This window comes from Kribbella jejuensis (assembly GCF_006715085.1).
Taxonomy (GTDB): Bacteria; Actinomycetota; Actinomycetes; order Propionibacteriales; family Kribbellaceae; genus Kribbella; species Kribbella jejuensis.
In genome coordinates, this window is the sequence record NZ_VFMM01000001.1 from 1696004 (window position 1) to 1806763 (window position 110760).

Here is a 110760-nt window from a genome sequence, read left to right on the forward strand (position 1 = left end):
TGCCGTCCAGGTAGGTGTACAGGTACGTGACGGTCTTCGAACCGTCCGTGCCCTTGGTCGTGGTCTTGGTCGTGCCCTCGAGCAGCGTCGCCGACTCGGTCTTGTCGGTGCCGTGCGCAACGGCCTCGGTCTTGGTGACGGTCTTCTGCAGGACCTGCACGAAACCGATCTTGTTCACGCCGAGCTTCAGCGGGGTGGCCGCGGCCGGGGTGATCCGGTCGTCGGCGTCCCAGGCGATCTTCGCCTGCGTCAGGGCCTGCCCGACGGTGTTCGCCAGCGACTTGATCGTCACGATCTTGCCGAGGTGCACGATCTGCACGGTCTTCGGCGTGGTGACGGTCAGCTCCAGACCCTGGCGGCCGAGCGGGGCGCTCCGGCTGGTGGACAGCTGAGCCCCGTCGTAGCGCAGGCCGAGGTCGGCGAGCGCCTCGTTGACGCTGTCGGCGGTGGTCCAGTACGCCTTCTTGGTGCCGTCGGCGTTCACGGTCAGCTGGCGACCGTACTGCACGGCGATCTCCTGGCCGTCCTGCAGCTTCGAGTCCAGCGACGGCGCGACGTTGTCGTGGGCACCGACCTGAACTTTCTCGGCCTTCAGGGCGTCTGCCACGGTGGAGCCGAAGGTGTGCACCTTCCGCACCTGGCCGTCGACGGAGATGCTCACGGTCTTGCTCTTCGAGGCATAGGCCACGGAGCCACCCGCGACGGCTAACGCAGCCGTCGCACCGACGGCCACGATGATGGACTTACGCACTAACGCTCCCAGGTAGGGCTACCCGGGCACGGGGTGGGACAGCACAGGCACCGGCCGCCTTCGCCGGACTGGCTGCCCGGTTTCGGTGACCCCGCCGAGGGGTTGTGCTCGTCCGGGAACTTCCCCGATCCCGGCCAACATCACGGGACCATAACGAAGAAGTAGCGGAAGCGCCAATCCCCTGGTCGGCGAGTCGTAAAAAGGTGTAATGGCGCCGTCACGCCGTGTGATTGCCCCAATGGCCCCGATGCACCACTTCGGCGGTCGTCCGGCGGCCCCTTTTGAGGGACGGCGAACGCTTGTCCGGAGCCCGGTACCCGACCGACAGAACCCCGACCAGATCAAACCCCTCGGGGACCCCGAACTCCTTCAGCAGCCGGCCCACTTTGTCCGCAGGAGGCCCGAAAAAGCAGGCTCCTAGGCCTTCGTCGACCACTGTCTGCAGCATCAGCAGGACGGCCATCCCGGTGTCGACGTACCAGTACGGCGCGGTCCAGCGACCCTCGTCCCGATCGGTCCAGCCCTTGTCCGGTTCGGTGTACCGATCGAGGTACGCGTCCTTGTGCGCGAATGCCAGGATCAGCAGCGGCGCGCGGCGCAGCCCTGTGATCCATTCAACATACTTCTCGTCCGGATCCTCGGCCGAGATCCGCCAGTACCGCTCTCGCTCGTCGCCCTCCAAGGTCAGGAACGCCCACCCCTGACTGAACCCGCCCGACGGCGCCCGGAGACCGTTCTCCAGGATCCGCTCGCGCACCTCGTCCGGCACCGGCCGGTCGGGGTCGTAGTTCCTGACCATCCGCCGCCGTCGCACTACGTCCCTGAACTCCATGCGCCTTGTTTACCAGGCTCCGCCGAAGGCGCGGTTCGCGTTGTTGTTCAGGGACTCGCAGAGTTCGGGTACGGAGATGTTGAGGACGTCGGCCATCCTGCGGACGGTGTGCGGGATCAGGTACGACGCGTTCGGCTTGCCGCGGTACGGGGACGGGGTCAGGTAAGGCGCGTCGGTCTCGACCAGGATCCGGTCGAGCGGGGTGGTCGCGAGCGCGTCCCGCAGGGATTGGGCATTCTTGAACGTGACGACGCCGGCGAAGCTCAGGAACGCGCCGCGGTTCACGCATTCGCGCGCGAACTCGGTGTCGCCCGAGAAGCAGTGCATCACGAGCCGATCGGGTACACCCTCGCGATCGAGAATCCGCAGTACGTCGTCATGCGCGTCCCGGTCGTGGATCATCAACGTCTTGTCGAGCCGCTTCGCCAGCTCGATGTGCGCCGCGAACGACTCGTGCTGAGCCGCCTGCCCGTCCGCTCCGGTCCGGAAGTAGTCGAGGCCGGTCTCGCCGATCACCCGTACCTTCGCCGAACTCGACGCCAGCCGCTCGATCTCCGCGAGCGCACTGTCGAGCTCACCGGCCGCCTTCAACTTGGGCGCCTCGTTCGGGTGCAGGGCGACTCCGGCGATCAGGTTCTGGTACTGCGCGGCCGCCTCGACGGCCCACTTGGCACCAGGCAGATCACACCCGACCTGCACGATCCGGGTCACGCTCACCGACGCCGCCAACTTGATCGCCTCGGCCGGACTCAACCAGGCCCCGTCCTCCCCGTCCGCGATGTCCAGGTGGCAATGCGCATCCACCACACTCATCGGCAACGGATCGGGCGCCGCCGGCCGACTCCGATCCCGCGACCGCCCGTCCTCCCCGACGGCCGCCCGCTCCCGCGTAGGCCGCCCCACCTCAACACCATCAACACCCATGGACGCCAGGTTACTTAGGTGCGCTACCGGCTTTTGGCGTGAGTGGCGGCGCGTCGGCGTGCGTCGGCGTGCGTCGGCGTGCGTCGGCGTGGTCGGGGGGTAGTTGTTTCACCGCTGGCGGGTTGCAGCAGGCCAGCGGTGAAACAACCCAGCATCGGCCAGGTCATCCACAGGCCCGAAGTCCGCGGCGGACGACGGCCCGGAACCGGGCATCTTCTGGGGCATGAATCTCGAACTGCAGACGCTCGCCATGCAGCGCGGCGGTTGGTTCACCCGGGCGGACGCGCTCGTTGCCGGGTACTCCGATGCCGACCTGCGCACATACGTCGCGTCCGGCCGGTGGATCCGCATCGTCCGCGGTGCGTACGCCGAACCCGGACCGGCCGTCGAAGCAATGCCGCCGTGGGAACGGGCGTCCTGGCGTCATGCGCTCGCCGCGCGGGCGGTATACGTGCGACTCGGCGGACGAGCTGTTGTGAGCCACCAGTCGGCGCTGCTGCTGCACGGCGTACGGGTCTCGGACCTCGACCTGCGCCGCGTCCACATGACCAGACGACACGGCCCCGGTCGTTCAGATGCGGCAGTGTGCCAGCACGCAGCCCGGCCGCGCGTCGACGTGGTGGTGAAGTTGGACGGCGTACGGACGACGCTCCCCGCACGGGCCGTGATCGAGACCGTCCGGGCAACTGCGTATCCGGTTGCCGTGTCTGTCGTGGACCAAGCACTGAGATTGCGGCTCGCCACGCGACAGGACCTGGCCGATGCGCTCGAGCCGTTCGCTCGCCGGAGCGGTATCCGCACCGCGGCGCGAGCGGTCCTCTTCGGCGACGGCCGCGCGGAATCGGTCGGCGAGTCGCGGCTGCGAGTACTGTTCGCGGACGTCGGCCTGCCCAAACCGCTGCCACAGGCCGAGATCCGCGACGAGCGGGGGATGCTTCTGGCCCGGGTCGACTTCCTGCTCGAGCAGTACGGCGTCATCGTCGAATTCGACGGAGCCCTCAAGTACGGCGGCGGCGCTACCGCTCTCGTCGCGGAGAAGGCACGCGAGGACCGGCTGCGGGACCTGGGGTACCAAGTGGTCCGCATCTGCTGGGCAGATCTGGCCCAGCCGGCCACCGTCCACCTCCGAGTCCGCCGAGCCATCGCACGCTCCGGTCCGGTGGCGGGTTATGTCACCGCTACCAGCCTGTAGTCCGCCATCGGCGCAACAACCCCTCAGCCACCTAGGCCTCGGCGGCTTCCTTCACCTTGGTGACGAGCGATTCCCACATGCCTTGGGCATGCTTGGCCTCTTCTTCGCTGCCGTTGTTGTCCTGCTCGAGCTTCAGGTGCGTATTGCCGGTCAGCGTGTAGGTGAGGGTGTGGTAGTTCTCCGGTACGTCGGGTTGCCCGGTGAGCGGACTGAAATGCGTCAGCCGCAACAACCGCCCCGGCTCGATCGCGAGAATCTCGCCCTTGTCCTGGAAGGGCTTACCTTCCCACTCCCCACTCCACGTAATCGGACTCCCCACCTGCCAGTCCGTCTCCACCTCAGCCCCGAACCACAACTCCTTCAACTGCTCGGGATCCGTCAACACGCCCCACACCCGCTCAGCCGAAGCCTCAATATCAACCTCAGCCACCGCAACAAACCCAGTCATCACAAACTCCTCTCTCCCCCGACCGTACGGTCCCCACCCCCCCATGCGCTTGTACAAAAGCGTCAACAACCGCATCCGCACCCCAAACCACCCCGGACGCCCGCGAACGATGCCCTTTCCACGCCGGCCCGGAGGTACATCGCCCGCGGCGGGGCGGGCACGCCGTCAGTACGAGCGCCGCGCGGGCCGGAGGCAGCCGCCGCGGAGCGGTGTGCTTTCGGGGATTAGTACAGCTCCAGTTCTGGGGTTCGGGATTTTTGGCGGTGGGTGGTGGGTGGGGTGCCGTAGCGGCGGGTGAATTGGCGGGTGAGGTAGTGGGGGGACTCGAAGCCGACGGCGGCGGCGATCTGGGCGACGGTCAGGTCGGTGGCGCCGAGGAGTTCGGCGGCGCGTTGGAGGCGTAGGGCGAGTACGACGTTCATGATCGAGTCGCCGACCTGTTCCTTGAACAGGTGGGCGAGGCGGGAGACGGAGACCTGCGCCAGCCCCGCCAGCGACGTCAGCGTGTGTGGGCGCGCCGGGTCGGCAGTGATTGCTTCGAGCACGAGGTGGACGCGTGGGTCCAGGTGCTGGATCTCCCGGCGCAGGCTCGCGACGGCGGTGAGCAGCACCTCCTCGATGCCGTTCATGGTGAGTTCGGTCGCGACGCTCCGATCGAGCAGGTTGAGCGAGGTATCGCCGGTCGGCGACAACCCGGCGCGCTGCGCGTCGCGGTGCAGCCGGTCGAACGCGGACACCACCCGGTCGGTCTCCGACGACCGGGTGAGTCGTACGTACGACAACCCGGGCATTGCCTGCGGCAACGACAGCCACGAGTGCCACTCCCGCCGCGGCTGGAAGTGCGCCCACCACGACTCCCAGTACGTCCCCACGGTCCCGTAGTCGTGCGGCGTCCCCGGCCGCACGAGTACGACGTCCCCGTGCCGCAGCATCAGCTTGTTGTCTCCGAGCAGGTACCGGCCGGTCCCCGACGCGGTGTACAGCAGGTACCAGCTGCCCACACCGTCCGGCCGTACGACGCGGTAGTCGCCGCCGCTGTGGAAATGCCCGGTCACGAGTTTGCTCGGCGGCGGGATCTCGCTGTACAGCTCGATCAGCACCTGGGTAGCAAGATCGTGCTCGAAGTCAGCAGGCTCCGTCATGGTGGATCCCCTCGTCGGCGCTCCAAGATTAGCGGCACAACAGCAAGATCCTGCACCTAGAAGAATCGAGGGATCCGTGCCCTTCCGCCCCGTCGCCGAGCTCGACCACGACCCGGACACGCTGGTGTTCGAGCACGGCTGGCAGTCCTGGAGCCCGAGCGGCTGGTACCGGCTCGACGCGCGCCCGCCCCGGCCGACAGCGCCTAACCACCACGTGATGGCCTACCGCCCAGGAGTCGAGGCCGGCCGTTTCCAGGGGGAAGGTCTCCTGGCGGTCGCGGCACAAGGCCGAACCACAGTTGTCGCCGCGCGAACCCCCGACACGGTCCCGTCCATCCGCGCCGAGGCCCACGGCAACAAACTGGTCGTCTCCGCCGACGACGAGGTCGCGATCACGACCAGCACCTCCGCGAACCCGAACCAGGCGCTCGCCGACTGGGCCGACGCCTTCGCCACCGGCGCGCCGCCGGTCCGCGTGTTCGGCCCGTCCTGGTGCAGCTGGTACGCGTACTGGGGCAAGGTCACCGAACGCGACGTGATGAACGACGTACGGCAGTTCGACCAGCACGACCTGAGCGTGGATCTGGTACTGCTCGACGAGGGCTACCAGACCGCGATCGGCGACTGGCTCACGCCGCGCGACGACTTCGGCTCGACCGTTACGCTGGCCGCCGACATCCGCTCGAGCGGGCGCCGCGCCGGCATCTGGGTCGCCCCGTTCCTCGTCAGCAGCGACAGCGAGACCGCCCGCAAACACCCCGAGTGGCTCGTCCCCGGCATCACAGCCGGGACCAACTGGGGCCACGAGCAACTGGTCCTCGACGTCACGCACCCCGGCGCCGCGCGCCACCTCCAGGACGTGTTCACCGAGCTGTGCCGCCAGGGCTACGACCACTTCAAGCTCGATTTCCTGTACGCCGGCGCGATCGACGGACCGCGGTACGAACAGGTCGACGGCATCGCGGCATACCGGCACGGCCTGCGGCTGCTCCGCGAAGCCGTCGGCCCGAATCGGATCCTGCACGGCTGCGGTGCCCCGATCCTGCCGAGCCTCGGCCTGGTCGACTGTATGCGGATCTCCCCCGACACCGACCCGTTGGTCGAACCACCGTCCGGCGACATCAGCCAGCCCGGCCAGCACGGCGCGAGGACGACGTCGGTCGCGCGCGAGTTCCTGCATGGCCGCTGGTGGGCGAACGACTCCGACTGCCTGATCGTGCGCCCCGACGTGCAGGAACGCGAGCGCTGGGCGAACCACATCGAACAAGCACCCGGCCTCCGGATGTCGAGCGACCCGATCAGCGCCCTGGACCGCTGGGGCCTGGACCGTACCCGCGAGCTGCTCGTCCCGAGTTCACCGCGGCCGCACCCACTGAAGGACCCTGATGCTTAGGCCCGCGCCCCGCGCCAAGCGCCGCAACAGAAGAGGCCGCGAGACGGCGGCGGCGTACGCACTCCTCGCCCCGAGCCTGGTCGGCGTCCTCGGCTTCCTGCTCGCACCGGTGCTGATCGTCCTGGCGCTCAGCCTGTTCGACTGGAAGTTGCTCTCGACACCTGAATTCATCGGGTTGGCCAACTACCGGAAGCTGTTCGCGGACTCCGGCGTCTGGCACTCACTCCTGGTCACGCTGTACTACGTCCTGATCTGTGTCCCCGGTACGACGATCCTCTCGCTGCTGCTCGCCCTCCTGGTAGATCGCAAGCTGCGCGGGATGAAGTACTTCCGCGCTCTACTCGTGATCCCGTGGATGGCGACGCCGGTCACGCTCGGTCTGGTCTGGAGCTGGATCTTCGACCCCGGACGCGGCGCGCTGAACCAGTTCCTCGGCCTGTTCGGGATCCATGGTCCGGCGTGGCTGTCGTCGCCGGTGCTGGCGATGCCGAGCGTGGCGGCGGTGCACATCTGGCAGTTCGCCGGCTACAACATGCTGTTCTTCCTGGCCGGCCTGCAGAACATCCCACGATCGTTGCGCGAGGCATCGTCGCTGGACGGCGCCTCCCCGGTCGCACACTTCTTCACGATCACGCTTCCGTTGCTGCGGCCAACGATGTTGTTCGTACTGATCACCAATGTGATCGGCTCCTTCCAGGCGTTCGACACGATCTTCGTGATGACCGAGGGCGGCCCCGGCGACAGTACTGAGGTGACGACGTACCTGATCTACGACGAGGCCTTCAAGAAGTTCGACTTCGGCTACGCGTCGACGATCTCGGTCCTGCTGTTCGCGGTCGTGCTGATCGCGACGATCTCCCAGTTCGTGTACTTCGAACGCCGTACCACTTACGAGGTGTCCGCATGAGACTCCGCATCGTCCCGTACGCCGTACTCGTGCTCGGCTGCGTGTTCTCGGTGTTCCCGTACCTGCTCACCCTGCTGACCGCGTTCAAGGGCCCGGGGCAACTGTCCGAGACGATGCCGTGGGAGCCCGGCCTGCCACCGAGTACGGCGGCGTTCCACCGGCTGTTCGCGTCCGGGTTCGGCGGATACCTGGCCAACACCGCACTCGTCACGGCCGGAATCACCCTCGGCCAGATCGTGTTCGCGATCCTCGCGGCATACGCCTTCGCCCGGCTCTCGTTCCCGGGGCGGGACGCGCTGTTCTGGGTGTATTTGTCGACACTGATGGTGCCACCGGTGGTCACGATGATCCCGCTGTACCTGATGATGCAGAAGCTCGGCCTGGTCGACACGTGGGCCGGGTTGATGCTGCCGACGATGCTCGGTACGCCGTACGCGATCTTCCTGCTCCGCCAGTTCTTCCGCGGCATTCCCGCGGATCTCGAGGACGCGGCCCGGATCGACGGCGCCGGGCGGGTCCGGACGCTGGTGTCGATCGTGCTGCCGCTGTCGAAACCGATCCTGGTCACCGTCACCACGCTCGCCGTGGTGGCGAACTGGAACAGCTTCCTCTGGCCGCTGATCATCACCAGCAGCGAGAACAAGCGGCTGCTCTCGGTCGGGATCGCCTTGTTCAAGGGGGAAATCGGCGTCGACTACAACGCCGTCATGGCGGGCAGCCTGATCGCGCTGGCGCCGCTGCTCGTGCTGTTCATCGTCTTCCAGCGCTTCATCGTCCGCTCGGTCGCCGTTACCGGGCTCAAGTAGTCGGAGGCTCTCATGTCTTTGTCCAGGAGGACTTTTCTGATCGGCGCGGGGAGTGTGCTCGCGCTGGCCGGCTGCGGCTCGTCGGACAACAAGGCAAGCAGTGGCGGCAAGGTCGAGCTCGTGTACCGGCTCTGGGACGAGCAGCAGGAGGTCGGGTACAAGACCGTCTTCGCTGAGTTCACCAAGGAGAACCCGGACATCACCGTGCGGATGGAGGTGCTGCCCTGGGACCAGTACTGGACGAAGCTCACCACCGAACTGGCCAGCGGCAAGGCGCCGGACGTGTTCTGGCTGACCGTCGACTACTTCCCTGACTTTGCCGGCAAGGGTGTACTGGCGCCGCTCGACGACCTGATCTCGAAGGCCGGGCTGAAGCTCGACTCGTACCACCCGAACGTCGTCCAGTCGTACAAGTTCGAGGACAAACAGCTGGGCATGCCGAAGGACATGGGCATCGTCGGGCTGCTCTACAACAAGACCCTGGTCCAGAAGGCCGGCATCGCGATGCCGAAGGAGTTGACCTGGGCGCCGGACGGTTCGGGCAGCTTCCTCGAGATTGCCCGCAAGCTCACGGTCGGCGACAAGCAGTGGGGTTTCTGCTCCTGGAACCACAGCCAGACCCAGTGGCTGAACTGGATCGCGTCGAACGGCGGCCACGCGATGGACAAGCCGTACGGCACCTTCGACTTCGCCGGAGAGAAGTCCGTCGAGGCGCTGCAGTTCGCCCGCGACCTGGTGTTCAAGTGGAAGGTGTCGCCGGACGGTACCCGTACCAACCCGCCGACCGGCCAGGCAACCGAGATGTTCTACCGCGGCGAGGTCGCGATGTTCCCGGCGAACAACGCGCTGCTGCCGTTCGCGCTGCCCGAGGTGAAGTTCCCGATCGGCGTCACGTCGATGCCGGCCGGACCGGCCGGTCGGACCGTGGTGATCAACGGGCTGGCCGAGGCGATGTTCGCCAAGACCAAGCATCCGGACGAAGCGGGAAAACTGGTCGCGTTCCTCGGCTCGGAGAAGGCGCAACGGCTGATGGGCGACGCCGGTTACATCATCCCGGCGCTGAACGACGCGGGCGCCGGCTACAAGGCGTTCTGGAAGAAGAAGAACATCGACGTCCAGCCGTTCCTCGACTCCGCCGCCGGCAGCACCGTCAACCTCCCGATCGCCGAGGGCTGGACCGCCAAGTCCCCGGAAATCAACAAGGCCGTCAACGACCTCTACCTGAACAAGATCCCGGTCGCCGACATCGCCGCTTCCATGGACAAGATCGGAAACGACAAATGAAGGAACTGACCGATTCGTACGACGATGTGCAGGACGTCGGCGTGCTGCGGGAAAGGTTGTCGAATGACGGCTACTTGTTCTTCAGGGGGCTCTTGCCTACCGATGTGGTGGGAGCTGTGCATGAGCAACTGGCGCGGATTCTGTATGACAGTGACTGGCTGGCGCGGGAGGCCGATCCTCGGGAGTTGATCGCTTCGGGGCGGGCTGTGGAGGAGGGGTCGGCGGGGTTCTTCGGGGCGTATACGGCGATCCAGAGCACCGAGGCGTTCCACCGGCTCGCCGTACGGCCCGAGCTGCTCGACCTGGCGGGACGGTTGCTCGGGGAAGAGGCGTTCGCGCATCCGGCGCACATCTGCCGGATCGCGCCCCCGTCGCCCGGGGCGAACCCGACGCCGATCCATCAGGACTACCGGTTCATCCAGGGGTCCGTGGACACGCTGACCACCTGGTTGCCGTTGAGCCCGGCACCGCCCGAGATCGGCGGATTGCGGGTGTACGCCGGTTCACCACGGCTCGGCGTACTTCCGGTGAAGGCGTCCGACGGGCCGGGGATGATGCGCGCCGAGGCTGACGAGAACCACCCGGAGTGGCGGACGACGTCGTACCGACCGGGCGATGTACTCCTGTTCGGAAGCCTCACCGTGCACGGCGCGATGCCGAACCGGACGAACCAGCTGCGGTTGTCGGCCGACTTCCGCTACCAGGCGCTGAGCGCACCAATGGCTCGCGACCTGCTCGGCACGGGGAAGCCGCACTACCACCCAGACGTCCCGGACTTCCCGACTCTCACTCGCGGCTGGACCTCGACGGACTGCGTCGAAGTCCCACCCGGAGTGAACTTCGTGGGCCGCTGGGACCCGCGAGTGGACGATGTCCCCACGCCGGCGTCGCGCTTCGCGTACGTCTGAACACCGGAGGTGCACCAGCCGGCCGAACGCCTCGCGACAGTTGCCGGACTACACCTGAGGAGCGGACCTGTGCCACTCACCAACCGGCGTACAGCTGCCGGGTGCACGCTTGGCCGGGCGTGCCCGGCCCGCGTCGGTGCGGGTTGGTGAGTGGTGGGGGTCCGCCTACGGGCGGATCACGATCTTGCCGCGGGCGTGGCCGGACTCACTGAGCGCCTGGGCCTGGGCGGCTTCTTCGAGTGGGAACGTCGCGGCGATCCGGATCGTGAGCTTGCCGTCGGCGGCCGCTTGGAGCTGGGCGTCGAGGGTGGCGCGGACCGCCTCCGGGGTGCCGGTGCCGCCGGAGGAGGTCTGGATGCCGAGCGCGGCGGCCGCGAAGTCGGCGATGGTGACGATCCGGTCGGTGCCACCCCGGAGCTCGATCGACTCCTCCAGACCGCCCTGTCCGGCGGTGTCGAACACCGCATCGACCCCCTGCGGAGCAGCTTCGCGGACCCGCTCGAGCAGCCCGTCGCCGTACGCCACCGGGATCGCGCCGATGGCGCGGAGGTAGTCATGGTTGGCGGCCGACGCCGTACCGATCACCGTCAGCCCTGCGGCCACGGCAAGCTGAACGGCCACCGAGCCGACCGCACCCGCGGCGCCGTGGATCAGGATCGTCTCGCCCGCTTTCACGTCGAGCAGATCCAGCACCCGCTGCGCTGTTTCACCAGCGACCGGTATGCCGACCGCCTGCTCCCAGCTGAGACCCGCGGGCTTGTGCGTCACGTTGCCGCCGAGCGCGTACTCGGCGTACGCACCGCCGGCGGACCAGCCGACGACCTCGTCGCCGACCGCGAACCCCGCGCCCTCACCGGCCTCGTCGACCACCCCGGCGACCTCGAACCCCGGGACGGCCGGGAACTTCGCCGGCGCGAAGTCCTTCGTGAAACCGCGCCGGATCTTGGTGTCGTACGGGTTCACACCGGCCGCCTGCACCTTGATCCGCACCTGCCCGGGGCCCGCATGCGGCTCCGGCACGTCCTGCACCTGGAGTACACCGGGATCGCCGTACTCCTCGAACACCACCGCGCGCATCGGACCGCCTCCAAAGAATGGTTGTTGCTACAAGAAAGGCTGCGCCGCCGCCGGGCATTCCCGGACGGCGGCGCGAATTTCTGCGATCAGTTCTCTTCCAGGCGGGGGAACAGCGGATCGCCCTTGGTCAGCGTCGCGCCGGCCGGGAGCTGGCCCCAGGTGCCGGCGTCCTGCACCCGCTGGTCGGCCAGCGCGCCGAGCTTCTCCTCGGCGCCGAGCAGGGCCCACAGTTTCGCGGAGGACTTCGGCATCGTCGGGTTGTGCAGTACGGCGACCGCCCGCAGTACCTCGGCCGCCGAGTACAGGATCGTGGCGAGGCGGGCCCGCTGGGACTCGTCCTTCGCGACCTTCCACGGCTCCTGCTCGGTCACGTACCCGTTGACCGCGCCAACCAGTTCGTTGATCGCGGCGAGAGCTTCATGGAACGCGAGCGTGTCCAGCGCCTCGTCCGCGGTCGCGACGGTCTGCGCGAGCCTGTCCGCCAGCGCCTGCTCGGCCGGTCCGTGGTCGGTCGGCTCGGGCAGCGCGCCGTCGAAGTACTTGCCGACCATCGCGGCGATCCGGCTGGCCAGGTTGCCCAGGCCGTTCGCGAGCTCGGAGGTGTAGACCGCGCTCAGGTGCTCCCACGAGAACGAGCCGTCCGACCCGAACTGGATGGTCCGGAGGAAGTAGTACCGGAAGGCGTCGGAGCCGAAGTGGTCGGTGATCTCGTGCGGCGCGATCGCGGTCAGCTTCGACTTGCTCATCTTCTCGCCGCCGACCAGCAGCCAGCCGTGCGCGAAGACCTGCTTCGGCGTCGCAACCTCGGCCGCCATCAGCATCGCCGGCCAGATCACCGCGTGGAACCGGAGGATGTCCTTACCCACCAGATGGACGTCGACCGGCCACAGCTCCTCGAACCGCTCCGGGTCGGTGCCGTAGCCGGCGGCCGTCACGTAGTTGAGCAGCGCGTCGATCCACACGTACAGCACGTGGTCCTCGTCCCACGGGACCGGGATGCCCCAGTCGAACGTGGACCGGGTGATCGACAGGTCCTGCAGGCCCTGCTTCACGAACGCGATCACCTCGTTGCGTGCGCTCGACGGCGCGACGAAGTCCGGCTGCGATTCGTACAGCTCGAGCAGCTTGTCGGCGTACGCCGAGAGCCGGAAGAAGTAGTTCGTCTCCGAGACCGTCTCCAGCTCGGTGCCGTGGATCATGCACCGCTGCGTGCCGTCGGCGTCGGTCCGGATGTCCGCGGGAAGCTTGAACTCCTCGCAGCCCACGCAGTAGAGGCCCTCGTACTCGCCCTTGTAGACGTCGCCCTTGTCGTAGAGCTTCTGCCAGAACTCGCGGACCCGCTCGGTGTGCCGCTGCTCGGTCGTCCGGATGAAGTCGTCGTACGCGATGTCGACGTCCACCCAGGCCGGCTTCCAGGCCTCCTCGACGAGCTTGTCGGTCCACTCCTTCGGGGTCATGCCCTGGGCCTGCGCGCTGCGCATCACCTTCTCACCGTGCTCGTCGGTACCGGTCAGGTACCACTTGCGCTCGCCACGCTGGGCGTGCCAGCGGGTCAGGACGTCCCCGGCCACCGTCGTGTACGCGCTGCCGATGTGCGGCGCGGCCGTGACGTAGTAGATCGGGGTGGTGACGTAATAGGCCTTCTCGGAAACCTTCTCGGGCATGCCTTAAAGAGTAGTGCCCCGGTTAACTGGGTTTTCGCGCGGCCAGTACGGCGTCGTACACGGTCCGTTTCGGCACGTTGAACCGCTTCGCGACGTCGGCGATCGCCTGCTTACGCGGCGTACCCGCCTCCTCGTCCACCGCCACCTCGCGGGCCAGGTCCTCCGGGGTCATCACGCGGTCCGGGTCCGCGCCCGCAACCACGACCGTGATCTCGCCACGGACCCCGTCCTTCGACCAGGTCACCAGGTCGTCGAGACGACCCCGTTTGACCTCTTCGTACGTCTTGGTGAGCTCCCGGCACACCGCCGTACGACGATCCGCCCCGAAGGCTTCGGCCATCGCCTCCAGCGACGCGGTGAGCCGGTGCGGCGCCTCGAAAAACACCATCGTCCGCGGCTCGTCCCGCAACTCCGCCAGCCGCCGCCCGCGCTCCCCCGGCTTCCGCGGCAGAAACCCCTCGAACGTGAACCGATCCACCGGGAGGCCACTCAGCGCCAGGGCCGTGAGCACGGCGGACGGCCCCGGTACGGCGGTCACCACCACGTCAGCCTCGATCGCGGCGGCCACCAACCGATACCCGGGATCCGACACGCTGGGCATCCCCGCGTCCGTCACCACCACCACGGTCGCCCCGTCGAGAAGCGCCTGCATCAACTCGGGAGTCCGCTCCCGCTCATTCCCTTCGAAGTAGCTGACGACCCGCCCACTGAGCTGAATCCCCAACTCCCCCGTCAACCGCCGCAACCGCCGCGTATCCTCCGCCGCCACCACATCAGCCCCCGCCAACACCCTCCCCAACCGCGGCGACCCATCCGAAACATCCCCAATAGGCGTCCCCGCCAACACCAATCGCCCGGTCATGGGAGGAGGGTAAAGGCGTCGGTGTGCTGCGGCCGGACGACATTGAAATGCCGCCGGTCCAGCGTCGCGATCTCGTCCACCCCCAACTGCTCCGCGAGGGCAACGACCGATGCGTCCACCAGCCCCAACGGCAGGTCCGCGTACTGCCCGATCAGGTCGGCGATCCGCTCGAGGGCCGCGGGAGTCATCGGAGCGATGGTGAAATCCTCGGTCGCTAGCGACCTGACGAACGCCATTTCGGGCTTGTGCCCGCCTGCCCTGGCGAGCAAGTAGCACACCTCGGTGACGACGAACGGAGGAATGACCAACCGCTCGTTGTTCAGGCGGAGCGAGGCGAACAGGTCGACGCAGGGCTGGTGGTTGGCATCGGAGGTCAGGGCGGCCGCAACCAGCGGGCCGGTGTCGACGACTATCACTTCGAGCTGCGTCCGAGCTCCGAGCCGAGAATCTCGTCGATGTGCTCGGAGAAGTCCGGCGGCGTCCCGTCGACCGAACCGAACCACGCCGGCGGCCAGGAACCGCCGGCCCCGGGCCGCTCGGTGCGTGCCTCGGCCTGCAGCTTCAGCAGCCGGAGCTCCGGCAGGAGGTCTGCTGCCGCCTTGTCCGACATCGAGTCGATCAGCGCGTGGAGCTCTTCGCGGGGCGTGCTCATGTGACTGATTGTAGGAGGTGGGGGGCGGGTGGTTGGGGTTTTCCACAGGCGGGGGGAGGCGGGCGGACCGGGGGGTCCGTAGCATGGCGGCGTGGCTGCTGTGATCGAGGACGGGACTGTCCGGCGGGGCGAGGCGGATGGCGAGCGGGAACTGCTCGGGCGGGACGTGCTCGGTAGACGGCTGCCGCCGCTCAAGGAGCGGTTGTACCCGGCGATGCCGCGGGACTTCGACGGCGGCTGGATCGCGACGCTGGCGATCACGCTGGTAGCCGGCATCCTGCGGTTCTGGCACCTGAGTACGCCGGTGAAGTTCGTCTTCGACGAGACGTACTACGCCAAGGACGCGTTCAGCCTGCTCAAGTTCGGGTACGCGCGGCAGTTCATCGACCAGCCGGAGGGCGCCGCCGACAAGGCGATCCTGGCCGGCAACCTGAACGTCTTCAAGGACACCCCGAGCCTGACCGTGCACCCCGAGGTCGGCAAGTGGATGATCGCGGCCGGTGAGCAGCTGTTCGGGATGAACACGTTCGGCTGGCGGTTCATGCCGGCGCTGTTCGGCACGCTGACGGTGCTGCTGGTGATCCGTACCGTCCGCCGGATGACCCGCTCGACCCTGATCGGTGCGATCGCGGGCCTGCTGCTCGCGGTCGACGGCCTGCACTTCGTGATGTCGCGGGTCGCGCTGCTCGACATCTTCCTCGCGTTCTGGCTGGTCGCGGCGGTCTCCTGCCTGGTCTGCGACCGCGACTGGACCCGCCGCCGGCACGCCGAGACCCTGGACAGGCCGGTCGAGGACGGCGGCCGCCGTACGGTCGGCCGCTGGCTGCTGATCCGCCCGTGGCGGATCGCCGCGGGCGTCTGCTTCGGCCTCGCGCTCGGTACCAAGTGGTCGGCGGTCTGGACGATGGCCGCGTTCGGCGTGCTGGTGTTCGCCTGGGACTTCGGCGCCCGCCGCGCGCTCGGCGTCCGGTTCGCGTTCGTGAAGTCGGCGCTGGTCGACGGCATCCCGGCGTTCGTCAGCCTGGTGCTGGTCGCCGGGGTCACCTACCTCGCGACCTGGACCGGCTGGCTGCTGCACGACAACTCGTACGACCACAACTGGGCGGCGAGCAACCCGGCGCACGGCGTGATGAAGCTGGTCCCGGACGACTTCCGGTCACTGCTCGAGTACCACAAAGAGGTCTACGCGTTCCACACCGGCGACTACATCAAGCACGCCACCCACCCGTACCAGTCGAACCCGGCGGGCTGGCCGATCATTGCCCGGCCGATCGGTTTCGACGCGGTCAACGACATCAAGCCGGGTACGCCGGGCTGCACCGCGCCGGCCGGCGACACCTGTCTGCAGGTGATCTCCGCCCTCGGTACGCCGCTGTTGTGGTGGGGCGGTGCGCTCGCGCTGATCGCCGCGCTGGTGTTCTGGATCAGTACGCGCGACTGGCGGTTCGGCATCCCGGTCGTCGGCTTCGTGACGTGTTGGGTGCCGTGGTTCGCCTATGACCAGAGACCGATCTTCTTCTTCTATGCCGTCACGATGATCCCGTTCACCGTGATGGCGCTGGCCCTCATCCTCGGCAAGATCCTCGGCCCGGCGCGAGCAGCGCTGAGCACGGGGCTCGGTACGGCGACCCCGCGCCGGCTGATCGGCAGCGCGGTGGTCGGCGCGTTCGTCGTACTCGTCGTCCTGAACTTCGCCTACATCTGGCCGATCCTGACCGACAAGGTCCTCCCCCACGAGGCCTGGCTCAGCCGCATGTGGTTCAAGTCCTGGATCTGACCGCGTAGTCCACCTTCTCGAACGGCCACCGCGTAGCGAGCCAGTCGGACACGGCGTCGTACAGCTCGACGTCCAGCGACGCCCGGTCCGCGCTCACCCACGAACGTACGTCGGCCACGGCCGGATCCTTCCGCGATGGATACATATACACGCACCCGATCACATCGCCGCCGGTTTCGATCACGGTGTACGTGAAGCCGCGGCGCGCGGCGAAGTCGTCGGCGTGCCGCTGGAGGTCACCGAGGTTGGCCTCCAGCGACATCCCGTCGGCCGGCGGCCAACTGCCGCCGAACCCCGGCGTCGAGCGGATGTGCTCGATGCTGCTCGTCCAGGCGGCGTAGTCGGGCTCGTTGTGCTGCGGGCCGAGCGGTTCCAACCGGAATCGCTCGGTGACCAGCTCACGGGGTACGTCGAACTCGGCGGGAACGAAGTCGGCCATGACCGCAGGCTACGAGTCGTGCGCACGGACCGCACCGCATTTGCGGTCAGTGCAGGCCGTGGCGGTTTTTGTTCTTCTTGCCGTGGCGCTTCGCCGACGACTGGCCGCCGACGCCGCCGAACAGCGCGAGGCCCTTGATCACGACTGTCGGCGCGTTCGGGTCCGGATCGGCGGAGCCTTGCGCGGCGAATCCGCCGAAGATGCCGACGCCCTCGTTGCGCACGGTGACGCCCTCGGGGACGGTGATGTCGATCCCGCCGAACACTGCGACCGCGTTGATCGTCACCTCACGGCCCTCGAACACCGCGTCGGTCATGTCCAGGTCGTGGCCGCCGAACACCGCGAGCGCGTTGGTGCGGCGCTTCACCCGCCAGCGGCCCTTCCGTTCGCCGCCGCCGAAGATCGCGACCAGGTTGTCGACGCTGGCGTTCGGGTCGGCCGGCTCCTCGATCGGTACCAGGCTGGTGGACGGAGCCGTGGACAGGGACGGGACCGCCGACGCGACCGGCGCCGGCTGGCCCGGGACGACCAGGTCCCGGGTGATCGGCTCGAGTTCGCCGAGGGTCTTGGCCTGCAGCGTCTGCTCGAGCCGATCGGCGTGCTCGTCCTGGGTCAACCGGCCCGACATCAGGGCCTCCCGCAGTACGTCGACGACCTGGTCACGATCGATGTCGGACGCCCGCAGATGCGCGTGCGGATGCGGGCGGTCGGGCAGGTTCTCCATAACCCTGAACGATATATCGAGACAGGTCCGGTACGGAGTCCGGTAAAGCCCGGATCCTGACCCTTAGTCGCACTGAATTCGCAAGGCACAGGCGGTGGCGACGAGGGTCAGCCCGGCGAAGGTGATCGCCGTACCGGGGTAGCCGCCGAGGGCCAGGCCGACGCCGCCGATCGCCGCGCCGAGGAAGGTACCGAGGCTCATGCCGGCGGTGTTGACGCTGAGGGCGGAGCCGCGCAGGTCGCCGCTGCGGCGGACCAGGAGCGTCGTGACGCAGGCGGCGACGCTCGCATGGCTGGCGCCCATGACCGCGGTCAGGACCAAGGTGAGCGGGAGCGTCGGCGAGAAGTAGAAGGCTGCGACAGCGATCAGCGCGACGGTGATCCCGATCAGGAGGAAGCGCTCGGTCCGGGCGCGGGTGGTGGCGAGGTACCGGCCGGAGAGGAGGTTGCCGAGGAAGAACGAGGCTCCGCTGAGCGACCAGACGAGCGCGAACCAGCCGGGCGCGAGGTCGAACTTGTCGTCGTAGAACGCCGCCAGGTACGCGAGGTACCCCATGAAGGCCGCCGTCCTGAGCATCGCGATCGCGAGCAGCGGTACGGCGCCCGGGATGCGCGCGAGTTCCCGGTACGTCGCCAGGTAGCTGACGTGCTGCCGGCCGGTGATCGGTGCTGTGCGTCCGCGGCCGCGGATGCAGAACGCGGCCGAGAGACCGAGGGCGATCACCGAGGCGGCGAGGAGGTTGCCGCGCCAACCCCAGATCAGGCCGGGGCCGGCGAGTACGGGCGCCGCGAGCATCGCCATCGCGCTCGTCGTCGCGGACACCAGCGTCGCAGCACGGCCGGCCGCGGCCGGGGAGCGGAAGCGGTCCGCCGCCGCGGCGCCGATCGACGGGGCGAGGATCGACGTCGAGGCACCGATCAGCAGGCAGAACGCGGCCAAGGCGAACACGTTGCCCACGGCACCTAACGCTGCCGAGACACCGAGCAACGCGAGACCGGCAGCGGCGACCAGTTCGCGCGGCGCACGGTCCATCAGCGGCGCCAGCAGTACGCCGACCGCGAGCGCCGCAAGTCCACCGAGTCCGCGCAGGCCACCGATTTCCGCGACGCTTCCGCCGGCCGCGTCGGAGATCGGCACCAGGTACATCCCGAACACCGTGAACGGAATCAGGCTCACGGTCGAGGCGAGCAGGAACGGCCACAACCGCTTGACCATGCGGAGATCGCCGGGCACTTCGGCCGTCAGTTGCTGCGTGCTCATGTACCCGTCCGGTAGCGGTAGAGGCTGCTCGGGCGGGAGCTGAACTGGGAAAACGGAAACGGTTCGGCGGAAAGTGCTGTCACGCCGTTTCCGAGGAAGGCGCGGGCCACAGCGCTGCCGGTCTGGGCGTAGATCGCCAGCGGTTTCTCTTGCTCGCGGCAACGTTGCAGGAGTACGTCGAAGCTGCCGTTGGACAACGTCATCCCGGTCGCCACAACCGCGTCGGCGGCGTCGATCACCTCGGTCATGTCTTTCGAGACGGGCAGTCCGGAGGCAGTTCGGTCGAGGTTGAAGTCGCACGGGAGGCAGCTGCCGCCGCGGGCGGTGATCGCGTCGACGAGCGGGTTGACGACGCCGATCAGCGCGACTTTGGTGCCGTCGGCAACGTCGAGGAGGCCGGCCACGGCGGCGTCGCGGGCCTTGGCGCGGACGTCCGGGGTCCCGGCGGGGAGGACCACTTCCTCGGCGTGGGGTGAGGTGTGGTGTGGTTCGACTGCTGCCAGGTACGCGTCGAGGGCGGCGACGCGTACTGGGAGTGGGTCGTCCGACGTCAGCACGTCGGCGAGGGTGCGGCCGGAGGTGTCGGCGCAGTACGTCGGGTCCAGTTCGCCGTGCTCGAAGGAGCAGGCGCCGAACACTTCCCCCACTCTGAGCAGGACGTAGTAGTTCCGGTAGGTGACGTCGGCGCCGGGCAGGCGGGTCGTGTGATGCAACCAGAACGCACTGGTGATGCCGAAGGTTGCCGGGGCGGGCCCGAATGCCCCCGCGACAACGGAATCGGTGAGCTGACCTACGGAAGTGATGGACAAGCGAGCAGTCATTGGGGGGCGGCCTTTCGGGGTGTGCTGGGATCAGATTAATGCGACTGCGTCGCAGCTGGAAGTTCGGCGCGCCGGAACTGCGCCGACTCCCGGCGGGCCCAGGTCATTGCCGACCACGGGACCGCGAGGTCGTCCAGGGAGTCGATCTCGCGCGGGCGCATCGATGCCATCGGCCGTGCTTCGGCATGCCGGGCGAAAGCGGACTCGACGTACCGGGTGCCGGTGTCGGCGGCGAGGAACACGTGTTTCCGCCCGCGGTCGCAACCGTGTTCCCACAGCGCCGACAGGTACGCCGCCCCGGCCGACAACCCCGCGAAGACGCCGGACGTCCGGAGCAGATCCACCGCCGCCGACATCGCGTACTCGAAGGAAACCCAGTGCAGCCGGTCGTAGAGCCCATGCCGCACGTTCCGGAACTCAATGGAACTACCGATCCCGGCGATGATCATCTCCGGATCCTGCGTGTGCCCCGCGCCGAACGTCACGCTCCCGAACGGCTGCACGCCGACCAAGTTCACGTCCCGCCCGCTCTCCCGCAGGTACGCCGCGATCGCGCCGGTGGATGCGCCGGTACCGACACCACCGACCAGGCACAGCGGCCCGGACGGCACCAGCGAGGCGACGAGGTCCGCGACCGCCCGGTAGCCGAGATAGTGGATGTCGTCGTGGTACTGCCGCATCCAGTGGTACGACGGGTTGTCGCGGAGGATCTCACCGATCCGGCGGACCCGGAGGTTCTGGTCGAGCTGCAGGTTGTTCGACGACGGCACCTGCTCGACCGTCGCGCCGAGGATCTCGAGCTGGATCTTCAGCGTCCGGTCGACCGTGGTGGACCCGACGATGTGGCACTTCATCCCGTACCGGTGGCAGGCGAGCGCGAGCGCGTGCGCGTAGATCCCGCTCGAGCTGTCGATCAGCGTGTCGCCGGGACGGACCCTCCCGGTCTCCAGCAGCTGCCGGACGGCGCCGAGCGCGGAGTACACCTTCATCGTCTCGAACCGCAGGCAGATCAGGTCGTCCACCCGGATCGGGTCCGGGTCCTTGATCGCCTCCGCCAGGTGGTCGTGCAGTCGCGTCATCGGCGCGGTTCGCTCCTCATGTCGATGGATGCGGGCGGAGAATCAGGGGTACCGATCCGCGCGGCCGCAACCAGCCGGCGGGTCAGTCCGTGCTGCGGTTCGGTGGTGATCCTCGAGGGCGGACCCTGTTCGACCACGTGGCCGGCGTCCAGCACCATCACCTCGTCCGCGACAGCGGCGACCAGTCCGAGATCATGGCCGATCCAGATCAGCGCGGTACCGCGTGCCTTCAGCTCACCGAGCAGGTCGAGCACGAGCGCCGTACCGCGGTCATCCAGGGCGGTGGTGATCTCGTCGCAGATCAGTACGTCGGGTTTCGCGAGGACGGCCCGCGCGAGCGCAGCACGCTGGAGTTCGCCACCGGACAACCGGCTCGGCGGGCGGCCGGCCGTGATCGCGGCGACGCCGAGTCGGGCGAGGACTGCGATGGCCTCGGCGTGGGCCTGTTCCGGCGCGAGTCCGCGCAGGCGTTCCGCCGTACGGGCAACTTGCTGGTCGACGGGGCGCCGTTCGTCGAAGGAGCCGCGGACCTCTTGCCAGACGTACTGCACTCGGCGGTGTTGCTCGCGCGTGCGTTTGCGCAGTATCGGCAACGGGTGGCCGTCGAGGTGGATGCTGCCGGTGTGGCGCTCGTGCAGGCCGGCCAGGCAGCGGGCGAGGGTGGTCTTGCCGCTGCCCGAGCGGCCGACGACGCCGAGGCAACTACCTGCGCGGACAGCGAGGCCGATGTCGTGCAGGACGAGGTCGCGACCACGCGGCCGCAGCGAGGCTGACAGGTTCATTGCCTTCAGCAACGGTTGGCCGGTGGCGGAGGTTCCCAGCGGCTTTCCGGGATGGGCGCTCGACGGCAGGACGTCGGAGATCACCCGGCCGGCGTCGAGGACGACGACCCGGGTGGCGAGTGCGCGGACCAGGTCGAGATCGTGACTGAGCAGCAAGATGCCGAGGCCGGTCGCGGCGAGTTCGCGGAGTTCGTGGACCAGTTGGAGCCGGGTGATCGAGTCGAGCCCGGTGCTCGGCTCGTCCAGGACGAGCACCCGCGGTCGGCAGGTGAGGGTCTGGGCCAGCGCGATCCGTTGCCGTTGGCCACCGGAGAACTGATGCGGAAAACGCTTGAGGGTTGCGTTCTGCGTCTGCAGTTGCGCCGCTCGGAGCGCCCGCTCGACGTCGCCGTCGTGGAGCTTCGCGAGTTCACGCAGCGTCGTACCGATTCGACGCGCCGGGTTGAGCGCACTCCCGGGGTGCTGCGGCATGTAGGCGACGAGCCGGCCGAGGACGTCGGCACCGGTCACACCCTGGTCGTCGACGACGCTTTCCCCGGCGACCTCGACGTGCCCTTCCAGCCGGACGCCGTCTCCGTGCTCCCCGAGCAACGCCAACGCCGCCGTGGTCTTCCCCGCTCCGGAGGCGCCGACGAGTGCGGTCACCTCGCCGGCGGCCACCTCGAACGACACACCGTCCACCAGCACCGCATCACCCGCGGTCGCGGACAACTTGTCGACGCGAACGAGGATCATGCCGGCGTCCCGACCATGCGACGGGAGCTGTGCACGAGGCGATCCGCCAGCAGGTTGAAGCCGAGTGTGAAGGACACGAGCAGCAGGGCAGGCGCGAGAACGGACCACGGTTGGAGCAGTAGACCCTCGCGGTTGCGGGAGACGCTGACTGCCCAGTCGGGCGCGGTCGGACTCAGGCCGAGACCGAGAAAGTTGACCGAGGCAACGAGGAACACCGCGAGCGTGATCCGGGTGCCCAGGTCGGCGGCGACCAGCCCGAGCACCGAGCGCCCGACGTACCCGAGCTGGATCCGTATCCACGACTCCCGTTGCATCCGCAGCGCCTCGACCACGGGTCCGCTCGCCGCATCCAGCGCGGCCGCGCGGACCAGGCGGGCCACGGTCGGCACGTTCACCATCGCGACGGCCACCGTGATCGCGACTGCGGATGCGCGCCAGCCAACGGCCACCACGCTGATCACGAGCAGGGACGGCAACGGAAGCAGTACGTCGAGAGGCCGCATCAGCCCCTCGTCCAGCCACCGGTACCGGGTCGAGGCGGCGGTCAACCCGACCATCCCGCCGACGACGTACGCGAGCACGACCGCCCCGAGCGCCATCCCCAACGCCGACCGCCCACCGACGAGCAACAGCCCGAACACATCCCGCCCGAGCCCATCCGTCCCGAGCAAGCCCGCGGACGAGTAGGGCAAACCTTCGCGAGCGTCGTACGGGACGAAAGGCCCAAGGACCGCGACAACCAACGGCACCAGCACCGGGCCCGCCGCAACCACGACCGCACCTCCACGGGCGGGGCTCATCGGAGGAGCTCCGAGCGGGGGACGAGACGGTTGCAGACGAGATCGGCGGCCAGGTTGATCAGCAGCGCGGCAACCGCGAGTACCAGCGTGAGCCCCTGGACCACAGGCACATCGCGCGTCTCCACACCGTCGACCAGCGCCGTCGCAAAGCCGGGAATCGCGAAGATCGCCTCGACCACCAACACCCCACCCAGCAAGGTGTCACCAGTCCGAGCCAGCTCCTGCACCCCGGGAACCGCAGCGTTCGGCAGTACGTGCCGCAGCAACAACTGACGCCGCGGTACCCCCAGCCGACGAGCCTGCGTGATGTACTCCGCGTGCAACGCTCTTACCGTTCCCGCCCGCACCTGACGCGACAGCAGACAGACTGTCCGCCCGAACAGCACAGCCACCGGCAGGACCAGCAACGCCGGCGACGCGAGCAGATTGCTGCCGATCCACGTGGCCGGCAACCACCCCAACGTCAACGAGAACACCGCGACCAACACGACCGCGATGACGAAGTCCGGAATCGCCGACAGCGCCAGCGTGACCGAGGTGATCGCCCGATCGATCCGCCCGTTCTCGCGTGTCCCCATCACGATGCCCAGGGCAACGGCGAGTGGTACGACGACCGCGAGCGTTGCCAACGTCAGTACCAGCGTCGCGCCGATCGAGTTCCGTACGATCCCGGCGACCGGCCCGCCGCTGATCAACGACGTACCGAGATCGCCGGACAGCACGTTCCCCGCCCAGTGCACGAACCGCTCGACCGGCGGCTGATCCAGCCCCAGCTCAGCCCGCAGCGCGGCGACCTGCGAAGGCGTCAGTGTCTCGCTGAACCGCAGTTCCGCCGCGTCCCCCGGCAGCAACGACGTCAGCACGAACACCAGGACCGACAGTACGGCGAGCTGGCCCAGAGCGAGCAGCGCCCGCTGGACGGCGTACACCCGCATTCAGGCGAGCCATACCTTGTCGAACCGGCCCTGGTCCAGCGTGTTCGGCGGCGCCGCCTCCACGCCCTGCACCTTGGCGGACACAGCCACCAGGTAGTCGGGCAACCCCCACGCGAGGATCCCGCCCTCGTCACGCAACGTCTGCTGCAGTACGCCGTACCGCCGCGAACGTTCCGCCTCGTCCGTCACCGCCCGCGCCGCCGCGAACCCGGTGTCGAACGCGGGCCGCCGCCAATGCGTCACGTTGAACGGCGAATGCGACAGCAGCCGGTCGGTGATGTACTGCGGGATCGGCATCGCGCCCGACCGGTGGTTGCCGATGGCCCCCTTCGTGAGCAGGTCCTTCGCGTACGTCTGCGGACTGCCGGTCGTCACCTTCAACCGGACCCCGGCCTCCGCGACCTGCTCCGCGAACAACGTCGCCGCCTCGACGAACCCGGCCGACGCGTCCGCGGTGAAGATCTCCACCTCGCGCCCGATCAGACCGGCCTTCGCCAGCAGGGATTTCGCCCGATCCACGTCCCGCTCCCGCGGAGCCAGATCGGCCGGATAGTACTGATACCCCTTGCCGAACAGGTCGTTCCCGACCTCACCGCGGCCAGCGAGGACGACGTCCACCAGCCGCTGCCGATCCGCGAGCAGCTTGAACGCGAGCCGTACGTCGGGGTTGTCGAACGGCGGCTGGTCGACCTTCATCACGAACGCCTGCATCGTGCTCGCCTTCGCGGCCACGATCCGTACCGTCTTCCCGGCCTCGGCGGTCCGGGCGAACGTCGCGGTCATGTCGTTCGCGTACTCCGCCTGGCCGCCCTGTACGGCGTTCGCGCGCGCCTCGGAGTCCGCGGACAGGATCTGCAACTCCTCGATCCGCGCGGGCCCGTCCCAGTAGTCGGCGTACCGGGTCGCGACCATCGAGCGGCCGGCTTCGAAGGAGACGTACCGGAACGCGCCGGTCCCGACGGGTTTCGACGGGTCCTTGAAGCCGTTGCGGACGATCTGCGTGCCGATGCCGGCCAGCAGGGCGGGGAACTCGGCGTTCGGCTGAGTCAGCACCAGCTCGACCGTCGACGGCCCGATCGCCTTGCTGCGCTTGAGATCGAGCGTCGCGAGCGAGGACTGCGCGACCCGCTCCGGTGCGGCGGGATCGGCGATCCGGCTGAGGGTGTAGAGCACGTCGTCAGCGACGAGTTTGGCGCCGTCGTGGAACGTCGCGTCCCGCAAGGTGAAGCGCCACGTGGACGCCGTACCGTCGTGGTCCCACTTGGCCGCGAGCCGCGGGACCGGCTTCAGATCCGGACCGAGCTCGACGAGCTTCTCGTAGATCGCCTTGTGCCGCGCGATGTCCACGAACAGGCTCTGCACGTGCGGGTCGAGCACCTCCTTGGCCCCGCCGCCGGCGTACACCGCCCGCAACCGCCCGCCGTGTTTCGGCTCCGCCGCCACGCCACCATCAGCCCCGCAACCGGTCGTCGCGGCCAGCCCGGCAGCACCGGCCAGCCCCAGGAACCCACGCCTACCCAACGCCTCGGACACGCGCCACATCCTCACCTTAGTGAAAACGGTTGTCAAATCCAGCGCGCATCTGAACGAGACGCCATCATTCTGTCGGCGCCAGCGTTCGGTCGCTCTCCGTAGCGGCGTGTCCGGGCGTATCGAGGAACGGGTAGTGGTCAGCCCGCCGTCGGGCGCGCGCGCTCGACTCTCCCGCCTGCGGAGCGGGAGAGGGCACCACCACCCGCTGTTCGGTACGAGTCAGTCGACGCAGTCGGTCGGGGCGCAGAGGTTGGGAAGGTCGGCGGCGATCCGCTCGAGCAGCGTGGTGAGCTGGGTCTGCTCGTCAGGGGTGAGGCGGTCGAAGAAGTAGCTGCGCACGGCGTCGACGTGGTCGGGCGCGGCGGCGTCGATGGCTTTGCGGCCGAGTTCGGTCAGCCGGACCATCGAGCCACGGGCGTCCGACGTACATTCCTCGCGGCAGACCAGGCCGCGTTTCTCCATCCGGCTGACCTGATGCGACAGGCGGCTGCGTTCCCACCCGACGGAGCGGCCGAGATCACGAGTCCGCAGTACACCGTCCTCGGCCTCGGACAACGGGTGCAGCAGGGCGTAGTCGGCGCCGGACAGGCCCGAGTTCGTGATCATCCGCGCCTCGAGCGCGCGCATCAGTTCGCGATGCGTGTGGCGGTACGACTGCCAGAGTCGCGCCTCACGCTCGTCGAGCCACCGCGGTTCGGTCATCTTGTCAGTGTACGAAGAAGTTGACATATCACCGAGTCATGGCGTGCGGGAAAGTGCGACGGCCAGGCCGATCGTGCCCGCCATGATCATCAGCTCGACCGCGGCGAGCCGGCGGAACGCGGCCGGGTTGCCGGTGGCGAGCTCGGGCAGCGTCGTCCGGCGGTGCCACCAACCGACCGTGACGAGGGTCGCGAACGCCACGGTCTTCGCGAACACGAGAGCGCCGTACCCGCTCGTCACCCATTGGGTGATCAGCCCCCACCCGCCCTGCCGCCCGTCGAGGTGGATCTCGGCGGTGACGAGTCCGGTGAGGCCCATCGTCACGGCACATCCGAGCGCGAGCGTGCTGAAGAGTTCGACGGCCTCGCGCGATCGCGTGTAGCGCAGTACGGCCAACAGGCCGCCGACCCAGACGGTCGCCGCGAGGACGTGGACGACGAGTGACAGCGTGGCGAGAACCGTCAACAGGTTGGTGCGCTCAGCCGCACTATGGCCGGTGAGGAGCGGCCCGACCACCGCGGCGATCGTCAGTAAGGCGGCCACCAGTGCGGCGCCCAGCGTCTTGGCGCCACTGAGGACGACGGCGAGTACGGCGGTCAGTACGACGGCGACCGCGAGCGCGCGGACCTGGCTGATCTGGCCGGCCGGTCCGGCGTGCTCTGCCAGGTGCGACAGCGGGATGCCGAGAATGACGGTCGCCGTCGCGATCAGCCCGCCGATGCTCGCGACCGCCCAGACGCCGGCTGCGATCGCGGCGTCCTGGCAGGCCTGGATCGCCTTGCCACCAAGCTTTCCGTCGTTCGCCGGAAGGAACAGGACGACGGCGAGCACGGCACCACCGGTCGCGACGGCGGCGCCGTCGGCGAGGATCCGCAGTACCGGAACCGCCCACGAGACGCCGAGCCCGGCACCGAGCAGGCCACCGGCAGGTTTCTGTGGAGCACCACCGGCGGCGAGCAACGCGACCACCATCACAACGATGCCAGCGGCAACCATTCCCGGCACGGTCAGCCGGCCGGCGGGTCGTCCGTTCATCATGCGGCTGGGCGGCGGCGCACGATCACCACGGCGAGGGCGACGACCACGAGCATCACCAGGCACATCGCGACGATCGTCACGGTGTTGGAGTTGCCCTCCGACGGTGCTGCGCCCGGGGTGGCGTTCGGGTCGGTGGCGGGGTGCCCGGCATGCGTCACGGTGAAGGAGCCGGAGATGGTGACGGGGTGGCCGTCGTCCGAGATCACCCGCGCCTCGACCGTGTACTTGCCGGCCTCGACCATCGCGCCGACCGGCTGCGTCACGGTGTTGTCGACCACCTGGACGTCACCAGTCGCGACGTTCTTGCCGCTCGGCGAGTTCACCTGGACCTGCGTGCCGTTGGAACCGACCGGCTCGTTGAAGGTCAGCACGATCTTGGTCGGCGGCGCGGCCATCGACGTACCGTCACCGGGCGTCATCGACTCGAGCTTGGCGTGCGCCGCTGCCAGGCCGGCGGAACCCACCAGCATGAGCAGCGACACCGCAAGTACGGCGAACAACCGGCGCATGGCTACTTCCCGCCGGCCGGAGCTGCGGGAGCCTCAGAAGCCGGCGCCGCCTGACGCGACCGAAGTCCGAACGCCAGACCGAGCAGCCCGACCAGCAACCCGCCACCACCGAGCCACCGCGCCAACGTATCGGACGTGCCTTCGGAGGTGCCTTCGGGGGTGGTCGCGGCGACCGGCGTGACCGCGGCCGTCAGCTTCAGCGTCGGCGCCGGGTGTTCCGGCTCAGCCGCACCGTCCTTCGCGGAGTCGGCCCACTTCACCACCTCACCGTCGCTGTACGTCTGCTCGGTCGGGAAGCTCAACGAATCCACGCCGTCCGGCAACTTCCCGACCGACAAGGCGAACTCGTCGAAGTCGTTCGGCGGGATACCGCCCGCGGTCGCGGTCCAGGTCACCGTCAGGATCGCCTTGGTCAGCGTGACATCGCCGACCTTCACCGGCGCCGGCAGCTTCTCCTCTTTCTTCTCCACCTTCCACCCGTCCTTCACCTGCGCGCCGACATGCGCGAACGGGTGGTCCTTGGGCAGCGAGACGACGAGCTTCGACGTACTGGTGTTGTCCGACTCGGTCGGTACGCGGAACACGAGCTTGCCGTACCCACCGGGCTTCGCGTCCGGCGACGACACCGTGACATGCGCCGACGCCGAGCTCGCGGCGCCGATCACCACGAGCACGGACGCCGCCGCGATCGCGGCGGCACGCAGCGCGTATCGCTTCTGGACATATCTCTTGGGCATCAGAGAACCTTTCAAGGCATACGAGAGTGTCCGGCGCAGGGGCGCCGGGTTCAGACAGCTGTAGCTACTCGTACGCCGGGAGGCCCACGCTCGGTGACGCTCGTACTGCGGTCTTCACCGGTCGGCGCCCATGACGTGTGGACCCCGGGCGCCGTCGGGAGCCGTACGGGACGCAGTACCGGCAGCTCGGGGAGCAGTCGCGCGCAGGCCCGCCGTACCCGATGAATCCAGCGGTGTGCCCGGCTGATCGCCAGGACGCCCGCGAGCAGTCCGCCGAGGTGCGTGGCGGTCATCATCAGGCTGCCCGTGATGGACATGCCGTGGTGCATGGTTGCCGAGTCCAACGTGACATGGACGAACAACTGAACCGCGGCCAACACCAGTCCGGTCAGCAGCCGCTCACCTGCCAGGTACTCCCCGAGCAGCCAGCAGACCCCGGCCAGCGCGGCCAGCGGAGGCAGTACGCCCAGCGGTACGCCGCCGCCGCCGACCAGCGCATGACCGAGTACCGCCACCGCGACGCTCAGCGCCGCGACCACGGACGTAGTCCTGCTCTCGGTCGGCATTCGATCCCCTCGCTCGTGTCACTCTACGGACAGGATCGCGCGCAGGTTCCCGCGGACTACTGCTGCTCACTATCCGTACCGAATCGCTCGCGGATTGTTTGCTGCGATGATGTGCGGATGGACGTAGCCGTGCTGGAGATCGGGGGCAGTCACGTGACGGCGGCCGTGGTGACGCCGGAGACGTGGGACGTGACCGAGGTGGACCGGGCCGAGCTCGAATCCCAGGCGGCGGCGCAACAGGTGGTCACCCAACTCGCTGACGCGGCCCGGAAGTTGCCGCTGGCAAACGGTCTGGCGATCGCGCTGCCCGGTCCGTTCGACTTCGCGACCGGGGTCGCGTGGTACCGGAACCAGGGCAAGTTCGACCAGCTGTACGGGGTCGACCTCGGCGCTGCCCTGGGCAACGAACTGGGCAACGAACTGGGCACCGACCGGCTGATGTTCATGAACGACGCCGAGGCGTTCGCGGTCGGCGAGTGGACCGCCGGCGAGGTCCGCGGCGTCGAACGCTGCGTCGGCGTGACGATCGGCACCGGCATCGGTACGGCGTTCCTCGCCGACGGCCGGGTGGTCCGCGACGGCGGCACCGTTCCGCCGGGCGGCGAGCTGTACAAGACGACGTACGCCGGAAAACCCCTCGAGGACGCCATCTCCGCCCGCGCCATCCTCCGCCGCTACGCCGAGTCCACCGGCCGAACAGCCCCCGGTGTCAAAGAAATCGCCGACCAGGCCCGAGTCGGCGACGCCACAGCTCACCAGGTCCTCATCGCCTGCTTCACCGACCTGGCCACCGCCCTGGCCCCCTGGCTCGAACGCTTCGGTGTCACCCATACAGTCCTGGGCGGCTCAATAGCAGGAGCCTTCGACCTCATCCATTCGTCGCTCCCCTTCCCCGTCTCCGCGACGAAGGACACCGAACACTCAGCCCTGATCGGCGCCGCCGCCCACTACCTCAGAACCTGTCCGTAACCCCCGCTACGGTCGGACCCGTGAAGATCGCCACGCCTCGCCTGCGCGCCCAGCTCGACTCCGCAACTCCTGAGACGGTGGAGGACGAGGAGCGGTTGCTCGACCTCCAACTGGAAGATGTCGACCTGAGTGACGTGGAGGCCGAGCACGTCGAGCTCGGGGGCTGCCGGCTCACCAGGTGCAAGCTGGCCGGCTCGGAGCTGGACAAGCTCATCCTGGTCGACACCGAGCTGACCCAGTGTGACCTCGCCAATTCCCGCTGGGCCGACGCCGCCCTGACCCGGGTCGCCGTCACCGGCTCGCGGATGATCGGCTTCGCCGGCCCGGGCGCGGTCTTCCAGCACGTCACCGTCCGCGACACCGTGCTCGACTTCGCCTCGTTCCGGTTCGCGAAGTTCGTGAAGGCCGAGTTCGTGGACTGCCGTCTGCAGAACGCCGACTTCGTCTCCGCGGACCTGACCGGCGCGGTGTTCCGCGGCTGCGACCTGTCCGGCGTGGAGTTCTCCCAGGTCAAGGCGGCCAAGGCGGTCTTCGTCGACTGCGGCTGGGACGGCGCGAAGGGCCTCGCCTCGCTGGCCGGCGCGACCGTCGCGGCCGCCTCCCCGATCGACACGCTCGCGTTCACCAGCGCGGTCACGGTCGCCGCCGGTATCAGGCTCGCGCATCCCGACGACCTGGAGGGAGCGTGACCCGGGCCACGATCGAGGACGTCGTACGCCGGATAAGGTGGGCCCGTGACTGACTCGACGATCATCTACACCCACACCGACGAGGCTCCGGCGCTCGCCACGTACTCGTTCCTCCCTGTCGTCCAGGCGTACGCCGGCCAGGCCGGTGTCGGCGTGGAGACCCGGGACATCTCACTCGCGGGCCGCATCCTCGCCGTCTTCGGTGACTACCTGAAGGAAGAGCAGCGGATCCCGGACGCGCTGTCCGAGCTCGGCGAGCTGGCGAAGACGCCCGCGGCGAACATCATCAAGCTGCCGAACATCTCGGCGTCCGTCCCGCAGTTGAAGGCCGCGATCGCCGAGCTGCAGTCCCAGGGCTACGCGCTCCCGGAGTACCCGGACGAGCCGAAGACCGACGAGGAACGCGACATCCAGGCCCGGTACGACAAGATCAAGGGCTCCGCGGTGAACCCGGTCCTGCGCGAGGGCAACTCGGACCGCCGGGCACCGGCCTCGGTGAAGAACTACGCCAAGACCCACCCGCACCGGATGGGTGCCTGGTCCCCCGAGTCGAAGACGAACGTCGCGACGATGGACAACGACGACTTCCGCGCCACCGAGAAGTCCGCGGTGATCGAGGCCGCCGGCTCGCTGCGGATCGAGCTCGTCGGTGACGACGGCACCACCACCGTGCTGCGCGAGTCGATCCCGGTGCAGCCGGGCGAGGTCGTCGACGCGTCCGTCCTGCACGTGGCCGCGCTGCGCGAGTTCCTGACCGCGCAGGTCGCGCGGGCGAAGGCCGAGGACGTGCTGTTCTCGGTGCACCTGAAGGCCACCATGATGAAGGTCTCCGACCCGATCATCTTCGGTCACGTGGTCCGCGCCTTCTTCCCGAAGACCTTCGCGGAGTACGGCGACGTCCTGGCGAAGGCCGGCCTGACCCCGAACGACGGCCTCGGCGGTATCCTCAGCGGGATCGCCTCGCTGCCCGAGGGGCCGGCGATCAAGGCCTCCTTCGACGCCGAGCTGGCCGACGGCCCGAAGCTGGCGATGGTCGACTCGGACAAGGGCATCACCAACCTGCACGTACCGTCCGACGTCATCGTCGACGCCTCGATGCCGGCCATGATCCGTACGTCGGGACACATGTGGGGCCCGGACGGCGCCGAGCACGACACCCTCGCCGTACTCCCGGACCACAGCTACTCCGGGATCTACCAGGCGGTCCTCGACGACTGCCGCGCGAACGGCGCATTCGACCCGTCCACCATGGGCTCGGTGCCGAACGTCGGCCTGATGGCACAGAAGGCCGAGGAGTACGGCTCGCACGACAAGACGTTCGAGATCCAGACCACCGGTACCGTCCGGCTGGTGAACGAGGCCGGCGACGTCGTCCTCGAGCAGGCCGTCTCGGCCGGTGACATCTTCCGCGCCTGCCAGACCAAGGACGCTCCGATCCAGGACTGGGTCAAGCTGGCGGTCAACCGGGCCCGGGCGACCGGCGACCCGGCGGTGTTCTGGCTGGACGAGACCCGCGCGCACGACGCGACCCTGATCACCAAGGTCCAGAAGTACCTGTTCGACCACGACACCGAGGGTCTGGACATCCGGATCCTGGCGCCGGTGGATGCGATCAAGTTCTCGCTGGAGCGGATCCGCCGCGGCGAGAACACCATCTCGGTGACCGGCAACGTGCTACGTGACTACCTGACCGACCTGTTCCCGATCCTCGAGCTCGGGACCAGCGCGAAGATGCTGTCGATCGTGCCGTTGATGGCCGGCGGCGGTCTGTTCGAGACCGGTGCGGGCGGTTCGGCGCCGAAGCACGTCCAGCAGCTGATCAAGGAGAACTACCTGCGCTGGGACAGCCTGGGCGAGTTCTTCGCGCTGGCGGCGAGCTTCGAGCACCTGGCGCAGGCGACCGGCAACGCGCGGGCGCAGGTCCTCGCCGACACCCTGGACCGGGCGACCGCCACGTTCCTGAACGAGGACAAGTCCCCGACCCGGCGCGTCGGCGGCATCGACAACCGCGGCAGCCACTTCTACCTGTCCCTGTACTGGGCGCAGGAGCTGGCAGCGCAGACCGACGACGCCGACCTCGCCAAGGCCTTCGCCCCACTGGCGGAGACGCTGGCCGCGAACGAGCAGACCATCGTCGACGAGCTGATCGCCGTCCAGGGCAGCCCCGCCGACCTCGGCGGCTACTACCAACCCGACCCCGCCAAGGCGGCCGCAATCATGCGCCCGTCCAAAACCTGGAACGAGGCCCTCGCTTCGCTCTGATCTCGTGACAAAGGGCGCCCGGGTCTCCCCGGGCGCCCTTTGTTTCGTGCTGCATCCATACCATACGGTTTGGTATGGGTCAGGACGTGAACGGCACCCGGACCCAGCTCAGTACGGCGGGGTTGCGCGGGTCGATCGTGACTCGCAGGTAGTCGTTGTCGCCGGTCGATCCGTCGACGGTGATCCGCGAGAGGTTGCTCGCCGGCGTCGTCACACCGTAGAAGCTGAGCCACTTCGAGCCGGCCGCCAGCGGCTTGTCGCTGTTGTAGACGTGGCTGTCGCCGTTGAACAGGTACACCGGGCCGCGGAAATTCGCCGACTCCCGGGCGATCTCCTGCACGATCGGCTGGAACGCGTAGTAGTCCGCGAACGACGGGTTCGCCACGGTCGGGTCGAACATATCGGCCTGCGTCAGCAGTACGACGGCCCTGTCGCGGTCGGCGCGCGCCTGCGCGAACGTGTCCCGGATGCTCTGCATGACGGCCCCCGTACGGTTCAGTACCTCGGCGGTCTGCTCCGGCGTCGGCGCGGTCTTACCGGTCCACGGCGCCATACTGTTGTTGCTGCCAACGATGTGCAAGGCGGCGAACGCGACGTCGCCGCGGCTGAACCGGACGTCCTCCGGGATGCCCTGTGCGACCTGGCTGTCGACCTTCACCGAGTGCTGCCCGAGCGTCCGGCCGGGCTGCGGGAAGAACACCTGCCGGATCTTCGCCAGCCGCTCCAACGGGTTGTAACCGCCGTTGTTCAGACGATGGCAGTCGGTCCACTCATTGTCCCCGACGGTGTAGACGAGCGGATCCGCGAACCGGTCGAACTGCGTCTTCACCTGCGCGAAGTACTCGTCACTGCAGACCGACGAGCCGTCCTTGATGTCGCCGAGATGAGTGACCAGCTTGACCGGCTTGTCCGCGTTGATCTGGTCGACCACCTTCGGGAACCGGGCGATCTGCGCCGGGCCGTAGGGGATGTCACCGATCACGGCGAACGTGTAGGGGTCCGGGCCACGGTCCGCGGCGGCGTTCGGAACCCCGACCGCGAGCCCGAGCAGGGCCAGACACGCGGTGATCACAGGCGCACGACGTACTCTCACAAATCCTCCAAGTCCGAGCGGGTACGGACCAACTTTTCGGCTCGGTGGTGAACGCCGGGGCACTGCCGCATGAACATTGACGACTCGGAAATGCGTGGCCGCAGGCCGTGGGAGGTTCCTACACTGGCCGTCATGACAGGTTCCCGTTCCGTGCTTGCGTCGCAGGTGACGGACTACCCCCGATGGTTCCAGGACGTGATCGCCAAGGCTGAGCTCGCCGAGAACGGGCCGGTGCGGGGGACCATGGTCGTGCGACCGTACGGGTACGGGATCTGGGAACTGTTGCAAGAGGCAATGAACCGCCGGATCAAGGCCACCGGCGCGTCGAACGCCTACTTCCCGCTGCTTATCCCCGAGAGCTACCTGCAACGCGAAGCCGAACACGTCGAGGGGTTCAGCCCCGAACTGGCCGTCGTCACGCATGCCGGAGGCAAACAGCTCGAAGAACCCGCGGTCATCCGGCCCACCTCGGAAACGGTCATCGGCGAATACCTCGCGAAGTGGATCCAGAGCTACCGCGACCTCCCGCTGCTGCTCAACCAGTGGGCGAACGTCGTCCGCTGGGAACTCCGCCCCCGGCTGTTCCTGCGGACGACGGAATTCCTCTGGCAGGAAGGCCATACGGCACATGTCTCCGCCGAGGACGCCCGTGCGTACGCGACCAGGATCCTGTACGACGTCTACCGCGAGGTGATGGTCGACGTACTCGCGATCCCGGTCGTCGTCGGCCGCAAGACCCGCCGCGAGCGGTTCGCCGGCGCGATCAACACGATGACGCTGGAGGCGATGACCGGCGACGGGAAAGCCCTGCAAATGGGGACGTCTCACGAGCTCGGGCAGAACTTCGCGCGCGCGTTCGACATCAGCTACCTGTCCCGTGAGGGCCGGCGTGAGCTCGCGTGGACCACCTCGTGGGGCAGCAGTACCCGAATGGTCGGCGGTCTGATCATGGTCCACGGCGACGACAACGGTCTCCGCGTACCGCCTGCGGTCGCGCCGGTGCAGGTCGTCGTACTCGTGGTCAAGGACGAGGCGATCACCGCGGCGCACGCGATCGCCGACGACCTGACCGCGGCCGGAGTACGCGTCACCGTCGATGCCCGCGCCGACCAGCCGTTCGGCCGTCGCGCGGTCAACTGGGAACTGAAGGGCGTCCCGATCCGCGTCGAGGTAGGCCCTCGCGATCTCGCCGCCGGTACGGCGACCGTCGTACGCCGCCTCCGCGACTCGGCAAAGTCCGCCGTCAACCTGACCGACCTGACGTCGACGGTCGGCGCGGCCCTGGACGCCGATCAGGCTCACCTGTTGTCCGAGGCAACAGCCAAGCAGTCCGCCCGAATCACCGCGGTCAGCACGATCGACGAGGCGATCGAGGCGGCAGCATCCGGCTGGGCCACCATTCCGTACGACGCGGTCGGCGAAGAGGGCGAGGACAGCCTGGCCGAATCGGGCATCACGGTCCGATGCCTGCAGCGCCCCGACGGCACGCTCCCGACAGAGGACAACGAACAAGGCCTCACCGCGTACGTCGCCCGCTCCTACTAGCGGGCCAGGTACTTCCGGACGTCGTCGGCCACCTGGGTGCGGTAGCGGAAGCCGTACTTGCGCAGGATCGCACTCAGGTGGGTCTTGACGGTGTTGAGGCTGACGCCGAGTTCCGCGGCGAGCTGGTCGTTGTCGAGGCCGTCGGTCAGCAGTACGGCGACCGCCTGCTGCGCCTTGGTGAGACTGTTGAAGCGGCGCTCCGGCCCTTCGTCGGTCTCCATCAGCATCTCGATCAGCTCGGACTGGATGTGCTCGGCGGCGTCGACGATCCGCTCCAGATGCGTGTGCACGGCGTTGCTCATCTCGGACTCGCCCAGCGCCTCGGCCGCGATCTCGCGGATCGACGCGACCCGGTGCGTCAGGTACTCCATCACGTGGTCCGACGTCAGCAGGTTCGGCCCCACATCGCCGGCGGGCAGCAGTCGCAACGCCTCCCGGTCCTCACCCTCCCGGGTCAGCACCCGCTGCACCACGGCACACAACCACTCGAACGCGCGCACCGCGTTGTCGTCGTACGACCTCGGGGTGTAACTCTGCATCGACAGCAGCCCGAACAGCTGGTCCGGCCCGTCCTTCGACGGCCGGAAGATCGGCACGGTCACGGCATCGGCGGACCGGCGCCCGGGATCCCCGACCGGTACGCCGGAATGCAACGCGGACCCGTTGTCGTACGCGTACCGGTACGTCTGCCGGTGCCTGATCAGCCAGGCGGTCTGCCCGTCCGGACCGAAGATGTGCGTGTCCGGGTTCACGTACTCGCCGTCGTCGTACCCGTACGGGTACCGCACCCGGTTGCTGCCCTGCAGCAACCCGACGAAGAACGCGTCGACGTGCGACACCTTCCCGGCGACGACTCGCACGTAGTCGTACAGACCGTAGTGGTCGGAACGGTACAGCGCCTCGATCTTGTGGTACGCCTCGCGCAGGATGATCGCGGTCTCGGCATCAACCCGCAGCGGGGCAGCCTTGTCTGCATCCACAGCGGCTCCCCAGCATCGATCACTCGACTATGCCGCTGGACGGTGCCCGGATCAAGGGGGCCAAACAGTAGTTACGGGCGGTGGTGAGTCGCCGAGTCGCCCTCCCAAGCCTCGTCGTACTCCGCACCGCCCGTAACCACGAGCAGGACACCTGGCAACTGTGCGCCCCCCGCGCCGATCGGTCCCGTGTTCCCCCGTACGGTTCGCCGACCCCCCGACGGATGTTCGGTGCCCTTCCTCCCCCTGTTGAGTACACCGTTCCACTGATCGCCCTGTGTGACCATCGCCCGGCGCATGATCTTGTGGGCCGCTCGATCTCACCCTCGGGGTGAAGTCGATTACAGCCAACTGGTGTCGAGGGGCTTGCCCTCGGCGTAGCCCGCCGCCGTTTGCAGCCCGACCACCGCCCGCTCGTGGAACTCGTCCAGGGTGCGGGCGCCGACGTACGTGCAGGAACTCCGGATCCCGGAGACGATCGAGTCCAGCAGGTCCTCGACACTCGGGCGCTCGGCGTCCAGGTACATCCGGGCGGTCGAGATCCCTTCCTCGAAGATGCTCTTGCGGGCCCGCTGGAACGGCGAGTCCTCGGCGGTCCGGGACTTCACCGCGCGGGCCGACGCCATTCCGAAGCTCTCCTTGTAGATCCGGCCCTGGCTGTCGCGGTGCGGGTCGCCGGGCGACTCGTACGTACCGGCGAACCAGGACCCGATCATCACGCTCGACGCGCCGGCCGCGAGCGCCAGCGCGACGTCGCGCGGATGCCGTACGCCGCCGTCGGCCCAGACGTGTTTGCCGAGCTCCCGGGCGCGGGTCGCACATTCGAGGACGGCGGAGAACTGCGGGCGGCCGACCGCGGTCTGCATCCGCGTCGTACACATCGCGCCCGGGCCGACGCCGACCTTCACGATGTCGGCGCCCGCGCTGACCAGGTCGGTGACACCCTCGGCGGTGACCACGTTGCCGGCGACGATCGGTACTTGCGGTCCGAGGGCACGTACGCGTTCGACGACCTCGAGCATCCGCTCCTGGTGACCGTGCGCGGTGTCCAGGACCAGTACGTCGATGCCTACGTCCAGCAGGGCTTTCGCCTTCTGCTCGGCGTCGCCGTTCATCCCGATCGCGGCCGCGACCCGGAGCTTGCCGTTGGCGTCGAGCGCGGGCTCGTACAACGTCGCGCGGAGGGCACGCTGACGGGTCAGGATGCCGACGATCTGTCCTTGACCGTCGACGACGGGCGCGAGCCGGTGTCGTCCGTCGTGCAGCTGGTTGAACGCCGTCTCCGGGTCGATGCCGGCCGGCAACGTCAGGAGTTCGCGGGACATGATCGCGTCCAACTGGGTGAACCGATCGACGCCGGAGCAGTCGGCCTCGGTCACCACGCCGACCGGACGACCCTGGTCGACGACCACCACCGCGCCGTGGTTGCGCTTCGGCAGCAGGTTCAGCACCTCGCCCACCGTGCCGGTCGGCGGCAGCACCAGGGCGGTGTCGTGGACCGGGTCGCGTTGCTTGATCCAGGCAACGACCTCGGCGACCACGTCCACCGGGATGTCCTGCGGAATCACCGCCAGCCCGCCGCAGCGCGCGATCGTCTCGGCCATTCGCCGCCCCGACACCGCGGTCATGTTCGCCGCCACCACAGGGATCGACGCCCCGGTCCCGTCCGACGTCGAAAGATCCACATCCAACCGCGACGCGACACCCGACCGGTTGGGCACCAGGAACACGTCACTGAAGGTGAGATCCCCCGCCGGCTCCCGATCATGATGAAACCGCATGACGACCCCTTCCACCGGTATCCAAACCCAGCCAGCCTGCCACGTCGACAGCCCACAGCCAAGCGACCGATGAACCCCCGTTACGGAAAGATCCGAACTGGACACCCAACGCACGCCCAAGGAGGCCCGCATGGCCGACGAGATCAGCGACGAAGAACGCGACGCCCAGCTCAACGACCACCGCACCCCTCAGGATGCCGCCGACCTCGTCGCACGGTTCACCGGCTCCGACTTCCAGCCCCCTGCCAGCAGTCTCCACGGGAACTACAAACAGCTGGCCGACGCCGGCGTGCCTCCGGCCGCAATCGCGGCCAAGATCCGGGCCCAAGAAGCCAAGGCCGCCGAAGACAGGAAGGGCAACTCCAGGTAACGGCCGGACGAGCGGGCCAGCCGCAGCTGACGTCCCCAGAGCGCGGCGTGCTTCGGCCCGCTGCTGTCAGCGACCGAGGTCGGGGGCGGCGGGCGGTACTACGCGTGCCGCGTGCTGACCGAAGCCGGCCGCCGTCAACGGCCGCGACGTTGCCAGCGGCACCTGGCCGGGGAAGGCATGCGCGATCGCGCGTTTGGTGTCGAGCTCCGCCCGCCGCTGCTCCTCGTTCTGCCGGAGTCCGGGAAAGCGGTCACCGAAAGCGTTCAACCGGGGCTGACGATCGTACGGATGCCGATTGAGCCGGCTACACGTGTGCTCGTAGATGTTGCCGGCCCCCTGCCGCGGCTTCACGGCCAGCAACTCCCGCCGCGGCAACCGCCCAGGCCCGGCAGGCGGCATCTCCCGAAACACCAGCCGATAGTCGGCCTTCCGTTGCGGATCGGACTGCAGATACGCAGTCACACAGTCCCGCAAATCCCCCTTCCCCGATTCGTACCCCAACGCATGCCGCCCATCCGACACCCCGGCCGCCAGTTCGCCGATCTGCTTCAGCACCTGCCGGTGCAGGTAGCCGGCCGGCCCTCGCGGGTCCTTCTCCGCGGCTGCGGCAAGCCGCATGAGGTCGACCGCGAACGCCTTGCCCAGAACGACCTCGTACCGCGGCAAGGCCTCGGTCATGGCGAGTCTTCTTCTCGCCGCTCACGCTCCGCCTTCTCGCGCTCCTCCTCGCGGATCTCCGCGAGGACCTGCTGCGTGTAGGGGCCCATCATCTCGGCGATTTCGTCCACCGTCATCGGGCGGCTGTCCGGTAGGGGTTCGGTGGCGTAGACGCGGTGCGTCGGGTCGTCGATCGTCCCCGGCGGCGGCTCGTCGTCGCCCCGCAGTTCGCGGTACTGCGAGGTCGACAAGATCACGGCCTCCGGCTCACCGCCGTCCCCCCACACCACCGGTACGAACGCGCCGTCGCGAATCGCCGCAACCATCGCCCCGAGCTCCGTCCCCACGACCTCGGCCGCAACCACCCCGGGCCGCCGCTCGAACTTCTCCTCACCCCCGAGATCCTCGAACTCGTCGTACGTCAGCAGCACCGCCTCAGGCACCCCACCGTCGCCGAAGCTGAACGCCCAGGTCCGCCCCCGCCGAAACCGCGCCAGCACCCCGGCAACATCCCGCCGCACGTCATCGACCGACCGGACCCGAGAACCTTCAGTAGCCACGCACTGACTCTACGACCCGCACGGCCCCACCCGTCGGCTTATCCACAGGCACAAACGAACCGGCTCCCCCTGCGGACAGGGGGAGCCGGTTGTTGGGGTGGGTCAGCGGTGCAGGTCGAAGCGGTCGAGTTCCATGACCTTGTGCCAGGCGGCGACGAACTCGTTGACGAACTTGTCCTTGGCGTCGTCGCTGGCGTAGACCTCGGCGACGGCGCGCAGTTCGGAGTTCGAGCCGAAGACCAGGTCGGCGCGGGTGCCGGTCCACTTGACCTTGCCGTCGACGGTGGCCTCGAAGGTCTCCTGGCTGTCGTCGGTGGCGTGCCACTCGGTGCCGAGGTCGAGCAGGTTGACGAAGAAGTCGTTCGTCAGCGTGCCCGGGTTCTCGGTGAGTACGCCGTACTTCGAACCGTCCCAGTTCGTCCCGAGCACGCGCAGACCGCCGACGAGCACGGTCAGCTCCGGAGCGCTCAGCGTGAGCAGGTTCGCCTTGTCGAGCAGCAGGTACTCGGCGGGGAGCCGGTTGCCCTTGCCGTAGTAGTTGCGGAACCCGTCCGCGACCGGCTCGAGCGCGGCGAACGACTCCACATCCGTCTGCTCGAGCGAGGCGTCGGTACGACCCGGCGTGAACGGTACGACGATGTCGTACCCGGCGTTCTTCGCCGCGATCTCCACACCGACACCGCCGGCCAGGACGATCAGGTCCGCCAGCGAGACCGGCTTGGCGAAGGACTGCTGGATGCCCTCGAGGGTTCGCAGTACCTGCGCGAGCTGGTCGGGGTTGTTGACCTCCCACCCGCTCTGCGGCTGCAGGCGGATCCGCGCACCGTTGGCGCCACCACGCTTGTCACTGCCGCGGAACGTCGACGCCGACGCCCACGCGGTCGAGACCAGCTGCGACACCGACAGGCCGGACGCCGCGATGGCTGCCTTCAGCGCGGTGATGTCCGCGTCGTTGACCAGCTCGTGGTCGACGGCCGGCAGCGGGTCCTGCCAGATCAGCACCTCGCTCGGAACCTCCGGGCCGAGGTACCGCACGACCGGGCCCATGTCGCGGTGGGTCAGCTTGAACCACGCCCGCGCGAACGCGTCCGCGAACTCGTCCGGGTTGTCCTTGAACCGCCGCGAGATCGGCTCGTAGATCGGGTCGAAGCGCAGCGCCAGGTCGGTCGTCAGCATCGTCGGCTTCTGCTTCTTCGACGGGTCGTACGCGTTCGGGATGATGTCGTCGGCGTCCTTGGCCACCCACTGGTTCGCACCGGCCGGGCTCTTCGTCAGCTCCCACTCGTAGCCGAACAGGATCTCGAAGAAGTCGTTGCCCCACTTGGCCGGCGTCGTGGTCCAGGTGACCTCGAGCCCGCTGGTGATGGTGTCCGGCCCGTGGCCGCTCTTGTACGAGTTGCGCCAGCCCAGGCCCTGGTGATCGATCGGCGCGCCCTCGGGCTCGGCGCCGACGTACTTCTCCGGGTCGGCCGCACCGTGCGTCTTGCCGAAGGTGTGGCCGCCGGCGATCAGCGCGACCGTCTCCTCGTCGTTCATCGCCATCCGGCCGAAGGTCTCGCGGATGTCGCGGGCCGAGGCGATCGGGTCCGGGTTGCCGTTCGGGCCTTCCGGGTTCACGTAGATCAGGCCCATCTGGACGGCACCGAGCGGCTTCTCCAGCTCACGGTCGCCGGTGTAGCGCTCGTCGCCCAGCCACGTCGTCTCGGGGCCCCAGTAGACGTCGTCCTCGGGCTCCCACACGTCCGCGCGGCCACCGGCGTACCCGAACGTCTTGAAGCCCATCGTCTCCAGCGCGACGTTGCCGGTCAGGATCAGCAGGTCGGCCCAGGAGATCTTCTGGCCGTACTTCTTCTTCACCGGCCAGAGCAGCCGGCGCGCCTTGTCCAGGTTCGCGTTGTCGGGCCAGCTGTTCAGCGGGGCGAACCGCTGCTGCCCCGCACCGGCGCCGCCGCGGCCGTCGCTGATCCGGTACGTGCCGGCGCTGTGCCAGGCCATCCGGATCATCAGCGGGCCGTAGTTCCCGAAGTCGGCCGGCCACCAGTCCTGCGACGTGGTCAGCACCTCGGCGATGTCGGCCTTCACGGCCGCCAGGTCGAGGCTCTGGAACGCCTCGGCGTAGTCGAAGTCCGCGCCGAGCGGATTCGCCACCGCGGGGTTCTTGGCGAGGATCTTCAGGTTCAGCTGGTTCGGCCACCAGGCACGGTTGGCGTTGCCGCTGGTCGGGTGCACACCGTGCGCGACCGGGCAGCCCTGCCCCTTACCTTCCTCTTCGCCGCGGCTCTCCTCGCTGCCTTCACCGGGCAGCGGCTCATGGATCTCGGACATCGGATTCCTTCCAGGACTGGATATTTCGGACGGAAGATTCAGGTACGGCGTGAGCAGTCGGCGCACAGGCCCCAATAGATGACCTCGGCCTCGTCGATGACGAAACCGTGGTCCTCGGACGCGGTCAGGCACGGCGCGTGCCCGACCGCACAGTCGACGTCGGCGATCGCACCGCAGGACCGGCAGACCGCATGGTGGTGGTTGTCGCCCACCCGCGATTCGTACCGCGCGACCGACCCCAGCGGCTGGATCCGCCGCACCAGGCCGGCCGCCGTCAGGGTCTGCAGCGAGTCGTACACCGCCTGGTGCGAGGTCTGCGGCAGTTCGTTGCGTACGGCACCGATAATCGAGTCGGTGTCCGCATGCGGATGCCCGTACACCGCGGCCAGCACCGCCAGCCGCGGCCGGGTCACCCGCAACGAGACCCCACGCAACAACCCCTGGAGCTCATCGACAGTCGGCACGCCCCGTAGTCTTCCGCGTTTTCTGGAATGAGTCAAGATTAGCTGCCGCGTTTCCTATCCCGGAGTCATCGGCTACGGCTGGATGTTCTCCAGGTCTTCGAGGAGGCTCGGGTGCCGCGGCTCCCAGCCGAGGGTCTCGCGCGTGTACGCGCTCGAGGACGGCTGATCGGTCGCGAAGATCGGGCCGAGCGGGCCGTACGTCTCCTCCGGAACCGGCTTCACCGGCAGGTCGAGCCGGCGACCGATGACGGCGGCGATGTCCCGTACCGCGTCACCCTCGTCGGCGACCGCATGCCAGGCGGTGCCGGCCGGCGCGTTCTCGAGTACGAGGCGGAAAAGCGCGGCCGCATCCAAGGCATGCACGGCAGGCCACCGCTGCGTCCCGTCACCCGGATAGCCCGACACCCCCGACTGCCGAGCGATCTGCGTCAGCAATCCGGCGAACCCGCCATCCCCCTGGTTGTGCACGGTCCGAGGCATCCGTACGGCGGCACTCCGCACGCCCCGCTCCGCCAACCCCAACGCCGCCATCACGGACCGACCGCGTCCACCCACCGGCCCATCCAGCGGCAACGGGTCAGCCTCCGTAGACGCCCGCCCGGGCACCCATGGCGTACCCGACACCGTCACCAGCGGCCGCCCGCTCCCGACCAGCGTCTCCCCCAGCACCCCGAGCGCAGCAGCCTCCTCGGCGACGCCCGCAGCCAACGCCTCCGGACTACTGAAGTCGTTGCTAAAGGCAAGATGAATCACGCCGTCGGCGCTCTCCGCCGCAGCCCGCAGTACGTCGAGCTGCGCAAGCCCGCCACGCACCGCCTCGGCGCCGGCCTCCCGCAAGGCAGCCACCGACCCCTCGGATCGCGCCAACCCAACCACGTCATGCCCATTCTCGAGCAACTCCCGAACCACAGCCGACCCGATCAAACCCGTACCGCCAGTAACGAAGACGCGCACAAGACACCCCTCATGTGATGAGACCTTTGTCCCATCACCGTACCACCGACGGGACAAAGGTCCCATCACCTACAATCACTGCATGGCACGATGGCAACCCGGAGCCCGCGAGCGACTGGTCCTCGCCGCCGTGGACCTCTTCGCCGAACACGGCTACGACGCCACCACCGTCACCCAGATCGCCGAACGCGCCGGCGTCACCAAGAGCACCTTCTTCCGCCACTTCCCCGACAAACGAGAACTCCTGGTAGCCGGCCAGGACACCCTGAGCCGCCTACTGACGGAAGGCATCACCGAAGCTCCCGAAGGGGCTACACCGTTGGCAGCCGTTGCCGCGGGCCTGGAGCGCGCATCCAACGCCATGGGTCCGATGAACCGCGAGTTAGGGCCTCGACTGAAGGCGGCCATCGCCGCCAGCACGGAACTCCAGGAACGCGACGCCCTCAAATCAGTAGGCCTCTCCAAGGCAATGACAGAAGCCCTCCAAGCCAGAGGCGTCCCACCCCCCGTAGCCCACCTAGCAGCCGAACTAGGCCTACTAGCCTTCAAACAGGGCTACACAGCGTGGACGTCCGTAGAAGACAACTCAGACCTAGCAACACACACCCAAGCAGCCCTAGAAGACTTAAAAGCAGCCACCGAGTCCCTCACCTAGCGACCCACACAACCACAGCGGCCGAGCCAACCGCCAACCCAACCACAGCCCCCGCGCCTGCCGGCCCAACCCAACCACAGCCCCCGCGCCAACCGCCCAACCCAACCACAGCGGCCGAGCGAAGCGAAGGCCCAGGGGGTGCGGGTGGCGGAGCCCCCGCTCGCGGCGAGCGAAGCGAAGCCGCACAACACGACGAAGGCGACGCGGTCAGCGCACGTCAGTGCGCGACACACGTCGCCCATCGCCTTCGTGGAGCTGAGGGGATTCGAACCCCTGGCCTCTTCGTTGCGAACGAAGCGCGCTACCAACTGCGCCACAGCCCCGAGCTTGGTCGCCGGGTTTCCCTGGCGACCGCGAAACTCTAACACGTAGAGGCTCGGTATCTAAAACCGGATATCAGTCCCCGACGGCGCGCTTCACCTCTGGCTCTTCGACCTGCTTCGGGGCGGGCGTTTCGACGGCTGCCGGCTTCTCGGACGGGTCCGTCGTACGGGCGCTGGAGAAAACCTCGTCGTCGGTGAGGGAGATGGTCCGGACCGTACGGTCAGGCGCCTTCTCCTTCATCACGTAGGTCGGCAGGGTGACCGGGACCGGGTCCCAGAGTGCTCCCGCCGCGGGCTTGTCTTCCTTGACCGGGACCGGTACGGGCGCAGGCTCGGCGGGGAGCTTGACCTCGATGGTCATCTCCTCGTCGGGCGTCGGCGCGGGCTTGCCGGCCGGGCCGCGGTCGTGCTTGGCCTGGGCACGGGCACGCCGTTGCGCCGCGGCGATCATCCGTGCGCGGGCCTGGCGCCGGAGCTGGATCCGGGTGAGTACGACGAAGCCGACGATCAGGGCCCCCGGTACTGCCACCGACCACCACGGCACGATCGCGAGACCGGCGAGGGCGACGACGGACAGCAGTGACAGGGTCAGGATCGACAGCACCCGCCGACGCCGCATCGCGGCCACCCGGCGGGCTCGGTTGGGGATGTACCGCTTCGGCGGTGACGGGTCCTCGGCGGCGGTGGGTCCGGCCGGGCGTACGACGTACCGCGGTCGCGACGGGTCGCGGGACAGCACGCGCGCTTCGTCCGACGACGGCACGACGGGCTTGCGTCGCTGTTCCTCGCCGCGCTTCAGCCACATCGGGACGAGATAGGCAGCCCACGCGGCGACGATCGCCACATAGATCAACCCTGTCGTCCCCATGCGATGACGCTAAGGCGCGGCGGCTGCCAGATGGGGTACGTGGCGCGGTGTGTCGCAAGAAGACTCGTGTGACTGATGTGAATAGCACGCACCGTAGTCAGGGCAGTCGCGCTACGAGACCGGGTCCGACCTCTTCGATGTTGAGGGCAAAGATCCGGTGGTCGCGCCAGTCGCCGTCGATGTGCAGGAACCGCGGCCGCTCGCCCTCGAACCGGAAGCCGAGTTTCTCGACGACGCGCAGACTTGCCTTGTTCTCCGGGCGAATCGCGACTTCGATGCGGTGCAGGCCGAGGGTGAACCAGCAGTGGTCGGCGGCCATCGCGACCGCGGTCGGCACGATGCCGCGACCGGCGTACTGCTCGTCGACCCAGTAGCCGAGGTTGGCCCAGCGGGCCGATCCGTAGGTGATCCCGGAGACGGTGAGCTGTCCGACCAGCGGCCATTTCGACCGGGCGCCGGCGCCCGCGGCCCCGCCGTAGGTGATCACGAACGGGAGCATCCGGCCGTACCGCGCCTGCCGGTTCCAGTCGCGGGCCATCGCGCGGAACGTTCGCGCGCCGTCTTCGGCGCCGGGTGGCTGGGTCGCGTCCCAGGGCCGCAACCAGCTCACGTTGCGCTGCCGCGCGGCGGCCCACTCGGCGCCATCGCCGGCGCGCAACGGTCTCAGCCCGACCTGTCCGTGCTTCAGCTCGACGGGCCAGTGAACGATCGCCATCAGTCGGTGTCCGTCCGTACGTGGTCGCCGCCGCGCACCTGCTCGACCGCATGCCGCAGCAACGGCTCCAGCACCGCAAGGCCGTCCTTCACCCCGCCCCGCGAACCGGGCAGATTGACGATGACCGTGGAGCCGGCGACACCGGCCAGCCCGCGCGACAGTGCCGCGGTCGGTACGCCGTTCGCGATCCCGTAGGCCCTGATCGCCTCGGCAATGCCCGGAACGACCTTCGTCAGTACGGCAACTGTTTGCTCAGGCGTCTCGTCGGTCGGCGAGATCCCCGTACCACCTGTTGTCAGCACAACGTCGTACGACGCCTCGACCGCAGCGCGCAGCGCCTCGCCCACCGGCGCGCCGTCGGGCACAACGTCCGGACCGGACACGTCGAAACCCCAGTCGGACAAGCGTGACGCGATCAGCGGACCCGTGGTGTCGCTGTAGACACCGGCGGCCGCGCGGTTGGAGATGCTGACGACAAGGGCCCTCACGGCCGCTCCCAGTGCCCGGTCTTACCGCCTTCTTTCAGCTCGACGCGCACGTCGGACAGCACGGCCGCCGGGTCCAGCGCCTTGACCATGTCGATGACCGCGAGCCCGGCGACCGCCACAGCGGTCAGCGCCTCCATCTCGACGCCGGTCCGGTCGGTGGTCTTCACCTGGGCCCGGATCAGTACGGCGTCGTCCGCGACCTCGAGGTCGACCTTCGCGCCGGTGATCGCAATCGGATGGCACAGCGGCACCAGGTCCGGGGTCCGTTTCGCGCCCATGATCCCGGCGATCCGGGCGACCCCGAGCGCATCGCCCTTCGGTACGCCGTCACCGCGCAGCGCCGTCACCACCTCGGCCGAGACAAGAACCTTGCCGCTGGCAACGGCCCGGCGAGCACCCACGTCCTTCGCCGACACGTCCACCATCCGCGCGGCGCCGGTCTCGTCGACGTGCGTCAGGCCGCCGGCCCCAACACCGCCAGGGTCTTGCGTCATCCGCTCTCCTCATCCAGCAACATCAGCTCGACCTGGTCGCCGGCCCGGACCGATGTCACGTCCTCGGGCACCACGATCAGGGCGTTCGCCCGGCTCAGTCCGCCGAGCAGGTGCGATCCGTGCCCGCCGACTGTACTGGCCATCCAGCCCTGGTCGCCGGAGGTGGCCGCGGCGCGGACGAACTGCCGCCGCCCCGCGGGTGAGCTGAACCCGTCGAGCGTCACGCCCGGCACCAGCGCCCGCCGGTACGGCATCTGCCCCATCATCTTGCGCAACGCCGGCCGGACGAACACCTCGAACGAGATGTACGCCGACACCGGGTTGCCGGGCAGCGTGAAGATCGGCACCTCGTCGTCACCGATCACCCCGAACCCCTGCGGCTTCCCCGGCTGCATCGCGACCTGCGGGAAGTCCACGGTGCCGAGCTTGGACAGTTCCTCCTTGACGATGTCGTACGCGCCCATGCTGACGCCGCCGGTGGTGATCACCAGGTCCGCCCGCACCAGCTGGTCGGACAGGGTGTCCATGATCCGCTTCGGGTCGTCGTCGACGATGCCGACGCGGTACACCACGGCTCCGGCGTCCCGCGCGCACGCGGCCAGGGTGTAACTGTTCGAGTCGTAGATCTGCCCGTCGCCGAGCCGGCTCCCCGGCTCGCGCAGCTCCGCCCCGGTCGAGATCACCACCACCCGTGGTCGCGGCCTGGCCTTGACCCGCGCCCGGCCGACCGCCGCCAGCACGGCGATCTGCCGCGGCCCGAGGACCGTGTCCCGGTCGAGCACCTGGGTCCCGGCGGTCACGTCCTCGCCCGCATGCCGCACCGAACCGCCGACCGGGGGTTGCTGGGTGATCCGCACGGTGACCGTCCCGCCGTCGGTCCACTCGACCGGCACCACACTGTCCGCACCCCGCGGCATCGGCGCACCCGTCATGATCCGCACACATGTCCCCGGGGTGACCACGATCGGCTCGCTCCGCCCGGCCCGGAACTCCCCGACCACCGGCAGGCCGATCGGGTTCTCGTCCGAGGCGCCGGCCAGGTCCGCGGCCTGCACCGCATACCCGTCCATGGCCGAGTTGTCGAACCCCGGAAGGCTCACCCCCGAGACGATGTCCTCGCAAAGCACCAGCCCGACCGCGTCCATCAACGGCTGATCGAACGCCGGCAGGGCCGCCACCCGTCCGAGTACGACCTCCAGATGCTCATCCACACTCCGTCTCACGCACTCGACCTTAATCGACGGATCGGGGGTTTCTGCCGATAGTTCCGGACGGGTGCGTCAAGAAGTCTGGTCGGGTTCCGATTCGGGGTGTTTGCCCCAGGTCATCCGTACGTCGGGCAGGCGTTCCTCGTTGGCCGAGCCGTCGGTACGGCGTACCTCCTGGAAGCCGTGGCGCTGGTAGAAGGCCTGCGCGCGCAGGTTGGTCTGGAAGGTCCAAAGCGCCAGCCCGCCGGGGCGGAGGTCCTTGGCGAGGTCGACGAGGAGCGATCCGACGCCCTGGCCGGATGCTTCCGGAGCGACGTACAGCTGGTCGAGGTCGTCGCCGTCAAGGGTCAGGACCGCGACGATCCGGTCTTCGTCGAGCGCCACCCAGGTCTCGCCGTCCGGCAGCAGTACGTCGGCGAACCAGTCCGCGACCTGCTCCGGGGTGTGGATCGACGGCGGTACCTGGGACCCGTCGGCGTGCCGGGACCGCCACCAGACCGCGGCGGCCTCCGCGGTGTCGGACGGCTCGAGCGGACGGACCAGCAGGTCGTCGGTCAACGCAGCTCGGTTCCGTCCGCGATCACCAGGCGCTCGCCGGGGGACGCGGTCACCTCGACGTCCCCGACCACCACCACATCCTTGCCGAAGGCAACATCACCGTGGACCGCGAGCCGGTCGGCGGCGACCAGCGACGGCGGGCCGGCCGCGAACCGGGCCTCGAAGTCGGCGAGGATCTTGAAGTAGTCCGGGTCGAGGTCGACGTACGGCTCGTCGCCCTCGTGCGTCGTGGTCAGGTCGCCGGCCTCGTCCAGCTCGTACACGTCCGAGCGCAGGACGAGCAGGTCGTTCGTGGTCTTCACCGGCTTGAACCGGCTGCGGTCCACGATCACGGCCTGCGATCCCTCGAAGGTCTCGATCGCGGTCCCCATCCCAGTCTCCAACTGGATCACCTTGGGTGAGGACGGGTCGGCCGGGTCGACGGTCTTGCGGTTCACGATGATCGGCAGGCCGAGGACACCGTCATGGCCGTCCATCAGCTCGGCCAGCCGGTCCAGGTCGATCCACAGGTTGTTCGTGTTGAACATCTTGTGCCGGGTGATGTCCTGGAAGTACTGCGTGTCCTCGTCCGCGACCTGTGCGCTGTCGCGCAGGATCAGCCGCCCGTCGGACTTCCGGACCGCGACGTGGCCGCCCTTGCGGTCGGAGCGGGTGCGTCGGCAGACCTCCATACCAAACGGTACGGTATGTTCTGCCATCCAGGCGGCGATCCGTGGGTCCGGGGTGGCGCCGAGGTTGTCGGCGTTCGAGATGAACGCGTGCCGGAAGCCGTGCTCGCGGAGTGCGTCGAGGGTGCCCGAGGCAACCAAGGCCGTGAACAGGTCGCCGTGCCCGGGCGGACACCAGGCCAGCTCGGGATCCGCGTCCCACTCGGCCGGCGTCAGGTCGTCGGCGAGCAGCTTCGGCTCCATGTTCTGCTGGAAGTCGAGCGGCAGGCCGTCGATCGCGAGGCCCTCGTACTCGCCGAGGATCTGCAGCGACTCTTCCTTGGTGCGGAACGAGTTCATCAGTACGAGCGGCAGCCGTACGCCGTACTTGCGCCGCGTGCTCAGGATCTGCCGGGCGATGATGTCGAGGAAACTCAGCCCGTCCTTCACCGGCAGCGCGGACTTCGGGCCGGTGACGCCCATCGACGTACCGAGGCCGCCGTTGAGCTTGATCACCACCGTCTCGGCCAGCGCGGCGCGCATCGCGTCCGGATCGGTATCGAGGTGGTCCAGGTGCGGCAGTTCGCCGACCGGCTCGATGTCCTCCTCGCGAATCTTCCCCTGCTGCCCGGACTCCAGCAACCGGTAGTAGTGCGTGAAGACGCGTATTGCAACGTCGGCCGCACCGGCCGCACGCATCTTCTCCTGCGCTTGTCTGAGACCCACCTCACCCATGCACCAACCCTAGGCGACGCCAGGCAATCCCAGTGTTGTCCGGGTCACGCTCCTAGGATCAGAAGGTGTTCGTGACGAAGGCCGTGGCGCGGCGGGAGTTCCTGGAGGCGCGGGGTGCGCGGCCCCGGGCGGAGGGACTGCTGGCGAGCGCCCAACAGGTGCTGCCGGACGTGTACCGGGTCGCTCTCTACGTGTCGATGGGACCTGAGCCGCAGACCGGCGCCCTGATCGACTGGCTGCTGGCGACGCACCACGAGGTCCTCCTGCCGATCCTGTACGCCGACAACGACCTCGGCTGGGGCGTCGCGCCCGGTGCAGCCGACCTCGTACCCGGGCGGCTGGGCCTGTCCGAGCCCCCCATTGACCTGGGCTCCGACGCGATCGCCACGGCCGACCTGGTGATCTGCCCGGCCGTAGCAGTCGCCCGTGACGGCGTACGCCTCGGCCGCGGCGGTGGCTCGTACGACCGCGCCATCGCCCGCGTCCGCCCCGGCACCCCGGTGTGGGCCGCCGTCTACGACACAGAGATCGTCGACACCTTGCCGCACGACCCCCACGACAGACCGGTGGACGCAGCGCTCACACCAAATCACTTGATCGCGCTGCGACCATCGGTAGATGACTGAGACCGCTGTCCAAGCAGCAGCCACAGCCGCGCGCTCCCTCGGCCTGACGGTGACCGAACCCTCCGTTCTCTACGAGGCGTTCTCGACGGTCGTGCACCTCAAACCGTCACCAGTTGTCGCCCGGGTGCCGATGAAGCTCCCGGACAACCTGCAGGAGCCAGAGCCCGCCGTACGACGTCGACAGCGCGAGATCGACGTCATGACGTGGCTGGATGCACAGGGCGTGCCCGTGGTGCAGCCGAGCCACCCGGTCCCTGTCGAGCAGGACGGCCTCTGCATGACGTTCTGGATGTACGTCGAAGTCGACCAGGCGGCTGAGCCGGACTACATGGGCGCGACAGCTCGCGTAGCGGAATTGCACGCCCAGCTCGCTTCGTACCCGGGTGAATTGCCCTGGATGACACCGCTCCGGCTGATCGGGGCCGGTCTGGCAACAACAGAGGCCGTACCGGGTCTGCTCGAACAGGAAGACCTGGAGCGCGCACGGGCCGAGTGGAAGGCGCTGGAGCCCGTCCTGACCAGCCGGGCCGGCTTTGAGGCCGCCTTCCCGGCCGCGGTCGTGCAGCCGATCCACGGCGACGCCCCCTCGTGGAACCTGATCAACACCGTCGACGGCCCGCTCTGGGCCGACTTCGAGGACGTGACCATCGGTCCACGCGAGTGGGACCTCGCGGGCTTCGGCCCAGACCTGTGCCGCGCGTACGGCGCTGCTCTCGATCCAGAGATCCGCAGCTCATGGACCACGCTCGGGTCCTACAGGTCCTCGTGTGTACGCCGCTGGTGCCCCAGTTCCCCGCACTCGCCGACGCGATCCGCATGTTCGCGGACCGATGGCGCAGCATGCCGTTCGCTGCTGGACTGACCTGATGCTGCAGACCTACGTCGACAACGGAGTGGTCCCCGGCCTGATCAGCCTGGTGAGCCGCGGTGACGAGACGCACCTCGAGATCCACGGCCGAATGGCGTACGACGGGCCGGAGCTGGAGCGGGACGGCCTGTTCCGGGTCTCGTCTTTCACCAAGCCGATCACAGCAGCCGCGACCATGCTCCTGGTCGATGAGCTGCGGCTCTCGCTGGACGCGCCGGTGGCCGACGTGCTGCCGGAGCTGGCGAATCCCGTCGTACTGCGGGATCCGGCCGGGCCGATCGACGACACGGTTCCAGCGGAACGGGCGATCACTGCGCGGGACCTGCTGACGTTCCGGCTCGGACTGGGCGAGTCGGACAACCCGGGGTTGCGGGAGCGCGAGGCCGAGCTGGAGCTGCACACGTTCGGTCCGCCTCTGCCCCGAACTCCGTTGAAGCCCGATGAGTGGATGCGGCGATTCGGGACGATGCCGCTGCAGTACCAGCCCGGTGAGCGCTGGCTGTATGCAACGGGCTCGCACCTGCTCGGCGTACTGATCTCGCGGGTGGCGGGGCAGCCGTTGGAAGAGTTCCTGCACGAGAGGGTCTTCGAGCCGCTGGGGATGCGTGACACCGGGTTCACGGCGGCTGACCCGGCCCGGCTGACCACGGCGTACGTCGGGGGAGGACGTACTCGATCCGGCCGGGGAGAGTCAGTGGCTGACTGCGCCTGCTTTTCCGGACGCCGCCGGCGGCCTGATCTCGACCGTGGACGACTTCCACGCGTTTACCAGGATGCTGCGCGACGGCGGCCTCCTGTCGCCTGCAGCCGTCGCGGAGCTGACGACCGACCACCTCACCCCGCGACAGCGAGCGGCGGCCGTCGACTTCCTCGGGCCGGACACCGGCTGGGGCTACGGCCTGTCCGTCAGCCCGGGCCGGTACGGCTGGGCCGGCGGGCTCGGCACGCTGTGGTCCACGACCTCTGACGGGACCATTTCGATTCTGATGACCCAGCGGGCGCTGTGGACCTGGCCGGAGGAACTGTTCGCCGAGGCTAGCTCTCCGGCTTGGTGAACGTCAGGGAATGCTTGCGGCTCGCCTCGACTGCGCCCTTGGTGTACGCCCACGGGAGGGTCTGGCCCTTGACCCAGAGATCTGTCTGGTCGGTGTAGTTCGAGGAAAAGGCGTGACCGGACACACCGGTCAGGTTGATCCAGCGAGAGTTGTCGAAGTCGGACAGGTCCACGACCATGCGCATCGACGGCGTCGCCGTGACGGCGTAGCCCTCGGAGGCGTCCCAGGCGGTGGCGTCGACGACCGACGTACCGCCGCCGAGCTCGTACGGGCCGCGGTTGAAGATCTTTTCGACCAGGCCGATCCCGGACTTGCCCAGAGTCTGGTTGGTGAGCTCCAGCTTGTGCAGCCGGCCCCACTGCCAGTTCGACGGCTCGCGGGCCATCTTCTGGGTGATCTCGGTGCGAGCGTTCACCAGGGCCTCGCGGAGGATGTCGTCACGGCTCTCGCGCTGTGGCGTCCGGATGTCGTCCCACCAGCCGCTGTTCGGCTGGCCGAGCAGCGTGTGGATCACCTCGAACCACCGCGAGCCACCGTCCGGCCAGGTGCCTTCAGGGAGCTGGTCGTGGAATGTCAGCGCGAGCAGATTGCGCCAGACCACGTTGAAGTAGGCCGCGGCGGCGGAGTCCGGCGGAGACGTGAAGTCCCAGTTCCGCAGGGTGTCCTGGCCCTGTTTGTCGAACGCGTCGTCGATGCTGATCCGCAGCAGGTACGGCACCAGCATCTCGGCGGCCTTGTTCTTGGTGTCCAGCTGGATCGACGCCATCGCGTTCACGTCCAGCTTGCCGGCGGCCTTGATCCGCTCCAGGATCTGCTGCGAGCGGTATCCGTAGTCCCAGGAGTTGGTCAGGTAGTACGGGTACGTGTTCGGGACCACGGCCTGGTTCGCCGTGACGATGATCCCGCTCGGTGGGTCGAACTCGGTCGGCAGCGCGTCGAAGGGGATGTAGCCCTTCCAGTAGTACCTGGGGTCCCAGCCAGGCACCGGCCAGTCGCCACGACCGGTCGCACGGATCGGGATCAGCCCGGGCGACTGGTAGCCGATGTGGCCGTCGGTGTCGGCGTACACCAGGTTCTGCGAGGGGACCTGGAACTGCTGTGCGGCGGCACGGAACTCGGTCCAGTTCTGCGCGGTGTTGATCGCGAACAGCGCGTCCGCGGTCTTGCCCGGGTTCAGCGCGGTCCACTGCAGGGCGACGCCGTACGCCTTCGGGTACTTCGCCTGCGAGGCGGAGATCTCCCCTACCTTCTGCTCGTCCTCACCGACGTCGGAGATCAGCGGACCGTGCCGGGTCTCGCGGACGGTGATCTTGACCGGCTTGTCCTCGCCGGCGACCTTGAACGTCTCCTCACGGGTGGCCATCGCACGCCACTTGTTGTTGTAGAGGACGTTGTTGCCGTCGATGCGTTCCAGGTACAGGTCCTGGACGTCCGGGTCGAGGTTGGTGAAGCCCCAGGAGATCGCGTTGTTGTGGCCGATCACCACACCGGGCAGACCGGAGAAGCTGAACCCGGAGACGTCGAACGGGCAGCTCTTGCCGACGTTGTTGCAGTGCAGGCCGACCTGGGTCCAGATACCTGGCATGGTCGCGCCGAGATGCGGGTCGTTCGCCAGCAGCGGCTTGCCGGTCGTGGTGTGGTCGCCGGAGACCACCCACGAGTTGGAACCGACGCCGTCCCCCTGACCGAGCAGCTGCGGCAGGCCCTTGGCCACGCTCTGCACCGAGTCCAGCGACTTGAGCAGGTCCTTGGTGAGCATGCTCCGCCGGACCTCGGGGCTGGGCCCCGGCGTCGAGCTGAACTTGCCGTCCTTACCGACGGAGGCGGCCGCCATGATCGGCTGGTTCCGGTCGTACGGGTACTGCGGGTAGAGGCTCTCGACGTTGCGCGCCGGGAACGCCGCCAGCATCTTGGTGCGGGTGATCTCCTCGTCCAGGTTGCCGCCGAGGTCCCAGGCCATCGCCTTCAGCCACGAGAGCGAGTCCGCCGCGGTCCACGGCTCCGGCCGGTAGTTCTTCGGACCACCGGGCTGCAGGGAGAGTACGCCGTACTCCAGGCTGAGGCCGGAGCCGCTGTGTGTGGACAGGTACGCGTTGACGCCGCGTGCGTAGTCATCGAGGTACTGCCGGGTGGTCGGGCTGAGCAGCGGCAGCTCTGCCTCGGCGGTGCGCCGCCAGCCGAGCGTCCGGACGAACTTGTCCGTCTCCAGCGCGTCCTTGCCGAACAGCTCGCTCAGCCGTCCGGAGGTGACGTGCCGGCGGAAGTCCATCTCGAAGAACCGGTCCTGCGCGTGCACGTAGCCCTGCGCGGCGAACAGGTCGGCCGGGGTGTCGGCGTAGATCTGCGGGATGCCGTTCGCGTCCCGGACCACGCTGACGTCGCCGTCCAGGCCCTCCAGGTCGATCGTTCCTTCGTACGTCGGGAACGAGTGGCGGACGACGTACACGAGGGTACCGGCGATCACCAGCAGGATCGTGACAAGGGCGATTCCGCTGGCGATGACGACTCGAAACAGGCGACGCACGGACCAACCGTAGAGAATCCGCCCGTCCACCCCAAATGGGGTCCCTCACAACTTTGCGTTGCTCTGCGTTCGCTGGACATGGACGCAGAGTTGAGGTAGGCACGCCCGGGTTTGGAATACTTCGGCCCGCTGGCGCATTATTAGCAGTCGGGTAGTAGGAGTGCCAGCGGCTTGAAGGGAACCGACCGTGCCGACGTACCAGTACCAGTGCACCGACTGTGGCGAAGCGCTCGAGGTGCGCCAGAGCTTCACGGACGACGCTCTGACCGTGTGCCCGAATTGCCAGGGAAGCCTGCGCAAGGTGTTCAACGCCGTGGGCGTGGTGTTCAAGGGCTCCGGCTTCTACCGCACCGACAGCCGGTCCTCCGGCAAGGGCTCGGTGCCGGCGGCGTCCTCCGACTCGTCGTCTTCTTCTTCGACGTCCAAGTCGTCCGATTCTTCGTCGAGCAGCTCGACCTCGTCGTCCAGCAGCTCCACTTCGTCGTCGAGCAGCTCGTCGACCTCCTCCGGGTCCAGCGCGGCCTGACGGCCGCCTGTGGATAACTGAGAGGCGGTCGCCGGAGAAACTCGTACTTTCTCCGGCATGACAATCCCCTCTCTGCTTCGTGACCTGCTCCGCGCGGCCCGGTGGCACCGTCGGCTCCTCGCCGGCGCCGCCGCGGCCGCCGCGGTGTATTTCGGACTTCAAGCCCTCTCCCCTCCACCGCCGCCGACGGTCAAAGTGCTGGCCGCTGCGCGCGACCTGACCGGCGGCGCCGCGCTCGATCGCGGCGACCTGCGCACGATCGAGCTACCGCCCGGCGTCGTGCCATCCGGCGCCCTCACACCTGGTAGCAAGCTGACTGCACGCGTGCTCAGCGGGCCCGTCAGAGCCGGGGAGCCACTCACCGACGCCAGATTCCTGGCGCCATCGGGTGTGCCCTCAGGTTCGGTCGCCTATCCGTTCCGCGTCGACGACGCCGACATCAGCACCCTCCTGCGAGTCGGCGACCACGTGAACCTGTACGCCGCCGCCGCCACGAGCGCCGACGCGGCACGGCTGCTCGCCCGGGGGGTGCCCGTCGTCGCGCTGCCCGAGCCCCGATCGAGTACGTCGGGTGCGCTGATCGTCGTCGCCACCGCACCCGAGGTCGCGTCCCGGCTGGCTCAGGCGAGTACGAATTCACGGATCACTGTGGCGATGACACCAGACACCGGGTGATCACTTTCCGAAGTTGTCGCGGCACGATGTGTCGTGAAACGGCGCGGTCCCTCGCTTGGAAGACTCTCTGGCCCTAACTTGTCCGGGGACAACCACCCGCTTCGTGGAGGCAGCCACAATGCTCAAGGGCTTCAAGGAATTCATCATGCGGGGCAACGTCGTCGACCTCGCGGTCGCCGTCGTCATCGGCGCAGCGTTCGGGGCGATCGTGACCGCGCTCGTGGACAATCTGATCAACCCACTGATCGCAGCGATCTTCGGCAAGGCCGACATCAGTAAGGTCTGGACCTTCAAGCTGAACGGAGCCGAGTTCTCGATCGGCAAGGTCCTGCAGGCCGGCCTGAACTTCCTGTTCGTCGCCGCGGCGGTCTACTTCTTCATCGTGCTGCCGCTGAACAAGCTGGCCGAGCGCCGCAAGCGCGGTGTGGAGCCGGAGCCCGACCCGCTGACCACCGACCAGGAGTTGCTGACCGAGATCCGGGACCTCCTGCGCGCTGGGCGTTCGGACCTCCGGTAGGGCCGACCACCGGCAGGTGGCGCACATTCCTCAGCCCCTGAGCTCGCCGGCGCCCACCTGCTCACCGGCATAACGCATCCAGCGGTACGGCACCGGTTGACCGTCGTTCCACTCCTCCATCAACGCGGCGGGGACGTCGACGAAGCCACTGCCGTGATAGGCGCGGATTGCCGGATCGTTCTCCGGACGGACCCGCAGGAACACCTCCGAATAGCCGGCCTCCAACGCCGGACCCAGCAGCGCCCGGACCAGTTCACCTCCGAACCCGCGACCACGGACCTCCGGGTCCACGATGATCCGGGCGAGTTCGACCTCGTCCTCCTCGTCGTCCAGCCAGACCTCGCCGTACCCGACCGGCCGATCGCCGTCGAACAACAGATAGGAGTGGATGTCCGCGTCGACCGTCCGCCAACTCCCCCGCAGTTCTTCCGGGAACGGGTAGGCCACCCGTCCGGAGAGCAGTGCGACTTCCTTCTCGTCCAGGGCCCAGCCCGCGACCCGCGTGCCGTACCCGTCGTCGAACCCCCGAAGCTCCACGCTCATCCCCTCAGTTGACGAACTCCACGATCGTTCGCACCAACTGATCCAGGTAGGGCGGAAAGGCCGGCGTCGGCGGTTCGGGACATCCGGCCAGCTCACGACTCCCCCGGATCGACCCCAGCAACGAGTCGACCGTCTTCCGCTGATGCGACGGATTCTCCGGTACGGACGGGAGGACCGCCACTGGAATACGTGCCAGCGTCGCCAGGTCCGCATCCTTCACGCCACGCAGAATTCCACCCGCCAACAGGCCGTCCGCGACCTCGGGCGGACAACCTCGGTTCACCATCCCGGCTCGGGCGCGCTCGTTCGCGGCGGCGTCGTCGCCGGTGGCGGGCCAGGCGAGCAGGAGGCGATCGACCAGTTCCGGATACCTCAACGCCAGCAGGACCACGACCGTACATCCATTGGAGGCGCCAACGATCCTTACCGGACCGGAACGTTTCGCCAGGAGATCACCGAGCGCGCTGAGTTCGACGTCCCAACTGCTCGCGTACCGCGGGCGATCGGGCGCGAAAACGTCGGCATGCTCGGACAGCCCGCCGATGACTCCCGTCGTACCCCAGAACGCCTCAGCATCCATCCGGTCCCAGAGACCACCGTGCACGAGGAAGACCCGAGCGGTCATCCGTGGTGTGGCGGAACTTCGTTCAGGATCCGATCGTCATCATCACTACCGAAGTCGCTGTCCCCCCACGTCCGCGGATCCTCATCCCGCGTCTGCTCAGGCAACAGCGGCTCATCGTCTTCGTACGGACTCGTCATCCCCCCAGATTACCGACTCACCCGACCCAGCCCGCCGAGCAAAGCTCCCCCGGACTACCGGGTGGCTAACCACCGAACGGCCAGTCACCGGACAAGCACGCCGAAAGCCAGTCCCAAAGGCAGAGACCCCACGCCTCACCCGGAGCACACCCACCAGGCCAGTAGTCACCAGACCCAGCCCGCCGGAAATCACTCCCAAGGTCAGAGGCTCCACAGACCACCCGAAGCACACTCACCGGGCCGGCAATCACCGCACGAAGCCCGGCGGAAATCACTCCCAAGGGTCGCGGCCCCACGGATCACCCGGTGGATACTCACCGGGCGGGTAATCGCTGGACGGCTCGTTCCGGGACGGGTAGTCGTCGGTGGCGTAGGTTCCGGACGACTCGTCGGAGAGTTGGTGGGGGTAGCTGTCGTGGACCTCGTTACCCGGGTCGGCACGGCGTGCGCCAAGGGCCGCCTGGAGCAGCGGCGCGATTCCCGGCTCGCCCTGCCAGCGGCCGTTGCCGTGTACACACCAGGCGGTCAGCACGGCCAGCGTCGGCGTGGTCAGACCGGCGATCCGCAGCGGTACGGCGTTCTGGAAGCCGAAAGTGATCATCCAGTTCGCCGTATCGGGATAGAACTCCTGGACAGCGCTGTAGTAGAAGCTCATCCAGCCCTTCTGCGGCAGGTTGCACATCAACCGCAGGTTCGTCGCCAGTACCGGAACCTCTTGGAGGTCACGCCACGACGGCTGCAGGTCCCGCTTCGCGGCTGCCTTACGCCCGGCGTTCAACGCGGCGTTGGCCGCCATCATCCCGACCACCAGAGTCGGATTGCCGATGAAGAACCCACCACTCTGCCGGTACCGCCCGTCCCCGCCGTACAGCCGCGAGTACTGAGCGGTGGTCTGCAGGTAGGCAACCTCACCCGGTTCGAGCACAACGCCGTACACCTGCAGCGGTCGCGGGGTGTTGCCGTCAATCAGCCACCGAGCCCAGTCGATGCCAAGCTCCCACTCCCGCTGCGCGGCGGCGTCCGCGTTCGCCCTCTTCCGACCCACAACCCAACATCCTAGGCAGGCCTGACGTCACCGGCAGCCACACGCGTGGTGTGGGCCAGTGCGTGGAGGTTACAGGTGTGGTTCGGTTGGGGTTCGATCGGGGGGCGTGACGGGATAGACGTGGCGCCGTGATGTTTCGGCACGTTGGGTGAGACTCCGGTCGACCATCATGTTGATCTTGCCAACCCGGAAGGACCGAGTCGTGAGTGCACAACGGACACGGGGCCTGATCGGTGCGACGCTCGTCGTGGCTGTGCTCGGAATCGCCGCCGCCTGCGGCACCGAGAACGCCTCGTCCCCGCCCGCCGCCCAGCCCACTGGTTCGCCTTCAGCCACCCCGTCCGCAACGCCGTCATCCACCCCCAGCAGCAATCCCAGCGGCACCCCGAGCATGGACTGCCCGAATACGATCGCCACCGTCCGCGCCGCCACCGAGAAGGTGGTCTGGGGTCAGGGCGCCGCCACCTCGGCGTTCAACCCGGTGAGCGTGACGATCTGCCAGTACGACGCGCAGGCAACCGGCCAGGAGTACGCGAACGTCACCACCAAGCGCACCGGCAAGGACGCAACAGACCTCCTCGCGCTGGTGAACGCGGCGAAACCCGTCGCGAAGAAGCCGAGCATCTGCACCAAGGAGCTCGGTCCGACGTACGTGCTGCGGTTCACCGACAACGACCGCGGCGTCCTGTCGTTCACTGCCGAGGCGTTCGGCTGCCGCCGCCTGGTGGCGACCTCGCTCGAGGGCAAGGGCAAGCCCGGCGCACTGCCGGCACCGCGTCAGGTGACTGCCGAGCTGACGAAGTCGCTCGGTCTCCGCTGACCCCAGGGCGGACGCGCCCCCCGAAGCCGTCCGCAGTGGGGTCAACCCGCGCCTGCCTCGCGGGTCCCTCCCGAGGTCGACCCGCGAGGCAGGTTGCGGTGTTCTCCGCCGTACCGCATCCCCGACCTGACGGAGGGGCCGATGCGAACGATCGCCTGTTGTGCGTGCCGCTCCTGACCTGCGCACTCAGCGCTGCCTGCTCGAGCAATCGGCCCACTGCGACGCCCTCGCCAGCCTTCGCCGACGCCCGCAGTACGTCCATCGGGCTGCCACATGCGCCGAAGGATTCAGCTGTACGACCACCGAAGGATTCTCCTGTACGACGCTTCACGTACTGCTCGACCAGCAGCACGGCACCGGCCTCGACCTGCGGGTCATCACAGGAAGTGGTCCGCAAGTGCTGATTCAGTAGAGAGATCTAACTGTGGGGGAACGGGTGCAGCAGGTGGGCGGTTCGGTGCGTCTAATAGGTGTGAGGAGTTGTACGCCCAGCCAGGGAGTGGCGAGTGGAGTTCGAGGAGTACGTGTCCGCCCGTGGACAGGAACTGGTGCGGCTCGGGTTCACCGTCTCCGGCGACTACCAGCGGGCGGAGGACCTGGCCCAGATCGCGTTGATGCAGGCGTTCCGCAAGTGGCGGAAGGTGCGCAATGCCGACGACCCGCACCACTACGTCCGGCGGATCCTGGTGAACGAGTACCTGTCGATGACCCGGCGGCGCTCGTTCACCGAGGCACCGACGGCCGACCTGGACCCGGAGCAGGCCGTGCCCGACCACGCCGTCGGTATCGCGAACTCCGACGGCCTGTGGCGCGCGCTGACGAAGCTGTCCGCCCGTGAGCGGGTCGTGCTGGTCCTGCGCTACTACCAGGACCTCGACGACCAGACGATCGCCGACGTACTCGGCATCAAACCGTCCTCCGTGCGTGCGACCGCGAGCCGTGCGCTGGCGGCACTACGGAAAGCCCAAGAATCCCATCGCGTCGATGAGAGGCTCAAGTGAGCAACACCGATCTCGAGGATGACCTGCGGGGTACCTTCGAACGCGCCGCGGCAACCGTGCCGCAGAGCGCGGACCTGACCGAGCGCGCCACCACGGGCGCCCGTCGCGCACAGCGCCGTACCTGGATCGTCTCGGGCGCGGCCGCCGTCGCGGTGGCAGCGGTCGCCCTCACGGGCTTCGGGCTGGCCGGCTCCCACCACAACGCCGTCCAGCCACCGGTCGCAGGCGGCTCCCAGCCCGGGACGCCGACGCCCACACCGCCGGTCGTCTCGGCGCAGACCGTGTCCGGCACGTGGCGCCCGCTGCAGATCGCCGGCTTCAAGGCGCAGAAGCAGGCGTGGCCCGACGACCCGGTGCTCGTGTTCAAAGCGAACGGCACCTGGACCGGCTCCGACGGGTGCAACGGACTGCAGGGGACGTTCAGCATCGGCGAGCACGGCGCGTTCACGGCGGTCGCCGGCGGGCAGCACATGATCGGCTGCGACAACGTCCCGAACACCGGCGTACTGACCGCCGCGAAGCGGGTCGCGATCACGGACGACACGCTGCAGTTCTTCGGTGCCGACGGGACTCGACTTGCGAGTTACGCTCGCGCACGGTAGTCAATTTTGCTCGCAGACCGTGATCATGTCTTGACGTAACGGAGTTCCTGACCGGATTATCTAGTGGTTGGTCCACCGATCTTGGGAGCTTTGTGCGACTCTCCGTTACCGTCCCGCTGGTCACGCTTGGCTCAGTCTCACTCTTCGCAGTCGCACTCGCCGCCCCCTCCTCGGGTGCGGTGACGGGCGCCGCGGCGTGCTCGCACGCACAGCCGAGCGTGAGTTCGACCGAGGCGACACGGCTCGCGCAGCCGACCTCCAAGTCCGACGCACGCCCGCTCGGGGAGTCGCTCGGTGACGGCATCTCAACCGCGATCCGCTCGCTCGAACCGCTCGACGCCACCGGACGACCGACCTCCGGCCTGCCGTACGGGCTGAGCCAGGGCGTGATCGGCGTGGTCGGCTCGGCCACGACCGGGTACGCCGTGGTTGTCGATGCGGCGAAGGTGGACACGAAGAAGTACCAGGCCGCGATGGACCGCAACCTCCCGGCAGCCGGCAAGCCGATGGTGAAGCTCGTCCACAGCTGCCGCTCCGCGCAGGCGATCGCCGACACCTGGAATGCGGTCGCCGAGCGTGCGTGGTCCTCGGACGCCGCGCGTACGACGTTCGCGGCCGACCTGGACCCGTCCAGTGAGGATGTCGTCGTCTCGTACGACCAGGCGACCACGTCCCCCGCCTCGCTCGCGGGCCTTCGCCGGCTGACCGGCGTACAACTCGTCGCCGATTCGCTCGCCCGTACGTCGCGGCTGAGCGACACCCCGAAGGGCGGCCACTGGGGCGGTGCGCGGATCACGTCAGCGTTGAAGAACTGCACCGCGGGCTTCTCCGTCGTACGGCGCTCGAACGGCCAGCGTGGATCGGTGACCGCCGGCCACTGCGGTGCGCCCGGCACGGAGTGGAAGTCCGGGACGAACTACTACGGCACCACCGCGGTACGCACGGACTACCCGGACTACGACCAGTCGCTGATCACCGGTAGCGCGTACGGCCCGAAGATCTGGACCGACGGCCCGGGTGACCCCGCGAACACCCGAACGGTCACCGGTGGCGGCGACCCCGGCGTCGGCACGAGTGTGTGCCAGTCGGGCAGCTTCAGTACGTCGACGTGCGGCCTCACGGTGCGCTCGACGTCCGCGAGCTACTGCGACTCCGACGGCTGCACGACGTACGTCATCCGCGCCACCCGCGGCGGCCTGGTCGCGATCATCGGCGGGGACTCCGGCGGCCCGGTCTACAGCCGCCGCGGCAGCAGTTCCGCCACTATTCGCGGCATCGCCTTCGCGGGCGCCGGTTGCGCTGCGTCCCGCTGCACCACTCTCTACGCCGAACGCTACAAGTCGATCACCGGGCACCTCGGCGTCACCGCCCTGACTGGCTGACTCTCTTCAGGACGCGGCGAGCACCGTGTGCATGGTCCGGGTCGGAAGGCACTCCGGGGGCGCAGCCACCGCGGTGAGATCGTCGGTGTTGAGCAGCACCCCGAGCGCGGCCTGTCGCGCGAACGCAGGAGCGACAGGCACGGCGAGGTAGCGCATCACCCGCAGGACCCCGAGCGGTACCCGTTTGATCTTCGTCGTACCCTGCGCGCGTGCCAGGTCGACCATCGTGACGTTGTCTGGGCCTGCCACGTCGATCACACGCCCAACCGTGGAAGGTTCGGTCAGGCAGTAGTCGACAACGGCCGCGACGTCGTCCACTGACACGACATTGAACGGGTTCTCGCCGGGGCCGAGAACGACGGCGGGCCCGCCCTTGTCGAGCTTGCCGCGAACGACCTCGAGCCACAACTCGAGAAAGGAAGTCGGCCGCAAGATCGTCCAGTCGAGGTTGGTGGCCCGCAGATGTTCTTCGGCCGCGAACTTCGCCCGGAACAACGACGACGGATGGTCGGCTGCCGCATTCTTGATCGAGATCAGCACGAACCGCCGGACGCCTGCTGCGCGCGCAGCATCGATCGTTGCGATACATGCATCACGATCGACTGCGCCTGGTCCGGCGCCGTGTCCACCCAGCAGACCATGGACGCACCAGACCACGGTGTCGCAGCCTTCAAGTGCCGCGGCCGTCGCCGTACGCGAACGTACGTCGCCGGCCGCCTGCTCGTGATCGACAGGCGTGTCGGTCGGGTGGCGCGTGAGGACCCTGATCGGCTCGCCCCGACGAACGAGCCGTCGTACGACGACCGTACCGAGCCGACCGGTGCCGCCGGCAACCAAAATCATGTTGGGCGCACCGACGACCGCAATGCCGCGGTGATCGCGGCATCGACCCCGGAACTGCTGGTGTCGAGCGGCTCGAGGTAGAACCTGGCTGCCGTCGCACGGCCATCCTCGACTGTGAACACCACGACACCCCGCATGTGATGCTCAGCCCCGTCGCGCCGGGTGCCGTCCATCGTCCACTCGGTCCACACGGTGTCGCCGGCCACGGCCATCGCGGTGACCTCGGTGGTGATGTCCGGGACTCCGGCGAAGATCGCCGACCAGTTCCGGCGTACCTGGTCGTGACCGGTGAAGCCACGGGCGGGATGCACCGGAGTCTCGTTGACGTAGTCCGGAGCGAAAAGCTCTGTGAGTGCCTCCAGGTCGTGGCGGTTGACCGCCTCGACGAGCTCGGAGACGAACCGCTCTGCGATGGGTTCCATCGCACACCACCCTTGGTTACACTGTTGCGTATTCAATACATGACTATGGAATCGAATGCCACGACACGTCAAGACCTCGCGTACCTACGACTCGTCTGCCCGCCGCAGGCAGGCGGAAGCCAACCGGCAGGCGATCCTCGACACGGCCTACACGCAGTTCCTCGAGAACGGGTACGCCGAGACCACGGTGCCCGCGATCGCGCGAGCGGCCGGCGTGTCGAACGAGACGGTCTACAAGGCGTTCGGGCCGAAGCACGCGCTGGTCCGGGCGCTGTGGGAACGTGGCCTCGCCGGCCGGGAGCCGGTGCCCGCACCCGAACGCAGCGACCGGATGAGCGCCACCGAACAGGACCCGCGGGCAGTGCTCCACGGCTGGACACGCTTCCTGATGGAGCTCACCCCGGAGATGGCGCCGATCATGCTGCTGATCCGCGACGCGGCCGCCCACGACCCGGAGATGACAGCACTGCTGACCGAGGTAGAACAGCAGCGCCGCAACCGCATGCACCACAACGCCGAACGCCTCGCGGCCCGCGGTTGGTTGCGACCGGGCCTCACCGTTGACCGCGCCGGCGACATCCTCTGGACCTACTCGTCGGCGGAGCTCTACGAACTCCTCGTCCTGAAGTCCGGCTGGCCGATCCCGGCGTACGGCGACTTCGTCGCCTCGTCCCTCGCCGCCGCATTACTCACCCACGACCTCCGCTAAGCTGTCCCCGCGTGCGCCCCCGTAGCTCAGGGGATAGAGCGTCGGTTTCCTAAACCGTGCGTCGCAGGTTCGAATCCTGCCGGGGGCACCAGTGTGATGTCTCAAGACATCGGCGACAGGTGAACCCACGATTTGTGGGTTCACCTGTTTCGTTTGGGGACGGGTCCGGGTGGTCTGCCGGTGGGCTGGTAGTCCTTGGTGGGGTCGAGGACGAGCTCGCGGAGGAGTTCGCCGGTGGCGGCGTCGACGACCCTGATCTGGAGGTCGTGGACGAGGAGCAGGACGTGGGTTCGGGCGTGGGTTCGCCCGATCCCGATGTGGTGCAGGCGGCCGTTGACGCGCAGCGTGACGACGCCGGTGTCGTCGATGCGGTCGGTGCGGACGCGGTGGTGGACCTCGCCGGTCCGGTCGGTGGTCGGGCCGGCTTTGGGGCGGGCGTGGTAGGCGGCCGCGGGGGTGGCTCGGTGGGGCAGTGAGCGGTGCGGGCGGCGGTGGTTGTACTCGTCGACGAAGACCTCGAGCAGCGCCTGGAGCTCGGCGATCGTGGCGGGCTGGACGGGCTGGGCGCGGAGCCATTTCTTCAGGGTCTGCTGGAACCGCTCCACTTTCCCGCAGGTGGTCGGGTGGTTGGGCCGGGAGTTCTTCTGCACGATGTTGAGCTTGCGGAGTTCGGTCTCGAGGCCGTTGCGGCCGCCTTTCCCGCCCGACAGCCGGGTCGTGTAGACCATGCCGTTGTCAGTCAAGGTGGAGGCCGGGATGCCGTGTTGTGCAACGGTTTCGCGGAACGACGTGACCACGATCGGGCCGGTGATCCGGGCGTGGGCCGAGACGTGCAGGGCGTAGCGGGAGTGGTCGTCCAGCCAGGTGATGATCTCGACATCCATGCCGGGTGAGCCGTCGGGGCGGGTGAGTCGGTAGTGGGTGAAGTCGGACTGCCAGCACTCGTTCGGCAGCTCCGCACAGAATCGCAGGTACGACGACCGCGGCCGCTTCCCCGGATCCGGGACGACGGCGCCGTGCCGGGTGAGGATCCGGTGGATCGTCGCCCGCGACAACGTGGTCTGGTGGTGGTGTTGCAGGTGCCAGCCGATCGTGTCCGCGCCGGCGTCCAGGCCGGTCTCGGCCAGCTGCTTGCGCAACGCGAGCACCAGCTCGACCGTCGCGGCCGGCGTCGCCCGTGGCGAGGTCTTCGGCCGCCGCGACCGTGACTCGAACGCCGCCTCGCCCTCGGCCAGATATCTGGCCTTCAGCTTGTAGACCCATGCCCGGTGCACGCCATACCGGGCGGCGACCTCAGACGCCGTCTGTCCTTCCACGAACAACGCCGTGATGACCAACCGAGCCTTCGACATGCCCGAGCATCCAGCCCACCAGCCCTGTCGCCGATCACCCGAGACACATGTCGCCTATGACTTGAGACATCTGTCGCCTATGTCCTGAACCACAACACTGCCGGGGGCACCAGTGTGATGTCTCAAGACATCGGCAACACCCGAACCCACGATTTGTGGGTTCGGGTGTTGCTCATTGGGGGTGTTTCGGGGGCGGTCCTGGGGGTCTTCCGGTTCCCTGGTAGTCCTTGGTGGGGTCGAGGACGAGTTCGCGGAGGAGCTCGCCGGTGGCGGCGTCGACGACACGGATGTGCAGGTCGTCGATGAGGAGCAGGACGTGGGTTCGGGCGTGGGTTCGTCCGATGCCGATGTGGTGCAGGCGGCCGTTGACGCGCAGCGTGACGACGCCGGTGTCGTCGATGCGGTCGGTGCGGACCCGGTGGTGGATCTCGCCGGCCCGGTCGTGGCTGGGGGTGGCTTTGGGGCGGGCGTGGTAGGCGGCCGCGGGGGTGGCTCGGTGGGGCAGGGAGCGGTGCGGGCGGCGGTGGTTGTACTCGTCGGCGAAGACGTCGAGCAGGACCTGCAGTTCGGCGAGTGTGGTCGGCTGGACGGGTTGGGCGCGTAGCCACTTCTTCAGGGTCTGCTGGAACCGTTCCACCTTCCCGCAGGTGGTGGGGTGGTTCGGGCGGGAGTTCTTCTGGGTGATGTTCAGGCGGCGGAGTTCGGTCTCGAGGCCGTTGCGGCCGCCTCTCCCGCCGGACAATCGGGTGGTGTAGACCATTCCGTTGTCGGTCAACGTGGAGGCCGGGATCCCGTACTCGGCAACGGTTTCGCGGAACGACGCGGTCACGATCGGGCCGGTGATCCGGGCGTGGGCGGAGACGTGGAGCGCGTAGCGGGAGTGGTCGTCCAGCCAGGTGATGACCTCCACGTCTCTGCCACCGGCAAGGCGATAGTGGGTGAAGTCGGACTGCCAGCACTCGTTCGGCAGCTCCGCACAGAATCGCAGGTACGACGCCCTGGGCCGCTTCCCCGGATCGGGTACGACCGCGCCGGCGCGGGTGAGGATCCGGTGGATCGTCGCCCGCGACAACCGCACGCCGTGGTGATGGTCCAGGTGCCAGCCGATCGTGTCCGCCCCGGCGTCCAGCCCGGCCTCGGCAAGCTGCTTGCGCAGCGCCAGTACCAGCTCCACCGTCGCGGCCGGTGTGGCCCGCGGTGAGGTCTTCGGCCGCCGGCTGCGCGGCTCGAACGCCGCCTCCCCCTCGGCGCGGTACCGGGCGAGCAGTTTGCTCACCCAACCCGGCGACACGCCGTACCGGCGCGCAACCTCCGCCTGAGAACACCCCTCCACCAACACCGCCGTGATGACCAACCCGGCCTTCGACACACCCGAATCTCAGACCACCCGAGTGTTTCCTATGTCTTGAGACACCCCTTTCCTATGTCTTGAACCACAACACTGCCGGGGGCACCAGCGTCGTTAGCGCGGTACGCGGGCCTGCGGACACCTACCATTGAGGGCATGTCCGCGTCGCCGTACTCCGATCTGCCGTCCGTTGCTGATGTTGCCGGTGACATCGCCGGAGTGGTCGAGCGGTTCGGGCGGGGGGAGACGCACTCGTTCGCCTTCGGTGACGGAGGCGTTCCTGAGGCGGTCATCGCGAGCTACGACCAGTACGAGGATCTCGGCGGCGAGGAGTCGCTCGGTCGGTATCAGACCGTACTCAGTCCCGAGATGCTCGCTCGGCAGCTGCCGGAGATGGTCGAAGCAATTCGCCGCGGCTCGTTCGGACCTCCGGTTGTCGTGGGCGGGACGGCCGAGCCCTTGCTGGTGGTCATGTCGACCCAGCAGTACCGCACGATGCGCGGGGACGACGAACCGCCGCCAGGCGTGATCGACGACCCGACCGTCCGTACCTACGACTCCAGCCCAACCCCAGGCAGCACACCGTTCAGCGTGGACGAGTGGGCGAAGGACGACCCGTTCACCCAGCAGATGCTCGACGAGATCCGGCACGATGGCTGAAGACCAGCCCGAACGGCCGTACCAGGTCCTGCTCGGCAAAGGGGCCGTACGGGACCGGTCTGCGTCGCCGGCGGCGAAGCAGGCGGGGCAACAGGCGAATCCGCAGCGGGGCCAGTAGTCCCGGCATGGAGAGGCCGACGTTGTTTCTTACGGTGGGGTTGCCGGGGGCCGGGAAGACGACGGTGGCTCGGCGGGTGGAGGTTGAGCGGCGGGCGCTTCGGTTGACGAAGGACGAGTGGATGAAGGCGCTGTACGGGGATCTGAATCCGGCGGCGGCTTCGGATGTGGTCGAGGGGCGGCTGATTCAGATCGGGCTGCGGGTGCTCGAGCTCGGGAACGACGTCGTCATCGACTTCGGGTTGTGGAGTCGGGAGGAGCGGTCGGCGTTGCGGTGGGCGGGGGCGGCGGCCGGGGCTGAGGTCGTGCTGCTGTACTTCGATCTGCCTCGGGATGAGCAGCGGAAGCGGATCGAGGCTCGGTTGGCGGAGCGGCCGGGCGACACCTGGCCGATCTCCGAGGAGGAGCTCGACGGGTGGGCGGCGCGGTTCGACGTACCGACTCCGGGTGAGCTCGACGGGAGTGAGCCGATCGGGGATCCGCCCGGAGGGTTCGCCGACTGGCGGGAGTGGATCGCGGACCGCTGGCCTCCGGCAGTCACCTGAGCACGCCGTGAGCGAGCGGTTGGCTGAGAGGGTTGTCAGGTGGAGCGGGTGGGTTATGGGCGGGGAGCTGAGAGGGTCTTCAGGTTGGGGTTGGGGCTGGCCGTTTGGTCTGTACTGTGTGGGCTGGTCAGCTGGAAGGGAAGCGCGTGCACGTTGTTGTGGGGGCCGGTGCGGTCGGCGGCGTTGTGGCGCGGCTTCTGTTGGCGCGGGGTGAGCGGGTTCGGGTGATCACCCGGTCCGGCACTGGGCCGGTCGGCGCCGAGCGGGTTGCGGCTGACGCCAAGACAGGGCTGGTCCACCACACTGTGGGCGCCACGGCGATCTACTCGTGTGCGGGACCGGCGTACAACAAGTGGACGACCGAGTGGCCGCCGCTCAACGCCGCGCTGATCGCGGCAGCTGAGGCCTCCGGAGCGGTGCTGGTCAGCACCGGGAACCTCTACGGATACGGTCCGGTCGACGGGCCGATGACAGAAGACCTCCCCCTGCGGCCGAACACCGTGAAAGGCCAGGTCCGCGCACGGTTGTGGAGCGAGGCGCTCGCGGCACACGGACAAGGGCGGATCCGGACGGCGGAGGTACGTGGGTCCGACTACCTGGGCGCCGGGGCGGTGTCGCCGTTCAGCGTGACCGTGTTACCGAAGGTGATCGCCGGGAAGCGCGGGATGATGCCGGGCGATCTCGACGCGCCGCACAGCTGGACGTACGTCGGCGACGTCGCCCGCACGCTGATCGCGGTCGCGGACGACCAGAACGCGTGGGGCCGGGCGTGGCATGTACCGACACCGGAGCCGCTGTCGGTACGCGAACTCGCGACGCGGGCCGCCGTACTCGCCAGCGCCCCGCCCGCGCGCGTCGCCGCGATGCCGGGAGCAGTACTCCGGCTAGCCGGGTTGGTGGATCCGTCGGCGCGGGAGATGGTGGAAATGCAGTACCAGTGGCAACGGCCGTTCGTGGTCGACTCGGCCGCGGCTACGGTTGCCTTCGGCATCGAAGCGGCGCCGACCGACGAGGCACTCGAGGAAATGATCGGGAAGGGCAGTAATGAGTCCTAGCAGGCAGGGCCGGGGTTTGCGCCGGCTGATCGTGACGCTGGTGGTGCTGGCGTTCGTGGTCGTCGCCGCCGACCGGATCGCGGCCGCGGTCGCGCAGAACCAGCTCGCGTCGATGGCGCAGAAGGAGGCGGCGAAGTACCAGGTGCGCTCCGCCGACACCTCGGCGAAGATCGGTGGGTTCGGGTTCTTCCCGCAGCTGATCAAGCAGCGGTTCTCCAAGGTCACGCTGACGATGGGCAAGCCGTCGTTCGCCCGGATCCCGGGCGAGCGGCTGACGGTGAACATGACCGATGTGCACGTACCGCGGTCGCTGCTGTTCTCGCAGTCCGGCACCGTCACGGTCGGCAAGACCGACATGGAGGTACGGCTGTCGCCGCGGGAGATCGGCCGGCTGGCCGTGAAGGCGACCGGGCTCCAAGGACTGTCGGTCGAAGCGGTCGGCGGCAAGCTGCACGCGAAGCTGGCGTCGAACGGGGTCAACGCCGACGTGCCGATCGAGCCGCAGCTGCAGAACGGCAAGATCGCGCTGACGGTCGGGGACCTGTCGTCGGTGCCGGCGCCCGCCGCGAATGCGCTCAAGAACGCGCTTGCCCAGGGGATCGACGTACCGCAACTGCCGTACAACGCCCAGCTCACGCAGATCAGCGTCCAGGACAACACGGTGGTCCTGTCGGCCACGGTCCCGGACCTCAAGTTCACCCGTTAGTCCACTCCGTTCGTTCCTTGGGTTGCGATGGTTCGCGATATATCGTCGAACTATCGCAATCACTTTCGTGAGGGACGGGTGGTCGAGATGACCGGATCGGCGTACGCCGCGGGCTTTCCGTGGCAGGACTTCGTGCGGCAGTTCGAGCGGCAGCTCGGGCGGAACTGTGCCGCGTTCGACGACATCAAGGAAGAGTTGCGCGCGGCGATGACCGGCCGCCGCGGGCATCAGGGTCGGTCCCAGCAGCACTTCGGGCCGCAGTGGGGGATGTTCGGCGGCGGCGGGATGTTCGCGCCGCCGTGGGGTCCGCCGCCGCCGAAGTGGCGCGGGCCGAAGGCGCGGCGTGGTGACGTCCGCGCGGCGATCCTCGCCGTACTGGCCGAGCAGCCGATGAACGGGTACGGCATCATCCAGGAGATCGCCGAGCGCAGCGGCGGCGGGTGGAAGCCGAGCCCCGGTTCGATCTACCCGACGCTGCAGCAGCTCGAGGACGAGGGCCTGGTGACGGCGGACGCGGAGGTCGGGCGGCGGACGTTCCGGCTGACCGACGAGGGCCGGACGTACGTCGCTGAGCACCAGGACGAGGTGTCCGCGCCGTGGGAGGCGATGAGCGCGCCGCCGTCCGGCGAGGACGAGAACGGGTTCAAGCCGCTGTTCGGGCAGGTCGCGACAGCGATGTGGCAGATCCTTTCCAGCGGTACGCCGGAGCAGCAGGCCAAGGCACGGGACGCGGTCGCGGACCTGCGCCGCAAGCTCTACGGGATCCTCGCCGAGGAGGACGACGGCACCGAACAGGACCGGTCATGACGTCGGACCGGGACCGCCGGCGGCGCGGCGGTCCCGCCGGCCGCCGCGACTGGCAACGTTGGAACGGCCCTAACTGGAACGGGTCGGACTGGAACAGCCCTGGCTGGAACGACGGCTGGTACGACGAATCCAACGGCCGCTCGCGCCGGCGCGACTGGGGCGGGGACTGGCACGCCCGCGGCTGGAGTGGCGACTGGCGGGCCACCGCCTGGAACGAAGCCGACGACAACCGGTGGGACGACCAACGAACCGGCTCCTCGTCCGACCGCTTGCAGGACGGTCGTGCGTCGACGGGCGAGGGCTCGGCGCGGGGCGACGTACCCCGGAAGCGGGTGCGGATCGGGGACGCCGAGCGGGATCGGGCTGTGTCGTTGCTCAGCGATCATTTTGTCGCCGGGCGGTTGACGCAGGCGGAGTTCGAGGAGCGCAGTGAGCAGGCGACGAAGGCGCGGTACTCGGACGAGTTCGAGGTGCTGTTCGACGACCTCCCGACCGCTCGCGAACTGCAACCGGTGCCGAGCGCTCAGCTGAGGCGGCGTCCGGCTCCTCCCCCGGCGTTCATGATGATCGCGCCGTTCCTGATGCTCGGCCTGGTGATCAGCTCGGTCGCGCTGACCGCGCCGTGGCTGCTGTGGGGCGTGTTCTGGGTGGTGATGATCAGCGGCATCTCCCGCCGCCGCTGGAACTACCGCCGCTGACGAGCCCGCGGGATCTCCTCCGCGAACTCCACGACGAACCCGTCCGGGTCGGCGACGTGGACCGTCCGGTGTCCCCACGGACGGTCCGCCGGCCCACTCAGCACGTCCACGCCCGCACCCCGCAACCGCACGAACACCTCGTCCACGTCCGGCACCATCACCACCACCTCACCACCCGCACCCGGCGTCACCCCTGCCCCCACCAACCACTCCGCCCGCCGCCGCTCGTACAACCCGAACCGCACCCCACCCGCCTCGAACTCCGCATACCCCGCATCCGTGAACTTGTACGCCAACCCGACCACGTCCCGATAAAACCCCACCGACGCCTCGAGGTCAGCGACGTACAAGATGACGTACCCGATCTCCATCGACGGGATGCTACGCCCATTGCTCCATGGGCCTTGTTGCATATATGCTACAGAACGTGGATGCCGGCGAACTTCTGAGCCGAGCGCGGCAGCAAGCAGGCTTGTCGCGCAGCGCCCTCGCGGCCCGGGCTGGTGTTCCTACGTCAACCGTCTCGCGCATCGAGGCGGGGACGACCGATCCGACGCTGACCATGCTGACCCGTCTGATCGCGGCCGCAGACCAACATCTGTCCCTCACGATCACGGCAGCAGGCGGCTCACATCGGCCGGCGATCGCCGATCTCGCCGATGCCTATTCGCCCGGCGGCACGGTGCGGAAGGTCAACTGGACCCAGCTGCGCGGATTCCTCGACGAGCTACTCGCACATCCCGAGCTCACGGCCGAGGCGATCGAGTCACCACCGCGCCGGACCGGTGATGCCGCCTTCGACGCACTGCTGGCGGGCGTCGCCGAGAAGCTTGCGGACGACGCCGGGATCGCCCGGCCCCGGTGGACCAGATCGGTGCCGCCCTCGCCCACCCCGTGGGAAACGCCCGGTACCCCGACACGTGTCCGGCGCGCCCGCGCCCAAGCTCCTGCTCAGTTGGCGGCCCGGAACATCTGGCTGGCCGCACACGACCTCTGGCGGGACGCCGCGTGAACCAGTTCCTCCGCGTGTTCTCGGCAAGCGCGAGATCCTCGGGTATCTGCGCGAGGTCGCGGACGAGCTCGCAATCCGGAATCTGACGTGCCGCCTGGTTGTGGCCGGCGGCTCATACCTCGCCCTGCACGATCTCCGGGAATCCACTGCCGACATCGACTCGTTGACCAAGCTGACTGCTGAGGTCCGGGCCGTAGTACGGCGCATCGCCGACCGCCACGGGCTCCGGACTGACTGGCTCAACGACGCGGCCTCGGCGTTCGCACCCATCGGCTTGGATCCTGAGGAGTGCGAGGTGCTCTACCAGCACAGCAATCTGACGATTCTCGGCCCATCGCCAGGACAAGTCTTTCTGATGAAGCTGTTCGCCGGCCGAGCACCCGATCACGACGACATGACGGTGCTGTGGCCGAGTACCGGGTTTGCCGATGTTCGATCCGCGGTGGACGCCTATTACCTGGCCTACCCGTTCGAGGAGCACGATCCATACCTCGTGGACTACGTGCAGGAGATCGCCGATCAATCCGTCCAGCAGTAGCTGTCGGTGGCGAGGCTTAGGGTCGCTCGTATGTATGAGGGTGTCTTGATTTTGGAGAGTCTCAAGGTGGGGAGTGGGCTGGCGGGGGTGTCGTTGGGGGTGCGGGGAATTAGGCGGGTTGAGGTGGAGGGGACTTCGGCGGAGCAGCCGGGGGTGTGGTCGTTGGTGGAGTTCTCGGTGGAGGACGGGGAGCGGCTGGCGGGGATGTTGGCGGAGGTGTTGGACGCGCCGGGGTGGTATGCGGACTTTCGGGATGAGCGGGAGACGTTCGTGGTGTTTCCGGGGCGGGTGTTCCGGTATGCGCGAGGTGACGATGCGGCGCGGGAGGCGGCGAAGGAGTTCGGGCGGGGGTTGCGGATTCCGGAGGCGCAGCTGGATTGGGGACGGTGATTGGATGGGGGCATGACGAACGTGCTTCGGTATGCGGCTTTTACGTCGGACCCGGCTGGAGGGAATCCGGCTGGGGTGGTGCTGGACGCGGATGGGCTTGATGACGAGGCCATGCAGGCTGTCGCGGCTGAGGTCGGGTATTCCGAGACGGCGTTTCTGACCAAGGCGACCGACGTACAGCCCGTGCGGTACTTCTCGCCCAAGGCGGAGGTGCCGTTCTGTGGGCATGCGACGGTAGCAACTGCGGTGGCGCTTGCTGAGCGCAACGGTCCGGGTGAGATCGTGTTCTCCACCCAGGCCGGGCTGGTTCCGGTCACCGTGGATGCGGACCTGCGGGCGACGCTCACCAGTGTCGAGCCGGCCGTCGAGGACGCCGGCGACATCGGGCACGTGCTCGAGATGCTGCATTGGTCGCCCGAGGACCTGAACCCGGACCTTCCGCCACGGATCGCGTACGCCGGTGCGCGGCATCTCGTGCTGAGTACCAAGACCCGGCAGCGCCTGGCCGAGCTGGACTACGACTTCGACGGACTGCTCACGTACATGCTCGAGCTGGACCTGACCACGCTGCAGCTCGTTTGGCAGGAGTCGCCGACGGTGTTCCACGTCCGCGACCCGTTCCCGGTCGGTGGTGTGGTCGAGGACCCGGCGACCGGTGCGGCAGCGGCCGCGTTCGGGGCGTACCTGCGTGAGCTCAACCGAGCGCAGCCGTCAATCACCCTGCACCAGGGCGACGACCTCGGCCGGCCGAGCCTGATCACGGTCGAACTGTCCCCCGACGACAACCGCGTCCGCGTCAGCGGCAACGCCGTACCGATCACGGCACCCGCGTGAGCCACTCCTCGGTCCCGAACTTCGCCGCCACCCGTTCCTCGGCCTGTGCGACGGTGTCCGCGGAGATCGTGCCGTCGGCGAGCCCGTAGCGGTTCCGGAACGTGCCGACCATCCGCTCGATCACGTCCGCCCGGTCGAGGCCGGTCTGGCTGCGCAGCGGGTCGACGCGCTTGTTCGCGCTCGTGGTGCCCTTGTCGGACAGCTTCTCGCGACCGATCCGCAGTACCTCGAGCATCTTCGAGGCGTCCATGTCGTAGGCCATCGTGACGTGATGCAGGACCGCGCCGCCGGCGAACCGCTTCTGCGCGGCGCCGGCGATCTTGCCCGCCGGCGAGGTGATGTCGTTGATCGGCTGGTACGTCGCCGCGATCCCGAGCTCGTTGAGCGCACCTATGACCCAGTCGTCGAGGAACGCGTACGACTCGACGAACGACAGCCCGGAGACCAGCGACTCAGGAGCGTACAGCGAGTACGTGATCGTGTTGCCGGGCTCGACGAACATCGCGCCGCCGCCGCTGATCCGCCGTACGACGGTGACGTCGTGACGGGCCGCGCCGTCCAGGTCGACCTCGTTGCGCAGCGACTGGAAGCTGCCGATGATGACCGCGTTCGACGCCCACTCCCAGACCCGCAGCGTCGGCGGGCGGACGCCCGAACCCACCTCTTCGGTCAGTACTTCGTCGAGCGCCATCTGCAGCGCCGGCTCGCGCGGTACGTCGTGGACGAACTGCCACTCGTGGTCGTGCCAACCGGTCGCCCCGGTCAGCGCACGCCGTACCGCGACCGCGACCGCCTCGGGTGAGAACCCGAGCATCTCGACGCCGTCGCCGAGCGCCCCGCGCACCCGGGCCGCGATCTGCGCCGCCGCGGTGTCCACCTGGATCCCCGCCAAGGCGCCGTTGATCCGCTCCAAGGCGTCGTCCGGCTCGAGGAAGAAGTCCCCGGAGAGCTGCGCCGACCGCACCCGGTCGTCCACGACGTCCAGATCAGCAACGACGAGCTTGCCGCCGGGAACCTTGTACTCACCATGCATATCCATCAACAACTTGCCATAGCCAACGGTTGTTCCCCGTCGCATACTCCGTGCCATGGCGGACATGAGCATGAACCGGGCGATCCACGCCGCCGTCCGGCGGGATCTGGGTCGCTTCCTGAACGCACTCGACCGGTTCCCGGACGGGGACCGGCAACGCGCCGCGCAGCTCGCGACGGCCTGGCAGAACTTCGACGACCAGCTCACCCGGCACCACCAGGACGAGCACCGGATCGCCTGGCCCGCGCTGCGGAAGGTCGGCGTCGGCCAGGACGTACTCGCGCAGCTCGATGCCGAGCACGACACGATGGCGACGGTGTTGAGCACCACCCGTACGGCGATGGGCACCCTGAGGAACTCAGCTAGTGCGGCGGATGCGACAGCCGCGCGTACCGCGATGGCGGAGCTGCAGCGGGTCACCATCGAGCACTTCGAGCATGAGGAGGAGGAGATCGAGCCGGTCTACCTCATGAACGAGGGGACGCCGGAAATGAAGGCGATGGGCCGCGAGTTCGCCAAGGTCAGCCCGAGCCAGGGCGGCACCTTCTTCGCCTGGGCCCTCGACGGCGCGACCCCGGCCGAATCGAGCGCGATCACCCGTACGATCCCGAAGCCGGTCCTGACCGTCATCCTCGGACTGTTCGGCCGGAACTACCGCAAGTCGGTCGCCCCGGTGTGGCGGAGCTGATCAGGCGGCGAGCTTCAGCTGTACGGCGACTCGCTGGACGTGGGTGCGCACCGTCTCGATGCCCGGTGACGCGTCGACCTCGTGGTGGATGCCGCGGTCGAGATAGAAGTCGATCAGCGGCGCGGTCTGCTCGTGGTAGACCTCGAAGCGGCGGCGGATGACCTCTTCGGTGTCGTCGCTGCGGTGCTCGATCTCGGCCCGCTTGAGGAGCCGGACGACCAGGGCGTCGACCGGCACCTGCAGCACGACGGCCGCGTCCAGCGAGCGGCCCTGTCCGTCGAGGATCTCGTCCAGGACGCCGGCCTGGTCGAGGGTCCGCGGGTACCCGTCCAGGACGAACCCCGGACGGGCGTCGGGGGCCGCGAGCCGGTCGCGGACCATGTCGTTGGTGACCTCGTCGGGGACGTACTCCCCGGCGTCGAGGTACCGCTGCGCGGTCCGGCCGAGCTCGGTCCCTTCCGCAATGTTCCGGCGAAAAAGATCGCCGGTGGAGATCACCGGTACGCCGAGATGTCCGGCCAGCAGGCCCGCGTGCGTTCCCTTACCCGCTCCGGGCGGCCCCATCAGCAAGACAGTCGTCACGGCGTACTCCTGACACTCGGTAAGTCCCCAAGATTATGGGACCTGCCACCCGTTGCGATACGGCGTAGATCACTTCGGGACCCAGGCCTCAGTCACATCCGCGCGGAACTGTCCGCGATCGCGGTCAGAATTCCATCTCCGGACGGAGCTCGACGACGTCGCCCGGGCCGGCGAACTTGGCCGCCAGCTCCTCCGCGCGAGCCTGGGTCGCGCAGTTCAGCACGAAGAACCCGGCGAGCTGCTCCTTCGACTCGGCGTACGGACCGTCCGTGCTGACCGGCTTCTTGCCCTCCCAGCGGTAGACCCGCGACGTCGACGGAGCGTCCAGCGCCAGGCCGCTGACCAGCTCGCCGGAGGCGGACAGCTCGGCGAGCAGCTCGTCGAACTCCTTGCCCATCGCGGCCCGCTCGTCCGCCGGGATGGCCCGTCCGACCTCGGTGAAGTCGATCGTCGGGTGCCCCCACGGCTGCGGGTTGGAGTGGATCAGGACCACGTACTTCATCTCAGAACCTCCTGTGTTGTGCCGATTCACCCCGGACGTCGGAGGCGGTCACGGACGCTCGACATTTTTCCTGGATGTATTCCAGCTCACATTCGGTCACACTCGCCCCGGCACGCTCCGTCAGCGCTACAGAACCCAAGAACGGAGCGATTCTCATGATTCTGGTGACAGGCGGTACAGGAACGATCGGCCGTGAGGTACTCCCGCTGCTGCAGGCGGCCGGCGCGAAGGTCCGAGTACTGAGCCGGCACGCGGGCGACCGCGGCGACGGGGTCGAGTACCTGGCGGTAGACCTGCTGACCGGCGACGGGCTGGACGCGGCAGTCGACGGCGTCGACGTGATCCTGCACCTGGCCGGCGGACCGAAGGGCGACGACGTCGGCACCCGCAACCTGGTCGCCGCGGCCGAGCGGGCGAACGTCGGGCACCTCGTCCACATCTCGGTGACCGCGGTCGACGAGCTGCCGCTGACCTACTTCAAGTCGAAGCTCGGCGCCGAGCAGGCGGTCGTCGGCTCGAAGATTCCGTCGACCGTACTGCGGGTCGCCCAGCTGAACGAGTTCGCCTGGAACACCGTACGGGTGATGGCGAAGCTGCCGGTGCTGCCGGTGCCGGGCGGGATCCGGTTCCAGCCGGTCGACCGCCGGGACGTGGCCGCACGGCTCGCGGAACTCGCGCTCGGTGAGCCGCAGGGCCTGGTCCCCGACCTGGTCGGGCCGCAGGTGTACACGCTGGGCGAGCTTGCCCGCGACTACTTGCAGGCGACCGGGAAGCACCGGCTGTCGCTGCCGATCCGGGTGCCCGGCAAGGCGGGCAAGGTGTACCGGGCGGGCGGGAACCTGACCCTGTCCGGCGCGACGGTTGGCACTCACACCTGGGACGAGTTCGTCGCCGCGCAGGTGTAGGGCTCGAGCAGTACGTCGAGGTCCGGCGTACGGCGGCGTGCGATCCCGGCCAGGAAGTCGGCGACCTGGACCCGCGGATCGTCCCGCGAGTCGACCTGCACGAACGACCGCAGCGGCGGCGGATGCACTCGCGCCGCGAGGAAGGCACCGAGGCGGGCGACCCGGCCAGGTGTCAGCGCACTCTGCTCGTCGTGCACCACGGCGAGCGAACGACCGCCGGCGCTCCAGTGCAGCACCGTGGCGGCGAGCGCCGGTACCAGCGGTTCCAGCGGCGGCGGGAGCTCCGGATCCTCGTCGATCAGTCGCTGCATCACCAGTTCGACCCGGGCGCGGGTCAGCGCTCGCAGCGCCGGTACGTCGGTCGGCATCGTCGCGAAGAACCGGTCCACGGCCGCGTGATCCATCAGCCGCACCCGCTTCGTCCGGGTGAGGTCCACGAACGCCGCGAGGAAGGCGGTCCGGTGCCGCAGCAGGTCGACGACCCCGGAGTGATCGGTCCCGAAACTGGTACCCCAGCCGTACGACGGCTCCTCGGTGAACAGCTCGAGCACGCGCGCGGCGACGTACGCGGTCTTGTCGATGAGGTGCACGTGAGCGTGCCCGCGGAGCTCTTCGAGCAACCATTCCAGCGCGGGCCGCTGCTCGGGACGGAGCAGCTGGTTGGACTTGTACTCCGAACGCCGCCGGTGCCCGAGTACGCCGATCAGCTCGGCGGCGGCCGGTACGTCGAGGTCGACACTGGCATGGGTGATGACCGGCGAGGCGGGATCGAGCAGGTTGGTTCCGGAAAACCCCGACTCGTCGCACGCGATCTCGACCGCAGCGGACATGCACCCATCATCGCGGCGCGGTCGGCGGATCGCGATGAGTTTTTCCGCGCTCACTCGTCTCAACGGGAAAGGAGGAACCACCATGGCGAAAGTCCTGTACTCAGTCACACTGTCCATCGACGGCTTCATCTCCGGACCGAACGGCGACATGCAGTGGATGCGCCCGTACCTCGGCCCGAACCCGGAGGTCGACGAACTGGTCCCGCGGATCGGCGCGCTCCTGGTCGGCCGCCGCACCCACGACGGCGACGACCCACACAAGGGCGACCCGAACGAGGGCCAGGCGTTCGGCGGCGGCTACGACGGCCCGGAGTACGTCGTCACCCACCACCCACCGGCCGATCCCCGCCCCGGCGTCACGTACGTCGACGACTTCACCAAGGCCCTGGCCGCGGCGAAACAGGCAGCCGGCGACAAGTACGTCAACGTGATGGGCGCGAGCATCGCCAAACAGTGCATCGAGGCCGGCGAACTGGACGAGGTCCTGGTCCTGTACGCCCCGGTCATGCTCGGCGACGGCACCCGCCTCTTCGCCCACCCCGGCGGCCGCACCGTCCGCCTCCAACGCCGAAGCGTCACCCCGACTTCGCTGGCAACCAGCCTCTGGTTCGACGTCATCAAGAACTAACAGGTGCTGATCCGGGGTTGGACGTTCGAAAGCCGACTGCGCCGAGCCCGCGCGGCCCTGCCCGCGGCTCGGACGTCGCCGTGCCACACTCCGCTCCCACCCACCCCACTGTCCCCCGTGCCGAGGCCGACCACTACACCCGAACTGGATCTCCCGCGAGGCCACCGGAATGCAGGCCACGCAGGTGACCTGTCGCTTGCCTCGCCTGTCACCGCCCGGTCTAACTGCCGATCACCAGGAGGCCAGATGTTCTGTAAGGGGTAACGAGATCGTCTGGACGCTGGCTGGGCATCGTTGGTGAGTTCGGACACCGTTCATGACGAGTTCCGAAACCGCCGGGACTGCTTCAGAGGACGTTTTGATGATGAGTTCTCACGCTTACCTGAGCGGCGGCAAGAACCCTACCGGTGCTTCAGTTGGTCTCGGGACCACGAACTGAGTTACAAACACCGAGACGACAGTTTCCCATCGATGGGAGGTAGCCTGTAACCCACGGAACCTTAACGGCGCGGTATTGCAACTTGACCGATATTTGCCGCATTAGTTATGGGGACATTTGGGTGGTAATTTAGCCCTACCTGCGTTCTGCAGTGGAACCGGAGTCACGCTCTGAGCAAATCCTCTATACGTTGCACTGTCGCTCTCAACATCGGTGATGAGCATCGAACGGAACGGCTCACAACGTGCTCTGCTCCGTATCGACCAAGGATCTCCGCCAACCTCTCGTCAACACCAACGGCGCAACCGTCCACATCAGTCGTCATGTCTGAATATGTCAGGGCATCGAGCGACAATTGAGTCGGGACCGGGAACTCGACGCGGACTGGTGGCAGGCCTCTCAACTCTGCCTCAACTTCTGCGCCCGTATGATTCGCGACAAGGTTGCAAATCGCCGTATCGCAGGCAAGGGTGTCCCGCAGGTACCGCGCACCGTCGATCGGATGGAACCCGGTCAACGCCAACTCCGGCGAGTAACCGATGTCGTGCAGCCAGGCCGCCACCTCGACAAGTTCGGCGTCCGCGCCCAGAATCGGGGCCAGTCGCCTAGCCGTCTTGGCGACCCCGATCGTATGCGACCAACGCTTAGGCAGCGGTATCGCAAGCAGTCCTTCTGCAATCGAACTAGCGTGGTCGGCGGACAGCACAGAACTTGCCTCTCAATCGACGTGGGATCTAACTCCAGAAAGATACGCATCGATCTGACGGGTCATCGAGGGATGTATGTCGAGCGTGCCCAGCTCACTGAAGTCGAACCAAGCAACTTCACTTGCCTCATCATTGATTGTCGGCTCACCGCTCACAGGCCGTCCGATGAGCGTGATCTCGAACTCTTGCCGGGTTTCGCCGTCCGAGTACTGCACGATGTGAGCGGGGTCAGAGTAGATTCCCAGCAGCTCGGTGATCTCCGCCGTAATCCCGGTCTCCTCCTTGCACTCGCGCACTGCACATTCGCTCGGCGTCTCACCGAAATCCTGTGCACCACCTGGGAGCGCCCACTGACCGGTATCGCGCCGCCTTTGAAGCAACAGCTGTCCTGCATCATTCACCACCAGCATGTTGCACGCCGGAACGAGTGAGTTCGGCGCAGGCGCGTCCGGGTCACCATAGTATTCGGTGCGACTCATTCATTGCCTCCAGCGGAGTCCTGCCAAGCTGTGGCTGACTTCCAAACGGCTTCGAAGCTTTCACGGTAGTGATCAAAGAATCCAGTAACAATATCGATACGGCGAAAATGTAGCAGCGGATTCGCGCTGGCGGGTTGGCCCCACGCATGCGGGTTTGCCAGCAGGTTGTCATCAAATCTGAAGATAGAGTTGTACAGCGTGGTCGCATGGAGCCGTATCTCGCAGTTGTCTTCGGCGAGCAGCGGTTTGAAGTACGTACGTGCGGCACGGATCTTCGCAGACAGGGTACCTTCTAAACCCTCTTCCCGATCTCGGAGCGCAACTGCGTCACAGTCGGGATCACCAAAACAAATTCTGACCTCCACGCCCGCACTCGCGCGCGCCGCGAGCGTTCTGCTGATGCTCGGAATTTGCGACAAGAACGTTCCCGAGTAGATCAGGACATCAATTGCTTGCTCGGACTCATCGATCAACTGTTGCCACGTTTCCCGAGACACTGAGGACCGATTGGGGTAGAGGCGAACAAGCTCCGAACTGGACTCCGACTTGCGCCGATGCAATTTCTGTTGTGCAACCGCCGGCCAGAGATACACCTCATCCGCCTCAAGGAACTCGGCGGCCGCCCATCGGTACCTGCGGTGAGGCATCCGGTTCTTCGACAGCCAGCGCTCCACAGTCTTCGGGTCAACCGAGCACACCTGAGCAAGGGCATCGACGGTCACGCCACGCTGAAGCATCACCGACCGTAGGCGTTCGTTCATTCTATGCATCATTCAGGACAGCTACGGACTTTTCAAGACAGCCTGAGACGTCTCGGGAACATCTCGGCCTGTCAGACCGGCAGGGGTGCACGGTGGGCCTACTGCGACGTAAGGTCGAACCTATGCCACACCTTCTCCTCTGGGATATCGACCACACACTCATCGAGAATTCTGGTGTGAGCAAGGCCATATACTCGACGGCATTCGAGCTTGTGACCTCCATTGCATCTGCAGTACCGCCGGTCACGGAAGGCAAGACAGATCGCCTGATAATGAGCGAGCTGTTTACTTCGAATGGCATCGAAGTGCCAGAATGGCCGAGGATTCACTCCGCTCTCCGATCCGCGGGCAAGATGCATGAAAGCCAGCTGAAGAAGATAGGTCATACGCTCCCCGGTGTCCGAAAGCTGTTGGAGACAATCACCTGTCGCCCGGGCATAATTCAGACCGTAGTGACCGGCAACATCGCCGAAAATGCACGGGTCAAGCTTGCCGCTTTCGCCCTCCAGGACTTTCTAGTACTCGAAGCCGGCGGATACGGCTCGGACAGCGAGGATCGCGCCGAGCTCGTCCGCCTGGCAAAAGCCCGTTGTTCTGCCATTTCTGGCACGGTATTTGACTCCGAGAACACAACCGTCATCGGCGACACCCCACGCGATGTCGAAGCCGGGCACCGAGCCGGTGCGAGGGTCGTTGCCGTTGCTACAGGGCCCGACTCCGAGAGCCGACTGAACTCCGCAGGCGCGGACGCGGTGCTGCCAGATCTGTCCGACACGAGCAGAGTTCTCGACCTGTTGATCGGACCCGGTCACCTCTAACTGCTGTTGACAGTCGCTGCCCGTTCAAGTTCTCCTCTACGGAGCAAGGACGCACAGGACATTCACGCATCTCAGGACGTCCCTTAAGCGTCCCTCAGGGCGGTACCCACGTCCTGTGGCGCCCCGTAACTTCATCGGCACATGAAGCCTCTCGCAAAGGCCGGAGTCATGAGAGTTATTGCCGAACGGGGAAACACAGTGGGTACGCGGACAGTGTGCGGGTATCTCAGGAAGCAATTCATGATGCCCAGCGTCGAGGTTGCCGCCTTGCGTCAGCTAATCCTGGACTGCGCGACTGAAAATGGCGTGGTAGTGGACATGATCTTCGAGGACGAACTCGACATGGCCACCGATCAGCTCGCTGAGTGCCTCTTTGCTCTCCTCGGCGCAGATGAGCCGGTCATGATCGTTCCGGACCTCTCACATTTTGCGGGCAACGGGAATCCGCTCGAGGCCAGAAGAGACTTCGAGCGGGAGGGAGTCAAGATCCTGGTCGCCCGGAATCGACCGCCAATTCATCAATAGGACAGGGTCCAGATCTGCAAAGCCGGCGGAGCGGGCGTGCCGAGTATGGAGTTGTTCTCCTCGACTGTCCTTCGAACTCCGCGCCCGTTCCGTCATTCCAGTCGGTGTCACATTCCATGCGGCCGCGACCTTTCCCGTGGACCCGGCGACTGTCATTGAGGCAGCACCGATGTCCCTCCGCCCATGCCAGGAAGGTGAACGTAGATGTCGCAAGTGCAACAACTGAAGGGGCAGCTCTATCAGGTCGCCACTGAGGCGACGCAGGGTGCGGCGAGCCTCGGTGGTTTCAAAATGCGTTTCGGTCAGAGTGCGGTGCAGGTGCTGGCGTTGATTCAAGGATCGGCGACGAATGCTGACGCCGATATCAGTCAGCTGCTCGACGCAGCCGGGAGAGCTGTTGAGCAGGCGTCGGAAGCGCTGCAGATTGCCGCGCACGGCTGCAAGAATTACGCCGACCAGATCTAGCGGCGACGCTTATGCCGTCGGAGCTGCAACGGGTCGCATCCGAACTGCTGGCGTGCATTGACCGCATCCCCGACATGGTCGCGTACCTCTCACGCACGGCCACACGTTGCCGGGAGCAAGCGGCGTATCTCGCGCAGTTCGGGTCGAGCAATCCAGCCGCGCATACGGCGGCCCTGCAGCTCGACACCGCTGCCCGGGCATGTGACGAGGCGGCTGAGTACGCCGGTCGGGTTCCACTACGTGCACGTAGTTGGGTTGATCAAATGGTCAGCGGCGGACGCACCGTGCCCCGCTCGAACGGAGGATCTGTTCCGCGTCCTCAATCTAACCCAGCCGACAGCGATCCTGACTCGATTATGCGCAGGCTCCCCAAGCGGAATCCTGACAATAACGACCCAACCACGGGGATTCTCGTTGACGAGACCGGCAAACGGCAAAGCTTTGTCAGCGGCCGCGGAGATTACCTGGAAGAGAAGGCGCTCGACCTCTGCAAAGAGAAAGGCTGGCAGCCATTCGACCGGACCCGACACACAGAGATCAAGGTCGCGGTGCACATGCGCCTGACCGGGGTCGAGCGAGCGACCCTATACCTCAACAACGAACCATGCGATATCCCAGGGGCCAACTGCCGGATTCTGCTGCCGCGATTCCTGCCGCCTGGAGCAGAACTTGTAGTATATGGCCCGAACGGCTACCGCGAGACTTTCAAAGGCAAGAGCGAAGGATGACACCGGAGATGAGTTCTACCATCACGGCCTCCTACCGGAGCAAAGACGGAACCATGAAACTCGCGACCGAAAGCGACGTATCACGGTTCCTTGCACGCATGTTGAAGGAAGCGGTGATCGACCATGACAACACCTGCGCTTGGCTCTACATCGACGGGCGGCCGGTCGACGAGGACGGCATCGCGGACCATGAAATGCGCGTGGGAGTAATTCCCAACTTCCCTGAGTCGGACCCCGACAACAAGCACACCGTCAGGTCGTCGGCCTGGACTCTCGGGTTCACCGACGTTCGCGGGAGCATGTACGTCAAGGGTCGAGACAGCGGCCTGGAGGAGGTTCCGCTCTTCACCCAGGGACACGACGAGAGCTTTCCTGGTGACTCCCTCATTGACGGCGACGTCGTCAAGAACGCCATCCTCGACGCGCTGAGGACGGGAGAACGCCCCACCAACGTGGCATGGTCCCCCACTCGCTAGCCGCATCGCGACTGACTCTCCTCTGGACCACGCCGCGACCGAATTCCTGGCCACCCGTGCACCCATCCTCCGTTGAGTGGAGACGGTCCGACCGTTGATCGGATTCGATGTTTTCGGCCTGAATTCGATGCGTCACCTTGCAACCACGCACCACCGGCTGGGTCGGCTCGGGTGTGGGCAGTCCGTCTCGCGCAGGAGACGGTTGGGTGGGTGGGAGCGGGGTGTGGCACAGCCGCCTCCAAGCCACGGACAGGACCGCGTGGGCTCGGCACAGTCGCCTTTCAACCCCGGCCCGACAAACACAGTCAGCCCAGGCGTCGGCAGGCCGTCCCAGCGCAGAAAAACAGTCGGGTGGGTGGGAGCGGGGTGCAGCACCGCGACGTCCGAGCCATAGACAGGGCCGCGTGGGCTCGCCACAGTCCCCGTTCAGAAGTCGGTGCCGGTTGGGTGCATGAGGGCTCGGATTTCGACGCTGCGGTCGGGGGTTTGGGTGTCGGGGAGGAGGTGGGCCAGTTCGATGGCGCGGGCTCGGTTTTCTACGTCGATGACGTAGTAGCCGTCGATGCGGGTCGGCTCGCTTGCCGGGAGTTGGACGGACAGTTGGGGGTCGGCGAGCAGTTCGCCGCTGACGAGTTCGCCGGCGTCGTAGGCAGCCCGTTCGAACTCGTCGCGGGGTAGGCGTGGGTCACCGGCACCTTGCAGGATCAGTAGGAATTTCATCGGCGCTCTCCTCTCATCGAAAGGACGGAGCTGAGCGCCGGGTTTTGACATGATGGGCCGATGTTCGTGCGTACCGAGCGGCTGAGTGTGCGCCGCTTCACGGCCGGGGACGCCGAGCGGTTCGCGGCGTACCGCTCGGATCCGGTCGTTGCCCGCTTCCAGGGGTGGGAGGCGCCGGTTGCACTCGCCGACGCGCGGGAGACGGTCGAGCGGTTCGCGGCGGGTGATCCGGAGGCACCCGGCTGGTTCCAGTACGCCGTCGCGCTGGACGACGTACTGATCGGGGATCTCGGGCTGAAGCTGCACGAGAACCGGATGCAGGCCGAGCTCGGGTTCACGCTCGCGACCGAGTACCAGGGCCACGGGTATGCGTCCGAGGCGGTCCGCGGTCTGCTGCAGCACCTGTTCGTGGATCGTCAACTGCACAAGGTGTCCGCCGAGTGCGACGCCCGCAACACCGCGTCGGCCCGCCTACTGGAACGGGTGGGTTTCACGCGCGAGGGGCTGCGCCTGTCCCACACCTGGTTCAAGGGCGAGTGGACCGACGACCTGCTGTACGGATATCTCAACCCGAAGCAGCCCACGCCCGTGCCGTCAGCCTGATCGACCCGTCCGCTTCGATCGGCAACCGCTCCCGTACGGCGTCCCGGATCGCGTCCTGGTCCGCCGGGTCCAGACTCCGCAGGTACGCCGGCGCCACGCCCTGCCCGCCGAGGAACGGCTGCCAGTAGTCGTCGAACGACGCGAAGACGGTCGGTACGACGATCTCCCGCGTCCGCACGTCCAGGAACCCGGCCGCGCGGTATATCCGTTTCAGGCCCTCGGCTGTACAAAATGCGAACCGCCGGCCCTCGTCGGCCTCATGATCCTGCGGCCGTACGGCGAGCATCGCGTCGAAGAAGTACCGCATCAGCTGCATCCCGCCTGCGTAGTCCCACACGTAGACGGCGACCGTGCTGCCGATCTCCCGCATCCGGCGCAGCGCGTGGACCCGTTCCGGGATGAAGTTCAGCACCAGCCCGGCAACGACAGCGTCGTACGGCCCGTCCGGCAGCTCGGCCGCGGACCGCACCTCGAACGCCGCCCGCGGATCGTCGACGGTCTGCTTCGCGTACCCGACGAACCCCTCCGACGGGTCGATGCCGAGCACCGACGCCGGCGCGGCCGTCCGCAGGATCGTGCTGGTCAGCGCACCCGTACCGCAGCCGACGTCGAGCCACCGCAGCCCCGGCGGCTGGTCCAGCCAGTCGACGAACTCGGCCGCCACCAGCCGGCTCCAGCGGCCGACGTACGACTCGTAGATTCCCCCGCTCGACCACTCACTCACCTTTGCAGGATCGAGGGCAGCGCGACTCCGGTCAACGTCTCGGACACCTGCCACAGCCGGGCGTTGGTGGCCGGATCGGTGGCGGTCTTCGGGTTGCGGACCTGCGTGGTCTTGCCGACCAGGCCGAAGATTCCGTTCGGTCCGTAGTACGCACCGGACTTGGCGGCCGGGTCGGCGGCCGCGAACAGCAGCGGCTCCGTGCCGGTCTCGACGTCCTGCTTGGGCAGCGGGTTGTGCCGCATGAAGAACTTGTTGAGCGCCGACTGGCGGCCCAGCGAGGCACCGGCCGTCTGCAGGTTGGTCCGCGTGTAGCCCGGGTGCGCGGCCACGCTGACCAGGCCCCAGTCGCGGTCGGCCGACAGCTTGGCGAGGTGGTTGCTGAGCATCAGGTCGGCCAGCTTGGACTGCGCGTACGCCGACGTCGGCCGGTAGCCCCGCTCCCACTGCAGGTTGTCGAAGCCGATCTTGCCCAGGTACGCCGCTCCGCTCGACATTGTCGCGATCCGCGGGGCCGGGGCGGCCAGGATGAGCGGCAGCAGCCGGACCGTGAGCGCGAACGGGCCGAGGTAGTTCGACCCGAACTGCAGCTCGAACCCGTCCTTGGTGGTCAGCCGGGTCGGCGGCGTCATCACGCCGGCGTTGTTCACCAGCAGGTCCAGGTGCGACTCGTCGGCGGACAGTTGTTCGGCGAACTCCTGCACCGACGCCAGGTCGGCGAGATCGATCCGCCGTACCTCGAGCTGAGCGTCGGGGTGCTCCGCGAGGATCTCGGCGCGGGCGGCCTCGCCCTTGGACGGGGTGCGGACCGCCATCACCACGCGAGCACCGGCGGCGGCGAGGCGCTTGGTGGCCTCTTTGCCGGTACCGCTGTTCGCGCCGGTGACGACGACGAGCTTGCCGGTCTGGTCGGGGACGTCGTACATATTGCACTCTCCATAAAAGACTGGTGGTCTGTTATGTCGAGACGTTATCAGACCAGCGGTCCGATAACAACAGACCGTCGGTCTGTAGAATCTGTGACATGAACTTCAAGCGCGCCCGCAATCCGGAGCAGCGGGCCGAGCGGCGGCGGGCGATCCTGCGGACCGCGGCCGCGATGCTGACCGAGATGCCGGTCGCCGACGTCAGCCTGAACGAGCTGAGCCGTCGGGTCGGCCTGGCGAAGTCGAACGTGCTGAACTACTTCGACTCCCGCGAGGCCGTGCTGCTCGAACTGTCCGGCAGCGAGCTGACGGCCTGGGTGCAGGACCTGTCCGCAGCCCTGTCCGAGGTCTCACCGCAGTTGCCGAGCGCGGAGCGCGGCGAACTGCTGATCACCGCTGTCGTCGGCACGCTGGGCAAGCGGCCGGTGCTCTGCGACCTGATCAGTGCGCAGGCGGCGGTGCTGGAGCGGAACATCACGACGGAGACCGCGCTGGCGTTCAAGCGCTCGGCCGCGGTCGCGTACCAGGAGATGATCGCGGTGGTGGCCGGCGTCCTGCCGGAGCTCGGCCGGGAGGGAGCGGGCCGTTTCATCGCCACCGCGACCCTCCTCGCGGGCGCGGTCTGGACCCACTCCCATCCGGTACCGGCGATCCTGGCCGCCTACGAGGCCGACCCGGCACTCGAGGCGATCAGGATGAACTTCGAGCCGTCACTGACCGACGGCCTCAGAACCTTGCTGTACGGCGCAATGCCGAGGGATCAGGGGAGGTAGTAGTTCGGGTTCGGGAGCTTGAAGGTGCGGTCGGCGAAGCCGCCCTTGAGGTCGGAGAACTGGTCGCCGAAGTTCGCGACGATCTCGTAGCCGAGGGATTCGATGTGGGCGCGGGTCGCCGACTTGTAGTGGATCGTCGTACACGAGCCGTTCTTGTCGTCGGCGCAGGCCTGCTTCAGGTAGTCCGGGTAGTCGGCAACGGCCGGCTTCGTGAACAGGCCGTCCTCGCCGTTGGTCAGCGTGGTCGGCGCCGGGTAGCCCGCGTCGACCCCGATCCCGTCCGAGGTCAGGTTGCCGAGCGTCGCCTGCTCCTGCGCGGCACCGCGGCCGGTCAGGTAGAAGATCGCGTAGCCGTCCCGCGCGGCGGTCTTGACCAGGTCGACCATGCCGGGCACGGCCGGGAACTTCTGGTTCAGCACGAAGTCCGCGTTGCTGGTCGGGTTGAACGCCCAGTTGCTGGCGATCTCGTAGTTCCAGGTGGCCAGCGTGGTGTCGTCGACGTCCAGCAGGATCGCCTTCTTCTTGCTGGTGCGGTGCGGGACCGAGATCCAGCGGGTACCGGCCGCGGCGACCTTCTGCGCTTCCTTCGCGTAGTTGCTGTCGGCAGCGAAGTTACCGGTGCCGAGCGGGTCGCCGTAGTAGTTGCGCAGCTGCTGGCGCAGTACGTCGATGTTCGTGACGTCGTCCGCGCGGTGCGGCGTGGACGTCTGGATCGCGGGCTGCTGGGTGGCGGCACCGGCCGAGTACGCGACCCCGCCGACAACCGATGTCATCGCGACCGCGGCGACGCTGGTCAGGACCATCCGGCGGGACGGCCGGCGCCAGGAACGGAATGCCATGGGTGACCCTTTCGGAACAGGAATGCTTGCCAGGGCACGCTAACCCCGTCACCGGCCGTTCGGCTGGACGTCAAGGGGAATCCTGCGGATGTTCACACCTGCTTGAGGTAGCGATGGCACGGCACCGGCAACGTACCGTCGCCGACCGACGCCGGATAGTCGAACGCCCCGCCGTCGGTCCAGCCGTTCCGCTCGTAGAACCGCCGAGCGCGCGCGTTACCGGTCGCAACCGCCAACCAGGCTTCGCCGTACCCGTCCGCTTTCACCTGCCGCTCCGCCTCCGCGAGCAGCTCCGCGGCAACCCCCGATCCGCGGTAGGCGCTGCCGACGTACACCTGCTCGACCTCGTCCCCCACCACCATCACGAATCCGGCGACCGCGTCCCCCACAACGGCAACCGTGGTGTCGGCGATCCGTTCTGCCGCACGGGTGCCGAACGATTCCTCGGTCCGTACGGCGACCAACGCGTCCGGCACATGCCCGAGATGCCCGTCCTGCCAACCGGCGTACCAGATCTCGGCAATCGCCTCTGCATCAGCAGGAACCGCAGGTCTGACTGTCATGCACGTCAGCGTAATCGGATGGCCCTCTTGGACTTCTACGCTTCGCCCATGGCCGAACTACTCCCCTACGCCGCGCCGGCGGGCGCATGGGCCGAGTCCGTCGCGGTAGTCGCGGGGCCGAGCCGAGCCCAGACCCGCTGGGACGGCGAAGTGATGGTCCGCGGCACGGATGACACGCCGAGCGTCACCGCGTCCGAGTCGGGGCTGAACGGTCAGCAGTACTACCTGTTCATGCTGCAGCGACATGTCGACGCGGTGCAGCAGACCGAGCTGCCCGAGACCGTGGAGGGCAAGCAGCGGCGTTGGGACACGCTGGTCGAGGCGACCGGGTATGTGGCGGCGCAGTCGACCGGACTGCTGAGTCCGTTGGCCGACATGCACCCGGTCGGGCAGGTGGAGGCCGATCTCAACGCGGGCCTCGCCGACGTGTGGACGCAGGAGCGGCTGCCGCAGGTGTGGAAGCAGAGCGACTCCGCCGGCCTGATGTCTCCCGACGAGGTCCCGGCTCCGCACTTCACGTACGCCGGTCGTGGTCCAGCGGCCGCGGCGACGCGTGATGTGATCGCGGAGCTCGTTCGTCAGCATGGGCAGGATCCGTCGTCCCGCGACTTCGTGACCGCCTGCGAGCAGCTGATCGTCGTACCGCCGGATCATCAACGCTGGCAGGCGTTGATCGACCGGATGCCCGCCGCGGACAAACTGTCGAACGAGGAACGCCGGGACCTCGCCTATGGCTTCCGCGCGAACTTCAGGGCCGCCCTCGCCGCCGAGGATCCGGCAAGCGGTACGCCGGACTCCCGGATGAGCGCGATGGTCCGCACGGTGGCGGCCGCCGTCCGCACGGCGACGGACGGGCGAACCACCGCCCCCGACGCACGATCCGTCGACGGGCGGCTCGCCGCGCTCGCGAACGACGTCGCGCTCACTCCGGGTCGTACGCCAGGTTCGGACGGAGCCAGCGTTCGACCTCCGAGGTCGGGAGTCCTCGGCGTACTGCGTAGTCTTCGATCTGGTCGCGGTTCAGGCGGCCGACACTGAAGTAGCGCGACGCCGGGTGCGCGAAGATCAGACCGCTGACGGCCGCGGCCGGGGTCATCGCGTACGACTCGGTCAGGCCGAGGCCGATCTGCTCCGCTTCGAGCAGTTCGAACAGGTCCTTCTTCTCGGTGTGGTCCGGGCTCGCCGGGTAGCCGAGCGCCGGCCGGATGCCGCGGAAGCGTTCCGCGTGCAGGTCCTCGAGCACCGGCTGTACGTCGGGTTCGAACCAGGCGCGGCGTGCCTCCAGGTGGATCCACTCCGCGAACGCCTCCGCCAGCCGGTCGGCCAGCGCCTTCACCATGATCGCCTTGTAGTCGTCGCCCAGTTCCTCGTACGACTTCGCCAGCGCCCCGGCTCCGTGGATCGCCACGCCGAAACCACCGAGGTGGTCTCCGGACGGCGCGATGTAGTCGGCCAGGCAACGGTTGTGCCGTCCGGCGGGCTTCTCGGTCTGCTGCCGCAGCATCGGGAACGACCGGTCCAGCCCGTCGAGAACGATGTCGTCACCCTCACTGTGCGCGGGCCAGAACCCGTACACGCCCTCGGCGGTGAAGGATCCGTTCGCGATGATCTCGTCCAGCAAGGCGTTCGCGTCGTCGAACAGCTCCCGCGCGACCGGCTGCTCGAGGATCGCCGGGTACTTCCCCTTCAGCTCCCAAGCCAGGAACAGGAACTGCCAGTCGACCATCTCGCGCAGCGTCTCGATACTTGGCGACACACGCTTCAGGCCCGTGAACGCCGGCACCGGCAACTCGCCGTACTCCACCGGCTCCCGGTTGGCCCGGGCCGCCTCGAGCGTCAGCATCGGTGCGCGCTGCTTGTTCGCGTGCTGCTCGCGCAGCCGCTCCTGCTCGATACTGTTGCGCTTGGCAAGCTCCTCGGCGCGGTCGTCGTCGAGCAGGTCGGACACCACACCGACCACCCGGGACGCGTCCAGAACGTGCACGGTGGTGTTCTCGTACGCCGGGGCGATCCGGACCGCGGTGTGCTGCTTGGACGTGGTCGCACCGCCGATCAGCAACGGCAGCTTCAGCCCGCGCCGCTGCATCTCCTCGGCCACCGAGACCATCTCGTCCAGCGAGGGCGTGATCAGCCCGGACAGGCCGACCGCGTCCGCACCCTCGGCGATCGCGGTGTCGAGGATCTTTGCCGCCGGCACCATCACGCCGAGGTCGATCACCTCGTAGTTGTTGCAGCCGAGCACCACACCCACGATGTTCTTGCCGATGTCGTGCACGTCGCCCTTCACGGTGGCGAGCACGACCTTGCCCTGGCCGCGGACCATCTCGGCACGGCCCTCGCGCCGGGCTTGCTCCTTCTCCTCCTCCATGAACGGCTCGAGGTAGGCGACCGAGCGCTTCATCACCCGCGCGCTCTTCACCACCTGCGGGAGGAACATCTTGCCGGCGCCGAACAGGTCGCCGACCACCTTCATCCCGTCCATCAACGGGCCTTCGATCACGTCGAGCGGCCGCGGCAGCTGCTGCCGCGCCTCCTCGGTGTCGTCCTCGATGTAGTCGACGATCCCGTGCACGAGCGCGTGCGACAGCCGTTCCTCGACCGAGCCCTCGCGCCAGGTCAGGTCGATCTCGCGCTGTTTGCCCTTGCCCTTCACGTTCTCCGCGAACGCGACCAGCCGGTCGGTGGCGTCGTCGCGACGGTTGAAGATCACGTCCTCGACGAGCTCGAGCAGGTCCTTCGGGATGTCCTCGTACACCGCGAGCTGGCCCGCGTTGACGATGCCCATGTCCAGGCCGGCCTTGCCCGCGTGGTACAGGAACGCCGAGTGCATCGCCTCGCGGACGATGTCGTTGCCGCGGAACGAGAACGACAGGTTCGAGATCCCGCCGCTGATGTGCACGCCTGGGCACCGGGCCTTGATCAGCGGCAGCGAGTCGATGAAGTTCTTCGCGTAGTTGTTGTGCTCGGACATCCCGGTCGCGACCGCGAGCACGTTCGGGTCGAAGATGATGTCCTCGGGCGGGAACCCGACCTTCTGGGTGAGCAGGTCGTACGCCCGGCCGCAGATCTCCACCTTGCGCTCGACGGTGTCCGCCTGGCCCTGCTCGTCGAACGCCATCACGACCGCGCCGGCGCCGTAGTCCCGGATCCGCCGGGCGTGGTCGAGGAACTGCTCCTCGCCCTCCTTCAGGCTGATCGAGTTCACCACGCCCTTGCCCTGTACGTGTTTCAGCCCGGTCTCCAGCACCGACCACTTCGAGCTGTCGATCATGATCGGGATCCGGGCCACCTCGGGCTCGGTCGCGATCAGGTTCAGGAACGTGGTCATCGCCTGCTCGCTGTCGAGCAGGTCGGCGTCCATGTTCACGTCCAGCAGGTTCGCGCCGCCGCGGACCTGCTCCAGCGCCACGTCGACCGCGGCCTGGTGGTCGTCGCCCTCGATCAGCCGGCGGAACTTCGCCGACCCGGTCACGTTGGTCCGCTCACCGATCATCACGAACCCGGTGTCCTTGCCGATCTTGAACGGCTCCAGCCCGGAGAACCGGGTCGTGTGATCGGCCGGTACGACGGTCCGCGGCGGCAGCTGCTGAACCGCTTGGGCGATCTTCGCGATGTGGGCGGGCGTCGTACCGCAGCAGCCGCCGACGATGTTGACCAGACCCGACTCGGCGAACTCCTGCAGGAGCGCCGAGGTCTCGTCGGGCGTCTCGTCGTACCCGCCGAAAGCGTTCGGCAGACCGGCGTTCGGGTGCGAGGCGACGTACGTGCCGGCGAACCGCGCCAGGTCCGCCACGTGCGGGCGCAGTTGCGCGGCGCCGAGCGAGCAGTTGACGCCGACGACCAGCGGGTCGGCGTGTTCGACCGAGCTCCAGAACGCCTCGACGGTCTGGCCGGACAGAGTTCGGCCGCTCAGGTCGACGATCGTCACCGAGATCCACAGCGGCAACTGCGGCGCGACCTCACGGGCCGCAGCGACGGCCGCCTTCGCGTTCAGAGTGTCGAAGATCGTCTCGATCAGCAGCAGGTCGACGCCGCCCTCGGCGAGCGCGGCGATCTGTTCAGCGTACGCGGCCTTCACCTGCTCGAAGGTCACGGCACGGTACGACGGATCCTCGACACGTGGGCTCAGCGACAGGGTCACGTTCAGCGGGCCGATCGAACCGGCGACGAACTTGTCCCCGAACTCGTCGGCGGCCTGCCGGGCGAGGCGAGCACCGGCGACGTTCATCTCGCGCACGTACTCCTGCAGGCCGTAGTCGGCCTGGCCGATGCTGGTCGCGGTGAACGTGTTCGTGGTGGTGATGTCCGCCCCGGCGGCCAGGTACTGGCGGTGGACGTCGAGGATGACGTCCGGGCGGGTCAGGTTCAGCAGATCCGGATCACCGGTGACATCGTGCGTGTGGTTGCCGAAGCGGTCGCCCTGGTAGTCGGCGGGCTGCAGCTTCGCCCCCTGCAGCATCGTGCCCCACGCACCGTCGAGGACCGCGATCCGCTGATCCAGCAGTTCCCGCAGCGCGGTTTCACTCATCTGCCAACCCCTCCAGAAGCGATCTCCGGAGGCGCCCTTGCAGTCAACTCCAGGTCGAGCGTGGCGGACCTGGGTCCGTTGCAGCGCCTCTCGGCCTGGATGGTCCATGTTAGTGGCGTCACATCGTGCGCCAAGTCCTCTGTCCACATTCTAGGACGAGTGTTCAATCAGTGGATGAGGTCCTGGATGCCCGGAGCGTACAGGGCGGCGATCGTCTCCGGGGTCGCGGTGGAGATCGGGCCGCTCTTGTCGATCGCCAGCAGCGCGCCGAGGCCGAGCAGTTGGGCGGTGATCAGGCCGGCCCGGAGCTCGGCGTCCGGTCCGGTCAACCGGGCGGCGACGGCGCGGGTGACCTGATCGCGGAAGTGCTCGCGGATCAGCGCGCGTTCGTCACCCTTGCCGGCCGCGAACACGACCCGGACGAGCAAGTCCTGATCGTTGGCCCGGCGGTACTCGACCAACGTCCGGACCGCGTGCTCGCCGAGCCGCTCGTTCGGCGCCTGGAGCAGCAGCTGGGCCGCCTCGCTGAAGTCGGCGACCCGCTCGAAGAGCGCTTCCTTGCCGCCGAAGTGCTTGACGATCAGCGCGGCGCTGACGCCCGCGTCGGCGGCGACTTCCCGCAACGTGACCGCGTCGTACGGCCCGCGCGCGAACGCCTTCCGCGCCGCGCGCAGAATCGCGGTCCGCCCCGGATCGCTCACTTCACCGGCACCTCGGTCGTCACCTCGTACGCCGGCGTGCGTCGCCGTACCGGGATGAACAGCACGAGCCCGGCGGCCGCCACCGCGGCGATGCCCGCGATCACGAAGACGATCAGGTACGCCGACAGCGCCGGCGCGATCTTGCCCGCCTGGGCGATCGTCACGTTCGCCAGCACGATGGCGACGATCGTGCTGCAGATCGCCTGCCCGATCGTGCGCATCAGCGTGTTCAGGCCGTTGGCCGCGGCGGTTTCCGTCACCGGGACAGCATGCATGATCAGGGCAGGCAGCGCCGAGTACGCCACGGCGGTCCCGGCGCTGACAACGGTCGCCCCTATCACAATTCCCGCGACGCTCCCGCTGGTGAACAGCCGTACGACGTACCCCGCCGCCATGATCAGCGACGCGATCCCCAGGGTGAACCGAGGCCCACGCGCACCGGAGATCCGCGCCGACACGGGCGAAAGCAACACCATCGCCACGCCACCCGGCAGCAGGCACAGTCCACTGACCACGATGGATTCGCCCAACCCGTAGCCCGTCCAGGTCGGCTCCTGCACCAGCTGAGCCGTGGACAACGAGTTGGCGTAGAACGCGAACCCGATCAGCAACGCGCTGAGATTGGTGAACAGTACGGCGGGCCGCGCCGACACCCGCAGATCCACGAGTGGGCTGCGAGTGCGCAGCTCGTACCAGCCCCAGACCGGGACGAGCAGCACCGCAACGGCGTACAGGACAGCGAGGGTCGGCGTACTCCACGCGCTGCTCTTCGAGACCGCGAGCAGCAGGCAGACCAGGAACGCGCTCAGGCCGAGCGCTCCGACGACGTCGAAGCGGCCGCTGGTACGGACGGCGGACTCCGGCACGATCAGCAGCACCAGGACGATGTCGAGCAGGCCGAGGCCGAGGTTGATCCAGAACATCGTGTGCCAGTTCGCGTACTCGACCACGAGCGTCGCGGCCGGGATGCCGAACGCGGCGCCGATCCCGAGCGTCGAGCTCATGATCGCGATCGCCGGGATCACCCGCTCCCGCGGGAGTTCGTCGCGGAGGATGCTGATGCCGAGCGGTACGACGGCGACCGCGGCGCCCTGGAACGCGCGGCCGGCGATCAGCACACTGAGGTTCGAACTGGTGGCGCAGAGCAGCGAGCCGACGACCATCGAGCACAGGGCGATCAGCAGAACGCGGCGCTTGCCGTACATGTCGCCGGCGCGGCCGAGCAGCGGCGTGAAGACCGCGCCGGTCAGCAGCGTGATCGTGATCAGCCAGCTGACGTCGGACGGCGGGCTGTGGGTGATCGCGGGGAGCTCGGGCAGCAGCGGTACGACGATGGTCTGGCTGACCGAGACCAGCACACCACAGAACGCGAGCGCGGACAGGATCAGGCGCGGACGAGCAGTCAAGCGGAGCCTCACAAGGGGGGTGAACTGCTGTTTACCCAGGCATCGTAAACGCTTGTTCACCGCACTGGAAATGGACCGTGAAACAGGTCACCGATTGGACCAGCCGACCGGGCGTGACCCTCTCTACGGTTGTTCCCCATGAGGATCTTCATCGCCGGCGCCACCGGCGTCATCGGCCGCCGCCTCGTTCCCCTGCTGCTCGCCCAAGGTCACCAGGTGACGGCGTTGTCCCGGCGGTCCCAGGTGCCTGGAGCCGAGACCGTGCTCGGCGACGTGTACGACCCGACTCGGCTCCGCGAGCTGGTGGCGCAGGCTCGACCGGATGTCTTGATGCACCAGTTGACCGACCTCACCTCGCGCGACTTCGCCGCGAACGGCCGGATCCGTCGCGAAGGCACCCGGAACCTGATGGATGCTGCCCTCGCGGCCGGCGTACGACGCGTGATCTCGCAGAGCATCGCGTGGGCGTACGAGCCTGGGACCACGCCGGCCGACGAGTCCACGCCGCTCGACCTGCACTCCCCCGACGAGTACCGCCGTACCACCGTCGAGGCAGTCGCCACGCTGGAGGAGATCACGGCGGAGGCTCCCGAGTGGGTGGCACTCCGCTACGGCATGCTCTACGGCCCAGAAACCTGGTACACGAAGAACGGCCTGATGGCCACCAGCCCGCTCCCCACCGGCCCCGACGTCACGAGCTTCCTGCACATCGAAGACGCCGCCCACGCCGCGGCCGCCGCGCTGACCTGGCCCTCCGGCCCCGTCAACATCGTCGACGACGAACCACTCGCCGCATCGGTCTGGGCGCCGGCCTTCGCCGCATCCGTCGGCGCACCACCACCGCAGCCAGCGGATTCACCCCGGACGCCGTGGGCCCGCGGCGCCACCAACGGCCGAGCCCGCAACCTCGGCTGGCGCCCGGCCCACCCGACGTTCCTCGACACATAAAAGACGATCGGGCCCGGCGCTCGAGGGGGAGGGGAGCGCTCGGGCCCGATCGGGGCGGTTCGCTAGGTGCGAGGGGGTGCGCTGTTACCTAGCGGACCGGGCCTGTGATCAGCTCGATGGTGGACTTGTGCGTCTGGCCGGTTTGGTCGGTCCAGCCGACTTCTACCTTGTCGCCGGGGTGCTGGTTGTTCAGGAGTTCGGAAAGGGTGTCGGGCGAGGTCACCGTGTGTCCGGCGAACGAGGTGATCACGTCGCCGGGCTCGATGCCGGCCTCGTCCGCGTGACCGTTCGCGACCACGTCGCCGACGACCGCGCCGCTGGTACCCGGGCTGGTGACGACCGAGATGCCGAGCATTGCCGAGTCGCCGATGTGCACCGTGCTGGAGGCCCTCCCGTTCTCGATGTTCTTGGCGATGTCGAGTGCCTGGTTGATCGGAATCGCGTAGCCCTCGGTGGTGACCTCAGGACCGTTCCCGGACCCGCCGCCGTACCCGTTGCCGCTCCCCGGCCCGTCACCGTTGCCATTGCCGTTACCGGACCCGTCGCCGTTCCCGTTCCCCGAGCCGTTCCCCGAGCCGTCGCCGTATCCGTTACCCGACCAGTACCCGTTCCCATTCCCGAACGGGAAGCCGGTTCCGTCGCCGTTGCCGTTTCCGTCGCCCCAGGCCGCCAGCGTCGCCGTCGCCGTCGCCGCCGACGCGGTGGACGCCGCGGTCTGCCCGGGACGCCCCTGGCCGCCGTTGCTCCCACCGTTCCCGGCCACGTCGACCCCGACGACGTCGCCGTTGGCGTTCACCAGCGGCCCGCCCGAGTCGCCGGCCTGGATGTTCGCGTCGGTCTGGATCAGGTTCGCCAGATTCTCCGGGTCCTGCCCGTTCTCGTCGGTCGCCGTGATCGACTGGTTCAGTCCGGTCACCTTGCCGGCGGCGTAGCTCGGCGTACCGCCGGTGCCGCCCGCGTTCCCGACGCCGACGACCTGGTCGCCGAGCTTCACCTGGTCAGAGTTGCCCGTCTTGGCGGTCTGCAGCCCGGACGCGTTCTTCAGCTTCAGTACGGCGATGTCGTGCGCCTCGTCGTACCCGACGACGCTCGCCGTGTACGTCTTCCCGTTGCCGATATCGGTGACGGTGATCGACGTCGCGCCCTCGATCACGTGGTGGTTGGTGAGCACCTCACCGTCGGAGGTGAGCACGATGCCGGTACCGGCGGCGCGGGCGTTCTCGTACCCGAGGACGGTGTTCACGTCGACCAGCCCGGGCGAGACCTTCGCCGCGACGGACGAGGCGTCGAATGCGGTCTGGGACAGCGTCGAGTTGTGCCCGCCGGTGCGCTGGTCGATGCCCCAGGCAACCGATCCGGCAACGAGGACGGCGGCCAGCCCGAGCGCTCCGGCACCGAGGAACCGGCGCCCACGCTTCTTCGGCGGCTGCGGCGGGCCGAACGGGTACTGCGATCCCTGCGGCCACTGCGGTCCGTACGGTCCCGGCTGGTACTGCGCATACGGCCCGTACTGCTGCCCGTATTGCGGCCCATACTGCTGCCCGTACTGCGGCGCCTGCTGGTGCTGCGGTCCCTGCGCTCCCGCTCCAGCGCTCTCGTTCATCGCGTTGCCCTCCTCGGCCAATTCCCTCTGCCTACGAGTAGAGCTCGCCAGACTGAGAACTCCATCCGGTGAACCAATGAATCAGCTGAGAATCCGCTCCACGGCCTGCACTACCGCGCGCCGCCGCACGCTCGCGTCCGGTAATTCCGTGCCGAGCTCCGGGTTCATGGAGGACCAGCTGGTCGCGATCGCCTGGATCAGCGACAGCAGGCTGACCGGCGTGAACCGCCGCGGCACCGTCCGCCGGCGCATCCCCCGCTGCAGCTCCTCCAGCCGTCGCTGGTTCACTGCGACGATCGCCTCCAGCGGCTGCCCGTCCGGCCGCTCCAGCCGGTACCAGACCGAGAGCCGCAGCCGGTCCGGATGCGCCTCGAAGTAGTCGAACACGCGCCCCGCGTACGCCGGAAGATCGTCGACGTCGAACCCGACCTCGTCGAGGTACTTGTCCAGCGAGGCGCTGAAGACCGCGTCGAACAGCTCGTCCTTGTTGCCGAAGTACGCATAGAGCATGGCCTTGTTGCAGCCGGCCACCTCGGCGATCCGGCTGACCCGTGCGCCGCCGATCCCCCGGGCGGCGAACTCCTCGGTCGCCGCCTCCAGGATGCGGGCGCGGGTCCGGTCTGCGTTCCGTTCCATACCTCACACAGTACCAACCAACCGGTTGGTTGATTTCTAACCAACCGGTTGGTTAGATAGCGGAGTAGATCCAACCAAATGGTTAGTTAGGAACTGAGATGAGCAAGATCTGGCTGATCACCGGCAGCTCGCGTGGCCTCGGCCGGGCGCTGACCGAGGCGGTGCTCGCGGCCGGCGACCGCGTCGTCGCGACGGCGCGTCAACCCGAGCAGCTCGACGACCTGGTCACGAAATACGGCGAGCAACTCCGGGCGGTTGCGCTCGATGTCACCGACGCCGACGCCGCGCGGGCCGCCGTACGGACGGCTGTCGAGGCGTTCGGCGGGCTGGACGTGGTGGCGAACAACGCGGGGTATGCAAACAGCGCGTCGATCGAGGAGATGGCGGACGAGGACTTTCGGGCGCAGATCGAGACCAACCTGTTCGGGGTGGTGAACGTGACGAAGGCGGCGCTGCCGGTGTTCCGGGAACAACGCGGCGGGCATTTCCTGCAGTTCTCGTCGATCGGCGGCCGGGTCGGTGGGACGCCGGGAATGGGCGCGTACCAGACCGCGAAGTTCGCCGTCGAGGGGTTCTCCGAGGTGCTCAACAACGAGGTCCGGCCGTTCGGTGTGAAGGTCACGATCGTCGAGCCGGGCGCTTTCCGGACCGACTGGGGCGGCTCGTCGATGCAGCTGCACGCGGTGCACCCGGACTACGAGCCGACGGTCGGCGAGATGCACCGCCGCCGGCTGGAAATGGACGGCAAGCAGCCGGGCGACCCGGTCCGGGCCGCGAGCGCGGTCCTCGAGATCGTCGGCCTCGAGAACCCGCCGCTACGCCTGCTCCTCGGCAGCGACGCACTAGCCTCCGCCGAGAACTCGTCCCGCTCCCGCGCCGAGGAGGCTGCCGCCTGGGCGGAGCTCACCAGGTCGACCGACTTCAGCTAACACCCCCTGAATGCGACGCGGGCGCTGCCGCTCGCACGCGGGCGCTGGGGCGCTGTAGCGGCGTGGCGCTCGGGGCCGATGCGGGGCCGGGCCGGGTACCGGGTGCCCCGCTCGCGCGGGCGCTGGGGCGCTGCAGCGGCGTGGCGCTCGGGGCCGATGCGGGGCCGGGTGCCGGGTGCCCGGTGCCGGGGCGTCAGCCCCGCAGCTGCCGGAAGAACTCGCGGACGTCGGCGACCAGTTCGTCCGGGATTTCCAGGGCGACGAAGTGGCCGCCGTGGTCGAGGTCGGTCCAGCGGGTGATGGTGTTCGAGGGCTCGCAGTAGCGGCGGATCGCGACGTCGTGGGCGGTGGCGAGGACGGCGGTCGGGACGCCGGAGTTCGGTCGCGGCGCCCACGACCGCGGCTGGGCGTATCCGATGTAGGCCGCCGACCCGCCGGTCCCGGTCAGCCAGTACATCATCACGTTGGTGAGCAGCCGGTCCTTGCTGACGATTGCCTCCGGCAACTCCGAGGCCGGCCAGGTCCACGCCTTGAACTTGTCCATGATCCAGGCGAGCTGCGCCACCGGCGAGTCGACCAGCCCGTACGCCAGCGTCTGCGGCCGGGTCGACTGGATCGAGATGTAGCCGAACTCGTCCTTCATGAACTGCCCGATCCGCGCCATCCTGTCCTGCTCCAACGGCGTCAGCGCCTGCAACTCCTCCTCGGACAGCTGCAGCGGCGGCAGGTTCGTCCCGCCGTTCGTGTGTACGCCGACGACGTGATCAGGCGCGGCCCGTCCCACCTCAGGCGATACCGATCCGCCGAGGTCCCCGCCCTGTACGCCGTACTTCTCGTAGCCGAGCTCCGCCATCAACGCCGCCCACACCCGCCCGATCCGCGGGAACGTCCAGTCGTCGTCGGCCGTCGGCCCGGAGAACCCGAACCCCGGCAGCGCCGGGATCACCACATGGAAGGCGTCCGACGCCTGCCCACCGAAGGCGACCGGGTCGGTCAGCGGCCCGATCACGTCGAGGAACTCCACGATCGACCCGGGCCAGCCGTGCGTGAGCAGCAGCGGCAGCGCGTCCGGCTCCTTCGAGCGGACGTGGATGAAGTGGATCCGCTGCCCCTCGATCTCCGCGGTGAACTGCGGGTACGAGTTCAGCTCCTTCTCGGCCGCCCGCCAGTCGTACGACGTCCGCCAGTAGTCGACCAGCGAGGACAGCCAGGACACCGGGACGCCGGTGTTCCAGTCGTCGCCGGGCAGCGGTGCGGGGAACCGGGCGCTCGCCAGCTTGGCGGCGAGGTCGTCGAGCGTGCTCTGCGGGATCTCGATGCTGAATTCGTTGATCATGTCTTCAGTCTGAACATCACTTAGGACAACTTCGGTCCTAGCAACCTGCCACACTGGAAAAATGATCGAGACGTCCGCACGGCTGCTCAAGCTGCTCAGCCTCCTGCAGCAACCCAAGGAGTGGAGCGGCGCCGCCCTGGCCAAGGAACTGGGCGTCGGGGTCCGGACGGTACGGCGGGACGTCGACAAGCTGCGCAACCTCGGCTACCCGGTTGACGCCGTCCCCGGGGTGGCCGGCTACCGCCTCGGGGCCGGGGCCGCGCTCCCACCGCTGCTGCTCGACGACGAGGAAGCAGTCGCCGTCGCGGTCGGCCTGCGCGCCGCCGCCAACGGGACCGTCGCAGGCACCGAGGAGGCGTCCGTACGGGCACTCACCAAGCTCGAGCAAGTGCTGCCCTCCCGCCTGCGCTACCGGATCGAGCTGCTCCAGCAGGTCGCCGTCACCCCGGCAGGCGGCCCGTCCGTACTGCCCGACGTACTGCTGGCCGTCGCGGCCGCCTGCCGCGACCATTACCGGCTGCGCTTCGACTACCGCAACCACGACGGTACGGCGACGACCCGCACGACCGAGCCGCACCGACTCGTGCACACCGGGCGCAGGTGGTACCTGGTCGCGTGGGACGTCGACCGCGACGACTGGCGCACGTTCCGCGTCGACCGACTGGAGCCGCGGATCCCGACCGGACCGCGGTTCACGCCGCGCGAAGTACCGGAGCTGGCGAGCACCAACCGCGGCGTCGCGTACGGCGCGTACCGCCACCAGGCACGGATCCTGGTCCAGGCGTCAGCCGAGCAGGTCGCCGATCGTTTCGGCCCATCCATCGCGTCGGTGACTCCGGTCGACGCCGGCCATACCAAACGGTTTGGTACGGGCGGGCCGGTGACGCTGGTCGAGACCGGGGCGAACTCGCTGGAGCAGCTCGCCCTGTACGTCGGTTCACTCGGTCACCCGTTCGAGGTGCAGGACCCGCCGGAGCTGATCGACGCCATCCGCGAGTTGGCTGCGCGCCTGGCAGCCGCCATTTCGGCGCCTCCGGACAAGTGAATGCCCTGATCGACGGCCTTTTCGCCGATCAGGGCACTCGCTGGTTGGTTCAGCTGACGACGGCGCCCGTCTTCGGGTCCAGGATCAGCGGGTTGGTGTTCGGGTGTGCCGACCAGCGGAACATGCTGTTCAGGGTGCCGGCCCGCTCGTCGAGCGAGTGGTCGCCGATCCGGCCGGTGCGCCAGTTGTCCTCGATGAACTTCAGGATCGAGGTCTGGTCGGTCAGCGCGTGGTCGACGTGGTTGGTCTTGGCGTACGGCGAGATCACCAGCAGCGGCTGCCGCGGACCGTAACCGCAACGGTCGGCGTACCCACCGGCGACGTGCTTGGTACCGCACAGCGCGGCCTGGTCGAGCGCCGGGTCGTTCGAGCCGTTCACGCTCGGCGGCGTGATGTGGTCGTACCAGCCGTCGGAGTCGTCGTAGGCCAGCACGATCGCGGTGGACTTCCACTCCGGTGACTTCTGCAGCGCGTTGATCTCCTTGACGACGAACGCCTGCTCGTCGAGGGGGTCGGAGTAGCCGGGGTGGCCGTCCTGGTACTCGCCGGCCTTCAGGAAGCTGACCGCCGGCAGGTTGTCGGCGGCCAGCGCCGCGTCGAAGTCCGACGTGTCGTACTGGTGGTTGGCCTGGTCGGTGTGACCGATCGCGGCCACCGACGACGGCGGCAGGTGCTTCGGGTTCGCCGTCGACTTGTAGTACTGGAAGGGCTCGTGGTGCGGGCTGTAGTCGGTCACGACGTTGCCGCCGACGTTGGTGTGGGTCGCACCGCAGACAGCCTTGCCGTTCGCCGTACCGGTCGGCTTGAACCCGCCCTGGAACCAGCCCCAGGTGATGTTCTGCTTGTTCAGCAGGTCACCGATGTTCTGCCCGTGCATGCCCGCCAGGTTGTTGGTGGACTTGCCGTTGTTGTTCGAGCAGTCGTCGTAGATCGGGTCGGGGTCGTTGGTCACGGTCCCGATGCCGTTCTTGTCCGGCGACTGGACTGCGTACGCGTCGGTGGTCGGTTGGCCCGTCTTCGGGTCGTAGGCCTGGGCGCCGTGGGTCTGACCGGAGACCAGGTTGAGCGCGCCCGGGGTGGACGGGCCGTACCCGGTGCTGAACGAGTTGTCGCTCAGCGCGTAGTGCTGGGCGTAGTTCCACATCGCGGTGACGGTGTTGCCGTCGTAGTAGTCCATCACCAGGCCCGGCTCACCGAACAGCACCGGCTGGCCGGTGCACTTGTCGGTCTCGGTGCTCTCGACGTACTTGTCGTTCTTGCCGCCGTTGACGGCCTTCTGCTCCGGACCGTAGCCGTGGTTCTGGTCGCAGGTCAGCGCCTGCGCCGGCGACAGCCGCTTCGGGTTGTACTCGTTCGGGTTGTCGGTCAGCAGCTTGTTGGTCAGGCCGTTGACCTTCGGCGTGTGCCGGGCTGCCTTGAACGGCGTACCGTCGGTGTTGGCCGCCTTCGGGTAGGTGCCGAAGTAGTGGTCGAACGAGATGTTCTCGCCGAAGATCACCACCACGTGCTTGATCGGCGTGGTCGTCCCCGCCGGGTGGTACGAAGCGGCGTCCGCCGCCGTGAACGCGGCGCCGGCGTTGGTCACCTGCTGGGTGGCGCCGGGGGCGCCGCAGGCGGCCAGCAACAAGCCCGTCGCGGCCGCAACGGCCGTGGCGGCGACAGGGAGTCTTGCGCGCATGCCTTCTCCTCCTGGATGACTCATGCTGAGTACCTCATGCGAGCAACGACCGGGCGAAGTGGTCGTTGCCGTCCCGTACACCGGGAAGCGTGAAGAAATAGCCGCCACCGACCGGCCGGATGTAGTCGACGAGCGGCTCGTCGGTCAGCCGGGTCTGGACAGCCTCGAACTGCCGGGCGATGTCCTGCTGGTAGGCGCAGAACAACAGGCCCATGTCCAGGTCACCGACGGCGTCGGTCCCCTTGTCGTAGTTGTAGCCGCGGCGCAGGAACTGGCTGGACGCGGTGTCCGGCGTCCGTGGGTTCGCCTTGCGGATGTGGCTGGTCAGCGGGATCGCCGCGCCGGTCGGATCGGACGGGTAGTCCGGCAGGTCGGTCTCACTGCTGCCGTCGAGCGGGGCACCGGAGTCGCGGCGACGGCCGAACATGTTCTCCTGTTCGCCGATCGACACCCGGTCCCAGAACTCGACCAGCATCCGGATCTGCCGCAGTACCTGGTAGCTGCCGCCTTCGGTCCAGGCCGGCTCGCCGTTGCCCTTGCCGACCCACACGAGCTTGTCGTAGTCGGCGGACGCCGGGCTGACGATGCCGTCCTTGAAGCCCATCAGGTTGCGCGGCGCGCCGGCCGGTCGCGGCTTGCTCCGGAACCCGTCGACCCGCCAGCGCAGCTGCATCGCGCCGCGGGTGTGCCGGGCGATGTCGCGCAGGGCATGCAGCACAGTGTCGGTCTCGGTCGCGCACAGCTGCAGGCTCAGATCACCGTGGCACAAGGCCTCGTCGAGCGTGTCGTTCGGGAACGTCTTCATCGCGGTGAGCTTGGCCGGCTTGAGCGCCTTCAGTCCGTACCGGTCGTCGAAGAGCGATGCGCCGACGCCCACGGTGACCGTGAGGTCGTCCCCGGGCATGTCCGGCCCGAGTACGCCGGAATCGGCGGGCGGGGCGGTGATCCCCACCGGCGGCAGCGCACCGCCGGTGGTGAGCAGCCGAGCCCGTTCGGTCAGTGTCTTGAACAGGTCGGTCAGCTCATCCTTGCCCATGGCAATCACATCGAACGACGCGAAGATCGCCTGCGACTGCTGGGGTGTGACGATGCCGGCCTGGTGTACGCCGTGGAAAGGTACGGACGTCGGCGTGGCCGCGTCCGCGTTCAACGACAACCCGGTAACGGCCGCCGCCCCCGCACCCGCCAGCGTCCCGCGAAGGAAGGACCGCCTGTCGAAACCACCCATCAGGACCTTCTCACGTCGCAGATCGCGGTGACTGGTGCGAGCTTTTCCAGCAGTTCGCCGACCGCGCCGTCGAGCTGTTCGCGGGTTGTGCGATCCAGCTTGTTGACCGGTATGTTCTGGTGCGCGGTCAGCAGAGCGCGGACGCGCGTCTCCCACTTCTGTACCTGCGGCAGATCGGCGTACCGCGGTTTGAGGACCGGGGCGAGGATCGCCAGGACAGTCGCCGTACCGTTCAGATTGGCCAGTGCGGTGTTGAGCGACGTACCACTGCCTTGGTCGTTCTCACCGGTCAGCTCGAACTGGAGCGCGTTCTCCATGATCTCGTGGGCGCGCAGGCCGAGGTCGTTCGGATCGACCTGCTCGTTCGGCAGATCCTGCTGCAGAGCGCGGACATCGGCCGCCAACTGGGTCGCGATCGGCTTCAGGCTCGCGGCCGTCGCGTGGTGCCACAAGCCCTTCTCCAGCGGGTGAAACCCGGCGTCGGAGCCGTCGATCTTGTCGGCCAAGTCGCCGAACGCATCGTAGGCCGCACCAAGGGAGTTGTACGCCAGATGTGCCGCGAGCCAGTCGGTGCGCGCGGCCGTCAGGTTGCCGGCGGCAACATCGGCGCGCAGCTTGTCCGTCTTGGTAGCGAGATCGGCGACGCCGCGAGCAACCGTCGCCTCGTACTTCTTGACCAGCGGAAGCATGTCGTTCTTGGTGACCGCCACCACGGCCGGTCCGCCCTCGTCGGCGCCGGTCAGCGTGACCGTCGGGCCGGTGATCGGGTCGGTGTCCTCGATCAGGCAGCGGATCGCGTACTTGCCGGCGCCGAGCTGCACGTCCATCGGGGCCGTCGTGTTCGGGCCGAGGCCCTCGACCTCGCCGTACACCTTGTTGCTGACGACCTCGACCAGGTCGACCTCGGCGGCCGCGTCGCCCGTGTTGTGCAGGTAGAGCGTCTGCCGCCCGGTCTTCGCGTCGGTCCAGCCCTGGCCGCACTGACTGCGGGACACACTGATTCCCGCCGGTCCGCCGGTCGCGTCGGCCGACCCCTCCCAGGGCCGCCAGACCGTCACCGTCGCCGCTGCACCGAGAACAACCAGTGCCATTGCCGCCGGCAACAGACGGGGAGTGCGCACGAGAGATTGCTCCTGAAGATCGGCCGTTTGTATCCGCGGGCAATGCTAATGCCGCCCTCGCCGCGCTACGGCTCTGTTCGCAAGCCCGTCATGCAATGTTCGCTAACGACGGGTTGGAACTGAGATTCTGCTGAGATCCGAGGCCACCACGATCTCCCCGTCGAACTCCGCCGCTGCTTCTTCGTGGAAGCGTTCGGGCTCGAGATAGCGCTGCGAGAAGTGCGTGAGGACCAGCTTCCGTACGCCGCACTCAGCCGCGACGCGTGCTGCTTGGCGAGCGGTCAGATGGCCGAAACGGCGCGCCAACTCCGACTCGGTGGACAGGTACGTCGACTCGATCACGAGCAGGTCCGCACCGTCGGCCAGACGTAGCACGTTCTCGCACAACCGCGTGTCCATCACGAACGCGAACCGCTGTCCCCGGCGGACCTCGCTGACGTCCTCGATCCGTACGGTCCGCCCGTCGACGTCGATCGAACCGGCTCTTTGCAGGCGCCCGACGGCCGGCCCGCTCACGCCGTACTCGGCGAGCTTGGTGGGCAGCATCCGGCGACCGTCCGGCTCGATCAGCTGATACCCGTACGACTCGATCGGGTGCTCCAGCCGGCGCGCCCACAGCTGGCCGAACGAGCCGACCGAGAGCAGGCCGTCGTCCTCGACCGGTTCCTCGAGCAGCTCGGCCCGCTCGAAGAACGACGCGGCGTAGCGCAGGCGGGTGAAGTACGTCTGCCCGGACGCGGGGTAGTGCGCGTGCACGGGATGCGGTACGTCGTCCAGCGACAGCCGCTGGATCACTCCCGGTACGCCGAGGCAGTGGTCGCCGTGGAAGTGCGTGACGCACAGGCGGGTGATCGCGCCGGCGTTCACACCGGCGAAGATCATCTGCCGCTGGCTGCCCTCGCCCGGGTCGAACAGGAAACCTTCCTCGTCCCAGCGCAGGAAGTACCCGTTCTGCGTCCGCTCGCGCGAAGGCACCTGACTACCGGTGCCCAGCACAACCAGTTCGCGCACCTGCCCAACAGTAGCTAACCCATCGCCCGTTGGAACGCGGCCACGAACCGCGCGACCTCGGCAGCCGTCCAGATCAGCGGCGGCCGGATCTTCAGCACTCCCCCGCCGGGCCCGGTCGTCCCGACGAGTACGCCGTGATCTCGCAATCGCTCGGCGAAGTCGGCCGCGCCGGCCAGCTCCACCCCGACCATCAGCCCCTGACCGCGCACCGGCAGGTCCGGCACCAGCGCCTCCAGCCGGCCACGCAACTCCGCGCCGACCTCACCGGAACGCGCGACCAGCCCGCTCTCCTCGATCACGTCCAGCACCGTGAGCGCGGCGACACACGACACCGGGTTGCCACCGAAGGTGCTGAAGTACTCGTCGACCTCGGTGAACGCGTCGGCGATCTCACGCCGGGTGATCAGCGCCGCGACCGGATGGCCGTTGCCCATCGGTTTGCCGAGCGTGACGAAGTCCGGTGTCAGGCCGAAGTCCTGGAAGCGCCACAGGTTCCGCCCACCGCGGCCGAACCCGGCCTGCACCTCGTCCGCCAGGAACAGGCCTCCGGCCGCCCGGGCCGTGTCCTGCAATCCCTGCATGAAGTCGTTCCGCGGCGTCAGGATCCCTGCGCTGCTGAACACGCTGTCCACCGCGAGCAACGCCAGATCATGACCCGCCGTTCGCAGGGCTGCCCGCGCGGCCCGGACCCGTGCAGCGGCCGCGATCCCGTCATCCTCAGCGTTCCGCGGTGCCTCGAAAACCGCGACATGCGACGGCCGCGCCGAGGCCGGATAGGTGTTGGTCGAGAACGCCGCGGTCGCCTCGCTCACCCCGTGATATGCCAGGTCCGCGACGATCGCACCGTCCCGCCCGGTGACGACGCGGGCCATCCGCCATGCCAGATCGTTAGCCTCGCTACCGGAGTTCGCGAACACGCACGTGTCCAGTCCGTCCGGCATCGACGCGACCAGCCGCTCGGCCAGCTCGACGACGTGCGGATGCAGGTAGCGCGAGTTCAGATTCAGTACGGCGGCCTGCCGCGAGATCGCCTGGACGACAGCCGGATGGGCGTGCCCGACGACCGGAACGTTGTTGTAGGCATCGAGATACCGGCGGCCGTCGGCAGTGTGGATCCACGGTCCTTGTCCGCGGACGACCTGCAAGGGGCGGCGATAGAACAGTGGGGAGAGCTCGCCACCGAGGGCGGCCTTCCGGCGTACCAGCAAGGTCGGGTCGGGTACCGACGCGACCCGCGAGGTTCCGCAGATGCGATGGAAGCGTTGGGCCAGCTCGGTCGCG

120 protein-coding genes, 2 tRNA genes, 1 pseudogene and 1 riboswitch (2 of these 124 only partly in view) are annotated in these 110760 nt (G+C 68.0%); of the genes and pseudogenes, 51 read left to right on the forward strand and 72 right to left on the reverse strand.

Annotated features, from left to right (window positions below; translation table 11 throughout):
• The 3 genes from FB475_RS38070 to FB475_RS08300 all read right to left on the reverse strand — a co-directional run.
• Nucleotides 1-751 carry the 5' portion of a resuscitation-promoting factor gene (locus FB475_RS38070; protein WP_141854065.1) on the reverse strand. The gene continues 380 nt to the left of window position 1, outside the view, so only the first 751 of its 1131 coding nucleotides appear in the window; its start codon is at nucleotides 749-751; its stop codon lies off the left edge, out of view.
• A 217-nt stretch (nucleotides 752-968) separates the two neighbouring features.
• Nucleotides 969-1583 (reverse strand): nitroreductase family protein, encoded by a 615-nt coding sequence (locus FB475_RS08295; RefSeq protein WP_141854067.1) that lies wholly within the window; start codon nucleotides 1581-1583, stop codon nucleotides 969-971.
• A 9-nt stretch (nucleotides 1584-1592) separates the two neighbouring features.
• On the reverse strand, nucleotides 1593-2507 hold the full coding sequence (locus tag FB475_RS08300) for a TatD family hydrolase (RefSeq protein ID WP_141854069.1): 915 nt from the start codon (nucleotides 2505-2507) through the stop codon (nucleotides 1593-1595).
• 223 nt (nucleotides 2508-2730) lie between these two features.
• Here FB475_RS08300 and FB475_RS08305 point away from each other — a divergent pair, with 223 nt between their 5' ends.
• On the forward strand, nucleotides 2731-3699 hold the full coding sequence (locus tag FB475_RS08305; RefSeq protein ID WP_141854071.1) for a type IV toxin-antitoxin system AbiEi family antitoxin domain-containing protein: 969 nt from the start codon (nucleotides 2731-2733) through the stop codon (nucleotides 3697-3699).
• Between the two features lie 31 nt (nucleotides 3700-3730).
• Here the strand turns inward: FB475_RS08305 and FB475_RS08310 are convergent, their stop codons facing one another.
• Both FB475_RS08310 and FB475_RS08315 read right to left on the reverse strand, forming a co-directional pair.
• A complete protein-coding gene (locus tag FB475_RS08310; protein WP_141854073.1) occupies nucleotides 3731-4147 on the reverse strand; it encodes an SRPBCC family protein in 417 nt (138 codons plus the stop codon).
• A gap of 224 nt (nucleotides 4148-4371) precedes the next feature.
• Nucleotides 4372-5289 carry a helix-turn-helix domain-containing protein gene (locus FB475_RS08315; protein ID WP_141854075.1) on the reverse strand — a complete coding sequence of 306 codons (918 nt, stop codon included), beginning with the start codon at nucleotides 5287-5289 and terminating at the stop codon, nucleotides 4372-4374.
• 76 nt (nucleotides 5290-5365) lie between these two features.
• On the opposite strand from FB475_RS08315, the gene FB475_RS08320 reads away from it, so the two are divergent.
• From FB475_RS08320 to FB475_RS08340, 5 genes are read left to right on the forward strand one after another with little or no spacing between them, the layout of a single operon-like run.
• On the forward strand, nucleotides 5366-6682 hold the full coding sequence (locus FB475_RS08320) for a glycoside hydrolase family 36 protein (RefSeq protein WP_202878285.1): 1317 nt from the start codon (nucleotides 5366-5368) through the stop codon (nucleotides 6680-6682).
• The gene (locus FB475_RS08325) at nucleotides 6675-7589 is read left to right on the forward strand and encodes a carbohydrate ABC transporter permease (RefSeq protein WP_141854079.1); all 915 of its coding nucleotides are present in this window, start codon (nucleotides 6675-6677) and stop codon (nucleotides 7587-7589) included. Before FB475_RS08320 ends, FB475_RS08325 begins: the two co-directional genes overlap by 8 nt.
• Nucleotides 7586-8395 (forward strand): carbohydrate ABC transporter permease, encoded by an 810-nt coding sequence (locus FB475_RS08330; RefSeq protein WP_141854081.1) that lies wholly within the window; start codon nucleotides 7586-7588, stop codon nucleotides 8393-8395. Before FB475_RS08325 ends, FB475_RS08330 begins: the two co-directional genes overlap by 4 nt.
• Nucleotides 8396-8407: 12 nt before the next feature.
• Nucleotides 8408-9679, forward strand: a complete 1272-nt coding sequence (locus FB475_RS08335) for an ABC transporter substrate-binding protein (protein WP_141854083.1) — start codon at nucleotides 8408-8410, stop codon at nucleotides 9677-9679.
• Nucleotides 9676-10587, forward strand: a complete 912-nt coding sequence (locus tag FB475_RS08340; RefSeq protein WP_141854085.1) for a phytanoyl-CoA dioxygenase family protein — start codon at nucleotides 9676-9678, stop codon at nucleotides 10585-10587. The genes FB475_RS08335 and FB475_RS08340 overlap by 4 nt, the downstream gene beginning before the upstream one ends.
• A gap of 165 nt (nucleotides 10588-10752) precedes the next feature.
• On the opposite strand, the gene FB475_RS08345 is transcribed toward FB475_RS08340, so the two are convergent.
• The 5 genes from FB475_RS08345 to FB475_RS08365 all read right to left on the reverse strand — a co-directional run bounded on the left by FB475_RS08345 (nucleotide 10753) and on the right by FB475_RS08365 (nucleotide 14842).
• A complete protein-coding gene (locus FB475_RS08345; protein ID WP_141854087.1) occupies nucleotides 10753-11664 on the reverse strand; it encodes an NADP-dependent oxidoreductase in 912 nt (303 codons plus the stop codon).
• 86 nt (nucleotides 11665-11750) lie between these two features.
• Nucleotides 11751-13328: a methionine--tRNA ligase gene (gene metG, locus FB475_RS08350; protein ID WP_141854089.1), complete on the reverse strand. Its 1578-nt coding sequence runs from the start codon at nucleotides 13326-13328 to the stop codon at nucleotides 11751-11753.
• A gap of 22 nt (nucleotides 13329-13350) precedes the next feature.
• Nucleotides 13351-14190 carry a 16S rRNA (cytidine(1402)-2'-O)-methyltransferase gene (gene rsmI, locus FB475_RS08355; protein ID WP_141854091.1) on the reverse strand — a complete coding sequence of 280 codons (840 nt, stop codon included), beginning with the start codon at nucleotides 14188-14190 and terminating at the stop codon, nucleotides 13351-13353.
• Nucleotides 14187-14606, reverse strand: a complete 420-nt coding sequence (locus FB475_RS08360) for a type II toxin-antitoxin system VapC family toxin (protein ID WP_141854093.1) — start codon at nucleotides 14604-14606, stop codon at nucleotides 14187-14189. Before FB475_RS08360 ends, rsmI begins: the two co-directional genes overlap by 4 nt.
• Complete coding sequence (locus FB475_RS08365; protein WP_141854095.1) at nucleotides 14603-14842, reverse strand: hypothetical protein; 240 nt, start codon at nucleotides 14840-14842, stop codon at nucleotides 14603-14605. The genes FB475_RS08360 and FB475_RS08365 overlap by 4 nt, the downstream gene beginning before the upstream one ends.
• Before the next feature lie 214 nt (nucleotides 14843-15056).
• Here FB475_RS08365 and FB475_RS08370 point away from each other — a divergent pair, with 214 nt between their 5' ends.
• Complete coding sequence (locus tag FB475_RS08370; protein WP_202878407.1) at nucleotides 15057-16619, forward strand: phospholipid carrier-dependent glycosyltransferase; 1563 nt, start codon at nucleotides 15057-15059, stop codon at nucleotides 16617-16619.
• Here FB475_RS08370 and FB475_RS08375 read toward each other — a convergent pair.
• The 14 genes from FB475_RS08375 to FB475_RS08440 all read right to left on the reverse strand — a co-directional run bounded on the left by FB475_RS08375 (nucleotide 16603) and on the right by FB475_RS08440 (nucleotide 29279).
• Nucleotides 16603-17058: a GNAT family N-acetyltransferase gene (locus FB475_RS08375; protein WP_141854099.1), complete on the reverse strand. Its 456-nt coding sequence runs from the start codon at nucleotides 17056-17058 to the stop codon at nucleotides 16603-16605. The two genes, FB475_RS08370 and FB475_RS08375, sit on opposite strands and share 17 nt — an antisense overlap.
• Nucleotides 17059-17104: 46 nt before the next feature.
• Nucleotides 17105-17782, reverse strand: coding sequence for a DUF1707 SHOCT-like domain-containing protein (locus tag FB475_RS08380; RefSeq protein ID WP_141854101.1), 678 nt, complete (start codon nucleotides 17780-17782; stop codon nucleotides 17105-17107).
• A 63-nt stretch (nucleotides 17783-17845) separates the two neighbouring features.
• On the reverse strand, nucleotides 17846-19042 hold the full coding sequence (locus FB475_RS08385) for an MFS transporter (RefSeq protein ID WP_238332029.1): 1197 nt from the start codon (nucleotides 19040-19042) through the stop codon (nucleotides 17846-17848).
• Nucleotides 19039-19851 (reverse strand): Rossmann-like domain-containing protein, encoded by an 813-nt coding sequence (locus FB475_RS08390; protein ID WP_238332030.1) that lies wholly within the window; start codon nucleotides 19849-19851, stop codon nucleotides 19039-19041. The genes FB475_RS08385 and FB475_RS08390 overlap by 4 nt, the downstream gene beginning before the upstream one ends.
• 47 nt (nucleotides 19852-19898) lie before the next feature.
• A complete protein-coding gene (locus FB475_RS08395; protein WP_202878286.1) occupies nucleotides 19899-20942 on the reverse strand; it encodes a pyridoxal-phosphate dependent enzyme in 1044 nt (347 codons plus the stop codon).
• Nucleotides 20939-22459 (reverse strand): ABC transporter ATP-binding protein, encoded by a 1521-nt coding sequence (locus FB475_RS08400; protein ID WP_141854105.1) that lies wholly within the window; start codon nucleotides 22457-22459, stop codon nucleotides 20939-20941. The genes FB475_RS08395 and FB475_RS08400 overlap by 4 nt, the downstream gene beginning before the upstream one ends.
• A complete protein-coding gene (locus FB475_RS08405) occupies nucleotides 22456-23232 on the reverse strand; it encodes an ABC transporter permease (protein WP_238332031.1) in 777 nt (258 codons plus the stop codon). The genes FB475_RS08400 and FB475_RS08405 overlap by 4 nt, the downstream gene beginning before the upstream one ends.
• Nucleotides 23233-23255: 23 nt before the next feature.
• Complete coding sequence (locus FB475_RS08410; RefSeq protein ID WP_141854109.1) at nucleotides 23256-24194, reverse strand: ABC transporter permease; 939 nt, start codon at nucleotides 24192-24194, stop codon at nucleotides 23256-23258.
• Complete coding sequence (locus tag FB475_RS08415) at nucleotides 24195-25727, reverse strand: ABC transporter substrate-binding protein (RefSeq protein WP_185759151.1); 1533 nt, start codon at nucleotides 25725-25727, stop codon at nucleotides 24195-24197.
• 219 nt (nucleotides 25728-25946) lie between these two features.
• Nucleotides 25947-26429, reverse strand: a complete 483-nt coding sequence (locus FB475_RS08420) for a MarR family winged helix-turn-helix transcriptional regulator (protein WP_141854113.1) — start codon at nucleotides 26427-26429, stop codon at nucleotides 25947-25949.
• 36 nt (nucleotides 26430-26465) lie between these two features.
• On the reverse strand, nucleotides 26466-27425 hold the full coding sequence (locus FB475_RS08425; RefSeq protein ID WP_238332032.1) for a CopD family protein: 960 nt from the start codon (nucleotides 27423-27425) through the stop codon (nucleotides 26466-26468).
• Nucleotides 27426-27463: 38 nt separating this feature from the next.
• Nucleotides 27464-27976, reverse strand: a complete 513-nt coding sequence (locus FB475_RS08430) for a copper resistance CopC family protein (protein ID WP_141854118.1) — start codon at nucleotides 27974-27976, stop codon at nucleotides 27464-27466.
• A 2-nt stretch (nucleotides 27977-27978) separates the two neighbouring features.
• Nucleotides 27979-28713 carry a YcnI family copper-binding membrane protein gene (locus tag FB475_RS08435; protein WP_141854120.1) on the reverse strand — a complete coding sequence of 245 codons (735 nt, stop codon included), beginning with the start codon at nucleotides 28711-28713 and terminating at the stop codon, nucleotides 27979-27981.
• A gap of 50 nt (nucleotides 28714-28763) precedes the next feature.
• Nucleotides 28764-29279 (reverse strand): hypothetical protein, encoded by a 516-nt coding sequence (locus tag FB475_RS08440; RefSeq protein ID WP_141854122.1) that lies wholly within the window; start codon nucleotides 29277-29279, stop codon nucleotides 28764-28766.
• 117 nt (nucleotides 29280-29396) lie between these two features.
• On the opposite strand from FB475_RS08440, the gene FB475_RS08445 reads away from it, so the two are divergent.
• Genes FB475_RS08445 through FB475_RS08455 form a run of 3 tightly spaced genes read left to right on the forward strand, consistent with a single transcriptional unit; the run spans nucleotide 29397 to nucleotide 33199 of the window.
• Nucleotides 29397-30248, forward strand: a complete 852-nt coding sequence (locus FB475_RS08445) for an ROK family protein (protein WP_141854124.1) — start codon at nucleotides 29397-29399, stop codon at nucleotides 30246-30248.
• Nucleotides 30249-30268: 20 nt separating this feature from the next.
• Complete coding sequence (locus FB475_RS08450) at nucleotides 30269-30937, forward strand: pentapeptide repeat-containing protein (RefSeq protein ID WP_238332033.1); 669 nt, start codon at nucleotides 30269-30271, stop codon at nucleotides 30935-30937.
• Nucleotides 30938-30982: 45 nt separating this feature from the next.
• Entirely contained in the window at nucleotides 30983-33199 is a 2217-nt protein-coding gene (locus FB475_RS08455; RefSeq protein ID WP_141854126.1) for an NADP-dependent isocitrate dehydrogenase, read from the forward strand.
• 79 nt (nucleotides 33200-33278) lie between these two features.
• Here the strand turns inward: FB475_RS08455 and FB475_RS08460 are convergent, their stop codons facing one another.
• The gene (locus FB475_RS08460) at nucleotides 33279-34292 is read right to left on the reverse strand and encodes a metallophosphoesterase (RefSeq protein WP_141854128.1); all 1014 of its coding nucleotides are present in this window, start codon (nucleotides 34290-34292) and stop codon (nucleotides 33279-33281) included.
• A gap of 132 nt (nucleotides 34293-34424) precedes the next feature.
• Between FB475_RS08460 and proS the strand changes: the two genes are divergently transcribed.
• Nucleotides 34425-35837, forward strand: a complete 1413-nt coding sequence (proS, locus tag FB475_RS08465; RefSeq protein ID WP_141854130.1) for a proline--tRNA ligase — start codon at nucleotides 34425-34427, stop codon at nucleotides 35835-35837.
• Here proS and FB475_RS37160 read toward each other — a convergent pair.
• Entirely contained in the window at nucleotides 35834-36817 is a 984-nt protein-coding gene (locus FB475_RS37160) for a helix-turn-helix transcriptional regulator (protein WP_202878287.1), read from the reverse strand. The genes proS and FB475_RS37160 overlap by 4 nt on opposite strands.
• Nucleotides 36818-37155: 338 nt before the next feature.
• Nucleotides 37156-38595: a GuaB1 family IMP dehydrogenase-related protein gene (locus tag FB475_RS08475; RefSeq protein ID WP_141854132.1), complete on the reverse strand. Its 1440-nt coding sequence runs from the start codon at nucleotides 38593-38595 to the stop codon at nucleotides 37156-37158.
• Nucleotides 38596-38725: 130 nt separating this feature from the next.
• Between FB475_RS08475 and FB475_RS08480 the strand changes: the two genes are divergently transcribed.
• Nucleotides 38726-38965 carry a hypothetical protein gene (locus FB475_RS08480; protein WP_141854134.1) on the forward strand — a complete coding sequence of 80 codons (240 nt, stop codon included), beginning with the start codon at nucleotides 38726-38728 and terminating at the stop codon, nucleotides 38963-38965.
• 66 nt (nucleotides 38966-39031) lie between these two features.
• Here FB475_RS08480 and FB475_RS08485 read toward each other — a convergent pair whose 3' ends face one another.
• The 5 genes from FB475_RS08485 to FB475_RS08505 form a co-directional block, all read right to left on the reverse strand.
• Nucleotides 39032-39643: a hypothetical protein gene (locus FB475_RS08485; RefSeq protein WP_141854136.1), complete on the reverse strand. Its 612-nt coding sequence runs from the start codon at nucleotides 39641-39643 to the stop codon at nucleotides 39032-39034.
• Complete coding sequence (locus tag FB475_RS08490) at nucleotides 39640-40182, reverse strand: hypothetical protein (RefSeq protein ID WP_141854138.1); 543 nt, start codon at nucleotides 40180-40182, stop codon at nucleotides 39640-39642. The genes FB475_RS08485 and FB475_RS08490 overlap by 4 nt, the downstream gene beginning before the upstream one ends.
• 102 nt (nucleotides 40183-40284) lie before the next feature.
• Complete coding sequence (gene katG, locus FB475_RS08495) at nucleotides 40285-42507, reverse strand: catalase/peroxidase HPI (protein ID WP_141854140.1); 2223 nt, start codon at nucleotides 42505-42507, stop codon at nucleotides 40285-40287.
• A 38-nt stretch (nucleotides 42508-42545) separates the two neighbouring features.
• A complete protein-coding gene (locus tag FB475_RS08500) occupies nucleotides 42546-42971 on the reverse strand; it encodes a Fur family transcriptional regulator (RefSeq protein WP_141854142.1) in 426 nt (141 codons plus the stop codon).
• 72 nt (nucleotides 42972-43043) lie between these two features.
• Nucleotides 43044-43925, reverse strand: coding sequence for an SDR family oxidoreductase (locus FB475_RS08505; RefSeq protein WP_141854143.1), 882 nt, complete (start codon nucleotides 43923-43925; stop codon nucleotides 43044-43046).
• 82 nt (nucleotides 43926-44007) lie between these two features.
• Here FB475_RS08505 and FB475_RS08510 point away from each other — a divergent pair, with 82 nt between their 5' ends.
• Nucleotides 44008-44580 (forward strand): TetR/AcrR family transcriptional regulator, encoded by a 573-nt coding sequence (locus FB475_RS08510; protein ID WP_141854145.1) that lies wholly within the window; start codon nucleotides 44008-44010, stop codon nucleotides 44578-44580.
• A 250-nt stretch (nucleotides 44581-44830) separates the two neighbouring features.
• On the opposite strand, the gene FB475_RS08515 is transcribed toward FB475_RS08510, so the two are convergent.
• The 8 genes from FB475_RS08515 to FB475_RS08550 form a co-directional block, all read right to left on the reverse strand.
• Nucleotides 44831-44903 (reverse strand) — tRNA-Ala (locus FB475_RS08515).
• Between the two features lie 73 nt (nucleotides 44904-44976).
• Nucleotides 44977-45771: a divisome protein SepX/GlpR gene (gene sepX, locus FB475_RS08520; RefSeq protein WP_141854147.1), complete on the reverse strand. Its 795-nt coding sequence runs from the start codon at nucleotides 45769-45771 to the stop codon at nucleotides 44977-44979.
• A gap of 97 nt (nucleotides 45772-45868) precedes the next feature.
• Nucleotides 45869-46486: a GNAT family N-acetyltransferase gene (locus tag FB475_RS08525; RefSeq protein WP_141854149.1), complete on the reverse strand. Its 618-nt coding sequence runs from the start codon at nucleotides 46484-46486 to the stop codon at nucleotides 45869-45871.
• Nucleotides 46486-46974: a MogA/MoaB family molybdenum cofactor biosynthesis protein gene (locus tag FB475_RS08530; RefSeq protein WP_141854151.1), complete on the reverse strand. Its 489-nt coding sequence runs from the start codon at nucleotides 46972-46974 to the stop codon at nucleotides 46486-46488. Before FB475_RS08530 ends, FB475_RS08525 begins: the two co-directional genes overlap by 1 nt.
• Complete coding sequence (moaC, locus tag FB475_RS08535; protein ID WP_141854153.1) at nucleotides 46971-47468, reverse strand: cyclic pyranopterin monophosphate synthase MoaC; 498 nt, start codon at nucleotides 47466-47468, stop codon at nucleotides 46971-46973. Before moaC ends, FB475_RS08530 begins: the two co-directional genes overlap by 4 nt.
• Complete coding sequence (gene glp / locus FB475_RS08540) at nucleotides 47465-48691, reverse strand: molybdotransferase-like divisome protein Glp (RefSeq protein WP_141854155.1); 1227 nt, start codon at nucleotides 48689-48691, stop codon at nucleotides 47465-47467. Before glp ends, moaC begins: the two co-directional genes overlap by 4 nt.
• 57 nt (nucleotides 48692-48748) lie before the next feature.
• The gene (locus tag FB475_RS08545; protein ID WP_141854157.1) at nucleotides 48749-49234 is read right to left on the reverse strand and encodes a GNAT family N-acetyltransferase; all 486 of its coding nucleotides are present in this window, start codon (nucleotides 49232-49234) and stop codon (nucleotides 48749-48751) included.
• The gene (locus tag FB475_RS08550; RefSeq protein WP_141854159.1) at nucleotides 49231-50616 is read right to left on the reverse strand and encodes a UTP--glucose-1-phosphate uridylyltransferase; all 1386 of its coding nucleotides are present in this window, start codon (nucleotides 50614-50616) and stop codon (nucleotides 49231-49233) included. Before FB475_RS08550 ends, FB475_RS08545 begins: the two co-directional genes overlap by 4 nt.
• Before the next feature lie 65 nt (nucleotides 50617-50681).
• Between FB475_RS08550 and FB475_RS08555 the strand changes: the two genes are divergently transcribed.
• The 4 genes and pseudogenes from FB475_RS08555 (at nucleotide 50682) to FB475_RS38355 (ending at nucleotide 53165) form a co-directional block, all read left to right on the forward strand.
• Complete coding sequence (locus FB475_RS08555; RefSeq protein ID WP_141854161.1) at nucleotides 50682-51242, forward strand: 5-formyltetrahydrofolate cyclo-ligase; 561 nt, start codon at nucleotides 50682-50684, stop codon at nucleotides 51240-51242.
• Entirely contained in the window at nucleotides 51235-52104 is an 870-nt protein-coding gene (locus tag FB475_RS08560) for an aminoglycoside phosphotransferase family protein (RefSeq protein WP_202878288.1), read from the forward strand. The genes FB475_RS08555 and FB475_RS08560 overlap by 8 nt, the downstream gene beginning before the upstream one ends.
• 4 nt (nucleotides 52105-52108) lie before the next feature.
• Nucleotides 52109-52693, forward strand: a pseudogene (locus FB475_RS38350) (serine hydrolase domain-containing protein); the annotation flags it as partial.
• 115 nt (nucleotides 52694-52808) lie between these two features.
• Nucleotides 52809-53165 (forward strand): serine hydrolase, encoded by a 357-nt coding sequence (locus tag FB475_RS38355; protein ID WP_420359222.1) that lies wholly within the window; start codon nucleotides 52809-52811, stop codon nucleotides 53163-53165.
• Here FB475_RS38355 and FB475_RS08570 read toward each other — a convergent pair.
• Nucleotides 53146-55689 (reverse strand): penicillin acylase family protein, encoded by a 2544-nt coding sequence (locus FB475_RS08570; protein WP_141854163.1) that lies wholly within the window; start codon nucleotides 55687-55689, stop codon nucleotides 53146-53148. The two genes, FB475_RS38355 and FB475_RS08570, sit on opposite strands and share 20 nt — an antisense overlap.
• 187 nt (nucleotides 55690-55876) lie before the next feature.
• On the opposite strand from FB475_RS08570, the gene FB475_RS08575 reads away from it, so the two are divergent.
• The 3 genes from FB475_RS08575 to mscL all read left to right on the forward strand — a co-directional run bounded on the left by FB475_RS08575 (nucleotide 55877) and on the right by mscL (nucleotide 57407).
• Nucleotides 55877-56215, forward strand: coding sequence for an FmdB family zinc ribbon protein (locus FB475_RS08575; RefSeq protein ID WP_141854165.1), 339 nt, complete (start codon nucleotides 55877-55879; stop codon nucleotides 56213-56215).
• 57 nt (nucleotides 56216-56272) lie between these two features.
• Nucleotides 56273-56890, forward strand: a complete 618-nt coding sequence (cpaB, locus tag FB475_RS08580; protein WP_141854167.1) for a Flp pilus assembly protein CpaB — start codon at nucleotides 56273-56275, stop codon at nucleotides 56888-56890.
• A gap of 103 nt (nucleotides 56891-56993) precedes the next feature.
• A complete protein-coding gene (gene mscL / locus FB475_RS08585) occupies nucleotides 56994-57407 on the forward strand; it encodes a large conductance mechanosensitive channel protein MscL (RefSeq protein WP_238332034.1) in 414 nt (137 codons plus the stop codon).
• Nucleotides 57408-57437: 30 nt separating this feature from the next.
• Here the strand turns inward: mscL and FB475_RS08590 are convergent, their stop codons facing one another.
• From FB475_RS08590 to FB475_RS08600, 3 genes are all read right to left on the reverse strand, one after another.
• The gene (locus tag FB475_RS08590) at nucleotides 57438-57950 is read right to left on the reverse strand and encodes a GNAT family N-acetyltransferase (RefSeq protein ID WP_238332035.1); all 513 of its coding nucleotides are present in this window, start codon (nucleotides 57948-57950) and stop codon (nucleotides 57438-57440) included.
• A 4-nt stretch (nucleotides 57951-57954) separates the two neighbouring features.
• Nucleotides 57955-58575, reverse strand: coding sequence for an alpha/beta fold hydrolase (locus FB475_RS08595; RefSeq protein WP_141854169.1), 621 nt, complete (start codon nucleotides 58573-58575; stop codon nucleotides 57955-57957).
• Between the two features lie 408 nt (nucleotides 58576-58983).
• Entirely contained in the window at nucleotides 58984-59757 is a 774-nt protein-coding gene (locus FB475_RS08600; RefSeq protein WP_141854171.1) for a hypothetical protein, read from the reverse strand.
• 202 nt (nucleotides 59758-59959) lie between these two features.
• Here FB475_RS08600 and FB475_RS08605 point away from each other — a divergent pair, with 202 nt between their 5' ends.
• The 4 genes from FB475_RS08605 (at nucleotide 59960) to FB475_RS08620 (ending at nucleotide 63562) form a co-directional block, all read left to right on the forward strand.
• Nucleotides 59960-60577, forward strand: coding sequence for a hypothetical protein (locus FB475_RS08605; protein ID WP_238332036.1), 618 nt, complete (start codon nucleotides 59960-59962; stop codon nucleotides 60575-60577).
• A 506-nt stretch (nucleotides 60578-61083) separates the two neighbouring features.
• Nucleotides 61084-61578, forward strand: coding sequence for a SigE family RNA polymerase sigma factor (locus FB475_RS08610; RefSeq protein ID WP_141854173.1), 495 nt, complete (start codon nucleotides 61084-61086; stop codon nucleotides 61576-61578).
• Nucleotides 61575-62180 carry an META domain-containing protein gene (locus FB475_RS08615; RefSeq protein WP_141854175.1) on the forward strand — a complete coding sequence of 202 codons (606 nt, stop codon included), beginning with the start codon at nucleotides 61575-61577 and terminating at the stop codon, nucleotides 62178-62180. Before FB475_RS08610 ends, FB475_RS08615 begins: the two co-directional genes overlap by 4 nt.
• A gap of 218 nt (nucleotides 62181-62398) precedes the next feature.
• Nucleotides 62399-63562: a S1 family peptidase gene (locus tag FB475_RS08620; RefSeq protein ID WP_238332037.1), complete on the forward strand. Its 1164-nt coding sequence runs from the start codon at nucleotides 62399-62401 to the stop codon at nucleotides 63560-63562.
• A gap of 6 nt (nucleotides 63563-63568) precedes the next feature.
• Here FB475_RS08620 and FB475_RS08625 read toward each other — a convergent pair whose 3' ends face one another.
• Nucleotides 63569-64405, reverse strand: coding sequence for an SDR family oxidoreductase (locus tag FB475_RS08625; protein WP_141854177.1), 837 nt, complete (start codon nucleotides 64403-64405; stop codon nucleotides 63569-63571).
• Nucleotides 64402-64827, reverse strand: a complete 426-nt coding sequence (locus tag FB475_RS08630; protein WP_141854179.1) for a nuclear transport factor 2 family protein — start codon at nucleotides 64825-64827, stop codon at nucleotides 64402-64404. The genes FB475_RS08625 and FB475_RS08630 overlap by 4 nt, the downstream gene beginning before the upstream one ends.
• A gap of 55 nt (nucleotides 64828-64882) precedes the next feature.
• On the opposite strand from FB475_RS08630, the gene FB475_RS08635 reads away from it, so the two are divergent.
• Both FB475_RS08635 and FB475_RS08640 read left to right on the forward strand, forming a co-directional pair.
• Entirely contained in the window at nucleotides 64883-65536 is a 654-nt protein-coding gene (locus FB475_RS08635) for a TetR/AcrR family transcriptional regulator (RefSeq protein WP_141854181.1), read from the forward strand.
• 15 nt (nucleotides 65537-65551) lie between these two features.
• Nucleotides 65552-65627 (forward strand) — tRNA-Arg (locus FB475_RS08640).
• Nucleotides 65628-65676: 49 nt separating this feature from the next.
• On the opposite strand, the gene FB475_RS08645 is transcribed toward FB475_RS08640, so the two are convergent.
• On the reverse strand, nucleotides 65677-66888 hold the full coding sequence (locus tag FB475_RS08645; RefSeq protein ID WP_141854184.1) for an IS481 family transposase: 1212 nt from the start codon (nucleotides 66886-66888) through the stop codon (nucleotides 65677-65679).
• A 172-nt stretch (nucleotides 66889-67060) separates the two neighbouring features.
• The gene (locus FB475_RS08650) at nucleotides 67061-68257 is read right to left on the reverse strand and encodes an IS481 family transposase (protein WP_141854186.1); all 1197 of its coding nucleotides are present in this window, start codon (nucleotides 68255-68257) and stop codon (nucleotides 67061-67063) included.
• 135 nt (nucleotides 68258-68392) lie between these two features.
• On the opposite strand from FB475_RS08650, the gene FB475_RS08655 reads away from it, so the two are divergent.
• The 7 genes from FB475_RS08655 to FB475_RS08680 all read left to right on the forward strand — a co-directional run bounded on the left by FB475_RS08655 (nucleotide 68393) and on the right by FB475_RS08680 (nucleotide 72824).
• Complete coding sequence (locus tag FB475_RS08655) at nucleotides 68393-68896, forward strand: hypothetical protein (RefSeq protein WP_141854188.1); 504 nt, start codon at nucleotides 68393-68395, stop codon at nucleotides 68894-68896.
• The gene (locus FB475_RS38075) at nucleotides 68889-69014 is read left to right on the forward strand and encodes a hypothetical protein (RefSeq protein ID WP_272952056.1); all 126 of its coding nucleotides are present in this window, start codon (nucleotides 68889-68891) and stop codon (nucleotides 69012-69014) included. Before FB475_RS08655 ends, FB475_RS38075 begins: the two co-directional genes overlap by 8 nt.
• Before the next feature lie 7 nt (nucleotides 69015-69021).
• Entirely contained in the window at nucleotides 69022-69558 is a 537-nt protein-coding gene (locus tag FB475_RS08660) for a P-loop nucleotide/nucleoside kinase family protein (RefSeq protein ID WP_141854190.1), read from the forward strand.
• A 146-nt stretch (nucleotides 69559-69704) separates the two neighbouring features.
• A complete protein-coding gene (locus tag FB475_RS08665; RefSeq protein ID WP_141854192.1) occupies nucleotides 69705-70613 on the forward strand; it encodes an NAD-dependent epimerase/dehydratase family protein in 909 nt (302 codons plus the stop codon).
• Nucleotides 70603-71319 carry an LmeA family phospholipid-binding protein gene (locus FB475_RS08670; protein WP_141854194.1) on the forward strand — a complete coding sequence of 239 codons (717 nt, stop codon included), beginning with the start codon at nucleotides 70603-70605 and terminating at the stop codon, nucleotides 71317-71319. Before FB475_RS08665 ends, FB475_RS08670 begins: the two co-directional genes overlap by 11 nt.
• An 87-nt stretch (nucleotides 71320-71406) precedes the next feature.
• Nucleotides 71407-72126, forward strand: a complete 720-nt coding sequence (locus tag FB475_RS08675) for a PadR family transcriptional regulator (RefSeq protein ID WP_141854196.1) — start codon at nucleotides 71407-71409, stop codon at nucleotides 72124-72126.
• Complete coding sequence (locus FB475_RS08680) at nucleotides 72123-72824, forward strand: DUF1707 SHOCT-like domain-containing protein (protein ID WP_141854198.1); 702 nt, start codon at nucleotides 72123-72125, stop codon at nucleotides 72822-72824. The genes FB475_RS08675 and FB475_RS08680 overlap by 4 nt, the downstream gene beginning before the upstream one ends.
• Here FB475_RS08680 and FB475_RS08685 read toward each other — a convergent pair.
• Nucleotides 72812-73195 carry a VOC family protein gene (locus FB475_RS08685; RefSeq protein ID WP_141854201.1) on the reverse strand — a complete coding sequence of 128 codons (384 nt, stop codon included), beginning with the start codon at nucleotides 73193-73195 and terminating at the stop codon, nucleotides 72812-72814. The two genes, FB475_RS08680 and FB475_RS08685, sit on opposite strands and share 13 nt — an antisense overlap.
• Nucleotides 73196-73251: 56 nt before the next feature.
• Here FB475_RS08685 and FB475_RS08690 point away from each other — a divergent pair, with 56 nt between their 5' ends.
• The 4 genes from FB475_RS08690 to FB475_RS08700 are packed head-to-tail and all read left to right on the forward strand — an operon-like array spanning nucleotide 73252 to nucleotide 75598.
• Nucleotides 73252-73836, forward strand: coding sequence for a helix-turn-helix domain-containing protein (locus tag FB475_RS08690; protein WP_185759153.1), 585 nt, complete (start codon nucleotides 73252-73254; stop codon nucleotides 73834-73836).
• Nucleotides 73745-74374 (forward strand): DUF6036 family nucleotidyltransferase, encoded by a 630-nt coding sequence (locus FB475_RS08695; protein WP_272952057.1) that lies wholly within the window; start codon nucleotides 73745-73747, stop codon nucleotides 74372-74374. Before FB475_RS08690 ends, FB475_RS08695 begins: the two co-directional genes overlap by 92 nt.
• 30 nt (nucleotides 74375-74404) lie before the next feature.
• Entirely contained in the window at nucleotides 74405-74764 is a 360-nt protein-coding gene (locus FB475_RS36690) for a hypothetical protein (protein ID WP_185759155.1), read from the forward strand.
• A 12-nt stretch (nucleotides 74765-74776) separates the two neighbouring features.
• A complete protein-coding gene (locus FB475_RS08700) occupies nucleotides 74777-75598 on the forward strand; it encodes a PhzF family phenazine biosynthesis protein (protein ID WP_141854207.1) in 822 nt (273 codons plus the stop codon).
• On the opposite strand, the gene FB475_RS08705 is transcribed toward FB475_RS08700, so the two are convergent.
• A complete protein-coding gene (locus tag FB475_RS08705; RefSeq protein ID WP_337678199.1) occupies nucleotides 75582-76637 on the reverse strand; it encodes a lipoate-protein ligase LplAB in 1056 nt (351 codons plus the stop codon). The genes FB475_RS08700 and FB475_RS08705 overlap by 17 nt on opposite strands.
• A 49-nt stretch (nucleotides 76638-76686) precedes the next feature.
• Here FB475_RS08705 and FB475_RS08710 point away from each other — a divergent pair, with 49 nt between their 5' ends.
• On the forward strand, nucleotides 76687-77319 hold the full coding sequence (locus FB475_RS08710) for a hemerythrin domain-containing protein (RefSeq protein WP_141854209.1): 633 nt from the start codon (nucleotides 76687-76689) through the stop codon (nucleotides 77317-77319).
• On the opposite strand, the gene FB475_RS08715 is transcribed toward FB475_RS08710, so the two are convergent.
• Both FB475_RS08715 and FB475_RS08720 read right to left on the reverse strand, forming a co-directional pair.
• The gene (locus FB475_RS08715; protein ID WP_238332038.1) at nucleotides 77320-77901 is read right to left on the reverse strand and encodes an adenylate kinase; all 582 of its coding nucleotides are present in this window, start codon (nucleotides 77899-77901) and stop codon (nucleotides 77320-77322) included.
• A gap of 124 nt (nucleotides 77902-78025) precedes the next feature.
• Complete coding sequence (locus FB475_RS08720) at nucleotides 78026-78403, reverse strand: YciI family protein (RefSeq protein WP_141854211.1); 378 nt, start codon at nucleotides 78401-78403, stop codon at nucleotides 78026-78028.
• Nucleotides 78404-78558: 155 nt separating this feature from the next.
• Between FB475_RS08720 and FB475_RS08725 the strand changes: the two genes are divergently transcribed.
• Nucleotides 78559-79308, forward strand: a complete 750-nt coding sequence (locus FB475_RS08725) for an SDR family oxidoreductase (protein WP_141854213.1) — start codon at nucleotides 78559-78561, stop codon at nucleotides 79306-79308.
• Here the strand turns inward: FB475_RS08725 and FB475_RS08730 are convergent.
• Nucleotides 79272-80138 (reverse strand): DUF3800 domain-containing protein, encoded by an 867-nt coding sequence (locus FB475_RS08730; RefSeq protein WP_141854215.1) that lies wholly within the window; start codon nucleotides 80136-80138, stop codon nucleotides 79272-79274. The genes FB475_RS08725 and FB475_RS08730 overlap by 37 nt on opposite strands.
• Nucleotides 80139-80220: 82 nt before the next feature.
• Here FB475_RS08730 and FB475_RS08735 point away from each other — a divergent pair, with 82 nt between their 5' ends.
• Nucleotides 80221-80766, forward strand: coding sequence for a dihydrofolate reductase family protein (locus tag FB475_RS08735; protein WP_141854217.1), 546 nt, complete (start codon nucleotides 80221-80223; stop codon nucleotides 80764-80766).
• A 602-nt stretch (nucleotides 80767-81368) separates the two neighbouring features.
• Here FB475_RS08735 and FB475_RS38360 read toward each other — a convergent pair.
• The 3 genes from FB475_RS38360 to FB475_RS08750 are packed head-to-tail and all read right to left on the reverse strand — an operon-like array spanning nucleotide 81369 to nucleotide 83152.
• Nucleotides 81369-81911: an HD domain-containing protein gene (locus FB475_RS38360; protein ID WP_202878291.1), complete on the reverse strand. Its 543-nt coding sequence runs from the start codon at nucleotides 81909-81911 to the stop codon at nucleotides 81369-81371.
• A gap of 12 nt (nucleotides 81912-81923) precedes the next feature.
• On the reverse strand, nucleotides 81924-82391 hold the full coding sequence (locus tag FB475_RS08745) for an NUDIX domain-containing protein (protein ID WP_141854219.1): 468 nt from the start codon (nucleotides 82389-82391) through the stop codon (nucleotides 81924-81926).
• Complete coding sequence (locus FB475_RS08750) at nucleotides 82388-83152, reverse strand: helix-turn-helix domain-containing protein (RefSeq protein WP_141854221.1); 765 nt, start codon at nucleotides 83150-83152, stop codon at nucleotides 82388-82390. Before FB475_RS08750 ends, FB475_RS08745 begins: the two co-directional genes overlap by 4 nt.
• A 122-nt stretch (nucleotides 83153-83274) precedes the next feature.
• Between FB475_RS08750 and FB475_RS08755 the strand changes: the two genes are divergently transcribed.
• The 5 genes from FB475_RS08755 (at nucleotide 83275) to FB475_RS08775 (ending at nucleotide 86164) form a co-directional block, all read left to right on the forward strand.
• Entirely contained in the window at nucleotides 83275-83970 is a 696-nt protein-coding gene (locus tag FB475_RS08755) for an HAD hydrolase-like protein (RefSeq protein ID WP_141854223.1), read from the forward strand.
• 240 nt (nucleotides 83971-84210) lie between these two features.
• Nucleotides 84211-84495 carry a hypothetical protein gene (locus FB475_RS08760; protein ID WP_141854225.1) on the forward strand — a complete coding sequence of 95 codons (285 nt, stop codon included), beginning with the start codon at nucleotides 84211-84213 and terminating at the stop codon, nucleotides 84493-84495.
• Between the two features lie 204 nt (nucleotides 84496-84699).
• Entirely contained in the window at nucleotides 84700-84960 is a 261-nt protein-coding gene (locus FB475_RS08765) for a hypothetical protein (RefSeq protein ID WP_141854227.1), read from the forward strand.
• An 11-nt stretch (nucleotides 84961-84971) separates the two neighbouring features.
• Nucleotides 84972-85688, forward strand: a complete 717-nt coding sequence (locus tag FB475_RS08770; protein WP_141854229.1) for a DddA-like double-stranded DNA deaminase toxin — start codon at nucleotides 84972-84974, stop codon at nucleotides 85686-85688.
• Nucleotides 85689-85696: 8 nt separating this feature from the next.
• A complete protein-coding gene (locus FB475_RS08775) occupies nucleotides 85697-86164 on the forward strand; it encodes an Imm1 family immunity protein (RefSeq protein ID WP_185759157.1) in 468 nt (155 codons plus the stop codon).
• Between the two features lie 426 nt (nucleotides 86165-86590).
• Here the strand turns inward: FB475_RS08775 and FB475_RS08780 are convergent, their stop codons facing one another.
• Nucleotides 86591-86884, reverse strand: coding sequence for a YciI family protein (locus FB475_RS08780; protein ID WP_141854234.1), 294 nt, complete (start codon nucleotides 86882-86884; stop codon nucleotides 86591-86593).
• 60 nt (nucleotides 86885-86944) lie between these two features.
• Here FB475_RS08780 and FB475_RS08785 point away from each other — a divergent pair, with 60 nt between their 5' ends.
• Nucleotides 86945-87487 (forward strand): GNAT family N-acetyltransferase, encoded by a 543-nt coding sequence (locus FB475_RS08785; RefSeq protein WP_141854236.1) that lies wholly within the window; start codon nucleotides 86945-86947, stop codon nucleotides 87485-87487.
• Here FB475_RS08785 and FB475_RS08790 read toward each other — a convergent pair.
• Together FB475_RS08790 and FB475_RS08795 are read right to left on the reverse strand one after the other, a co-directional pair.
• Nucleotides 87450-88211 carry a class I SAM-dependent methyltransferase gene (locus FB475_RS08790; protein WP_141854238.1) on the reverse strand — a complete coding sequence of 254 codons (762 nt, stop codon included), beginning with the start codon at nucleotides 88209-88211 and terminating at the stop codon, nucleotides 87450-87452. The two genes, FB475_RS08785 and FB475_RS08790, sit on opposite strands and share 38 nt — an antisense overlap.
• The gene (locus FB475_RS08795; protein WP_141854240.1) at nucleotides 88208-89134 is read right to left on the reverse strand and encodes an SDR family oxidoreductase; all 927 of its coding nucleotides are present in this window, start codon (nucleotides 89132-89134) and stop codon (nucleotides 88208-88210) included. Before FB475_RS08795 ends, FB475_RS08790 begins: the two co-directional genes overlap by 4 nt.
• 98 nt (nucleotides 89135-89232) lie before the next feature.
• Here FB475_RS08795 and FB475_RS08800 point away from each other — a divergent pair, with 98 nt between their 5' ends.
• On the forward strand, nucleotides 89233-89907 hold the full coding sequence (locus tag FB475_RS08800) for a TetR/AcrR family transcriptional regulator (RefSeq protein ID WP_141854242.1): 675 nt from the start codon (nucleotides 89233-89235) through the stop codon (nucleotides 89905-89907).
• Here FB475_RS08800 and FB475_RS08805 read toward each other — a convergent pair.
• Together FB475_RS08805 and FB475_RS08810 are read right to left on the reverse strand one after the other, a co-directional pair.
• Nucleotides 89895-90746 (reverse strand): HAD family acid phosphatase, encoded by an 852-nt coding sequence (locus FB475_RS08805; protein WP_141854244.1) that lies wholly within the window; start codon nucleotides 90744-90746, stop codon nucleotides 89895-89897. The two genes, FB475_RS08800 and FB475_RS08805, sit on opposite strands and share 13 nt — an antisense overlap.
• Nucleotides 90747-90838: 92 nt before the next feature.
• Nucleotides 90839-91309: a GNAT family N-acetyltransferase gene (locus tag FB475_RS08810; protein WP_141854246.1), complete on the reverse strand. Its 471-nt coding sequence runs from the start codon at nucleotides 91307-91309 to the stop codon at nucleotides 90839-90841.
• A 48-nt stretch (nucleotides 91310-91357) separates the two neighbouring features.
• Between FB475_RS08810 and FB475_RS08815 the strand changes: the two genes are divergently transcribed.
• Entirely contained in the window at nucleotides 91358-92347 is a 990-nt protein-coding gene (locus FB475_RS08815) for a hypothetical protein (RefSeq protein ID WP_141854249.1), read from the forward strand.
• Here FB475_RS08815 and metH read toward each other — a convergent pair.
• The 3 genes from metH to FB475_RS08830 all read right to left on the reverse strand — a co-directional run bounded on the left by metH (nucleotide 92232) and on the right by FB475_RS08830 (nucleotide 97944).
• Entirely contained in the window at nucleotides 92232-95837 is a 3606-nt protein-coding gene (gene metH, locus FB475_RS08820) for a methionine synthase (protein ID WP_141854251.1), read from the reverse strand. The two genes, FB475_RS08815 and metH, sit on opposite strands and share 116 nt — an antisense overlap.
• Before the next feature lie 22 nt (nucleotides 95838-95859).
• Nucleotides 95860-95935: riboswitch (S-adenosyl-L-homocysteine riboswitch) on the reverse strand.
• 69 nt (nucleotides 95936-96004) lie between these two features.
• Nucleotides 96005-96538 carry a TetR/AcrR family transcriptional regulator gene (locus FB475_RS08825; protein WP_141854253.1) on the reverse strand — a complete coding sequence of 178 codons (534 nt, stop codon included), beginning with the start codon at nucleotides 96536-96538 and terminating at the stop codon, nucleotides 96005-96007.
• A complete protein-coding gene (locus tag FB475_RS08830; RefSeq protein ID WP_202878292.1) occupies nucleotides 96535-97944 on the reverse strand; it encodes an MFS transporter in 1410 nt (469 codons plus the stop codon). The genes FB475_RS08825 and FB475_RS08830 overlap by 4 nt, the downstream gene beginning before the upstream one ends.
• Before the next feature lie 138 nt (nucleotides 97945-98082).
• Between FB475_RS08830 and FB475_RS08835 the strand changes: the two genes are divergently transcribed.
• The gene (locus FB475_RS08835) at nucleotides 98083-98892 is read left to right on the forward strand and encodes an NAD-dependent epimerase/dehydratase family protein (RefSeq protein ID WP_141854255.1); all 810 of its coding nucleotides are present in this window, start codon (nucleotides 98083-98085) and stop codon (nucleotides 98890-98892) included.
• Nucleotides 98893-98980: 88 nt separating this feature from the next.
• Here the strand turns inward: FB475_RS08835 and FB475_RS08840 are convergent, their stop codons facing one another.
• Nucleotides 98981-100495, reverse strand: a complete 1515-nt coding sequence (locus FB475_RS08840) for a S1C family serine protease (RefSeq protein ID WP_141854257.1) — start codon at nucleotides 100493-100495, stop codon at nucleotides 98981-98983.
• Between the two features lie 81 nt (nucleotides 100496-100576).
• Entirely contained in the window at nucleotides 100577-101131 is a 555-nt protein-coding gene (locus FB475_RS08845) for a TetR/AcrR family transcriptional regulator (RefSeq protein WP_141854259.1), read from the reverse strand.
• 98 nt (nucleotides 101132-101229) lie between these two features.
• Between FB475_RS08845 and FB475_RS08850 the strand changes: the two genes are divergently transcribed.
• The gene (locus FB475_RS08850) at nucleotides 101230-102060 is read left to right on the forward strand and encodes an oxidoreductase (RefSeq protein WP_141854261.1); all 831 of its coding nucleotides are present in this window, start codon (nucleotides 101230-101232) and stop codon (nucleotides 102058-102060) included.
• Nucleotides 102061-102253: 193 nt separating this feature from the next.
• On the opposite strand, the gene FB475_RS08855 is transcribed toward FB475_RS08850, so the two are convergent.
• Nucleotides 102254-103396, reverse strand: coding sequence for an epoxide hydrolase family protein (locus tag FB475_RS08855; protein WP_141854263.1), 1143 nt, complete (start codon nucleotides 103394-103396; stop codon nucleotides 102254-102256).
• A 61-nt stretch (nucleotides 103397-103457) separates the two neighbouring features.
• Between FB475_RS08855 and FB475_RS08860 the strand changes: the two genes are divergently transcribed.
• Nucleotides 103458-104441, forward strand: a complete 984-nt coding sequence (locus FB475_RS08860; RefSeq protein WP_141854265.1) for a helix-turn-helix transcriptional regulator — start codon at nucleotides 103458-103460, stop codon at nucleotides 104439-104441.
• Between the two features lie 49 nt (nucleotides 104442-104490).
• On the opposite strand, the gene FB475_RS08865 is transcribed toward FB475_RS08860, so the two are convergent.
• The 5 genes from FB475_RS08865 to FB475_RS08885 form a co-directional block, all read right to left on the reverse strand.
• Nucleotides 104491-106119 (reverse strand): phospholipase C, encoded by a 1629-nt coding sequence (locus tag FB475_RS08865; protein ID WP_141854267.1) that lies wholly within the window; start codon nucleotides 106117-106119, stop codon nucleotides 104491-104493.
• A 34-nt stretch (nucleotides 106120-106153) separates the two neighbouring features.
• A complete protein-coding gene (efeB, locus tag FB475_RS08870; RefSeq protein ID WP_141854269.1) occupies nucleotides 106154-107347 on the reverse strand; it encodes an iron uptake transporter deferrochelatase/peroxidase subunit in 1194 nt (397 codons plus the stop codon).
• Nucleotides 107347-108438: an EfeM/EfeO family lipoprotein gene (locus tag FB475_RS08875; protein WP_141854271.1), complete on the reverse strand. Its 1092-nt coding sequence runs from the start codon at nucleotides 108436-108438 to the stop codon at nucleotides 107347-107349. Before FB475_RS08875 ends, efeB begins: the two co-directional genes overlap by 1 nt.
• Before the next feature lie 132 nt (nucleotides 108439-108570).
• A complete protein-coding gene (locus tag FB475_RS08880; RefSeq protein ID WP_141854273.1) occupies nucleotides 108571-109479 on the reverse strand; it encodes a ribonuclease Z in 909 nt (302 codons plus the stop codon).
• Nucleotides 109480-109493: 14 nt separating this feature from the next.
• Nucleotides 109494-110760: the 3' portion of an aminotransferase class III-fold pyridoxal phosphate-dependent enzyme gene (locus FB475_RS08885; protein ID WP_141854275.1), read on the reverse strand. It continues 992 nt past the right edge of the window; the window shows 1267 of its 2259 coding nt (coding positions 993-2259); the start codon falls outside the window, past its right edge; the stop codon is at nucleotides 109494-109496.

Coding starts and splice junctions, on each gene's coding strand:
- FB475_RS08295 (WP_141854067.1), bottom strand. CDS start 1,583: ATGGAGTTCAGGGACGTAGTGCGACGGCGGCGGATGGTCAGGAACTAC.
- FB475_RS08300 (WP_141854069.1), bottom strand. CDS start 2,507: ATGGGTGTTGATGGTGTTGAGGTGGGGCGGCCTACGCGGGAGCGGGCG.
- FB475_RS08305 (WP_141854071.1), top strand. CDS start 2,731: ATGAATCTCGAACTGCAGACGCTCGCCATGCAGCGCGGCGGTTGGTTC.
- FB475_RS08310 (WP_141854073.1), bottom strand. CDS start 4,147: ATGACTGGGTTTGTTGCGGTGGCTGAGGTTGATATTGAGGCTTCGGCT.
- FB475_RS08315 (WP_141854075.1), bottom strand. CDS start 5,289: ATGACGGAGCCTGCTGACTTCGAGCACGATCTTGCTACCCAGGTGCTG.
- FB475_RS08325 (WP_141854079.1), top strand. CDS start 6,675: ATGCTTAGGCCCGCGCCCCGCGCCAAGCGCCGCAACAGAAGAGGCCGC.
- FB475_RS08330 (WP_141854081.1), top strand. CDS start 7,586: ATGAGACTCCGCATCGTCCCGTACGCCGTACTCGTGCTCGGCTGCGTG.
- FB475_RS08335 (WP_141854083.1), top strand. CDS start 8,408: ATGTCTTTGTCCAGGAGGACTTTTCTGATCGGCGCGGGGAGTGTGCTC.
- FB475_RS08340 (WP_141854085.1), top strand. CDS start 9,676: ATGAAGGAACTGACCGATTCGTACGACGATGTGCAGGACGTCGGCGTG.
- FB475_RS08345 (WP_141854087.1), bottom strand. CDS start 11,664: ATGCGCGCGGTGGTGTTCGAGGAGTACGGCGATCCCGGTGTACTCCAG.
- metG (WP_141854089.1), bottom strand. CDS start 13,328: ATGCCCGAGAAGGTTTCCGAGAAGGCCTATTACGTCACCACCCCGATC.
- rsmI (WP_141854091.1), bottom strand. CDS start 14,190: ATGACCGGGCGATTGGTGTTGGCGGGGACGCCTATTGGGGATGTTTCG.
- FB475_RS08365 (WP_141854095.1), bottom strand. CDS start 14,842: ATGAGCACGCCCCGCGAAGAGCTCCACGCGCTGATCGACTCGATGTCG.
- FB475_RS08370 (WP_202878407.1), top strand. CDS start 15,057: ATGCCGCGGGACTTCGACGGCGGCTGGATCGCGACGCTGGCGATCACG.
- FB475_RS08375 (WP_141854099.1), bottom strand. CDS start 17,058: ATGGCCGACTTCGTTCCCGCCGAGTTCGACGTACCCCGTGAGCTGGTC.
- FB475_RS08380 (WP_141854101.1), bottom strand. CDS start 17,782: ATGGAGAACCTGCCCGACCGCCCGCATCCGCACGCGCATCTGCGGGCG.
- FB475_RS08385 (WP_238332029.1), bottom strand. CDS start 19,042: ATGAGCACGCAGCAACTGACGGCCGAAGTGCCCGGCGATCTCCGCATG.
- FB475_RS08395 (WP_202878286.1), bottom strand. CDS start 20,942: ATGACGCGACTGCACGACCACCTGGCGGAGGCGATCAAGGACCCGGAC.
- FB475_RS08400 (WP_141854105.1), bottom strand. CDS start 22,459: ATGATCCTCGTTCGCGTCGACAAGTTGTCCGCGACCGCGGGTGATGCG.
- FB475_RS08410 (WP_141854109.1), bottom strand. CDS start 24,194: ATGCGGGTGTACGCCGTCCAGCGGGCGCTGCTCGCTCTGGGCCAGCTC.
- FB475_RS08420 (WP_141854113.1), bottom strand. CDS start 26,429: ATGACCGAACCGCGGTGGCTCGACGAGCGTGAGGCGCGACTCTGGCAG.
- FB475_RS08425 (WP_238332032.1), bottom strand. CDS start 27,425: ATGGTTGCCGCTGGCATCGTTGTGATGGTGGTCGCGTTGCTCGCCGCC.
- FB475_RS08430 (WP_141854118.1), bottom strand. CDS start 27,976: ATGCGCCGGTTGTTCGCCGTACTTGCGGTGTCGCTGCTCATGCTGGTG.
- FB475_RS08435 (WP_141854120.1), bottom strand. CDS start 28,713: ATGCCCAAGAGATATGTCCAGAAGCGATACGCGCTGCGTGCCGCCGCG.
- FB475_RS08440 (WP_141854122.1), bottom strand. CDS start 29,279: ATGCCGACCGAGAGCAGGACTACGTCCGTGGTCGCGGCGCTGAGCGTC.
- FB475_RS08445 (WP_141854124.1), top strand. CDS start 29,397: ATGGACGTAGCCGTGCTGGAGATCGGGGGCAGTCACGTGACGGCGGCC.
- proS (WP_141854130.1), top strand. CDS start 34,425: ATGACAGGTTCCCGTTCCGTGCTTGCGTCGCAGGTGACGGACTACCCC.
- FB475_RS08475 (WP_141854132.1), bottom strand. CDS start 38,595: ATGCGGTTTCATCATGATCGGGAGCCGGCGGGGGATCTCACCTTCAGT.
- FB475_RS08480 (WP_141854134.1), top strand. CDS start 38,726: ATGGCCGACGAGATCAGCGACGAAGAACGCGACGCCCAGCTCAACGAC.
- FB475_RS08485 (WP_141854136.1), bottom strand. CDS start 39,643: ATGACCGAGGCCTTGCCGCGGTACGAGGTCGTTCTGGGCAAGGCGTTC.
- katG (WP_141854140.1), bottom strand. CDS start 42,507: ATGTCCGAGATCCATGAGCCGCTGCCCGGTGAAGGCAGCGAGGAGAGC.
- FB475_RS08510 (WP_141854145.1), top strand. CDS start 44,008: ATGGCACGATGGCAACCCGGAGCCCGCGAGCGACTGGTCCTCGCCGCC.
- sepX (WP_141854147.1), bottom strand. CDS start 45,771: ATGGGGACGACAGGGTTGATCTATGTGGCGATCGTCGCCGCGTGGGCT.
- FB475_RS08525 (WP_141854149.1), bottom strand. CDS start 46,486: ATGGCGATCGTTCACTGGCCCGTCGAGCTGAAGCACGGACAGGTCGGG.
- moaC (WP_141854153.1), bottom strand. CDS start 47,468: ATGACGCAAGACCCTGGCGGTGTTGGGGCCGGCGGCCTGACGCACGTC.
- FB475_RS08550 (WP_141854159.1), bottom strand. CDS start 50,616: ATGGGTGAGGTGGGTCTCAGACAAGCGCAGGAGAAGATGCGTGCGGCC.
- FB475_RS08560 (WP_202878288.1), top strand. CDS start 51,235: ATGACTGAGACCGCTGTCCAAGCAGCAGCCACAGCCGCGCGCTCCCTC.
- cpaB (WP_141854167.1), top strand. CDS start 56,273: ATGACAATCCCCTCTCTGCTTCGTGACCTGCTCCGCGCGGCCCGGTGG.
- FB475_RS08590 (WP_238332035.1), bottom strand. CDS start 57,950: ATGAGCGTGGAGCTTCGGGGGTTCGACGACGGGTACGGCACGCGGGTC.
- FB475_RS08595 (WP_141854169.1), bottom strand. CDS start 58,575: ATGACCGCTCGGGTCTTCCTCGTGCACGGTGGTCTCTGGGACCGGATG.
- FB475_RS08625 (WP_141854177.1), bottom strand. CDS start 64,405: ATGATTTTGGTTGCCGGCGGCACCGGTCGGCTCGGTACGGTCGTCGTA.
- FB475_RS08630 (WP_141854179.1), bottom strand. CDS start 64,827: ATGGAACCCATCGCAGAGCGGTTCGTCTCCGAGCTCGTCGAGGCGGTC.
- FB475_RS08635 (WP_141854181.1), top strand. CDS start 64,883: ATGCCACGACACGTCAAGACCTCGCGTACCTACGACTCGTCTGCCCGC.
- FB475_RS08645 (WP_141854184.1), bottom strand. CDS start 66,888: ATGTCGAAGGCTCGGTTGGTCATCACGGCGTTGTTCGTGGAAGGACAG.
- FB475_RS08655 (WP_141854188.1), top strand. CDS start 68,393: ATGTCCGCGTCGCCGTACTCCGATCTGCCGTCCGTTGCTGATGTTGCC.
- FB475_RS38075 (WP_272952056.1), top strand. CDS start 68,889: ATGGCTGAAGACCAGCCCGAACGGCCGTACCAGGTCCTGCTCGGCAAA.
- FB475_RS08660 (WP_141854190.1), top strand. CDS start 69,022: ATGGAGAGGCCGACGTTGTTTCTTACGGTGGGGTTGCCGGGGGCCGGG.
- FB475_RS08670 (WP_141854194.1), top strand. CDS start 70,603: ATGAGTCCTAGCAGGCAGGGCCGGGGTTTGCGCCGGCTGATCGTGACG.
- FB475_RS08675 (WP_141854196.1), top strand. CDS start 71,407: ATGACCGGATCGGCGTACGCCGCGGGCTTTCCGTGGCAGGACTTCGTG.
- FB475_RS08680 (WP_141854198.1), top strand. CDS start 72,123: ATGACGTCGGACCGGGACCGCCGGCGGCGCGGCGGTCCCGCCGGCCGC.
- FB475_RS08685 (WP_141854201.1), bottom strand. CDS start 73,195: ATGGAGATCGGGTACGTCATCTTGTACGTCGCTGACCTCGAGGCGTCG.
- FB475_RS36690 (WP_185759155.1), top strand. CDS start 74,405: ATGTATGAGGGTGTCTTGATTTTGGAGAGTCTCAAGGTGGGGAGTGGG.
- FB475_RS08700 (WP_141854207.1), top strand. CDS start 74,777: ATGACGAACGTGCTTCGGTATGCGGCTTTTACGTCGGACCCGGCTGGA.
- FB475_RS08705 (WP_337678199.1), bottom strand. CDS start 76,637: ATGGATATGCATGGTGAGTACAAGGTTCCCGGCGGCAAGCTCGTCGTT.
- FB475_RS08710 (WP_141854209.1), top strand. CDS start 76,687: ATGGCGGACATGAGCATGAACCGGGCGATCCACGCCGCCGTCCGGCGG.
- FB475_RS08720 (WP_141854211.1), bottom strand. CDS start 78,403: ATGAAGTACGTGGTCCTGATCCACTCCAACCCGCAGCCGTGGGGGCAC.
- FB475_RS08725 (WP_141854213.1), top strand. CDS start 78,559: ATGATTCTGGTGACAGGCGGTACAGGAACGATCGGCCGTGAGGTACTC.
- FB475_RS08730 (WP_141854215.1), bottom strand. CDS start 80,138: ATGTCCGCTGCGGTCGAGATCGCGTGCGACGAGTCGGGGTTTTCCGGA.
- FB475_RS08735 (WP_141854217.1), top strand. CDS start 80,221: ATGGCGAAAGTCCTGTACTCAGTCACACTGTCCATCGACGGCTTCATC.
- FB475_RS08745 (WP_141854219.1), bottom strand. CDS start 82,391: ATGAGTCGCACCGAATACTATGGTGACCCGGACGCGCCTGCGCCGAAC.
- FB475_RS08750 (WP_141854221.1), bottom strand. CDS start 83,152: ATGAACGAACGCCTACGGTCGGTGATGCTTCAGCGTGGCGTGACCGTC.
- FB475_RS08755 (WP_141854223.1), top strand. CDS start 83,275: ATGCCACACCTTCTCCTCTGGGATATCGACCACACACTCATCGAGAAT.
- FB475_RS08760 (WP_141854225.1), top strand. CDS start 84,211: ATGATGCCCAGCGTCGAGGTTGCCGCCTTGCGTCAGCTAATCCTGGAC.
- FB475_RS08765 (WP_141854227.1), top strand. CDS start 84,700: ATGTCGCAAGTGCAACAACTGAAGGGGCAGCTCTATCAGGTCGCCACT.
- FB475_RS08770 (WP_141854229.1), top strand. CDS start 84,972: ATGCCGTCGGAGCTGCAACGGGTCGCATCCGAACTGCTGGCGTGCATT.
- FB475_RS08775 (WP_185759157.1), top strand. CDS start 85,697: ATGAGTTCTACCATCACGGCCTCCTACCGGAGCAAAGACGGAACCATG.
- FB475_RS08780 (WP_141854234.1), bottom strand. CDS start 86,884: ATGAAATTCCTACTGATCCTGCAAGGTGCCGGTGACCCACGCCTACCC.
- FB475_RS08785 (WP_141854236.1), top strand. CDS start 86,945: ATGTTCGTGCGTACCGAGCGGCTGAGTGTGCGCCGCTTCACGGCCGGG.
- FB475_RS08795 (WP_141854240.1), bottom strand. CDS start 89,134: ATGTACGACGTCCCCGACCAGACCGGCAAGCTCGTCGTCGTCACCGGC.
- FB475_RS08800 (WP_141854242.1), top strand. CDS start 89,233: ATGAACTTCAAGCGCGCCCGCAATCCGGAGCAGCGGGCCGAGCGGCGG.
- FB475_RS08805 (WP_141854244.1), bottom strand. CDS start 90,746: ATGGCATTCCGTTCCTGGCGCCGGCCGTCCCGCCGGATGGTCCTGACC.
- FB475_RS08810 (WP_141854246.1), bottom strand. CDS start 91,309: ATGACAGTCAGACCTGCGGTTCCTGCTGATGCAGAGGCGATTGCCGAG.
- FB475_RS08815 (WP_141854249.1), top strand. CDS start 91,358: ATGGCCGAACTACTCCCCTACGCCGCGCCGGCGGGCGCATGGGCCGAG.
- metH (WP_141854251.1), bottom strand. CDS start 95,837: ATGAGTGAAACCGCGCTGCGGGAACTGCTGGATCAGCGGATCGCGGTC.
- FB475_RS08835 (WP_141854255.1), top strand. CDS start 98,083: ATGAGGATCTTCATCGCCGGCGCCACCGGCGTCATCGGCCGCCGCCTC.
- FB475_RS08840 (WP_141854257.1), bottom strand. CDS start 100,495: ATGAACGAGAGCGCTGGAGCGGGAGCGCAGGGACCGCAGCACCAGCAG.
- FB475_RS08845 (WP_141854259.1), bottom strand. CDS start 101,131: ATGGAACGGAACGCAGACCGGACCCGCGCCCGCATCCTGGAGGCGGCG.
- FB475_RS08850 (WP_141854261.1), top strand. CDS start 101,230: ATGAGCAAGATCTGGCTGATCACCGGCAGCTCGCGTGGCCTCGGCCGG.
- FB475_RS08855 (WP_141854263.1), bottom strand. CDS start 103,396: ATGATCAACGAATTCAGCATCGAGATCCCGCAGAGCACGCTCGACGAC.
- FB475_RS08860 (WP_141854265.1), top strand. CDS start 103,458: ATGATCGAGACGTCCGCACGGCTGCTCAAGCTGCTCAGCCTCCTGCAG.
- FB475_RS08865 (WP_141854267.1), bottom strand. CDS start 106,119: ATGCGCGCAAGACTCCCTGTCGCCGCCACGGCCGTTGCGGCCGCGACG.
- efeB (WP_141854269.1), bottom strand. CDS start 107,347: ATGGGTGGTTTCGACAGGCGGTCCTTCCTTCGCGGGACGCTGGCGGGT.
- FB475_RS08875 (WP_141854271.1), bottom strand. CDS start 108,438: ATGGCACTGGTTGTTCTCGGTGCAGCGGCGACGGTGACGGTCTGGCGG.